The 115,343-nt window shown below is 69.1% G+C and carries 103 protein-coding genes and 3 pseudogenes (1 of these 106 running past the window's edge); 72 read left to right on the forward strand and 34 right to left on the reverse strand.

The genetic code is table 11. From position 1 onward, the window contains the following. The 3 genes and pseudogenes from PSS76_RS17250 to pdxT all read left to right on the forward strand — a co-directional run. A pseudogene (locus PSS76_RS17250) lies at nucleotides 1-151 on the forward strand (pyridoxal 5'-phosphate synthase lyase subunit PdxS); the annotation flags it as partial. A gap of 106 nt (nucleotides 152-257) precedes the next feature. Beyond that, nucleotides 258-1,085, forward strand: coding sequence for an acyl-CoA thioesterase (locus PSS76_RS17255; protein ID WP_022595651.1), 828 nt, complete (start codon nucleotides 258-260; stop codon nucleotides 1,083-1,085). A gap of 91 nt (nucleotides 1,086-1,176) precedes the next feature. Beyond that, the gene (gene pdxT / locus PSS76_RS17260; RefSeq protein ID WP_005513543.1) at nucleotides 1,177-1,782 is read left to right on the forward strand and encodes a pyridoxal 5'-phosphate synthase glutaminase subunit PdxT; all 606 of its coding nucleotides are present in this window, start codon (nucleotides 1,177-1,179) and stop codon (nucleotides 1,780-1,782) included. A 30-nt stretch (nucleotides 1,783-1,812) separates the two neighbouring features. Here pdxT and PSS76_RS17265 read toward each other — a convergent pair whose 3' ends face one another. After that, nucleotides 1,813-2,847 (reverse strand): alpha/beta hydrolase, encoded by a 1,035-nt coding sequence (locus PSS76_RS17265; RefSeq protein ID WP_005513542.1) that lies wholly within the window; start codon nucleotides 2,845-2,847, stop codon nucleotides 1,813-1,815. Nucleotides 2,848-3,142: 295 nt separating this feature from the next. Here PSS76_RS17265 and PSS76_RS17270 point away from each other — a divergent pair, with 295 nt between their 5' ends. From PSS76_RS17270 to PSS76_RS17315, 10 genes are all read left to right on the forward strand, one after another. Continuing rightward, nucleotides 3,143-3,895: a YebC/PmpR family DNA-binding transcriptional regulator gene (locus PSS76_RS17270; RefSeq protein ID WP_005513541.1), complete on the forward strand. Its 753-nt coding sequence runs from the start codon at nucleotides 3,143-3,145 to the stop codon at nucleotides 3,893-3,895. 97 nt (nucleotides 3,896-3,992) lie between these two features. Next, complete coding sequence (gene ruvC / locus PSS76_RS17275; protein ID WP_337456431.1) at nucleotides 3,993-4,568, forward strand: crossover junction endodeoxyribonuclease RuvC; 576 nt, start codon at nucleotides 3,993-3,995, stop codon at nucleotides 4,566-4,568. Continuing rightward, a complete protein-coding gene (gene ruvA, locus PSS76_RS17280) occupies nucleotides 4,565-5,170 on the forward strand; it encodes a Holliday junction branch migration protein RuvA (protein ID WP_013415856.1) in 606 nt (201 codons plus the stop codon). Before ruvC ends, ruvA begins: the two co-directional genes overlap by 4 nt. Nucleotides 5,171-5,184: 14 nt before the next feature. Beyond that, nucleotides 5,185-6,300 (forward strand): Holliday junction branch migration DNA helicase RuvB, encoded by a 1,116-nt coding sequence (ruvB, locus tag PSS76_RS17285; protein WP_221278768.1) that lies wholly within the window; start codon nucleotides 5,185-5,187, stop codon nucleotides 6,298-6,300. A gap of 178 nt (nucleotides 6,301-6,478) precedes the next feature. Further along, nucleotides 6,479-6,811 carry a preprotein translocase subunit YajC gene (gene yajC, locus PSS76_RS17290; RefSeq protein WP_005513536.1) on the forward strand — a complete coding sequence of 111 codons (333 nt, stop codon included), beginning with the start codon at nucleotides 6,479-6,481 and terminating at the stop codon, nucleotides 6,809-6,811. Nucleotides 6,812-6,957: 146 nt separating this feature from the next. Further along, entirely contained in the window at nucleotides 6,958-8,643 is a 1,686-nt protein-coding gene (gene secD / locus PSS76_RS17295) for a protein translocase subunit SecD (RefSeq protein ID WP_049910348.1), read from the forward strand. Nucleotides 8,644-8,645: 2 nt separating this feature from the next. Beyond that, nucleotides 8,646-9,821, forward strand: coding sequence for a protein translocase subunit SecF (secF, locus tag PSS76_RS17300; RefSeq protein WP_013415859.1), 1,176 nt, complete (start codon nucleotides 8,646-8,648; stop codon nucleotides 9,819-9,821). A gap of 1 nt (nucleotide 9,822) precedes the next feature. Next, a complete protein-coding gene (locus tag PSS76_RS17305; protein ID WP_013415860.1) occupies nucleotides 9,823-11,562 on the forward strand; it encodes an ABC transporter substrate-binding protein in 1,740 nt (579 codons plus the stop codon). Between the two features lie 8 nt (nucleotides 11,563-11,570). Further along, complete coding sequence (locus tag PSS76_RS17310; RefSeq protein WP_005513525.1) at nucleotides 11,571-12,137, forward strand: adenine phosphoribosyltransferase; 567 nt, start codon at nucleotides 11,571-11,573, stop codon at nucleotides 12,135-12,137. Between the two features lie 81 nt (nucleotides 12,138-12,218). Further along, complete coding sequence (locus PSS76_RS17315) at nucleotides 12,219-14,555, forward strand: RelA/SpoT family protein (RefSeq protein WP_081121763.1); 2,337 nt, start codon at nucleotides 12,219-12,221, stop codon at nucleotides 14,553-14,555. A gap of 77 nt (nucleotides 14,556-14,632) precedes the next feature. Here the strand turns inward: PSS76_RS17315 and PSS76_RS17320 are convergent, their stop codons facing one another. Both PSS76_RS17320 and PSS76_RS17325 read right to left on the reverse strand, forming a co-directional pair. After that, on the reverse strand, nucleotides 14,633-15,421 hold the full coding sequence (locus PSS76_RS17320; protein ID WP_084846085.1) for a peptidylprolyl isomerase: 789 nt from the start codon (nucleotides 15,419-15,421) through the stop codon (nucleotides 14,633-14,635). Next, complete coding sequence (locus PSS76_RS17325) at nucleotides 15,421-16,281, reverse strand: peptidylprolyl isomerase (protein WP_064057854.1); 861 nt, start codon at nucleotides 16,279-16,281, stop codon at nucleotides 15,421-15,423. Before PSS76_RS17325 ends, PSS76_RS17320 begins: the two co-directional genes overlap by 1 nt. A 195-nt stretch (nucleotides 16,282-16,476) precedes the next feature. On the opposite strand from PSS76_RS17325, the gene PSS76_RS17330 reads away from it, so the two are divergent. The 5 genes from PSS76_RS17330 (at nucleotide 16,477) to PSS76_RS17350 (ending at nucleotide 22,901) form a co-directional block, all read left to right on the forward strand. Then, nucleotides 16,477-17,157: an MBL fold metallo-hydrolase gene (locus tag PSS76_RS17330; RefSeq protein ID WP_221286163.1), complete on the forward strand. Its 681-nt coding sequence runs from the start codon at nucleotides 16,477-16,479 to the stop codon at nucleotides 17,155-17,157. 15 nt (nucleotides 17,158-17,172) lie between these two features. Further along, nucleotides 17,173-18,453: a histidine--tRNA ligase gene (gene hisS, locus PSS76_RS17335; RefSeq protein WP_013415863.1), complete on the forward strand. Its 1,281-nt coding sequence runs from the start codon at nucleotides 17,173-17,175 to the stop codon at nucleotides 18,451-18,453. Between the two features lie 46 nt (nucleotides 18,454-18,499). After that, entirely contained in the window at nucleotides 18,500-19,081 is a 582-nt protein-coding gene (locus tag PSS76_RS17340) for a hypothetical protein (protein ID WP_044990999.1), read from the forward strand. A 105-nt stretch (nucleotides 19,082-19,186) separates the two neighbouring features. Then, nucleotides 19,187-21,790 carry a helix-turn-helix transcriptional regulator gene (locus PSS76_RS17345; protein ID WP_022595662.1) on the forward strand — a complete coding sequence of 868 codons (2,604 nt, stop codon included), beginning with the start codon at nucleotides 19,187-19,189 and terminating at the stop codon, nucleotides 21,788-21,790. 106 nt (nucleotides 21,791-21,896) lie between these two features. Further along, nucleotides 21,897-22,901: a malate dehydrogenase gene (locus PSS76_RS17350; RefSeq protein WP_005513515.1), complete on the forward strand. Its 1,005-nt coding sequence runs from the start codon at nucleotides 21,897-21,899 to the stop codon at nucleotides 22,899-22,901. A gap of 31 nt (nucleotides 22,902-22,932) precedes the next feature. On the opposite strand, the gene PSS76_RS17355 is transcribed toward PSS76_RS17350, so the two are convergent. From PSS76_RS17355 to PSS76_RS17365, 3 genes are all read right to left on the reverse strand, one after another. Then, a complete protein-coding gene (locus PSS76_RS17355) occupies nucleotides 22,933-24,279 on the reverse strand; it encodes a hypothetical protein (protein ID WP_337456463.1) in 1,347 nt (448 codons plus the stop codon). Then, a complete protein-coding gene (locus PSS76_RS17360; RefSeq protein ID WP_005513513.1) occupies nucleotides 24,276-24,605 on the reverse strand; it encodes a type VII secretion target in 330 nt (109 codons plus the stop codon). The genes PSS76_RS17355 and PSS76_RS17360 overlap by 4 nt, the downstream gene beginning before the upstream one ends. Nucleotides 24,606-24,668: 63 nt before the next feature. Then, a complete protein-coding gene (locus PSS76_RS17365) occupies nucleotides 24,669-25,376 on the reverse strand; it encodes a TetR/AcrR family transcriptional regulator (RefSeq protein ID WP_084870596.1) in 708 nt (235 codons plus the stop codon). Between the two features lie 243 nt (nucleotides 25,377-25,619). Between PSS76_RS17365 and PSS76_RS17370 the strand changes: the two genes are divergently transcribed. From PSS76_RS17370 to PSS76_RS17400, 7 genes and pseudogenes are all read left to right on the forward strand, one after another. After that, nucleotides 25,620-27,155 carry an amino acid permease gene (locus tag PSS76_RS17370; RefSeq protein ID WP_064057858.1) on the forward strand — a complete coding sequence of 512 codons (1,536 nt, stop codon included), beginning with the start codon at nucleotides 25,620-25,622 and terminating at the stop codon, nucleotides 27,153-27,155. A 1-nt stretch (nucleotide 27,156) separates the two neighbouring features. After that, entirely contained in the window at nucleotides 27,157-28,035 is an 879-nt protein-coding gene (locus PSS76_RS17375) for an urea amidolyase associated protein UAAP1 (protein WP_069854915.1), read from the forward strand. After that, nucleotides 28,032-28,697, forward strand: a complete 666-nt coding sequence (locus tag PSS76_RS17380; protein WP_443147379.1) for an urea amidolyase associated protein UAAP2 — start codon at nucleotides 28,032-28,034, stop codon at nucleotides 28,695-28,697. The genes PSS76_RS17375 and PSS76_RS17380 overlap by 4 nt, the downstream gene beginning before the upstream one ends. After that, entirely contained in the window at nucleotides 28,694-30,679 is a 1,986-nt protein-coding gene (locus tag PSS76_RS17385; RefSeq protein WP_337456469.1) for a 5-oxoprolinase/urea amidolyase family protein, read from the forward strand. The genes PSS76_RS17380 and PSS76_RS17385 overlap by 4 nt, the downstream gene beginning before the upstream one ends. Before the next feature lie 148 nt (nucleotides 30,680-30,827). Further along, complete coding sequence (locus PSS76_RS17390) at nucleotides 30,828-32,312, forward strand: MFS transporter (RefSeq protein ID WP_260985108.1); 1,485 nt, start codon at nucleotides 30,828-30,830, stop codon at nucleotides 32,310-32,312. Between the two features lie 14 nt (nucleotides 32,313-32,326). Next, nucleotides 32,327-32,884: a TetR/AcrR family transcriptional regulator gene (locus PSS76_RS17395; RefSeq protein ID WP_260985107.1), complete on the forward strand. Its 558-nt coding sequence runs from the start codon at nucleotides 32,327-32,329 to the stop codon at nucleotides 32,882-32,884. Between the two features lie 202 nt (nucleotides 32,885-33,086). Then, nucleotides 33,087-33,235 (forward strand): annotated as a pseudogene (locus PSS76_RS17400) (IS256 family transposase); the annotation flags it as partial. Between the two features lie 175 nt (nucleotides 33,236-33,410). Here PSS76_RS17400 and PSS76_RS17405 read toward each other — a convergent pair. Beyond that, entirely contained in the window at nucleotides 33,411-34,286 is an 876-nt protein-coding gene (locus tag PSS76_RS17405) for a LysR family transcriptional regulator (RefSeq protein ID WP_013415875.1), read from the reverse strand. Between the two features lie 76 nt (nucleotides 34,287-34,362). Between PSS76_RS17405 and PSS76_RS17410 the strand changes: the two genes are divergently transcribed. Beyond that, the gene (locus PSS76_RS17410) at nucleotides 34,363-35,076 is read left to right on the forward strand and encodes an SDR family oxidoreductase (protein WP_013415876.1); all 714 of its coding nucleotides are present in this window, start codon (nucleotides 34,363-34,365) and stop codon (nucleotides 35,074-35,076) included. A gap of 319 nt (nucleotides 35,077-35,395) precedes the next feature. On the opposite strand, the gene PSS76_RS17415 is transcribed toward PSS76_RS17410, so the two are convergent. Further along, the gene (locus tag PSS76_RS17415) at nucleotides 35,396-35,632 is read right to left on the reverse strand and encodes a putative quinol monooxygenase (RefSeq protein WP_231849588.1); all 237 of its coding nucleotides are present in this window, start codon (nucleotides 35,630-35,632) and stop codon (nucleotides 35,396-35,398) included. A gap of 365 nt (nucleotides 35,633-35,997) precedes the next feature. Between PSS76_RS17415 and PSS76_RS17420 the strand changes: the two genes are divergently transcribed. The 7 genes and pseudogenes from PSS76_RS17420 to PSS76_RS17450 all read left to right on the forward strand — a co-directional run bounded on the left by PSS76_RS17420 (nucleotide 35,998) and on the right by PSS76_RS17450 (nucleotide 43,757). After that, on the forward strand, nucleotides 35,998-37,455 hold the full coding sequence (locus PSS76_RS17420; protein WP_175281998.1) for an aldehyde dehydrogenase family protein: 1,458 nt from the start codon (nucleotides 35,998-36,000) through the stop codon (nucleotides 37,453-37,455). Between the two features lie 434 nt (nucleotides 37,456-37,889). After that, nucleotides 37,890-38,249 (forward strand): putative antibiotic biosynthesis monooxygenase, encoded by a 360-nt coding sequence (locus PSS76_RS17425; RefSeq protein ID WP_069854911.1) that lies wholly within the window; start codon nucleotides 37,890-37,892, stop codon nucleotides 38,247-38,249. Beyond that, complete coding sequence (locus PSS76_RS17430) at nucleotides 38,246-39,487, forward strand: low temperature requirement protein A (protein WP_069854910.1); 1,242 nt, start codon at nucleotides 38,246-38,248, stop codon at nucleotides 39,485-39,487. The genes PSS76_RS17425 and PSS76_RS17430 overlap by 4 nt, the downstream gene beginning before the upstream one ends. A 24-nt stretch (nucleotides 39,488-39,511) precedes the next feature. Then, complete coding sequence (locus tag PSS76_RS17435; RefSeq protein ID WP_084968690.1) at nucleotides 39,512-39,790, forward strand: hypothetical protein; 279 nt, start codon at nucleotides 39,512-39,514, stop codon at nucleotides 39,788-39,790. A 324-nt stretch (nucleotides 39,791-40,114) separates the two neighbouring features. Then, the gene (locus PSS76_RS17440) at nucleotides 40,115-42,874 is read left to right on the forward strand and encodes an ATP-binding protein (RefSeq protein ID WP_231849589.1); all 2,760 of its coding nucleotides are present in this window, start codon (nucleotides 40,115-40,117) and stop codon (nucleotides 42,872-42,874) included. Nucleotides 42,875-43,033: 159 nt separating this feature from the next. Then, nucleotides 43,034-43,377: pseudogene (locus PSS76_RS17445) on the forward strand (alpha/beta fold hydrolase). A gap of 56 nt (nucleotides 43,378-43,433) precedes the next feature. Beyond that, nucleotides 43,434-43,757 (forward strand): putative quinol monooxygenase, encoded by a 324-nt coding sequence (locus tag PSS76_RS17450; protein ID WP_013415881.1) that lies wholly within the window; start codon nucleotides 43,434-43,436, stop codon nucleotides 43,755-43,757. A 275-nt stretch (nucleotides 43,758-44,032) separates the two neighbouring features. Here the strand turns inward: PSS76_RS17450 and PSS76_RS17455 are convergent, their stop codons facing one another. The 4 genes from PSS76_RS17455 to PSS76_RS17470 form a co-directional block, all read right to left on the reverse strand. After that, nucleotides 44,033-44,875 carry a F510_1955 family glycosylhydrolase gene (locus PSS76_RS17455; protein WP_013415882.1) on the reverse strand — a complete coding sequence of 281 codons (843 nt, stop codon included), beginning with the start codon at nucleotides 44,873-44,875 and terminating at the stop codon, nucleotides 44,033-44,035. 47 nt (nucleotides 44,876-44,922) lie between these two features. Then, nucleotides 44,923-46,464, reverse strand: coding sequence for a multicopper oxidase family protein (locus tag PSS76_RS17460; protein ID WP_081184697.1), 1,542 nt, complete (start codon nucleotides 46,462-46,464; stop codon nucleotides 44,923-44,925). Between the two features lie 130 nt (nucleotides 46,465-46,594). Next, entirely contained in the window at nucleotides 46,595-47,542 is a 948-nt protein-coding gene (locus PSS76_RS17465; protein WP_081184699.1) for a M56 family metallopeptidase, read from the reverse strand. Beyond that, nucleotides 47,539-47,916 carry a BlaI/MecI/CopY family transcriptional regulator gene (locus tag PSS76_RS17470; RefSeq protein WP_005513497.1) on the reverse strand — a complete coding sequence of 126 codons (378 nt, stop codon included), beginning with the start codon at nucleotides 47,914-47,916 and terminating at the stop codon, nucleotides 47,539-47,541. The genes PSS76_RS17465 and PSS76_RS17470 overlap by 4 nt, the downstream gene beginning before the upstream one ends. A 436-nt stretch (nucleotides 47,917-48,352) precedes the next feature. Here PSS76_RS17470 and PSS76_RS17475 point away from each other — a divergent pair, with 436 nt between their 5' ends. Beyond that, complete coding sequence (locus PSS76_RS17475) at nucleotides 48,353-48,961, forward strand: M23 family metallopeptidase (RefSeq protein WP_013415887.1); 609 nt, start codon at nucleotides 48,353-48,355, stop codon at nucleotides 48,959-48,961. 85 nt (nucleotides 48,962-49,046) lie between these two features. Here PSS76_RS17475 and PSS76_RS17480 read toward each other — a convergent pair whose 3' ends face one another. Further along, nucleotides 49,047-49,412 carry a RidA family protein gene (locus PSS76_RS17480; protein ID WP_037085313.1) on the reverse strand — a complete coding sequence of 122 codons (366 nt, stop codon included), beginning with the start codon at nucleotides 49,410-49,412 and terminating at the stop codon, nucleotides 49,047-49,049. Nucleotides 49,413-49,526: 114 nt separating this feature from the next. On the opposite strand from PSS76_RS17480, the gene PSS76_RS17485 reads away from it, so the two are divergent. Continuing rightward, complete coding sequence (locus tag PSS76_RS17485) at nucleotides 49,527-50,552, forward strand: Rv2578c family radical SAM protein (protein WP_337456470.1); 1,026 nt, start codon at nucleotides 49,527-49,529, stop codon at nucleotides 50,550-50,552. A gap of 21 nt (nucleotides 50,553-50,573) precedes the next feature. Here the strand turns inward: PSS76_RS17485 and PSS76_RS17490 are convergent, their stop codons facing one another. Continuing rightward, the gene (locus PSS76_RS17490; protein WP_069854906.1) at nucleotides 50,574-51,725 is read right to left on the reverse strand and encodes an acetyl-CoA C-acetyltransferase; all 1,152 of its coding nucleotides are present in this window, start codon (nucleotides 51,723-51,725) and stop codon (nucleotides 50,574-50,576) included. A gap of 159 nt (nucleotides 51,726-51,884) precedes the next feature. Here PSS76_RS17490 and PSS76_RS17495 point away from each other — a divergent pair, with 159 nt between their 5' ends. After that, the gene (locus tag PSS76_RS17495; RefSeq protein ID WP_069854905.1) at nucleotides 51,885-53,048 is read left to right on the forward strand and encodes an AI-2E family transporter; all 1,164 of its coding nucleotides are present in this window, start codon (nucleotides 51,885-51,887) and stop codon (nucleotides 53,046-53,048) included. Nucleotides 53,049-53,051: 3 nt separating this feature from the next. Here PSS76_RS17495 and PSS76_RS17500 read toward each other — a convergent pair whose 3' ends face one another. Both PSS76_RS17500 and ypfJ read right to left on the reverse strand, forming a co-directional pair. Then, nucleotides 53,052-54,566 (reverse strand): AMP-binding protein, encoded by a 1,515-nt coding sequence (locus PSS76_RS17500; RefSeq protein WP_337456541.1) that lies wholly within the window; start codon nucleotides 54,564-54,566, stop codon nucleotides 53,052-53,054. Nucleotides 54,567-54,633: 67 nt separating this feature from the next. Further along, complete coding sequence (ypfJ, locus tag PSS76_RS17505) at nucleotides 54,634-55,563, reverse strand: KPN_02809 family neutral zinc metallopeptidase (protein ID WP_337456471.1); 930 nt, start codon at nucleotides 55,561-55,563, stop codon at nucleotides 54,634-54,636. A 167-nt stretch (nucleotides 55,564-55,730) separates the two neighbouring features. On the opposite strand from ypfJ, the gene aspS reads away from it, so the two are divergent. From aspS to PSS76_RS17520, 3 genes are read left to right on the forward strand one after another with little or no spacing between them, the layout of a single operon-like run. Continuing rightward, entirely contained in the window at nucleotides 55,731-57,512 is a 1,782-nt protein-coding gene (aspS, locus tag PSS76_RS17510) for an aspartate--tRNA ligase (protein ID WP_337456472.1), read from the forward strand. Between the two features lie 24 nt (nucleotides 57,513-57,536). Beyond that, on the forward strand, nucleotides 57,537-58,502 hold the full coding sequence (locus PSS76_RS17515) for a DUF389 domain-containing protein (protein ID WP_022595694.1): 966 nt from the start codon (nucleotides 57,537-57,539) through the stop codon (nucleotides 58,500-58,502). Nucleotides 58,503-58,550: 48 nt separating this feature from the next. Then, nucleotides 58,551-59,729, forward strand: coding sequence for a kinase (locus PSS76_RS17520; protein WP_081121744.1), 1,179 nt, complete (start codon nucleotides 58,551-58,553; stop codon nucleotides 59,727-59,729). Between the two features lie 11 nt (nucleotides 59,730-59,740). On the opposite strand, the gene PSS76_RS17525 is transcribed toward PSS76_RS17520, so the two are convergent. Next, on the reverse strand, nucleotides 59,741-60,496 hold the full coding sequence (locus tag PSS76_RS17525; protein ID WP_084979046.1) for a TetR/AcrR family transcriptional regulator: 756 nt from the start codon (nucleotides 60,494-60,496) through the stop codon (nucleotides 59,741-59,743). Nucleotides 60,497-60,650: 154 nt separating this feature from the next. Here PSS76_RS17525 and PSS76_RS17530 point away from each other — a divergent pair, with 154 nt between their 5' ends. Together PSS76_RS17530 and PSS76_RS17535 are read left to right on the forward strand one after the other, a co-directional pair. Continuing rightward, on the forward strand, nucleotides 60,651-61,331 hold the full coding sequence (locus PSS76_RS17530) for a PIG-L deacetylase family protein (RefSeq protein ID WP_064057871.1): 681 nt from the start codon (nucleotides 60,651-60,653) through the stop codon (nucleotides 61,329-61,331). Nucleotides 61,332-61,428: 97 nt separating this feature from the next. Next, nucleotides 61,429-61,587 carry a DUF8730 family Cys-rich protein gene (locus PSS76_RS17535; protein ID WP_013415898.1) on the forward strand — a complete coding sequence of 53 codons (159 nt, stop codon included), beginning with the start codon at nucleotides 61,429-61,431 and terminating at the stop codon, nucleotides 61,585-61,587. Nucleotides 61,588-61,642: 55 nt separating this feature from the next. Here PSS76_RS17535 and PSS76_RS17540 read toward each other — a convergent pair whose 3' ends face one another. The 7 genes from PSS76_RS17540 to PSS76_RS17570 all read right to left on the reverse strand — a co-directional run bounded on the left by PSS76_RS17540 (nucleotide 61,643) and on the right by PSS76_RS17570 (nucleotide 71,257). Beyond that, on the reverse strand, nucleotides 61,643-63,277 hold the full coding sequence (locus PSS76_RS17540; RefSeq protein WP_013415899.1) for an ABC transporter ATP-binding protein: 1,635 nt from the start codon (nucleotides 63,275-63,277) through the stop codon (nucleotides 61,643-61,645). A gap of 21 nt (nucleotides 63,278-63,298) precedes the next feature. Then, on the reverse strand, nucleotides 63,299-64,165 hold the full coding sequence (locus tag PSS76_RS17545; RefSeq protein WP_084968685.1) for an ABC transporter permease: 867 nt from the start codon (nucleotides 64,163-64,165) through the stop codon (nucleotides 63,299-63,301). Further along, on the reverse strand, nucleotides 64,162-65,121 hold the full coding sequence (locus tag PSS76_RS17550) for an ABC transporter permease (RefSeq protein WP_005513471.1): 960 nt from the start codon (nucleotides 65,119-65,121) through the stop codon (nucleotides 64,162-64,164). Before PSS76_RS17550 ends, PSS76_RS17545 begins: the two co-directional genes overlap by 4 nt. 6 nt (nucleotides 65,122-65,127) lie before the next feature. Further along, nucleotides 65,128-66,702 carry an ABC transporter substrate-binding protein gene (locus PSS76_RS17555; protein WP_013415902.1) on the reverse strand — a complete coding sequence of 525 codons (1,575 nt, stop codon included), beginning with the start codon at nucleotides 66,700-66,702 and terminating at the stop codon, nucleotides 65,128-65,130. Nucleotides 66,703-66,890: 188 nt separating this feature from the next. Further along, nucleotides 66,891-69,221 carry an arylsulfatase gene (locus tag PSS76_RS17560; protein WP_337456473.1) on the reverse strand — a complete coding sequence of 777 codons (2,331 nt, stop codon included), beginning with the start codon at nucleotides 69,219-69,221 and terminating at the stop codon, nucleotides 66,891-66,893. A 221-nt stretch (nucleotides 69,222-69,442) separates the two neighbouring features. Further along, the gene (locus PSS76_RS17565) at nucleotides 69,443-70,408 is read right to left on the reverse strand and encodes a TauD/TfdA dioxygenase family protein (RefSeq protein WP_013415904.1); all 966 of its coding nucleotides are present in this window, start codon (nucleotides 70,406-70,408) and stop codon (nucleotides 69,443-69,445) included. Between the two features lie 42 nt (nucleotides 70,409-70,450). Further along, the gene (locus PSS76_RS17570; RefSeq protein WP_005513467.1) at nucleotides 70,451-71,257 is read right to left on the reverse strand and encodes a TauD/TfdA dioxygenase family protein; all 807 of its coding nucleotides are present in this window, start codon (nucleotides 71,255-71,257) and stop codon (nucleotides 70,451-70,453) included. Between the two features lie 194 nt (nucleotides 71,258-71,451). Between PSS76_RS17570 and PSS76_RS17575 the strand changes: the two genes are divergently transcribed. From PSS76_RS17575 to aroQ, 10 genes are all read left to right on the forward strand, one after another. Continuing rightward, the gene (locus PSS76_RS17575) at nucleotides 71,452-72,105 is read left to right on the forward strand and encodes a TetR/AcrR family transcriptional regulator (RefSeq protein ID WP_337456474.1); all 654 of its coding nucleotides are present in this window, start codon (nucleotides 71,452-71,454) and stop codon (nucleotides 72,103-72,105) included. Nucleotides 72,106-72,150: 45 nt separating this feature from the next. Next, a complete protein-coding gene (locus tag PSS76_RS17580; protein ID WP_013415906.1) occupies nucleotides 72,151-73,557 on the forward strand; it encodes a replication-associated recombination protein A in 1,407 nt (468 codons plus the stop codon). A 151-nt stretch (nucleotides 73,558-73,708) separates the two neighbouring features. After that, nucleotides 73,709-76,381: an alanine--tRNA ligase gene (gene alaS, locus PSS76_RS17585; RefSeq protein ID WP_005513463.1), complete on the forward strand. Its 2,673-nt coding sequence runs from the start codon at nucleotides 73,709-73,711 to the stop codon at nucleotides 76,379-76,381. Between the two features lie 2 nt (nucleotides 76,382-76,383). Then, entirely contained in the window at nucleotides 76,384-76,944 is a 561-nt protein-coding gene (gene ruvX / locus PSS76_RS17590) for a Holliday junction resolvase RuvX (RefSeq protein WP_049799475.1), read from the forward strand. Then, nucleotides 76,941-78,392 (forward strand): endolytic transglycosylase MltG, encoded by a 1,452-nt coding sequence (gene mltG / locus PSS76_RS17595; protein WP_013415908.1) that lies wholly within the window; start codon nucleotides 76,941-76,943, stop codon nucleotides 78,390-78,392. The genes ruvX and mltG overlap by 4 nt, the downstream gene beginning before the upstream one ends. A gap of 5 nt (nucleotides 78,393-78,397) precedes the next feature. Then, nucleotides 78,398-79,222 (forward strand): shikimate dehydrogenase, encoded by an 825-nt coding sequence (locus PSS76_RS17600; protein ID WP_080559320.1) that lies wholly within the window; start codon nucleotides 78,398-78,400, stop codon nucleotides 79,220-79,222. Between the two features lie 111 nt (nucleotides 79,223-79,333). Further along, the gene (aroC, locus tag PSS76_RS17605) at nucleotides 79,334-80,521 is read left to right on the forward strand and encodes a chorismate synthase (RefSeq protein WP_041674679.1); all 1,188 of its coding nucleotides are present in this window, start codon (nucleotides 79,334-79,336) and stop codon (nucleotides 80,519-80,521) included. Between the two features lie 4 nt (nucleotides 80,522-80,525). After that, nucleotides 80,526-81,080 carry a shikimate kinase gene (locus PSS76_RS17610; RefSeq protein WP_205316469.1) on the forward strand — a complete coding sequence of 185 codons (555 nt, stop codon included), beginning with the start codon at nucleotides 80,526-80,528 and terminating at the stop codon, nucleotides 81,078-81,080. 4 nt (nucleotides 81,081-81,084) lie between these two features. Then, a complete protein-coding gene (gene aroB / locus PSS76_RS17615) occupies nucleotides 81,085-82,194 on the forward strand; it encodes a 3-dehydroquinate synthase (protein WP_005513457.1) in 1,110 nt (369 codons plus the stop codon). Beyond that, a complete protein-coding gene (gene aroQ, locus PSS76_RS17620; protein ID WP_005513456.1) occupies nucleotides 82,191-82,619 on the forward strand; it encodes a type II 3-dehydroquinate dehydratase in 429 nt (142 codons plus the stop codon). Before aroB ends, aroQ begins: the two co-directional genes overlap by 4 nt. 100 nt (nucleotides 82,620-82,719) lie before the next feature. Here aroQ and PSS76_RS17625 read toward each other — a convergent pair whose 3' ends face one another. Beyond that, on the reverse strand, nucleotides 82,720-83,358 hold the full coding sequence (locus tag PSS76_RS17625; RefSeq protein ID WP_337456475.1) for a B-4DMT family transporter: 639 nt from the start codon (nucleotides 83,356-83,358) through the stop codon (nucleotides 82,720-82,722). A gap of 102 nt (nucleotides 83,359-83,460) precedes the next feature. Here PSS76_RS17625 and PSS76_RS17630 point away from each other — a divergent pair, with 102 nt between their 5' ends. The 16 genes from PSS76_RS17630 to PSS76_RS17705 all read left to right on the forward strand — a co-directional run bounded on the left by PSS76_RS17630 (nucleotide 83,461) and on the right by PSS76_RS17705 (nucleotide 101,231). After that, entirely contained in the window at nucleotides 83,461-84,579 is a 1,119-nt protein-coding gene (locus PSS76_RS17630) for a M24 family metallopeptidase (RefSeq protein WP_064057880.1), read from the forward strand. Between the two features lie 16 nt (nucleotides 84,580-84,595). Beyond that, nucleotides 84,596-85,159, forward strand: a complete 564-nt coding sequence (gene efp / locus PSS76_RS17635) for an elongation factor P (protein WP_005513453.1) — start codon at nucleotides 84,596-84,598, stop codon at nucleotides 85,157-85,159. Continuing rightward, the gene (gene nusB, locus PSS76_RS17640) at nucleotides 85,160-85,663 is read left to right on the forward strand and encodes a transcription antitermination factor NusB (protein WP_337456476.1); all 504 of its coding nucleotides are present in this window, start codon (nucleotides 85,160-85,162) and stop codon (nucleotides 85,661-85,663) included. A gap of 195 nt (nucleotides 85,664-85,858) precedes the next feature. Next, complete coding sequence (gene pyrR / locus PSS76_RS17645; RefSeq protein ID WP_064057881.1) at nucleotides 85,859-86,491, forward strand: bifunctional pyr operon transcriptional regulator/uracil phosphoribosyltransferase PyrR; 633 nt, start codon at nucleotides 85,859-85,861, stop codon at nucleotides 86,489-86,491. Beyond that, nucleotides 86,488-87,429, forward strand: coding sequence for an aspartate carbamoyltransferase catalytic subunit (locus PSS76_RS17650; protein ID WP_013415915.1), 942 nt, complete (start codon nucleotides 86,488-86,490; stop codon nucleotides 87,427-87,429). Before pyrR ends, PSS76_RS17650 begins: the two co-directional genes overlap by 4 nt. A gap of 56 nt (nucleotides 87,430-87,485) precedes the next feature. Continuing rightward, a complete protein-coding gene (locus PSS76_RS17655; RefSeq protein WP_013415916.1) occupies nucleotides 87,486-88,805 on the forward strand; it encodes a dihydroorotase in 1,320 nt (439 codons plus the stop codon). A gap of 2 nt (nucleotides 88,806-88,807) precedes the next feature. Continuing rightward, a complete protein-coding gene (locus PSS76_RS17660; RefSeq protein WP_005513446.1) occupies nucleotides 88,808-89,350 on the forward strand; it encodes a PH-like domain-containing protein in 543 nt (180 codons plus the stop codon). Further along, nucleotides 89,347-90,507, forward strand: coding sequence for a glutamine-hydrolyzing carbamoyl-phosphate synthase small subunit (gene carA / locus PSS76_RS17665; RefSeq protein ID WP_005513445.1), 1,161 nt, complete (start codon nucleotides 89,347-89,349; stop codon nucleotides 90,505-90,507). Before PSS76_RS17660 ends, carA begins: the two co-directional genes overlap by 4 nt. After that, a complete protein-coding gene (gene carB / locus PSS76_RS17670) occupies nucleotides 90,507-93,854 on the forward strand; it encodes a carbamoyl-phosphate synthase large subunit (RefSeq protein ID WP_005513444.1) in 3,348 nt (1,115 codons plus the stop codon). Before carA ends, carB begins: the two co-directional genes overlap by 1 nt. Then, nucleotides 93,851-94,687, forward strand: a complete 837-nt coding sequence (pyrF, locus tag PSS76_RS17675) for an orotidine-5'-phosphate decarboxylase (protein WP_005513443.1) — start codon at nucleotides 93,851-93,853, stop codon at nucleotides 94,685-94,687. The genes carB and pyrF overlap by 4 nt, the downstream gene beginning before the upstream one ends. Nucleotides 94,688-95,164: 477 nt before the next feature. Then, nucleotides 95,165-95,485: an integration host factor, actinobacterial type gene (gene mihF / locus PSS76_RS17680; RefSeq protein ID WP_005513442.1), complete on the forward strand. Its 321-nt coding sequence runs from the start codon at nucleotides 95,165-95,167 to the stop codon at nucleotides 95,483-95,485. A gap of 78 nt (nucleotides 95,486-95,563) precedes the next feature. After that, nucleotides 95,564-96,130, forward strand: coding sequence for a guanylate kinase (gene gmk / locus PSS76_RS17685; protein ID WP_013415917.1), 567 nt, complete (start codon nucleotides 95,564-95,566; stop codon nucleotides 96,128-96,130). 88 nt (nucleotides 96,131-96,218) lie between these two features. Then, complete coding sequence (gene rpoZ, locus PSS76_RS17690; protein WP_207390550.1) at nucleotides 96,219-96,503, forward strand: DNA-directed RNA polymerase subunit omega; 285 nt, start codon at nucleotides 96,219-96,221, stop codon at nucleotides 96,501-96,503. Between the two features lie 14 nt (nucleotides 96,504-96,517). Further along, nucleotides 96,518-97,804 (forward strand): bifunctional phosphopantothenoylcysteine decarboxylase/phosphopantothenate--cysteine ligase CoaBC, encoded by a 1,287-nt coding sequence (gene coaBC, locus PSS76_RS17695; RefSeq protein WP_064057883.1) that lies wholly within the window; start codon nucleotides 96,518-96,520, stop codon nucleotides 97,802-97,804. A gap of 171 nt (nucleotides 97,805-97,975) precedes the next feature. Continuing rightward, on the forward strand, nucleotides 97,976-99,187 hold the full coding sequence (gene metK / locus PSS76_RS17700; RefSeq protein ID WP_013415919.1) for a methionine adenosyltransferase: 1,212 nt from the start codon (nucleotides 97,976-97,978) through the stop codon (nucleotides 99,185-99,187). Between the two features lie 22 nt (nucleotides 99,188-99,209). Continuing rightward, on the forward strand, nucleotides 99,210-101,231 hold the full coding sequence (locus PSS76_RS17705; protein ID WP_174525762.1) for a primosomal protein N': 2,022 nt from the start codon (nucleotides 99,210-99,212) through the stop codon (nucleotides 101,229-101,231). On the opposite strand, the gene PSS76_RS17710 is transcribed toward PSS76_RS17705, so the two are convergent. After that, entirely contained in the window at nucleotides 101,228-101,575 is a 348-nt protein-coding gene (locus PSS76_RS17710; RefSeq protein WP_064076854.1) for an EthD domain-containing protein, read from the reverse strand. The genes PSS76_RS17705 and PSS76_RS17710 overlap by 4 nt on opposite strands. A 67-nt stretch (nucleotides 101,576-101,642) precedes the next feature. Further along, on the reverse strand, nucleotides 101,643-102,659 hold the full coding sequence (corA, locus tag PSS76_RS17715) for a magnesium/cobalt transporter CorA (protein ID WP_013415922.1): 1,017 nt from the start codon (nucleotides 102,657-102,659) through the stop codon (nucleotides 101,643-101,645). A 180-nt stretch (nucleotides 102,660-102,839) separates the two neighbouring features. Between corA and PSS76_RS17720 the strand changes: the two genes are divergently transcribed. Then, nucleotides 102,840-103,835 (forward strand): esterase/lipase family protein, encoded by a 996-nt coding sequence (locus PSS76_RS17720; protein WP_233285161.1) that lies wholly within the window; start codon nucleotides 102,840-102,842, stop codon nucleotides 103,833-103,835. 20 nt (nucleotides 103,836-103,855) lie between these two features. On the opposite strand, the gene PSS76_RS17725 is transcribed toward PSS76_RS17720, so the two are convergent. Continuing rightward, nucleotides 103,856-104,062 carry a hypothetical protein gene (locus PSS76_RS17725; protein WP_064057892.1) on the reverse strand — a complete coding sequence of 69 codons (207 nt, stop codon included), beginning with the start codon at nucleotides 104,060-104,062 and terminating at the stop codon, nucleotides 103,856-103,858. A gap of 231 nt (nucleotides 104,063-104,293) precedes the next feature. Here PSS76_RS17725 and PSS76_RS17730 point away from each other — a divergent pair, with 231 nt between their 5' ends. The 3 genes from PSS76_RS17730 to PSS76_RS17740 all read left to right on the forward strand — a co-directional run bounded on the left by PSS76_RS17730 (nucleotide 104,294) and on the right by PSS76_RS17740 (nucleotide 108,449). Beyond that, nucleotides 104,294-105,934: an alpha/beta hydrolase gene (locus PSS76_RS17730; protein ID WP_064057893.1), complete on the forward strand. Its 1,641-nt coding sequence runs from the start codon at nucleotides 104,294-104,296 to the stop codon at nucleotides 105,932-105,934. Nucleotides 105,935-106,041: 107 nt separating this feature from the next. After that, nucleotides 106,042-106,965 (forward strand): methionyl-tRNA formyltransferase, encoded by a 924-nt coding sequence (fmt, locus tag PSS76_RS17735; protein WP_005513425.1) that lies wholly within the window; start codon nucleotides 106,042-106,044, stop codon nucleotides 106,963-106,965. Next, on the forward strand, nucleotides 106,962-108,449 hold the full coding sequence (locus tag PSS76_RS17740; RefSeq protein ID WP_337456477.1) for an RsmB/NOP family class I SAM-dependent RNA methyltransferase: 1,488 nt from the start codon (nucleotides 106,962-106,964) through the stop codon (nucleotides 108,447-108,449). Before fmt ends, PSS76_RS17740 begins: the two co-directional genes overlap by 4 nt. Before the next feature lie 22 nt (nucleotides 108,450-108,471). Here PSS76_RS17740 and PSS76_RS17745 read toward each other — a convergent pair whose 3' ends face one another. From PSS76_RS17745 to PSS76_RS17770, 6 genes are all read right to left on the reverse strand, one after another. Next, entirely contained in the window at nucleotides 108,472-108,732 is a 261-nt protein-coding gene (locus PSS76_RS17745) for a DUF4235 domain-containing protein (protein ID WP_005513423.1), read from the reverse strand. Between the two features lie 73 nt (nucleotides 108,733-108,805). Then, complete coding sequence (locus PSS76_RS17750) at nucleotides 108,806-109,417, reverse strand: class I SAM-dependent DNA methyltransferase (RefSeq protein ID WP_013415928.1); 612 nt, start codon at nucleotides 109,415-109,417, stop codon at nucleotides 108,806-108,808. After that, nucleotides 109,414-110,193: a PIG-L deacetylase family protein gene (locus tag PSS76_RS17755; protein ID WP_084846063.1), complete on the reverse strand. Its 780-nt coding sequence runs from the start codon at nucleotides 110,191-110,193 to the stop codon at nucleotides 109,414-109,416. The genes PSS76_RS17750 and PSS76_RS17755 overlap by 4 nt, the downstream gene beginning before the upstream one ends. Further along, nucleotides 110,190-111,137, reverse strand: a complete 948-nt coding sequence (locus PSS76_RS17760) for an acyl-CoA dehydrogenase family protein (protein WP_084846062.1) — start codon at nucleotides 111,135-111,137, stop codon at nucleotides 110,190-110,192. Before PSS76_RS17760 ends, PSS76_RS17755 begins: the two co-directional genes overlap by 4 nt. Then, on the reverse strand, nucleotides 111,134-111,919 hold the full coding sequence (locus PSS76_RS17765; RefSeq protein ID WP_037085297.1) for a glycosyltransferase family 2 protein: 786 nt from the start codon (nucleotides 111,917-111,919) through the stop codon (nucleotides 111,134-111,136). Before PSS76_RS17765 ends, PSS76_RS17760 begins: the two co-directional genes overlap by 4 nt. A 96-nt stretch (nucleotides 111,920-112,015) precedes the next feature. Further along, nucleotides 112,016-114,406, reverse strand: a complete 2,391-nt coding sequence (locus PSS76_RS17770; protein WP_337456478.1) for a phosphoketolase family protein — start codon at nucleotides 114,404-114,406, stop codon at nucleotides 112,016-112,018. A gap of 267 nt (nucleotides 114,407-114,673) precedes the next feature. Between PSS76_RS17770 and PSS76_RS17775 the strand changes: the two genes are divergently transcribed. Continuing rightward, nucleotides 114,674-115,343, forward strand: the 5' portion of a protein-coding gene (locus PSS76_RS17775) for a zinc-binding alcohol dehydrogenase family protein (RefSeq protein WP_013415933.1). It continues 347 nt past the right edge of the window; 670 of the gene's 1,017 nt are visible here — the first part of the coding sequence; the start codon lies at nucleotides 114,674-114,676; the stop codon falls past the right edge of the window.

Genomic DNA, 115,343 nt, shown 5'->3' on the forward strand with positions numbered 1-115,343 from the left:
CGAGCGCGCCGCCGCGATCGTCAAGGCCACCACCTTCTTCGACGACCCCGACGTCCTCGCGAAGGTCTCCCGCGGTCTCGGCGAGGCCATGGTCGGCATCAACGTCGACGACATCCCGCAGCCTCACCGGCTCGCCGAGCGCGGCTGGTGACCTTCAGCCGGTAGAACACAACACGACGAACGCGGTGACGGCCCGGTGCGGCCGTCACCGCGTTCGTGCGTTGCTAGCCTGAGCGCACGCGGCGGAAGGGGCCCAGATGGCGAAGATCGAGCAGATCCTGGAACTCGAGCGGCTCGAGCGGGATATCTTCCGCGGTATCGCGACGGAGACGATGCTGCCGCGCACGTTCGGCGGACAGGTCGCCGGGCAGGCGCTGGTGTCCGCGGTGCGGACGGTCGATGAGCACTTCCACGTCCATTCGTTGCACGGCTACTTCCTGCGGCCGGGTAACCCGGTGATGCCGATCGTCTACCTCGTCGACCGGATCCGGGACGGCCGATCGTTCACCACCCGTCGCGTGACCGCTGTGCAGGACGGGCAGGCGATCTTCACGATGTCGGCGTCGTTCCACGTGCTCGACGAGGGCATCGAGCACGAGGACGTGATGCCGACCGTGCCGGCGCCGGAGGACCTGCCGGACGCGGCGTCGCTCGCGTCGGAGGAGAAGTCGTGGGAGTTCCGCGAGTGGGCGGACTGGGACCTGCGCTACGTGCCGACCGAGCAGATCCAGCGTCGGCGGGGTGTGCCGGTGCAACAGCAGGTCTGGTTCCGTTCCCGCGAGGAACTACCCGACGATCCGGTCTTCCACATCTGCACCCTCGCGTACATGAGCGACATGACGCTGTTGGCGTCGGCGAGCACCACCCATCCGGATACTCCGATCCAGAGTGCGTCACTCGATCACGCGCTGTGGTTCATGCGTCCGTTCCGGGCCGACGACTGGCTGCTCTACGACCAGTCGTCCCCGTCTGCCGGTTTCGGCCGGGCGCTCACCCAGGGGCGCATCTTCAATCGCGAGGGGCATCTCGTGGCCGCCGTCGTGCAGGAGGGCCTCACGCGACTCCTGCGGCGCGATCCCGGGTAGATCCGTGCGGATCGGTGGATGCGGGGCGCGTCAGCAGTGGCTGATAGCGTTTCCGTAGTCAATAGCGTCGAATAGTGCAGGACATTCTCTCGTGACCAAACAACCGACCATCGGCGTGCTCGCACTCCAGGGCGACGTCCGCGAGCACCTCGCGGCGCTCGAATCCAGCGGCGCCCGTGCGCTCGGCGTTCGCCGACTCTCCGAACTCGAATCCGTGGACGGCCTGGTGATTCCGGGCGGCGAGTCGACGACGATGAGTCGGCTGCTGACCGTCTTCGATCTCCTCGATCCGATTCGTGCCCGCCTCGAGGACGGGATGCCGGCCTATGGCTCGTGTGCCGGGATGATCCTGCTCGCGAGCGAGGTGCTCGACACCCGCCCCGATGCGCAGCACCTCGACGGGCTCGACATGACGGTGCGGCGCAACGCCTTCGGACGTCAGGTGGACTCGTTCGAGGCCGACCTCGACTTCACCGGCATCGACGGCGATCCGGTCCGCGCGGTGTTCATCCGCGCGCCGTGGGTCGAGCGGGTCGGGCCCGGTGTGGACGTCCTGGCCCGGGTGCCGGAAGGCCCCGCCGCCGACCACATCGTGGCCGTGCGGCAGGGCCCGGTCCTCGCGACCTCGTTCCACCCCGAGGTCACCGGCGATCGTCGCGTCCACCAACTGTTCGTCGACATGGTGCGGGGTAACTGACCCCAAACCCGGCAGCGTCCGAGGGGCGCGTCACCACGCGTTCAGGGCGTCGAGGATCTGCGGACGCGACTTCCACAACTCCGCGGACCAGTAACCCCACGCGTGCGTGCCGTCGGGCGTGAAGTCGTACGTCGCAGGGATCCCGAGGCTGTTCAGCCGCGCCTCGAAGGCGCGGGTGTTCATCAGTGCCAGCGATTCGAGACCCATCGCGTTGGACGTGTTGAACGACGTCACCGAACCCGATGATCCGAGGGAACCGCGCAGATCGGACGAGCCGAGGGATCCCAGCAGAGCGCCCGGTGCGTCGTACTCGCCGGGCAGGCCGTTGCCCGAGGAGATGTACATCGACAGACCCTTGAGCAGTGGTGCGAACACGAAGGGATCGTTGCGCATCCACCGGCCGTCCCACGGCGGGCCCCACATGGCATCGGAGTTGTACCCACCGGCGTCGAGCATCGCGATCCGGATCATCTCGCGCATGCCGGGAGCCGACAGATTGAGGTAGCCGGAGTAGGAACCTGCGAACTTGAACTGGTCGCGGTGATAGGCGGCCAGCGTGAGCGCCGCCGAGCCGCCCATCGACAGACCCGTCACCGCGTTGTTGGTGCGGGAGACGCCGCGGGTCTCGAGGTAGGCGGGCAGTTCCTGGGTCAGGAAGGTCTCCCACTTGTAGGTGATCTTCTGCCCGTTGAAGTTGCTCGGGGCGTACCAGTCCGTATAGAAGCTGGACTGTCCGCCGACCGGCATCACCAGGGTGACGTTGTCCAGGGCGAACTGCTCGAACGCGTTGGTCTCGAACGACCAGGCGTTGCGGTCGTCCCGCGCGCGCATGCCGTCGAGCAGGTAGAGAGCGGCGTTACCCCCGCGCGCCGCCCACTGGATCTGGACCTTGATCGGGCCCATCGTCGAGTCGACCCACGCCTCCTCGTAGCCACCGCGTGGGGCAGCGTTCGCGGTGGTCGTGCCCGTCACCGCCGTCAGCGCCGGCAACAGCAGAGCTGCCGCCACGAGTCCGATCAGTCGCTTCTTCAGACGGTGGGTCGATCCCGGTCTGTGAGTGCGCATTCATTCGCCTTTCCCCCAACGATCCGGGCATCCGCATGTTCGCGCCCCCGCGCGAGAGACGCCGTCCGTCGTTCTCGATCACACATCGTTGATGTCTCTGGAAGGGTCCATTGTGCCCGACGCGCTGTCTTGGGAACGTCGGCAACATCTACCGGATCGTAACCTTCCGGGGGAGGCGGTGTGTCCGGACCGGACGGGTGTGCAGGTAGCATCGAATCTCCGACAAGTGTGCAGTCGAATTGCCGTGGGATTTGTCGTATCTGCCACGGCGCACTGCAGGAAGGGGCTCCCACGAATGAGCGGCCACTCCAAATGGGCCACCACCAAGCACAAGAAGGCCGTGATCGACGCCAAGCGCGGCAAGATGTTCGCGAAGCTGATCAAGAACATCGAGGTGGCAGCTCGTACGGGTGGTGGCGATCCGTCGGGTAACCCCACCCTCTACGACGCCATCCAGAAGGCCAAGAAGAGCTCGGTCCCGAACGACAACATCGAGCGCGCTCGCAAGCGTGGCGGTGGCGAGGAAGCCGGCGGCGCCGACTGGCAGACCATCATGTACGAGGGCTACGGCCCCAACGGTGTCGCCGTGCTGATCGAGTGCCTCACCGACAACCGCAACCGCGCCGCCGGCGAGGTGCGCACCGCGATGACCCGCAACGGCGGCAACATGGCGGACCCCGGTTCGGTCTCGTACCTGTTCACGCGCAAGGGCGTCGTGGTGCTCGAGAAGAACGGTCGCACCGAGGACGATCTGCTGGAGATCGTGCTCGAGGCGGGTGCCGAGGAGATCAACGATCTCGGTGAGAGCTTCGAGATCGTGTGCGAGGCCGGCGATCTGATCCCGGTCCGCACCGCGCTGGTCGATGCCGGCGTCGACTACGAGTCGGCCGATCCGGACTTCCGTGCGTCCGTCGAGGTTCCGGTCGACGCCGAGGGTGCCCGTAAGGTGTTCAAGCTCGTCGACGCCCTCGAGGACTCCGACGACGTCCAGAACGTCTACACCAACGTCGACGTCTCCGACGAGGTGCTCGCCGAACTCGACGCCTAGGCTCCGGCGGCGCCGACTGCGTGTTGGTGCATCGTCACGCGCCCACCTCCCGCTATGCTCGAACAACTGTTCGGAAAGTAGTGCGAGAGGTGGGCGCGTGCGTGTTCTGGGTGTCGACCCCGGCCTGACGCGATGCGGCTTCGGCGTCGTGGACGCGGGCCGTGGCCGCGAGGTGAGGCCCGTGGCGGTCGACGTCGTGCGGACCCCGCCCGAGATGGAACTCGCGTCGCGTCTCCTCCGGATCTCGGAGGCGGCCGACGAGTGGCTCGACCGGTTCCGGCCCACGGTCGTCGCGGTCGAGCGAGTGTTCGCGCAGCACAATGTACGAACCGCGATGGGGACGGCACAGGCCGGCGGTGTGGTGGCCCTCGCGGCGGCCAAGCGGGGTATTCCTGTGTGCTTTCACACGCCGAGCCAGGTCAAGGCCGCGGTGACGGGTAGCGGTGCCGCCGACAAGAAGCAGGTCACCGCGATGGTCACCCGCATTCTCGGACTGGACACCCCGCCGAAGCCGGCCGATGCGGCCGACGCGCTCGCGCTGGCGATCTGCCATTGTTGGCGCGCGCCGATGCTCGAGCGGATGGCCGCGATGGAAGCGGCGGCGGCGGAGCAGAAGCGGCGGTACGAGGCACGGCTGAAGGAAATTGCGGCCGGAAAGGCAGGAACACGGTGATCGCTTCGGTTCGGGGTGAGGTTCTCGAGGTCGGGCTGGACCATGCGGTGATCGAGGCCGCGGGCGTCGGGTACCGCGTCAACGCGACACCCGCCACCCTGGCGACCCTTCGGCGGGGCGACGAATCGCGCCTGTTGACGGCGATGATCGTCCGTGAGGACTCGATGACGCTGTACGGCTTCGCCGACGCGGAGTCGCGAGATCTGTTCGGCCTGCTGCAGACGGTGTCCGGGGTGGGGCCGCGGCTGGCGATGGCGATACTCGCGGTCCTCGAACCCGAGGCGCTCCGCAAGGCCCTCGCAGAGGGCAATGTCACCGCGCTTACTCGTGTTCCGGGCATCGGCAAGCGCGGCGCCGAGCGCATGGTCGTCGAGCTTCGCGACAAGGTCGAGGCCGTCGCCGTGACCGGTGATCTGCCGGGCGCGGGTGCGGCCACGTCCGCGAGCGTCGTCCGTGACCAGGTGGTCGAGGCGCTGACCGGTCTCGGCTTCAAGCTCGAGCACGCGGAGAAGGCCACCGACACCGTGGTGGCGGCCGATCCGGAGGCTCCGACGTCCACAGTCCTGCGGTCGGCACTCGCGCTGCTCGGGAAGACACGATGATCTACGGCGACGGTATGGACGACGCCGGAGGCGCCCGCGACGCGTCGGACGAGTCGGCGGTCACGGCGAATTTCGTCTCGTCGGACGGCGAGGTCGAAGCGAGCCTGCGTCCGAAGAACCTGAGCGACTTCATCGGCCAGCCGCGGGTCCGCGAACAGCTGCAGCTGGTGCTCACCGGCGCGAAGCTGCGCGGTGGGACTCCCGACCACGTGCTGTTGTCCGGACCGCCCGGCCTGGGTAAGACGAGCATGGCGATGATCATCGCGACGGAGCTCGGCACCTCGCTGCGGCTGACGTCGGGTCCCGCGCTCGAACGCGCCGGCGACCTCGCGGCGATGCTCAGCAATCTGGTCGAGGGCGACGTGCTGTTCATCGACGAGATCCACCGGATGGCGCGGCCCGCCGAGGAGATGCTGTATCTCGCGATGGAGGACTTCCGGGTCGATGTCGTGGTGGGGAAGGGGCCGGGCGCGACGTCGATCCCCCTCGAGGTCGCCCCTTTCACTCTGGTCGGAGCCACCACGCGTTCGGGTGCGCTCACCGGGCCGCTCCGGGACCGCTTCGGCTTCACCGCGCACATGGACTTCTACGAGCCGCACGAGCTGCAGCTCATCCTGCTCCGATCGGCCGGCATCCTCGGGATCGAACTCGGCGAGGAGGCCGGTGCGGAGATCGCGGGGCGCTCGCGTGGCACGCCGCGCATCGCGAATCGGCTGCTGCGCCGGGTCCGTGACTACGCGGAGGTCCGCGCCGACGGCATCATCACCCGCGAGATCGCGCAGGCGGCGCTGGCGGTGTACGACGTGGACCAGCTCGGCCTCGACCGGTTGGACCGGGCGGTGCTGGGCGCGCTGGTCCGAAGCTTCGGTGGTGGGCCGGTGGGAGTCTCGACGCTGGCCGTCGCGGTGGGGGAGGAACCCTCGACGGTCGAGGAGGTGTGTGAGCCGTTCCTGGTCCGGGCGGGCATGATCGCCCGGACGCCGCGCGGTCGCGTCGCGACGGCGGCCGCGTGGGCGCAACTGGGCCTCGCACCTCCGCCGGACGCCGCGGTGGGCGGCATCGAGGTCCGCGCCCGCGAACCGCAGCTCGGTCTGTTCGACCCGCAGGACCCGGACCGGGATGAATCGTGAGGTGATTTCACCGCCCGGGAACCCGCGTTGTTCGATATGAGCGAAATGCCATCGGTGACGATTTCCCTTTCGCGCGACCCGCTAGTGGCACACTGGTCACTAGCGCGGGGCCGACCGGTCCCGTGATCATCGCCGTGTGTAACGCCTTACATGACGAAACCCGAGGACTGACTTCCTGATGGAATTGCTGTTTCCGCTTCTGATTCTTGCTCTGCTCGTGCCGATGTTTCTCGGCATCAGGCGCCAGAAGAAGGAGATGCAGAAGACCGCCGATCTGCAGGACTCCCTGAAGATCGGTGACCGTGTCATGACCACTGCCGGCCTCCACGCGACGGTGGCCGGACTGGACGAGGGAACGGTCGATCTCGAGATCGCTCCCGGTGTCGTCACCACCTGGTCGCGGATGGTCGTCCGTGAGCATGTGGTCGACGAGGACGCAGCCGGCACCGAGTCCGTCGAGCACGACGACGAGACCCCGGACGACACGCAGCGTCGCCTGAACGGCGAATAGTGCGGTAGCCGCCCTCGTCGGCAGGAATTCCCCCTGCCGACGAGGGCGTGTTCACGCTCGGCCCGCCGAGCGGCTCGCTTGTCTTTTTTGCGTCATCACCTTTGCGTCATCATCTGAACCGCACGTACCGAGGAGACAGACAGACCGTGGCACCTTCGACAGGATCGGTGCACCCAGTGCGCGCGCTCGCCGTTTTCACGGCGCTCGTCGCCGCGCTGTATGCGCTGGTCTTCTTCACCGGAGACAAGTCCCCGACTCCCGAGCTCGGGATCGACCTGCAGGGCGGAACACGTGTCACCCTCACCGCGCGGACACCGGACGGCAGTACACCCAGCCAGGACAGCCTCCGTCAGGCCCAGCAGATCATCGAGACGCGCGTCAACGGCCTGGGCGTCTCCGGGTCCGAGGTGGTGATCGACGGTGACAACCTGGTGATCACGGTGCCCGGCGACGACAGCTCGCAGGCACGGTCGCTCGGTCAGACTGCCCGGCTCTACATTCGCCCGGTCGTCGGCTCGCAGGCCGCAGCTGCCCCCGGTGCGCAGCCGGCACCTGCGACGCAGGCCCCGACCACGCCGGCTCCGGCGCCGACCGAGCCCGCCGCCACCCCCGACGTGCAGGAGCGCCCGTTCCCGGCGCAGGATCCCACCGAGCCGGCCGAACCCTCGCCGTCTCCGGCGCCCGCTCCCGCGCCCGGTGAGCCTGTACCCGGTTCTCCCGAGGCAGCCGCAGCCGAGATCGCCAAGGCGAAGGAGACACGTCAGAGCGAGGACCCGGCGGTCCAGCAGCAGGCGATGGCCACGCTCGACTGCTCGGCGCCCGATCCGCTCCAGGGCAACGACGACCCGAATCTGCCGCTCGTCGCCTGTTCGACGGACGGCACCACCGTGTACCTGCTGGCGCCGAGCATCATCGACGGCCAGGAGATCTCCGACGCCAGCTCCGGTTACAACACGCAGCAGTCCCGCTACGAGGTGAGCCTGAGCTTCAAGTCGAGCGGCAGCTCCACCTGGGCGCAGTTCACCGCCGCCAACATCGGCAAGCAGGCCGCCTTCACGCTCGACTCGAAGGTCGTCAGCGCGCCCGTCGTGCAGGGTGCGACGCCGGCCGGTAGCTCGACCTCGATCACCGGCCAGTTCAACCAGACGCAGGCGCAGGAACTCGCGAACACCCTCAAGTACGGGTCGCTGCCGCTGTCGTTCCAGGCGTCCGAGGCCGAGACGGTCTCGGCGACCCTGGGCCTCGCGTCGCTCGAGGCGGGCCTCATCGCCGGCGCGGTGGGCCTCGTGCTCGTGCTCGTCTACTGCCTCGTCTACTACCGCATGCTGGGCGTGTTGACCGCGCTGTCGCTGGTGTTGTCGGGTCTCATGGTCTACGCCGTGATGGTGCTGCTCGGCCGGTACATCGGCTTCACCCTCGACCTGGCGGGCATCGCCGGTCTGATCATCGGTATCGGCATGACCGCCGACTCGTTCGTCGTGTTCTTCGAGCGGATCAAGGACGAGATGCGCGAGGGCCGGAGCTTCCGGTCCGCCGTACCACGTGGTTGGGCGCGTGCGCGCCGGACGATCCTGTCCGGTAACGCGGTCAGCTTCATCGCGGCTGCGGTCCTGTACGTCCTCGCCGTCGGCCAGGTGCGCGGCTTCGCGTTCACCCTCGGCCTCACGACGATCCTCGACGTGGTCGTGGTGTTCCTGGTGACCTGGCCGCTGGTGTACATGGCATCCAAGTCCCGCTTCTGGTCGAAGCCCGGCGTCAACGGTCTCGGCGCGGTCCAGCAGGTCGCTCGCGAACGCAAGCTGGTCGCGGCGTCGACCTCCGAGGAGGCATGAAAATGAGTGAGTCGAACACCTCTGCAACCTCCTCCGGGGCGACCGAGGCAGCCTCCGATCGTGCAGTGCTGCCGCACCACAGCTGGCTCCAGCGGCTCTACACCGGTACCGGCGGATTCGAGGTCGTCGGACGCCGCAAGTTCTACTACTGGTTGACCGGTGCGATCGTCGCGCTGTCGCTCCTGAGCATCCTCGTGCGCGGCTTCTCCCTCGGCATCGAGTTCGAGGGCGGCACCCGCATCCAGTTCCCGACCCCGGAGGGTGTGACCACCGAACAGGTCGAGACGGTCTACAGCGACACCCTCGGCCAGGAGCCGGTCTCGGTGCAGACGGTGGGCTCGGGCTCGAGTTCGTCGGTCGAGATCCGCTCCGAGGCGCTCGACGCCGGTCAGGTCAACGAGCTGCAGAACGCGCTGTACGACGAGTTCCAGCCGAAGGACAGCAACGGCAACACGTCGAAGAACGCGATCAGCGTCGCGGACGTCAGCGAGACGTGGGGCGGGCAGATCACCAAGAAGGCGCTCATCGCGCTCGTGGTGTTCCTCGTCATCGTCAGCATCTACATCGCTGTCCGGTTCGAAAGAGACATGGCGATCGCCGCGATCGTGTCGTTGTTCTTCGACATGATCGTCACCGCCGGCGTGTACTCGCTGATCGGTTTCGAGGTGACGCCGGCGACGGTGATCGGTCTGCTCACGATCCTCGGCTTCTCGCTCTACGACACCGTCGTCGTGTTCGACAAGGTGGAGGAGAACACCCGGGGAATCCTGCACCTGAACCGGCGGACGTACGCCGAGCAGGCGAACCTGGCCGTCAACCAGACGCTGATGCGGTCGATCAACACCACGGTCATCTCGATCCTCCCGGTGATCGCGCTGATGGTGGTCGCGGTGTGGCTGCTGGGTATCGGCACCCTCAAGGATCTGGCACTGGTCCAGTTGGTGGGCATCATCGTCGGCGCCTACTCGTCGATCTTCACCGCGACGCCGATGCTGGTGTCGATCAAGGAACGGTGGGGTCCGGTCGCCGCACATACCAAGAAGGTGCTCGCGAAGAGGGCGGCCGCCGGCACCCGTGTCGGGGCGTCGCAGCCCGAACCTCGGGTTAGCGCGGCGGCGGGTCCCGCGCCGCGACCCGGTGCGGTACCGACCGGGAAGCGCAACAAGAAGAGGCACTGACATGGCGGACGCCACCAGTCGCAGCAGGTTCCGCCGCCGGGCGGCCAGGTCGATCGTCGCCCTGGCCGCCGCGGCCGCGGTCGGCGCGACCGCAGCGTGCAGCAGTGAACCGACCGATCAGGTGCCCTCGTTGGGCTACGCGATCGACAACGTCGTCACCACCTACAACGGCAACACCGTCGAGGGCTCGGCGACCGGGGCGCTGCAGTCGTTCGGTCGGGTTCTCACCGGTATGAGTTACACGGGTCCGTCGGGTGCGCCGGTGGCGGACACCGATTTCGGAACCGCGAGCGTGGTGCCCGGGGACTCACTCACCGTGCAGTACCGACTCAACCCGTCGTCGGTCTACTCGGACGGGGTGCCGATCTCGTGTGACGACTTCGTGCTCGCATGGGCGGCCGGCAGCGGCCGCTTCACCCGGCCCGGCGACAGCGGTCCGGTGTCGATGTTCGACGCCGCCACGCGCGCCGGCTACGCGGACATCGAACGGGTCGACTGCCAGCCCGGGGCCAAGGACGTCACGGTCGTGTTCTCGCCCGGCCGCGGCTACCTCGGCTGGCGGTCGTTGTTCGGCGCCACCGAGCTGATGCCGGCCCACGTCGCCGCGCAGGCCGCGGGTGTGCCGGACCTGGTTGGAGCGATCCGTTCCGGCGATGCGGACGCGGTGGGGCGGATCGCGGATTTCTGGAACACCGGGTGGCGTCTCGAGCCCGGCGACCTCGAACTGGCCAAGTTCCCGTCGTCGGGTCCGTACCGGATCGAGTCGTACACGACCGACGACGGCCTGGTGCTCGTGGAGAACGAGCGGTGGTGGGGTATCAAGCCGCAGACGTCGCGGATCGTGGTGTGGCCCAAGGGCTCCGACGTGCAGGCCGGAATGGATGCCGGGGACGTCGAAGTCGTGGACATCGGTGCCGGTTCGCTGGCCGGGTTCGAGCCGGACGGCGGATTCGACGTCGCACACGAGCCGTCGCGCAGTGTGGAGCAGTTCGTGCTCGCGACGCAGGGTGTGTTCGGTTCGCCCGACGCCCGCCGCGCGTTCGCGCTGTGTCTGCCGCGGCAGCGGCTGTACGACGAACTCGGTCACCCCGGGTTCGACCGTGCGGACGGCATCGGATCGGGTGTGATCGACTCCCGGATCACGGGGCCGGACACGCTGTTCTATCCGTCGGCGGTCGCCGCGGAAGGCGGCACGTACACCGACCCCGACATCGCCGGAGCGCGCGAGGCCGCCGGTCAGCAGCAACTGACCGTCCGTGTCGGGTACCTCGGCCCGGACGAGCGTCGTGCGCGCACCGTGCAGATCGTCGCCGAGTCCTGCGCCGGCGCCGGCATCACCGTCGAGGACGCGGGTTCACCCGACTTCTCCCCGACGGCGCTGCGCGCCGGACAGGTCGATGCGGTGCTGGCAGGCACCGCGTCCGCGGCCGGTGCTGCCGGGACCGACTCGATCGACGACGCGGCGTTCGCACTGCGGACCGGCAACGGCGACAACTTCGGCGGCTTCTCGAACCGCCGGTTCGACCAGGTGGTCGACCAGCTCGCCGTCGACGCGTCGCTCGCGGCCCGCATGTCGCTGCTCGGTGAGGCCGAGGCGATCCTGTGGAACGAGATGCCGACGATCCCGCTGTTCGACCAGCCCCGCACGATCGCGCACTCGAAGGGCATGCACGCCGTCGTGCCCAATCCGACGAGGTCCGGTTCGGGATGGAACATGGACAGGTGGATACTTCTCAGGTGATTTCTCAGATGGATGCACCCGAAGCCACGAACCCGGAACTCGCCTCGGCGCTCGAGCGTGCGGGTGATGCGGTCTCCCGTCTGACCCGTTGGTGCGACGACTTCCCGACGCCCGGTGTCCGGTTCGCGGATCTCACGCCGGTGTTCGCGGACGGGCCGGGATACCGGTCGGTGATCGAGGGTCTCGCGGCCGCCGGCGTCGGAGCCGATCTGGTTGCCGGGGTCGACGCTCGCGGGTTCCTGCTCGGCGGCGGTGTCGCGATGGAACTCGGATGCGGCGTCCTTGCGGTCCGTAAGGCGGGCAAGCTGCCGCCGCCGGTGCACGCCGAGAGCTACGCGCTCGAGTACGGCGCCGCGACACTGGAGATTCCGTGTGACGCGCCCGACCTGTCGGGGCGCCGGGTGTTCGTGATCGACGACGTGCTGGCCACCGGCGGCACCCTGCTCGCGGCGGCGGAGCTGCTGGTGCGGGCCGGTGCGGACGTGATCGGCGTGGCCGTCGTCCTCGAGATCGAGGAGTTGGGCGGGCGTGCGCGGTTCGACCGGTACCCGCTGACATCGCTGGTCAGAGTCTGAGGACTACAGTTGTGCCTGGTGGTGTAGCAGTGCCGCCAGGTTCCGAGTGGCCGTGGCAGTGCGGTGGCAGGAGGTGACGGCATGACCCAGCATCTTGATCGTTCCCAGAACACTGATGCCACGAATACCGGCGGGACGAATCCCGCCGAGAAGAGCGCGCCGGTGCCGACGTCGGCATCGCGGCGGGTGCGGGCGCGACTGGCTCGCCGGATCACCGGTCAGCGCAACGCGCCGATCCGGCCGGTGCTCGAGCCGCTCGTCGCGGTGCACCGCGAGCTCTATCCGAAGGCCGATTTCTCGCTGCTGCAGCGCGCGTACGACGTCGCCGAGCAGCGGCACGCGACGCAATTCCGCAAGTCGGGCGATCCGTACATCACGCATCCGCTGGCGGTGGCCAACATCCTGGCGGAGTTGGGCATGGACACCACGACACTGGTCGCGGCGTTGCTGCACGACACGGTCGAGGACACCGGATACTCGCTCGAGGAGTTGACGGCCGAGTTCGGCGACGAGGTGGCGCATCTCGTCGACGGCGTGACCAAGCTCGACAAGGTCGTGCTCGGATCGGCGGCCGAGGGCGAGACCATCCGCAAGATGATCATCGCGATGGCGCGGGATCCGCGGGTGCTGGTGATCAAGGTCGCCGACCGCCTGCACAACATGCGCACGATGCGCTTCCTGCCGCCCGAGAAGCAGGCGCGCAAGGCTCGCGAGACGCTGGAAGTCATTGCGCCACTGGCGCATCGACTCGGCATGGCGACGGTGAAGTGGGAGCTCGAGGACCTCTCGTTCGCGATCCTGCATCCCAAGAAGTACGAGGAGATCGTGCGCCTGGTCGCGGACCGGGCGCCGTCGCGGGACACGTACCTGGCCAAGGTGCGGGCGGAGATCAATGCGACGCTGTCCGCGTCGCGGATCAACGCGGTCGTCGAGGGCCGGCCCAAGCACTACTGGTCGATCTACCAGAAGATGATCGTCAAGGGCCGCGACTTCGACGACATCCACGACCTGGTCGGCGTGCGGATCCTGTGCGACGAGATCCGGGACTGTTACGCCGCGGTCGGCGTGGTGCATTCGCTGTGGCAGCCGATGGCGGGCCGGTTCAAGGACTACATCGCGCAGCCCCGCTACGGCGTGTACCAGTCCTTGCACACGACCGTGATCGGACCCGAGGGCAAGCCGCTCGAGGTGCAGATTCGCACCCGGGACATGCACCGCACCGCGGAGTTCGGTATCGCCGCGCACTGGCGGTACAAGGAGACCAAGGGCAAGCACTCGAACGACATCGCCGAGGTCGACGACATGGCGTGGATGCGCCAGTTGCTCGACTGGCAGCGTGAGGCGGCGGACCCGGGCGAGTTCCTCGAGTCGCTGCGCTACGACCTCGCGGTGAAGGAGATCTTCGTCTTCACCCCGAAGGGTGACGTGGTGACACTGCCGGCGGGATCCACGCCGGTCGACTTCGCGTACGCGGTGCACACCGAGGTGGGCCACCGCTGCATCGGCGCCCGGGTCAACGGCCGGCTGGTGGCGCTCGAGCGGACCCTCGAGAACGGCGAGGTCGTCGAGGTCTTCACGTCGAAGGCCCCGAACGCCGGGCCGAGCCGCGACTGGCAGACGTTCGTGGTGTCGCCGCGCGCGAAGGCGAAGATTCGGCAGTGGTTCGCCAAGGAGCGCCGCGAGGAGGCGCTCGAGGCGGGCAAGGACGCCATCGCGCGTGAGGTGCGCCGCGGTGGTCTTCCGTTGCAGCGCCTGCTCAATGCCGAGGCCATGACCGCGCTGGCGCACGAGCTGCGGTACACGGACGTCTCGGCGCTGTACACCGCGGTGGGCGAGCACAACGTGTCCGCCCAGCACGTGGTGCAGCGGCTCGTGGCGCATCTCGGTGGCGAGACCGCTGTCGAGGAGGAGCTGGCAGAGCGGTCGACACCGTCGACTATCCCCACCCGATCGCGCACGTCCGGAGACGTCGGCGTGCTCGTGCCAGGCGCACCGGGCACCGTGGCGAAGCTCGCCAAGTGCTGCACCCCGGTGCCGGGAGACGAGATCATGGGGTTCGTCACGCGCGGCGGCGCCGTCAGCGTGCACCGCACGGACTGCACCAACGCGACGTCGCTGCGCGAGCAGTCGGAGCGGATCATCGACGTCGAGTGGGCGCCGTCGCCGACGTCGCTGTTCCTCGTCGCCATCCAGATCGAGGCGCTCGACCGGCACCGGCTGCTGTCGGACGTCACGAAGGCGCTCGCGGACGAGAAGGTCAACATCCTGTCGGCGTCGGTCACCACATCCGGTGACCGGGTCGCCGTCAGCAAGTTCACGTTCGAGATGGGCGATCCGAAGCACCTCGGTCACGTGCTCAACGTGGTCCGCAACGTCGAGGGCGTCTACGACGTCTACCGCGTCACCTCGGCGGCCTGAGAACCCCGATACACGGCTGAAGGGTCCCTTCGTGCGTTGGGAGCGCACGAAGGGACCCTTCAGCTGTTCGGGACGGGTCAGGCGACCTTGGCGGTCTCGATGGTGACCGTGTCGGTCGGTGTGCCGTCACCCGGGGACGTGGAACCCTCGACGCCCGCAGCGGCAATCTTGTCGAGCGTCGCCAAGCCCTCGTCGGAGATCGTGCCGACCACGGTGTAGTTGGGCTGCAGCAGCGAGTCCTCGAAGACCAGGAAGAACTGGCTGCCGTTGGTGTCGACGCCGGCGTTAGCCAGCGCGACGGTGCCGCGCGGGTACACGACGGGGTTGCTCGACGCCGGGTCGTTCGGTGCGAACTGGTTCGTCGGGTACTCGTTGTCGTACCGGTAGCCGGGTCCGCCGCTGCCGCGACCGCTGGGGTCACCGCACTGGAGCATGCCCAGGCCGGGAGCAGTGGAGATCCGGTGGCAGGGGGTGTTGTCGAAGTAGGCCTGCTCGGTGAGGCTGACGATGCTATTGACACTGCACGGCGCCTCGCCGCGGTCGAGAGTCATGCCGATCGGCCCCTGGCCAGTGGTGAGGTCGACGCCGACGGTTCCGGCCGTGGAGACAGCGGTCCCGTTGGGCGGTTGCACTTCCTTCGCGGCCGTGCCGGCGGCCGGGTACGTGCAGTCGACGGTCGGTGCCGCGGGTGCGGACGGCGCGGGCAGCGCCGGGTACTGCGACAGGTCGATCTTCGGGGCCTCGGGGGTGGTCCACATGCTCGACGAACTCGTCGTCGTGTCGGACGATCCGCCGTCGTCGCTGCCGCACGCGGTGAGGAGGAGGGCGAGGCCGAGTCCGGCTGCCGCGAATGCCGTGCGCTTCATCAATCCAACCTCACGCTGGTGATGTCGATGGGCAGGTTCGGCTTGCCGCCGCCCGCGGACATCGATCCGTCGTCGCCGGCGGCGGCGACTTTCTCGATGGTCTGGAGTCCGGTCTCGTCGATCGTGCCGAACACCGTGTACTGCGGCGGCAGCGTCGAGTCGCCGTAGACGAGGAAGAACTGGCTGCCGTTGGTGCCCGCGCCGGCGTTGGCCATCGCGATGGTGCCGCGCTTGTAGGTGACGGGCGTCTGGGCGGCCAGGTCGTCGGGCGCGTACTGGTCGGTGGGGAACTCGTTCGCGAACTGGTAGCCTGGTCCGCCGCTGCCGGTGCCCGTCGGATCGCCGCACTGCAGCACCTGCAGGCCCTCTCCGGTGACGAGGCGGTGGCAGGTGGTGCCGTCGAAGTAGCCCTGCGACGCGAGGCTGACGAAACTGTTCACGGTGCAGGGGGATTCGGCGTTGTTCAGCGTCAGCCCGATGGGGCCCTGCGTCGTTTCCATGCTCGCGCTGACCGTCGCGACCGTCGTGTCGATGCCCTCGGCGCGCGGCGGGTTGTTCGGCTTGGCGGGGGCCTCGGCCGGCGTGTACGCACAGTTGACGAGGTTGGGCAGCGGCTCGGCGCGGCCCGCGGGCATCGCAGCGGCGCTGGGCGTCTCGGACGCGGCGGTGTTCTCCGTCGAGTTGTCGTCCTTGCCGGACAGCGTGACGACGACGGCACCGACCGCGATCACGACGATCGCGCCGACGATCGACCCGGCGATCGTCATCTGCTTGCGCTTCCGTGCGCGTTCGGCGCGCCGTTCGAGCTGGCGTTCCAGCTTTCGTTTCGCAGCCTCACGGCGCTGCTGATTGCTCGGCACTGCAGTCGTCCTCCCGTACGTCTCGTTCGGTCTTCTCGGAACTCTCCCGTGGCGCCCGTCACCGCACATGGGACATGCGCGAGTCTGCCACCTCAACCTGAGAGGATCCTGGCGGGGCGACGGCCTAGGCTGTACTGATCCGCTCCGGATCCCGTATGACCCCGTTAACCGCCCCGTACTCTAGGAGTTGTCGCCGTGCTCGTCACCGGATTCCCCGCCGGAATGTTCCAGACCAACTGTTACATTCTCGCGCACGACGACTCGGGGGAGTGCGTCGTCGTCGATCCGGGTCAGGACGCCGCCGAGCCGCTCATGCAGTTCCTCGCGCAGTCGGAACTCGAGCCGAAAGCGGTTCTGCTCACGCACGGTCACCTCGATCACACGTGGTCGGTTCATCCGGTGTGCGAGCACTACGGAATCCCGGCGTACATCCATCCCGACGACCGGTACATGCTCACCGATCCGGGACGCGGCATCGGGCCGTCGATGAACCAGTTCATCGCGGGCGTCGAGTTCCGGGAGCCGGACGAGGTGATCGGGCTGGCCGACGGGGACGAGTTCACCGTCGCCGGCATCGATTTCGTCGTCGACCACACGCCCGGGCACACCCAGGGCTCGGTGGTGCTGCGCACCGAGATCGCAACCGAGGAGGGCCCGCTCCAGGTGGCGCTGACCGGCGACACCCTGTTCCAGGGTTCGATCGGCCGTAGCGACCTGCCCGGTGGCAACCACGAGCAGTTGCTGCAGTCGATCGCGCGGAAGCTGTTGGTGCTCGACGACACCACCGCGATCCTGCCCGGGCACGGGGGCTCGAGCTCGATCGGCCAGGAACGCGCGTCCAACCCGTTCCTCGTTGGACTGACCGCCTCCCAGTAAGGAAAAGTAGGCACCGTGAGTAAGTCAGGTCTCAGCACCTTCTCGGCCCCCAAGGGCGTTCCCGACTACGTTCCGCCGCAGTCCGCGGAGTTCGTCGCCGTGCGCGACGGATTGACCCGCGCGGCCCGGCTCGCGGGCTACGGCCACATCGAACTCCCGATCTTCGAGGACACCGGGTTGTTCGCCCGGGGCGTCGGCGAATCCACCGACGTCGTCTCGAAGGAGATGTACACGTTCGCCGATCGCGGCGACCGTTCGGTGACGTTGCGTCCCGAGGGCACGGCCGGTGTGATGCGCGCTGTGATCGAGCACGGGCTCGACCGCGGTCAGCTTCCCGTCAAGCTCAGCTATGCCGGCCCGTTCTTCCGTTACGAGCGCCCGCAGGCGGGCCGCTACCGGCAGTTGCAGCAGGTGGGTGTCGAGGCGATCGGCGTCGACGATCCCGCGCTCGACGCCGAGGTGATCGCGATCGCCGACGCCGGGTTCCGCAGCCTGGGTCTCGACGGTTTCCGCCTCGAGATCACCTCGCTCGGCGACGACACCTGCCGGCCTCAGTACCGGGAGCGCCTGCAGGAGTTCCTCTTCGGGCTCGACCTGGACGAGGACACCCGCCGCCGCGCGGAGATCAATCCGCTGCGCGTCCTGGACGACAAGCGGCCGCACGTCAGGGAGATGACGGCGGACGCGCCGCTCATGCTCGACCACCTGTCGGAGAGCGCGAAGGCGCACTTCGACGAGGTCCTCGCGCACCTGGACGCCCTCGGGGTGCCGTATGTCGTCAATCCCCGCATGGTGCGCGGTCTGGACTACTACACCAAGACGACGTTCGAGTTCGTCCACGACGGCCTGGGCGCGCAGTCCGGTATCGGCGGCGGCGGTCGGTACGACGGGCTGATGGCGCAGCTCGGTGGTCAGCCGCTGTCGGGCATCGGGTACGGCCTCGGGGTGGATCGGACGATCCTCGCGCTCGCGGCCGAAGGCAAGTCCGCCGGCAACCCCGCCCGCTGCGAGGTCTTCGGGGTCCCGCTGGGCGCCGCCGCGAAGACCGAGATGGTGAAGATCGCCCACGCGCTGCGTGCGGCCGGGATCCGCGTCGACATGGTGTACGGCGACCGTGGCATCAAGGGGTCGATGAAGGCCGCGGATCGTTCCGGAGCTCGCATCGCGCTGGTGCTCGGCGACGAGGACCTCGCGGCCGGCACCATCGCCGTCAAGGATCTGAGCAACGGAGAACAGACGTCGGTGGCCATGGAAGGCGTTGTCGCGCAGATCGGTTCGATTCTTGCCGACGCCTGACGGGCGGTCCGGGGAAGAGTTCTCCCTCGACCTCGTCCCGGCGGCGATGCTCGCTCCGCGGATGCGGAAGGTCGCGCTGGTCGCGGTCGTCATCGGAGTCGTCGTGGGCGGCGTGGTGGCGATCTTCGCCGCTCCGCTGGTCGCGCTCGCGGTGGGTGCGGTGATCGCGCTGCCCACCGCGGTCTCCGCGCTGCTGGCGACGCGTCGTCGAATCTGGCTGTCCGGTACGACGATTCACGCGTCGAACGGCCTCATCGAGCGCCGCGTCGACGTCGCGCGGGCGGTCAGCGTCGAATTCGTCGTGCGCGCCGCCCGGATCAGCCAGGTGGCCGTCCGGATCGGTGACGGTCGCGTGGTCCGCACCGTCCCCCTCGCGCTCTACACCGCCGACGGGGGTCGGGAACTCGACGTGCTCGGCCTGCGCAAGCTCGCCGATGCGCTGTCGGCGAGCGAGTTGGCTCCGGCCGCCGGTGCGGCGTCGCTGCTGATCGACCAGTTGCGGGCGGAGGCGCGCGGCGCCGGGCTCGAGGAACGGCCGCTGTACCGAGCCGTCGTCCTGGTCCGGGACGCGGGACGGGTGCCGCAGACGACCCTCACCGACGAGGAAGTGGCCGGGTTGTCGAACTGACCCGAATCCGAGGCGGCGGGACCGGACCGACCGCGCAGTAACTCCCTGATTGCGGGTTGCGCGGTTCGATGCGCGGGGGCCACCGACAGGATTATCGTTCGAAGCATGGTCGGTCTCTGGCCCGTCCTGGACCGTAAGGCTGCGTTCGAGGGCGCTCGGGAACTGCTCCGCGACGGACGATCGTGCGGAGTGGTGCTGGTCGGTACCGCCGGTGTCGGCAAGACCACGATGGCGCGGGAACTGGTGGGTTCGCTGACCGGTGAGGCGCGCTGGATCGTGGGCACCGAGTCCACCCAGAGCATTCCTCTCGGCGCCTTCGCGCCGCATCTGGCTCGGACCACCTCGCGCGACCCGGTCGTCGCCCTGCGAGCGGTCCGGGACGTACTCGCCGAGGACGGCTCGGCCCCGGACGGCGGCGCCGCCATCGTCGGCGTCGACGACGCCCATCTGCTCGACGAGTTCTCCGCGGGCCTCGTGCACCAACTGGCGGTCGGCCGCGACGTCCGCCTCGTCGTCACGGTCCGCAGCGGCGCGCCGGTCCCGTCGGCGATCGAGGCACTGTGGAAGGACGGGCTGCTCACCCCGTTCGTCGTGGAGCCGTTCACCCGCGCGGAGATGGACGAGGAACTGCACCAGGTGCTCGGTGCCCCGGTCGAGCGGTTCAGCGCGGACGCGATCTGGGAGGCGTCGGAAGGGAATCCGCTGTTCCTGCGGCACCTCGTGGAGGGTGCGCTCGACGGCGGCACGCTGCGCCGATCCGGTGGGGTCTGGCAGCTACGGGGGCGGCCCGGGGTGTCCGCGGCGCTCGCGTCGCTGCTCGAATCACGGTTCGCCCGCACCCCGCGAGACGCGCTCGACGTGGTGGACTACCTGGCGTTCTGCGAGCCGCTCGAACTCGAGGTGCTCAGCGAACTCGTCAGCCGGCGCTCCATCGAGGAGGCCGAGCGGCTGGACTTGGTACGGATTCGGGATGTCGGCAACGCGCACGTGGTGCGGCTCGCCCACCCGCTGTTCGGCGAGGTCATCCGTGACAGGGCGGGGGTGCTCGCGGCGCAGCGCATCAAACGGCGGCTGGTGGAGGTGCTGCGCGAATCACCGGACCCGGGCGTGGTGACCTCGATGCGGATCGCGGAACTCGCCGTGGAGTCGGGCATCGAGCCGGATCCCGAACTGCTGGTTCGCGGTGCCGAGGACGCGATCGCGATGGCCAGCCTGGAACTCGGGGCCCGGCTGGCAGCTGCCGCCGTTCGCCGCGGCGGCGGATTCGACGCGTCGTTCGCGCTCGGCCGCGCGCTGATGTGGCAGGGCAAGGGCGACGACGCCGAGGAAGTCTTCGCGGCCGTGGACCCCGACGAACTGTGTGAGTACGACGTCGCGCGATGGTTGCTGACCCGCGTCGCGAGCCTGTATCTCGAGGCCGGCAGACCGCAGGAAGCGGTCGCACTGTTCCGGCGTGAGCGCGATCGGATCAGCGATCCGATGCTGGCGGTGTCCGTCGTGGCCCTCGACGCGGTGCTGCACCTGTACGACCGCGAGCTCGGGACGGCGATCGCACTGGCGCGGGAGGTGGAGGCGGCCCCGGAGGCGCACCCGTGGGCCCGCGCGAGCGGTGTCTTCGCCGGGGTGGCGGCACTGACGGTGTCGGGGCGCGGACTCGAGGTGGGCGCCCTCGCGGCATCCGCGTGGGAGGCGATCTCGCACGGCGACGGACTGCTCCGCTTCCACATCGGGTACTTCGAGGTACTCGCCCTGACACTCGTGGGGCGGCTCTCGGCGGCGGAGTCGACCGCCGCCCGTTATCGCGAGATGGCGGCCGGCCAGCCGAACAGCGCGGCCCTGGCCGATGTGGCGTCGGGCGTCGTCGAACTGACCGGCGGCCGGCTCGACGACGCGGCCGAACACCTCACCGAGGCGCTGGCCGTCCTGGACCGCGAGACCCGTTCCGAATGGATGCTGCTGGCCGCAGTGAGTCTGTGTCAGGTGCGTGCCGCGCAGGGCAAGGGTGCCGACGCGGCCGCAGCGCTCGTGGTCGCCGAACGCAACTCCGGTCCGGAACTCGCGTTCTTCGACCCGCTGATCGACATCGCGCGGGCCTGGGTCGCGGGATCGGCGGGGGAGGTCTCGGCGGCGGTGCACGCGGCACGGCGCGGCGCGGACCTCGCGGCGCGATCCGGTCAGTTCGCCGTCGAGGCGATCGCACTCGACGTCGCGACGACGTTCGGTGACTACACGACCGCATCCCGGCTCGGCGAGCTCGCCGCCTTCGTGGACGGACCCTTCGCGCGGGTCGCGGCGGCGCGCGCGCAGGCGTTGGCGAAGGCCGACGGCCCGGCACTCGATGCGCTCGCGGCAGAGTTCGAACGCACCGGGACCCTGTTGGCTGCGGCCGACACGTACGCGCAGGCCGCGACTGCATACTCCCGATCCAACGATCGACGCGGCGAGTTGACGTCGGCGGCGAAGGCGCACTGGCTGGCGTCACGTTGCGACGGGGCGACGACGCCGGCACTCGCGAAGGCGGCCCGTCCGCTCCCACTCACCGACCGCGAACGAGAGGTGGCGGTGTTGGTGGGCCGGGGACTGTCGAACAAGGACATCGCCCGGCGTCTCGTCCTGTCGGTCCGCACCGTGGAGGGCCACATCTACCGTGCGTGCGAGAAACTGGCCCTCAGTCACCGCAGCGACCTCGCCAAGCTTGTCCGGGTGTGACGGTCGGCACTCTGTGGCGTAGCTCGCGGGATGTGACCGATCCCATTCTCCCGCCGACGAATTCGTGCCTACGGTGGAGGTGTCGACTTCGACTCGAGGAGGCAGTATGAACGCGGCACCTGTGGACAAGGCACCCGTCACGGTCACCGTGACCGGCGCATCCGGCCAGATCGCCTACGGACTGCTATTCCGGATCGCGGCCGGCGACATGCTCGGCCCCGACACCCCGGTCCGGTTGCGATTGCTCGAGATCCCGGCGGCAGTCCGCGCCGCGGAGGGCGTCGCGATGGAACTCGAGGACGGGGCGTTCCCGCTGCTGAACGGCGTAGAGATCACCGACGACCCCGTCGTCGGCTTCGACGGTGCGAGCGTCGCGCTGCTCGTCGGTGCCCGGCCTCGCACGAAGGGCATGGAGCGCGGCGACCTGCTCGCCGCGAACGGCGCGATCTTCACGACGCAGGGACGAGCGATCGAGGCCGCGGCCGCCGACGACGTCAAGGTCCTCGTCGTGGGCAACCCCGCCAACACCAATGCCCTCATCGCGATGAACAATGCGCCCGGTGTGCCACGCACCCGGTTCAGTGCGCTGACCCGGCTGGACCACAACCGGGCCATCGCGCAGTTGGCGCACCGGACCGGCGAGCCTGCGGCATCGATCCGGCGCATGTCGATCTGGGGTAACCACTCGGCAACCCAGTACCCGGACCTGTCCCACGCGCTCGTCGGGAACAAGCCCGCCGAGGACGCCGTGTCGGACCGCCGGTGGATCGAGGACGTGTTCATTCCGACCGTGCAGCAACGTGGTTCGGCGATCATTCGTGCTCGCGGTTCGTCGTCCGCGGCCAGTGCCGCGAGCGCCGCGATCGACCACGTGCGCGACTGGACCGCCGGCACCGCCGACGGGGACTGGGTGTCGATGGCGGTGTGCTCCGACGGCTCGTACGGGGTGCCGGAGGGGTTGATCAGCTCGTTCCCCGTGACGTGCGCCGACGGCGAGTTCCGGATCGTGCCGGACCTGGACGTCGACGAGTTCTCCCGGGCGCGCATCGATCTGTCGATCGCCGAACTCGCGCAGGAACGCGACGCCGTCCGCGCGCTCGGTCTCGTCTGACCACGCCGAGCCCGAGCGCGCCGACCGCGCGTCAGTGCGCCCTGCCCTCGATTCCCGAATCCTCGAAGCCGCCCAGCGCATCGATCTCGACGCTGCCGATCACTGCGGGCGCGACCATCGGCAGCTCGCCGACCACTTCGTCGCCCGGTACGGCGGCGGTCAGGTAGCCGGCGTTCCCCCGGTGGACCGTGTCGTCGTACGCCCCGCGCGGTTGCGCTCCCGTGCCGGTCGGGGCGTAGCCGGGTGCCGGGGTGCCGGCACCGGACGTGCGGGTCCCGCCCTCGGCGTACGGGGTGGTCGCAGTAGTGGCCACGGAGGGTTGCGCGGCCGACGGGCCGCGCCCGGTCGATCCGGCCCAGGTCCCCGCGCTCCCCGCGACGAAGCCGGGGACGAATCCGCCACCGGCGCCACCGGATCCGCTGGCCCCGCCGAACGACGCTGCGGTAGGAGCGAATTCGCGGGTGGACACGGGTGCCATGCTCGCGGCGTGCGTCTGTGGCGGAAGCGCGTCACCGTACTGCGGCGACGAGTTGGCGAGAGACCTGCCCACGGACTCGAGCACCGACCCCGCGACCGCGACGGGCGACTGTCCGCCCGCAGCGAGGAGACCGGCCGCCGGCGCGGGAGCCGCGGGAACGGGGATCTCGGCGCCCAGCGCAGCCATCGCGGACTGGTGGCCGGCGAGTTCGGCGCGAGTCGCGGCGACCACCGACAGCGCGCGTTGCAGGTGGTCGGCGGCCGCGGCCAACAGCATCGTCTGACCCGGGGGAGTGAGCGCGACCGGAGCGGCTGCCACGGCGGTCGCTGCGAACGATTCGGCGACCGCGACGAGTTGCGCATTGCCGCGCGAGACCGTTGCCGCGGCGTCCTGGGTGACGGACGCGATGGCATTGCCGCGTTCGCTGAGTTGTTCTCCGGTGATTCGGACCTGCTCGCCCTGCGACTGCGCCGCCAGGGCCGCGGAGCCGTCCCAGGCACCGTCCAGAGCGCGCAGCCCCGAGACCCCCATCGACAGCGCGGTGTCGATGACCGACGACGACTGGCGCAGCAACGCGGTGGGGTCGAATCCGCCGAACGCGCCCGTCCCGAAGGCGCTCGCGAGATCGGCCACGGGCTGCAGTAGTTGATCGATACCGGGCAGCGGCGGAAGGGGTGGCAGTTCGGGAAGAGGTGGCAGCGCCGGCGCCGGAGGAAGTGCCCCCGCGGCGATGTCGACGAACGGCGTGTTCAGCGCCGGACCGAGCGGGGAGGCTGCGAGCGCCTCCATCGGTGTCCGGGGAACCGGCATGTCCAGGACCGGCCCGACGGGGGACGCCTGCAACAGATCCAGCACGGTCGGCTGCGCGGTGCCTGCGGTCGGTTCGGGTGTCGTCGTCATGCGTTGCCTCCCAGGGCGCTGCGCGCGTCGCCGAGGACGCGTCCGGTGGCGTGATCGGTGGCGTCGTATGCGGCGGCGACCGCGTGCGCGACCGCCCCGGTGCCGGCGTAGTGGTTCGCGAGCGCGGCGACGGACCGTGCGTGCGCGGTCTGAGTGGCCGCGAACGTTGCCACGAAATCGGCGCCTATCGCGCCGAACACCGGTGTCAGTGCAGCGACGTTCGCGGCCAGGTCCAACCCACCCGCCGTCGCGATGTGAGTCGCGGCCCCCGCCGCGACGTCGCCGTACACCCGAATCTCATCGGGCGCAGCAGAAAACCCGTCCATGATGACCCCCCATTGGTCGACTCGGCACACACTGTAACCGACCGTCCGGCCCGCAGTCGTCCCTCATCGCTCAGGCTGTGGACAACTTTTCGCGAGCCGGTCGAGAACGCCTCGGGCGTGGTGTGCGATCTCGGTGGTGGGACCGAATCGCCCCAGCACGCGCAGGACCGCGTCCGCCACGAGCTCGGGCGGAAGTCCCGGCGCCGGCGAGCCGGATTGGTCGACGGCGGCGTCCGAGCGGGCGTTGATGGTGGCCTCCACCAGGCGGAACGGCAGCGCGGCGGCGGCTCGTCCGACGTTCGGATCACCGATGGTCGCCAGGGCCTCGCCCGCAAAATCGGCGTACTGCTCCATGAGTTCACCACGCAGAGAACGGAATTCGGTGAACCGATCCGTCGTCACCTCGGGCAGTAGATACAAGGCGCCGAGGTTCCAGCGTGACTCTGCGAGTTGGGCGGTGTCGAAGAGTGTGAGCGCGTAGAGGCGGACGACGGGATCCGGGCAGTTCTGTCGCAACATCTCGGCGCACGCGAGGGGTCCCGCGACCGTGTCCAGGAGCAGCGCGGCGAGGATGTCGTCCTTGGTGGCGAAGTGGTGGTACATCGACGCCTGCCGGATTCCGACGGCGTCGGCGATCATCCGCGTCGACGTTCCGGTGAATCCGCGCGTGGTGAACAGTTCGGCCGCGGCGTCGAGAATCTCCTCGCGTGCGGTCGCACCCGGCCGTGTGCGGGTCTTCAGTCGTGGCCGTCCGGCACCCGTCGTCGTCATGTCCTCATCCTTACAGGAAAGTGCTGCACCGTGTTTCGTCGTCCTGACCTGTGATTGTGAGGGCTCGGACACCGTCCCGTAACCGGGGACACGCGTCCGCAACGGAAATCGCCGATCGCGACCCACGATCGCAACCTGCGCGACATCGTGCGCGTCGTTGCGGCCCGAAAACTGTCGAGTGACAGAAACCAGTGCCCGGGCCTCCCGGGCCGGTGACGCTTTCCGCCTCTCGTAGGAGGGTTCATGACAGCCACCGTGACGACAGCGTCGAGCGACCGGGGCGACCTGGCCGAGTTCGGCTACGAGCAGCAGTTGCACCGCTCGCTCGGCAAGTTCGGGTCCTTCGCGGCCGGCTTCTCGTTCGTCTCGATCCTCACGACGATCTTCCAGCTGTTCGGGTTGGGTTTCGGCTTCGCCGGGCCGGCCTTCTTCTGGACCTGGCCCGTCGTCTTCCTCGGGCAGTTCATGGTCGCGCTGTGCTTCGCCGAAATGGCGGCGCGCTACCCGATCTCCGGCGCGATCTACCAGTGGGCCCGGCGCCTAGGCGGCGCGATCGTCGGCTGGTTCGCGGGCTGGTTCATGATCATCGCGCAGATCGTCACCGCGGCCGCCGCCGCGATCGCGCTGCAGGTGGTGCTGCCGTCGATCTGGAGCGGCTTCCAGGTGATCGGTGACGATCCGGCTCTCACCTCGCCGGACGGCGCTGCCAACGCGGTACTGCTGGGGTCGATTCTCCTGGTGCTCACGACCACGATCAACTGCATCGGCGTGAACTGGATGTCGCGGATCAACAGCATCGGCGTGACCTGCGAGATCGTCGGAGTGATCGCCGTGATCGGCATGTTCTTCACCCACGCCCAGCGGGGCCCGGACGTGGTGTTCGACACCGGTGTCGCCGGCTCTCAGCCCGGGTACATCTGGGCGTGGATCGTGTCGGGCCTGATGGCCGCGTACGTCATGGTCGGCTTCGGTTCCGCGGGTGAACTTGCCGAGGAGACGCACAACCCGCGTCGGGTCGCGCCGCGCACGATCCGCCTCGCGCTGTCGGTCTCGGCGCTCGGCGGTGGCCTGATGATCGTCGGTGCGCTGATGGCCGCGCCGAGCCTCACCGACGGTCGCCTGGCCACCGAGGGCCTGCCCTACGTGCTGACGTCGATCCTGAGTTCGCCGTGGGGGACCGTGCTACTGGTGGACGTCGCGATCGCGGTGTTCGTGTGCACCCTCGCGATCCAGACCGCGGCGTCGCGGCTGATGTTCGGGATGGCTCGCGACGGCAAACTGCCGGCCAGCGAGGTGCTCGCCAAGGTCAACCCCCGCACCGGAACCCCGATCGCACCGAGCGTCCTGATCGGCGTGTTGTGCATCGCCGTGCTGGCCGTGAACGTCGGCAACTCCGCGATCTTCGCGACGCTCTCGAGTGTGTGCATCGTGCTCATCTATCTCGCATACCTCATGGTCACCGTGCCCATGCTCGTGCGGCGCCTGTCCGGTCGCTCGCTCGGAGGCCCCGATGTGGATACCGACGGCCGAAAGCTGTTCTCGCTGGGCGTGTTCGCGATTCCCGTCAACATCGCTGCCGTCGGCTACGGCGCCCTCATGGTCGTCAACCTGTCCTGGCCCCGCGCCGAGATCTTCAACCCCACGGGGGAGTACCCGGTCCTGCAGTGGGCCGCCCCCCTCGCGGTGCTCGCCGTCGTGATCGTGGGCGCCGCCTGCTATTCGTCCCGCGGCACCGCGCGCAGCGACCGCATCCCGACCCCCGTCACGATCGGAGCCTGAAGTGACCGTCCCCGACCTCGTCGAGCAGTCCGACGACACCTCCACCACCGCCACCGCTCGCGCACATGCCCGAGCCCAGGCCGGTACGCGGACCGACGCGATGCCGGTAGTGCCCGCCGCCGACTGGCCGACACCTCCGGAGGGCGTCGCCGCCGAGCGCCTCGTGTGGGCCGAAACCGTTCCCGGCGGCCGGTACGCGTCCAAGGTGCTGGCCCGGGGCACCCGCATCCGGCTACGGGATCTCGAGGGCGACGCCTGCGCCAACGTGCTGCTCTTCCGGGCCGACGCCCCCTGGGAGCGGCTCAACGTGGCCGACACCGTCAAGGTGCCGTGGCAGGCGTACCTCGGCCCCGGGCACCCGTTGCTCTCCGATGCCGGCCGCGTCCTCGCCACCGTCGTCGCCGACACGTCCGGACACCACGACGCACTGTGCGGCACCACCAGTGCCGCCGCGAATCGGGCGCGATACGGCGACGGGGCCCTGCACTCGCCGACGCCCGCCGGGCGGGAGTTGTTCACCGTCGCCGCAGCCAAGCACGACCTCGCCCCCCGGGACCTGCCGCCGTCGCTGTCCTTCTTCCACGGCATCCGGGTCGACACCGACGGGGCTCTCGTCAGTACGGGTACCGCCGGTGCCGGGGCGTACGTCGACCTGCTGCTCCATCTGCCGGTGATCGTGTTGGTCGCGAACACCGCGCACCCGCTCGATCCGGCACCGGAGTTCCGCACCACCTCGCTCGAACTCCTCGCCTGGACGGCAGCCGAGGAACTCGACGTCCTCCACAACGACGATCCCGAATACCGGCGCGCCGTCGCCAACACCGAGGACGCCTGGACTGCGCTGCACGGCGCCGTACCGCTCGAAGGAAAGGACGCATGATGACCACCCTGCTCCCCGCCGCCGACCTGGCGCTCGTCCCGGGCGAGATCGTTCTCGACGACACCGTGGCACCCCGCGGCCCGTGGTCCGCCGTCGTGGCCGCAGGCGACGTCCTGACCATCGTCGACCTGCACGGCAACCAGGCGGTCGACACGCTCATCTACGCGGCGGGCGATCACTCCCGCCGCTATTCGGCGGCCGCTACGGTCGTCGGGCAGCGCAACCTGTTCCTCACCACCGGCAGCGTGCTGCGCTCGGACGACGCGAGCCCGCTCATGACGATCGTCGCCGACGAGGTCGGCAACCACGACACGGTCGGCGGTGCCTGCTCACAGGAGTCGAACACGCTGCGCTACGGCCACCACACCAAGCACCAGCACGCGTGCGTCGAGACCTTCCTCGTCGAGGGCGCCCGCTGGGGTCTCGGTAAGCGCGACCTGGTCTCGAACATCAACTTCTTCATGAACGTGCCGGTCGATCCCGACGGTGCCCTGGGCATCGTCGACGGCCTCTCGGCCCCGGGCAAGCGCCTTGCGCTCCGTGCCGACGTCGACGCGTTGGTACTGGTGTCGAACTGTCCGCAGATCAACAACCCGTGCAACGGCTTCGATCCCACTGCCGTCCGCATGATCGTCACTCGCCCCCGGGAGGTGCAGCCATGACCGCCAAGTGCACGGTGCTCCGGCCGGGAATGGGCACCACCGTCCAGGACTATCCCGGTCGGACCGGCTACTGGCAGATCGGGGTACCCCCGTCGGGCCCGATGGACGACCTGTCCTTCCGTCTCGGCAACGTCGCAGTCGGAAACGCCGAGGGTGCGGCAGGATTCGAAGCCGTCATGGCCGGGCCCGCGCTGCGGTTCGACGAGCCGACGCACGTATGTGTCACCGGTGCGCCGACCACCGTCACCGTGGACGGTGCCGTGGTCCCGCAGTGGCGGCCGGTGCGGGTGCCGGCCGGGGGAGTGCTCGACGTCGGGGCCGTGTCCGGTCCCGGGCTTCGCGTCTACGTCCTGATCGCGGGCGGCATCGAAGTTCCCGAATTCCTCGGTAGCGCATCGACATTCACCCTCGGCCGATTCGGTGGCCTCGACGGGCGAACCTTGCGCGAGGGCGATGTACTGGCCCTCGGCGACACGCCGACGTCCGCACCGACTGCGGTCCCGGCCGGTTCCGTTCCGGCCCTGTCGCAGCGCTGGGAGCTCGCAGTGACCGAGGGACCCCACGGCGCCCCGGAGTTCTTCACCCGCGCCGACATCGACGCGCTGTACCGCACCGACTACGAGGTGCACTTCAACTCCGACCGAACCGGGGTGCGCCTGAGCGGCCCGCGGCCCGACTGGGCCCGTCCGGACGGCGGCGAGGCCGGGTTGCACCCGTCGAACATCCACGACAACGCCTATTCGATCGGTGCTCTGGACTTCACCGGGGACACACCGATCCTGCTCGGCCCCGACGGGCCCAGTCTCGGCGGATTCGTCTGCCCGGTCACGGTGGTCGCGGCCGACCGGTGGAAGCTCGGGCAGCTCGCGCCGGGCAACACGGTGCGATTCGTTCCGGTCCGCGCCGATCGAGCGGCGTCGCGGCGGGACCTCGGTCTCGGACGCCGAGCCGGACTGCCGGCGGTGCTGTCGGCGGGAGGCGACGGCGACGACGGTGTGCTCGCCAGGCGGGACGGCGACACCGCCGTCACGTATCGCCGATCGGGCGACGACAACGTGCTCGTCGAATACGGCGACATGACACTCGACCTGGCGCTGCGGGCGCGGGTGCACGCGCTGCACCAGCGGCTCGAAACCGAACGGCCGGCCGGCCTGCTCGACCTGACGCCCGGCATCCGGTCGCTGCAGGTGCGGGTGGACCCGGACGTCCTGCCGGTTCCGAGGCTGCTCGGCCTGTTGGCCGAGGCCGAGGACCAGCTCCCCGCCGCGAACGAGTTGGTCGTTCCCAGCCGAACCGTGCGGATGCCGCTGTCGTGGGACGACCCGGCGACCCGCGAGGCGATCGCGCGCTACATGCACGGGGTGCGCGCGGACGCGCCGTGGTGCCCGTGGAACATCGAGTTCATCCGCCGCATGAACGGACTCGACTCGGTGAACGACGTGTTCGACACCGTGTTCGGGGCCGACTATCTCGTCCTGGGCCTCGGCGACGTGTATCTGGGAGCGCCGGTCGCGACGCCGCTCGATCCGCGGCACCGGTTGGTCACCACCAAGTACAACCCGGCCCGCACCTGGACGCCGGAGAACGCGGTGGGCATCGGCGGTGCGTACCTGTGCATCTACGGGATGGAGGGGCCGGGCGGCTACCAGTTCGTCGGCCGCACCACGCAGGTGTGGAACCACCGGCACCCGCAGTCGTCGGGTCCGTTCGAGGACGGCACGCCGTGGCTGCTGCGCTTCTTCGACCGGATCTCCTGGTATCCGGTGGAGCCCGACGAGTTGCTCGATCTGCGCGCCGATCTCGCGGCCGGACGAGGGGCCGGGGGGATCGAGATCGCCGACGGTCGGTTCTCGTTGGCCGAGCACGAGCAGTTCCTCACCGATAGCGCGGACTCGATCGCGGGGTTCCGGGCGAGCCAGGCGGTCGCGTTCGCCGACGAGCGACGCCGGTGGGCCGATGCCGGCGAGTTCGCCCGCGTCTGAGGGCTCGATCACATTTCCCTCGTAGCGGGACGGCGATTTGCCCACTGGGGTGAATGGGTGTTCACTCATAGGTGAACGCTCATTCACCCCGGTCGTCAGAGGCTGCCCGAAGGCCCGCCGACCGGCTCGTACGTCCGGAGATGATCCATTGGCAGCACGACCCCTCGCCACCGCCCTCCCCGGGGAGCAGGCGCCGCCGCGTCGCTCCAGCGCTCTGATGACCGCGGTGCTGTGTCTGTGCGGCACCCTCGTCTCGCTGCAGCAGACACTCGTCGTACCGCTCCTCCCGGACCTGCGTCACATCCTCGACGTCAGTGCCGACAACGCATTCTGGCTGGTCACGATCACGCTGCTGAGTGCGGCGGTAGCCACCCCGATCGTCTCGCGCCTGGCCGACATGGTCGGGAAGAAGCGCATGATGATGGTGTCGATGTCGGTGATGGTCAGCGGTTCGCTGCTCGCCGCGATCGGCGGCACCTTCGTCACGGTGCTGATCGGGCGCGGCATGCAGGGATTCGCGTCGTCGCTCATCGCGGTCGGCATCGGCATCCTGCGGGACGAACTGCCTCGCGAGAAGGTGCCCGCAGCGACGGCGCTGATGAGTGCGACGCTCGGTATGGGTAGCGCGCTGGGGCTTCCGCTGGCCGGCGTGATCTATCCGCACCTGGGCTGGCACGCGATCTTTTGGATCTCCGCGGCGGCGGGTGCCGTGATGCTCGCTGCTGTCGCGTTCGTCGTGCCCGAATCGAAGGTCCGCTCGCCCGGCCGGTTCGACATCCTCGGCGCCGTCATCCTGTCGGTGGCGCTCACCGCTCTGCTTCTCGGGATCTCCAAGGGCGGCGCGTGGGGCTGGGGCAGCACCCGCACGCTGGGCTGCTTCGCCCTCGCGACGGTGGTACTGGCGATCTGGATCCCGTACCAGCTGCGAGTCACCGACCCGATGGTGAATCTGCGAACGTCAACACGTCGCCCGGTGCTGCTGACGAACATCGCGTCGATGATCGTCGGATTCGCGATGTTCGCGAACATGCTCGCGACCACCCAACAGCTCCAGATGCCGGAGAGCACCGGCTACGGATTCGGACTCAGCGTGCTGACGGCTGGACTGTGCATGGTTCCGGCGGGCATGTCGATGGTGGTGTTCTCGCCGCTGTCCGCGAAGATCACCGTCCGATTCGGTGCCCGTACCACCCTCATCACCGGTGCGCTGATCCTCGCGGCGGCCTACGTCATCCGGTTCTCCTTCAACGGGTCCATCGCCCTGATCATCCTGGGCGCGATGGTCGTCAACATCGGTACCGCGATCACCTACTCGGCCATGCCGATCCTCATCATGCAATCCGTGCCGATCACCGAGACCGCCGCGTCGAACGGGCTGAACTCGCTGGTGCGGTCGATCGGCACGTCGACGTCCAGTGCGGTCGTGACCGCTTTGTTGACGGCGATGACGATGGACATCGCGGGCGTTCACCTCCCGACGCTCGACGCGTTCCGCGCGGTGTTCGCGGTGGCCTTCGCGATGGCGATGCTCGCGGCCGCGGTGGCGTGGTTCATCCCGCGGATGCCGCGCAAGGTGCCCGTCTCCACGGTGGTCGAGGCTGCAGCCGAGGCCCGGGCGGAGACCGCGTCGTGACTAGGGTGGGGGCCGTGACCGGAAAGTCCACGCGCGACAACATCATCGACGCGGCCCGTCGGCTGTTCGCCGAGCGTGGCTACACGTCCACGACGATCAAGGACGTCGCCGAACTGGCCGGCTATTCACCTGCAATGGTGATGAAGATGATGGGCAGCAAGGCCGAGTTGTACAAGGCGGCGGCGCCGACCTTGCCGTCGGTCGCCGACGATCCGCATTTCTGCGAACACGAGTCACCCGGATATCGATTGGTGCGCAACATCGTCGAACGCCGTGACGGCGACGAGTCCGAGCCGTGGGTGATGATGCCGCTGCTGATCCACGAGGCGCCCGACCGCGCGGCGGCTCAGGCCGACGCGCGCGAGCGCTACATCCGTGGCATCGCAGGCAAGATCGGCGACACCTCCGACGACAAACTGCCGACCCAGATGGTCGTCGCCGTGCTGCTGGGCCTCGCGAGCGGCATCCGAACGGTGGGAATCCTTTCGGCGGATGCACTCGACTCCGAGGATCTCGTCAGCCGTTACGGCGCGGTGGTCCAGTCGATCATCGACGGAATCGAGGCGCCGTAACCTCGGCCTCACGGGTATCCCGCGACAGCCGGCACCCTGTTTCGGATGCCGGATGCCGGATGCCGCGTCATGCGGCGTGTGGTCCCGCGCGGTTGTGGGCTGGGATGGGCTTCTTGTAGGGATCGACGGTGGATGGTGGGGTGAACCTGGGGGTAGCCCAAGCACTGCGTGCAGTGAGGGACCCCGGGGACAGTGGGCCGGTGACGAGCAAGCCGAGAGCAAGTGCCTATATCTGGCGACACGGGCACTGGACCCGGGGCAGGAAGATCACGATGGGCAGCAAGGTGGACGCCTGCACTCAACGAGTTCGCCATCACGTTCGAAGGCGGGGTCACCACGGGTGAGAGCTGAACCGATGCACCAGAAACGGATCCACCGGAAAAATTGACACGACCTACGGGCACTGAGCAGGCGTCTTCGGACCCAGGTCCGGCGGGCAACTTGCCGGCGCCGACCCATGGCCAGCCAAAAGTTCCCGCGACTGCAACGGATTCTGGGTCCGGTGCGGCACTTGCGGTGCTATCAGTCAAGGGCCGGCAACCAATGTCGGTCGCGTCGAAGGGGACGGATCGGTCGAGATTTCGCCTAGCCCCTCTGCCGTTTTCTCAAGTGCTGCAACAGTTTCTGAATAGAATCGCCACGCCAGCACCGTTGTGATGCGCGGTGCGTCGACAACGGGTACCGAAACGTGATCCGGCCACTGCCACGCCCTGCTCGACGCCGGAATGACAATTACGGTCCTGCCGAGCGACACCAACTGCGCCAAAGCGGATTGCGTGTGAATTTCGGGTCCCGGTCCGTCGGGGTAACTGCCGTCCAAGCGTGGCCACCGCGCCATCGGTAGATCAGGCACCGAGCTGACCTCTGCCAGAGTCAGTTCAGTCCGTGAGGCGAGCGGGTGTCTGCCGGGGAGTATTGCAACCTGGCCCTCGGTGACGAGGTCTCGGTATCGACAGCCGGTCAGATCGTCGACAGGACGATGCATGATCGCCACGTCCGCGCTGCCGTCACGCAGCAAACCCGCTTGTTCGCCGACCTCGCACAGCAGAACATCGATCGGGTCGGGATGCTGTTCGAGTAGTTGTTGCAGCAGACCATGGGACGCCCCTGCTTTCGTGGCCAGAACAAGAGGTGTCGACGCCCGAACGGTCAGCCGCCCGGCAGCGGCGACTGCATCCAAAGCGATACGCGCCTCCCGATGGAGCACAGATCCGGCTTCGGTGAGCGAGACACCGCGACGGTCACGCACGAACAACTGAACTCCGAGTTGATGTTCGAGCTGTCGGATCGCCCTCGACAACGGAGGTTGAGCGATGTGCAGCTTGTCGGCGGCTCGTCCGAAGTGGAGAGCCTCGGCGACGGCAAGGAAGTAGCGCAGCTGACGTGTCTCGAGATCCTCCACTCGACCACCTTAATACCCGGTAGGTATCACCATCGCCGGAAAGGGTAATGGACAGCTGCGCCCCCAGGCATCGAACATGGCTGTCGTGAACGATACGAAAACTGCGCTGGTCACCGGCGCGAACAAGGGAATCGGTTTCGCCATCTCCGAGGGCCTCAGCAGACTCGGCTTCAAGGTCGTGATCGGTGCACGCGACGAGGAGCGAGGCAACACCGCTGCGGCACAGCTGAGAGAGCGTGGACTCGATGCAGTGGCGGTGGTGCTCGATGTGACGGACGCCGACAGTGTCTCCGCAGCCGCGGAGAAGTTCGATCGTCTCGATGTTCTCGTCAACAATGCCGGGATCGGTGGCCGGACCAGTTCCGGCGCGCAGAATCCGACCACCCTCGATCACGACGTTCTACAAACAGTTCTGGATACCAACGTGTTCGGTGTCATACGAGTGACCAACGCATTCGTCCCGTTGCTGCGCCGATCACCCGCACCACGGATCGTGAATGTTTCAAGCAACATGGGATCACTTGCACTGCAGACGGGTCCGCAGATGGCCGCCTATGCGCCGTCGAAGACGATGCTCAACAGCATCACGGCACAGTACGCGCGAGAACTCGCCGACACCGGCATCATCGTGAACGCGTGCTGCCCGGGTTACGTCGCCACCGACTTCACCGGACACCAATCCACGCGGACGTCCGAGGAGGGCGCCGCTATTGCGATCAGACTCGCAACCCTCCCCGATGACGGACCACGCGGAGGATTCTTCGACGACAACGGAATCGTGCCGTGGTGAAGCACCACACGCTGTCGCGAACATCCCTACCATCAAATGAAGTGAGATTTCACGTTGCCACGCCTATGCCACGTACGTGAAGAACTACCCACTCAACGACACTGACTAGGCCCGATCGCTCGAAGGAACTGACGCAGGGTCGACCAAACGCACGCCCACTCCCCACCGGGACCCTAAGAGATGAAACCATGACCCGCTTCGGCTACAACGCCATACAGCTCGCAGGCCGGCGGGTGTGCAGCCCGCGGACGGCCCCACAAAGAAGTGGGCGGGGCACCTGCAACGTTCGTGATGGAAGTGGTGGCGCTACTCGCCGTCGTCATCTGGAGGAAGTCCTCTCCGACGAGGACGCCTCTAGTGGGTGGGGCGGGAACGGTCGGAGCAGCCGGATGCCGTCCTCGATGGAACCGTCGATCAATTCGAGCATCTGCGGGACGAGTTCCCGCATCCGCGGTGCGCCCAGATGAGCGTCGAGCAGCTCGCGCTGCTCGTAGCGCTCGTAGATGATGAACGTGCCAGGCTCGCGCGCAGTTGTTGGTGCCGACGGGGACGCCATCGATGATCGGGTGGAGCTGGTCGGCCAGCACCACCGAGCTGTTCGGGGTGGCCTAGCGCGCGGGCGGCGGAACCGAAGCGCACGGCGATGCTCACCGCAGTGATGCGGAACATGGAGGAAAGGCGATCGACAAAGCCCTGGACCTGTTCCAGTTCCTGATGGCATCCCAGCGCCTCCAGCGAAGAGACGACACGACACCTGATCAGCGGAAACACGCCCGCCATTCTCGGAAAGACGACGGCTTCTAAGCGAGCCGTCGGCCGGATGTCAGTCAGCTGACGGAGGCTGTCGGAGCGGTGGCCGAGCCATTCTCGTGGAGACATCGAAACCGCCCGGTACCCGGGCGAGACCACGAGGAGCACAACATGAACACCGTCGCGCAGCACTGGATCAACGGACAGTGGACCGGCTCCGGCTCTGTTCTGGAATCGATCAACCCGGCCGACGGCACAGTCATCGGCTCGTTCTACGACGGTGGCGAGGCGGAGGCCTCGGCCGCGGTGGACGCCGCCGCCGCCGCGTTCGAGACCACCGAATGGTCGCGTAATCCCTCGCTTCGGGCGACCGCACTCAGTCGACTGGCCGACGCCCTCGAGGCCCGGGTGCCCGAGGTTGCGGCCATGTTGTCCCGGGAGAACGGCAAGCTACTGGGTGAGACCACGTGGGAAGTCAGCGGTGCGGTCGGGTGGCTGCGGTACGCGGCGGCCTCTGCGCGCACCCAGAACGCTGGGCGCGCCGCCGAGACGGCACCTGGCCAGTACACCCACTCGGTGCCCGAGCCGCTCGGTGTCGCCGGGATCATCTCTCCCTGGAACTCTCCCATCATGCTGACCGTGCGGGCACTGGGCCCGGCGCTGGCCGCTGGCTGCACCGTCGTGGTCAAGCTTCCGGCTCAGACGGCGCTGACCAATGAGCTTTTCGCGCAGGTCCTGGCCTCGGTCACGGAGATTCCGGCGGGCGTGGTCAGCGTGTTCACTGAGTCCGGCAACACCGGGGCCCCGTTCCTGGTCTCCTCGGACAAGGTCGACGTGATCAACTACACCGGCAGCACGCCGGTCGGGCGTCGTATCGCGGCCGCAGCCTCCACCACGCTCAAGCGGCTCGGGCTGGAACTGGGCGGCAAGGCTCCGATGGTGATCTTTCCCGACGCCGATCTGGACATGGTGATCCCGACCGTGGTGCAGTCGCTGGTGCTGATGAACGGGCAGTTCTGCTGCACCGGCTCCCGTGTACTGGTTCACCGGGACATCGCCGACCAGGTGCGCACCCGACTCACCAACGCGCTCGCGCAGGTGCGGCTCGGCTCGGGCGACGACAAGGATGCCCAGCTCGGCCCGGTGATCGACAGGGCGTCCGCCCAGCGGATGGACGCGATCGTCGAGGAAGCCACCTCGTACGGCACGGTACTGCTGCGCGGCGGCGTGGTCACGGACGGCCCCCTGGCCGCCGGTGCGTTCTACCGGCCGAGCCTGATCGAGGTGGACCGCACCGACGTCCGGATCGTGCAGGAAGAGGTCTTCGGTCCGGTCCAGACGTTCGAGATCTTCGACGACGAGGACGACGCCGTGGCCAAGGCGAACGCCACCATCTACGGCCTGGCCGCCTCGGTGTTCAGCTCGGACTCGATGAAGGCCCGCCGGATCGCCCGGCGCATCCGTACCGGCACTGTATGGATCAACACCTGGGGAGCCATCAGCGAGGACTTTGAGGAGGGCGGCGTCAAGGGCAGCGGTTACGGCTATCTGTGCGGCCCGCGAGCGATTGAGGAGTTCCAGGCCCTCAAGGTGTATGTGGAGCAGGACCACACCCAGTCCACTCACTGATCAGATCATGACCCGGTCGGCGCCCGCCGGGCCCGGGCCCGGGCTCCGCACAAGGAGGCCGCACCATGCCGTCGATTCTGATCACCGGCGCGACGAATGGTCTTGGTCTCGTTCTGGCAGAGGAGCTTGCGGAAGCCAGGCACCGGTTTGCTTCTGCGCGATCGCAACCCGCAGTAACCGGTGCCGATCGCGCAACGTTTCAGGGCTGAGCAATACAACGCCGAGTTGTCCGCTCCGGCCGAAGACCCAGCGACATGCGGCCGAAGTGGGGGCGAGACACCAGCGGCGGCGGGCGGTGAACCATCTAGTCCTGTGCTGTTCAGCTGGCACTGCTGCCGCTGTTGCACAGGCAGTCCATCACGCAGCGCCAGCATCGCCTCGGTTGTGCAAGAACCGATGGAATCAGAACGCAGCATTTCGATTTGGAGTGGTCGATGAACGAGAGAATTGTTTCCCATGCCTACGGTGCCGATAGTCCTGGGCTGCCAAGCCCACCGGCAGGGACAGACATCCGGGACACGCTCCGGGAGCAGAGCCGGAACGCGTTCGCGAACGCCGAATCCCGGCTCGGCCCCACCGTTCCGGCCGCCGTCCGGCGTTGGAAGCTGTGGTTGCTCACCGTGTGCGCTATCTACCCCACCATCGTCCTTCTGGGCCTGGCCACGAACCCTGTTCTGGAGGATGTGTACCTGCCGGTGCGTCTCGCTGTTCTCGTCCCGGCGGCGGCAGCGGCGATGGTCTGGCAGATCAATCCCCGACTGCAGCGGCATTTCGGAGCTTGGCTCAGCAGATGACAAGCAGCCCGGCTCCGCCGCCGGTGTGCTCCGCGGCGCCCGCACACCCCAGACCGCTGCGCAGGCTCACTGCGCGAGGACGCGACGAGACCCACCGCGGCGTCTCCTCACTGGAACTCTTCTTCGACCTGTGCTTCATCGTGGCTATAGCCCAGGTAGGCGCCCAGTTGGTGCACGCCATAGTCGAGGGACACACGGGCGAGGGGATTCTCAACTACTTGATGATCTTCTTCGCCATCTGGTGGGCGTGGATGAACTTCACGTGGTTCGCCTCGGCTTACGACAACGACGACGTGCTGTACCGGATCGTCACGCTGATCCAGATAGCCGGCGTGCTCGTCCTGACGGCGGGCGTCTCCCAGGCGTTCGAAGAACACGCGTACCCGGTCGTCATCCTGGGCTATGTGATCATGCGGCTCGCCATGACGGCGCAGTGGCTGCGCGTGGCGCGGTCGAGCCAGGGCCCCGAGCGAACGATGGCGCTGCGGTACGCCATCGGGCTGTGCCAGATCGGCTGGCTGGGGCTACTGGCCCTGCCGGAGGCAGACCGCCCGTGGGTCTTTATGGTGATGGCGCTGCTGGAGATGGCCGTACCGCTGTATGCGGAGCGAGCCCACCCGACGCCCTGGCACCCCCATCACATCGCCGAACGGTACGGGCTGCTCACGCTCATCGTGCTCGGCGAGACCATCGCAGCGGCCACCGTCGCCGTGAAGTCGGGGATCGACGAGCACGAGGCCCTGGGTGAGTTGGTGCCCATCGCCGCCGGCGGACTGCTGATCATCTTCGCCGCCTGGTGGGTGTACTTCGCGGTCCCCATCCACGGGCACCTGCGGTCCAACCGGCAGTCCTTCCTATGGGGCTACGGCCATTACCTGATCTTCGTCTCAGGTGCCGCGATTGGGGCCGGCCTGGAGGTGGCGGTGGAGCAGGCGGTGGGCAAGGCGCACCTTTCGGCGCTGTCGGCGTCGGCGGCGGTGACACTGCCGACAGCGCTATTCCTGCTCACGGTGTGGGCGCTGCACTCGCGCTTCTACAAGGTGGGGATCGCGCAGCAGTCGGTGCTGCCGACCACGGCTCTGCTGGTGGTCGTCTGTACGTTCCTGGGCAACTGGGCGGTGCTCGCGGCGGGGCTGGTGGCGGCGCTGGCGGTGGCAGCCGGGGTGACGCTGACGGCGCTCGGGGCGAGCCCGGAGCGTGGGAAGGGCGGGGAAAGCGCCGCGGTGCCAGTTCTGTGAGGGAACCCTCGCCGCCTCGGGAGCTTGGCCGGCACGGTGTACGAGGGTGCCCGTACCGTGCGCTCGGTGCACCTGCTCGACGACGGCGGCACGTTGTTCACGTCGAAGACGCGGACGCACCCGCTGGCCCTGGACGACATCCTCACGGAGCCTCCGGCTCCGCAGCAGGGCCACGTCACCATCAACGAGGCAGACCTGATCGTTGCCGACAAGCCCTTTCCGGTCCTCGAGCGCACTCCTGCGGTTCGGTCGCTGCGCCCCATGTGCCCGGCAGGGTCTGCCGCTGGAGCCGCCGTCCGATGACGCCGACTTCCATCAGCACTGCGGGCTGAATGTCGGGAAGGCTGCCGGCGGAGGCGCCCATATCGTCCGGGTATTTGCCGGACGGGGGATGACGGCGCGATGATCCGCGTGACCTTCGTGCTGTCGCTGCGGTGAGGCTGCAACGCCCGGCTGTGTTCTGCGTGATCTTCGTCTGGGGGCTGCGAGTGTCGGCGAAGCGAATGGCTTGACGGTTCGTTTGCCAGTGGATGCGACAATTGCTGGTCAGGTGCGCGGCTGGTGGTTCGACTGCTTCGCGCGGTACGACGAAGGACGCGGCGGATGTGGGCGAAGTCAAGGGCAGGCATGAGCGTCGGCCCGGCCGGACTGGTCGGTCGGGAGGGCGAGCTCGCCGAGCTTGCGGCGTTCCTGGACATGGCCGGGACGAACGGAGCCGCCCTGCTGCTCACCGGTGATCCGGGTGTGGGGAAGACTGCGCTCCTGGACGCGACCGCCGAGCTGGCGGTGGCGAAGGGAGTGCGGGTCGTCTGCGGGAGCGGCGTCGAGTACGAGACTGACATCAGCTTCGCGGGGCTTCATCAGCTCGTCGGTTCGCTGGCGGACGAGCTTGGTCGTCTGCCGCGTTCCACGCGGGAGGCTCTTGAGGTCGCCCTCGGTGTCGCCGCCGGGCCCGTGGGGAGCCGGATCGCCGTCCTGAACGCGGCACTGGCCCTGTTCGACGAGGCTGCGAAGGACCGGCCGTTGTTACTGGTGGTCGATGACCTTCATGCCGTCGACGAGGCGAGCCAGGCTGCGGTGGGTTTCGTCGCCAGACGACTTGGCGGTCGCCGCATCGGGCTGCTCGGAGCACAGCGAGACGAGTCCGACGAATCCTTCCGGCCCACCGGTCTGCCAGAGCTCGAGATCGCGCCGCTGGACGACGCGGACGCCCTGCGACTGCTGTCCCGGCGCTTCGCCCACCTTCCCCGCCGGGTCCTTTCGGCCGTGGCGCACGAGGCACAGGGAAACCCCCTTGCTCTGCTTGAGTTTGCCGGGTCCACGGAGGCGTCCGGCGAAAACCAACACGGCCTAGGGGCGGGGTGGGCGAGCGGCCCGGGGCGGGACGTGCGCGCTCTGTACGGCGCCCGCGTCGGACGATTGCCGCGGAGAACGCGCGAGGTACTGCTCCTCGCGGCTCTCGAGGGTTCCGGCGACATCGGCATTCTCGAGGCTGCCGGTGGGCCGGGCAGCCTCGAGCAACTCGCCCCGGCGGAGCGTGACCACCTGGTCATGGTCGCGGAGAACGGCCGCGCGGTGCGCTTCAGGCACCCGCTGGTCAGGTCCGCGGTGGTCGACGGTTCCACCGGCGAGCAGCGGCGCAGCGCCCACAGCCGACTGGCCGACGCGCTGGGCGACCAGCCCGAGCGGCGCGGTGATCACCTCGCGAGAGCCACGACGGCGCCCGTCGAGACGGTCGCCGTCGTTGTGGAGTCGGCGGCCTGGAGCAGCCTGCAACGCGGTGACGCCGACGGCGCGATCGCGAGGCTGCGGCGCGCGGCCGAACTGAGTCCCGACCGAGAGGTCCGCAGGCGCCGCCTGTCGAAGGCCGCCTACGTCGCTGCCTGGGTCGCGGGCCATCTGGAGGTCAGCCACGAGATCATGCGTGAGGTGGAGGGCGATCCGGCGGCTCGGTCGCTCTCGGCGGCCGCGGCGGCCGGCTTCCTCGTGCTCGTCACGGAAGGCGATGCCGATACGGCGCACGCGCTCCTGATGGAGGCGGTCGGGCAGGCCTCGGTGATGCCCGAACCACCGCAGGAGTTGGAGACCGCGCTCTTCACTCTCACCCTCGCCAGCCAGTACTCGGGCCGGCCCGAACACTGGCAGCCTCTGGTCGATGTGCTCGACCGGTTCCCCAAGGCATCGCCCGCCGCCGCGGCATCGCTGGGGTGCGTTCACCACGACCTCGGTTCCGTCACTGACGTCATGCTGCGCCGCCTGGACGAGGAGATCTCGCGGCTGAGGGACCAGAGTGACGCCGACGTGGTCGTTCGCACCGCCCTGACCGCCTCGTACCTCGACCGGCTTCCGGGCTGTCGTGAGGCCGTGTCCCGGGTCATACGCGACGGCGGCGCGGTGGGGTCGAGCATGCCGGCCCTGATGTTCGTCGCCCTGGACAACCTGTACGCCGGCCGGTGGCAGCCGGCGGCCGACGCCGCGGACGAGCTCATCGCACTGTCCGAGGAGACGGGATACCACTTGTTCGCCCAAGTGGGACACTACGTCGCCGCAATGACCGCGGCCCAGCGCGGCGACCTCGACGCGTGCCGCCGCCACTGTGAAGCAGTCTGGGCGTGGTCGAGGCCCAGGGGACTGCAACGGCTGGAGAACTGCGCCCACCAGGCGGCGGCCCGGGCAGCCCTCGGCGCCGCCGACTTCGAGACGGCCTTCCGGCACGCCACAGCGATCTGCGCCCCGGGTGTGCTGCCGCCGTTCAACCCCGAGGCCGTGTGGTCCGCGCCAGACCTCGTCGAGGCCGCCGTGCGCACCGGGCGGCACGCGGAGGCGCGACGGCACGCGGACGCGCTGCGCGACGCCGGTGTCGGCCACCTCTCGTCGCGACTCGCGCTGAGCTCGGCCATGGTCACGGCGATGACATCAACTGCCGAGGACATGGTCCGGTGCTTCGAGGAGGCACTCGGACTGCCGGGCGTCGAGCAGTGGCCCTTCGAGGTCGGCCATGCTCGTCTGGCGTACGGCGAAGCGCTTCGCCGGCAAGGACTCAACCGTGACGCCCGGGTGCAGCTGGCCTCCGCCCGTGACCGCTTCGAGGAACTCGGGGCCCGTTCGTGGGAGGCCCGGGCCGCTGCGGAGCTCCGCGCCACCGGCATGACGCGGACCGGCCGGGGCAAGGCCGGTGAGGCCCTCACCCCCCAGGAGCTGGAGGTCGCCAGGCTGGCGGCGACGGGGCTGTCCAATCCGCAGATCGCGTCGCGTCTGTTCCTTTCGCCGCGGACCGTCTCGTCGCATCTCTACCATGTGTTCCCGAAGCTGGGGATCACGTCGCGGGCCGAACTCCGCGAGGCTCTGGAGGCGCTGCCACCCGCGCCTTCGGCCACGCAGCCGTGAAAGCTACCGCTCGGGTCTCAGCACTGCCCCGGCACTGACGTAAGCGATCCGCCGGTGGATGTCAGTCAGCTGACGGAAGCTGTCGGTACGGTGGCCGAGCCATCCTCGTGGAGACATCGAAACCGCCCGGTACTCGGGCGAGACCACGAGGAGCACACCATGCCGTTCGTCACCGTCGGCGCCGGAACCGAAATCTTCTACAAGGACTGGGGCTCGGGCCGGCCGGTCATGTTCCACCACGGCTGGCCGCTGAGCTCGGACGACTGGGACGCCCAGCTGCGGTTCCGACCGACTTTACCGACGACCTCCGGGTGATCGACGTGCCCACGCGCATCATGAACGGTGGCGACGACCGAATCGTCCCGATCGCCAACTCCGCCGAGACAGCGGTCACGCTGGTCAAGAACGCGCGTCTGAAGGTCTACGCGAGGCTGCCTCACGCTATGTGCACCGTGAACGCCGACACCCTCGACACCGACCTCCTCGACTTCATCGAGAGCTGACACCGGCCCGGTACCGACACACAGCCTGTCAGCACGGAACAGAAAAGGAACTACCCATGACCGCAACACCCACCGGCTACGTGACCGTCGTCTGGGACGCGAAGGCCAAGGCCGGCAAGGAGGCCGACCTCAAGGCGTTCATCACCGCCGCCGTCACCCCCTCGCGCAACGATCCGGGCAACATCGACTACGAGGCCCACGAAGTCGAGGGCAGGCCCTGCGAATTCGTCATCTACGAGCGCTGGGAGACCCGCGCCCACCTCGACGCCCACCTCGACGCGCCCCGGATGCGGGAACTCATCCCGCAGATGCTCGAACTGATCGACGGATCCATCGAGGACGGCATCCGCCTCCTGCGCCCGTTCCGTCCCGCTTACTAGCGCTGGACGCCCGCCGGCACCGACGCCGGCGGGCCGCGCCGGCGCGAACCTACCCCGCGGGTGCTCCCGGTGACCGCTTCTGCGGCAGCGCCCGCGCCGACGCCACGCATAGGAGGGACACGACGTGACCACCACGATGATCACCGACGGCAACAGGGACTCGGCCCCCCGAGATCGCGCGCGGACTTGTCCAGGAGGACAAGACGGGTTGGCTCGGAGCCCGTTGGTGAGAACGAGTCCGAACAAGCGTTCTAGTCAACTGGGCACGGGGCCGTTCAGCGCAGAGTGTGCAGTTCCTGCGCGGTCGCCGCGTACGCGGTGTCGTAGTCGAGCGCCGTGAGGGCCTCGACATCACCGACCCGGGTGAACTCCTCCCACGCGCGTCCGTCCCGGCTGCGCCATGCGTTGCCGTCGACGTCCATGCCCCACAGGGCGCCGTCGGTCCCCGCCGAGACCAGTCCGAGCCGCGGTGCGCCCGGCGTGGGGGCGAACGTGCGGGCGCCGTCGGTGCTGAGCAGCAGACCGTCCGGGGTGGCCGCCCAGATGCCGGCTTCGGTCACCGCCAACGCGGATACCCCGATCGCCGCACCGTCGGTCCACGTCGCACCGTCGTCCGCGGATACCCGGATGCCCGAGGAGGTGTCGAAGCCGGCGAGTACGTTGCCGTCACTGGCAAGGGCGTGGAAGTCGACCTCACCGACGAGGGACCGGGACTCCCACGTCACTCCGCCATCGGTGCTGCGCGCCAGGCCCAGGGGATCGGGAGCGTCGCTCGAGGGGCCCGGGTGTCCCGACGAGAACAGGGTGTCGGTGCCGGGGACTCCGCTGAGGCCCATCAGGTCGTCGTCCGATGTCCCGACCCGCGTCGTGTTCCCGGACGGTGCCAGTGCGAGCAGGCCGGAATGCGTTCCGGCGAGCACTGTTCCGTCGGCGTCGACGTGCAGGCCGTGCAGATGGTCCAGCGAGGGGCTCAGCGGCATGGTCGTCAGTCGTGGATTGGGCGCCGGCGGGGTGGTCGTCTCGGCATCGGCCGTCGTCTTCGTGTCGGTGGTGCACCCGGCCACGGCCAGGGCCGCCGCGGCGATCAGGGGCAGTGCGGCGGTGCGGAATCGCGCCATCAGTTACTTCTCCGTCCTCGGGATGGGTGTGGGGCGGGAATCGTCGATCAGTCGACGTAGGAGAGGACGGTCATCATTCCCGCCTCACCGTGATAGAGGTTGTGGCAGTGGATCATCCACTGGCCCGGGTTGGTCGCGTCGAGGTCGACCTCCACTGTCTGTCCGGGAAGCACGAGCGAGGTGTCCTTGCGTGCACCTGCCCCCGATCGGTCCACCACCTGATAGGTGTGGCCGTGCACGTGCATCGGGTGGAACATCATGGTGCCGTTGACGAAACGCAGCCGCACACGCTCACCCTCGGTGACCTCGAGCGGGGTGTGATCGCCGTAGGTCTCGCCGTTGACGGTCCACGTGTATCCCGACATCTCCATTCCGAGAATCAGGTCGTGGGTGCGGTCGGGCGCGCGGGCCGCGAGCCGGACGTCGGCGGGCGCTCGCAGCTGCGCGCCGGTCACCGGATTCGCGGTCGACTCCGTCGGCCGGGCATCGGGGCCGGGGGTTTCGCCGGCCCCGGTCCGCAGGACAGCGAGCGCATGTCCGTTCTTGCCCTCGGCGGAGGCGACGATCGGGAAGGCCCCGTCGCCGAGTGCGACCGTCACGTCGAATCGTTCGCCCATGCTGATCAGCACGGACTCCGCCTCGAGAGGTTCGACCCGGTAGCCGTCGCTGTGGGTCACCGTCATCCGGTGTCCGCCGACCGCGAACCGGAACGCTGTGTCCGCAGCCGCGTTGACGATCCGCAACCGGATGCGTTGGCCGGGACGGCCCGCGACGGTGACCGGGTCGAGCACCGTGCGGCCGTTGATCAGGTAGTACGGATAGTTGACGTCCCCCGCGTCCGTCCCCAGCGGGTTCCCCGGATCGGCGCGCATTCCCATACCGCCCATGCCCATTCCGCCCATCGCCCCGTGGTCCATGCCGCGCATCCCGGGCATGCCCTCCCGGCGCAGGGTCGCGAGCTGCTCGTCCGGGGTACCGGCGACCCCGTCGAGCCAGTCGTCGAGGACGAGGACCGTCTCGAGGTCGTAGTCCGCGCCGTCGTCGGGATCCTCGACGATCAGCGGCGCGTAGAGTCCGCGGTCCAACTGCATTCCGACGTGCGGATGGAACCAGTGGGTGCCGGCGTCGGGAACGGTGAACTCGTAGCGGAACGAGTCCCCGGGCCGGACCGCCGCCTGTGTCAGTTCGGGCACCCCGTCCATGTCGTTGCGCAGGGCGATTCCGTGCCAGTGCACCGTCGACTGGTCGGGAAGTTCGTTGGCGAAGTCGACGCTGAGGACGTCGCCCCGGCGGGCGCGGATCTCGGGGCCCGGCACGCGTCCGTCGTAAGCCCACGTGTCCACGACGACGCCGCCGAGGTCGATGCGTTCGGGGCGTGCGCGCAGCGTGACGGGGACGGTACGACCGGTACCGCTGCGTCGGGCGTTCTCGACAGCAGTCACGGCGGACGCGCCCGATCCCACTGCTGTCGTCGTCGAGGTGCCGGAGCCGCACGCGGTGGCGACCGCGGCCGCGCCGACGCCTCCGGCGAGCAGCATGAAGCGGCGCCGCGAGAGGCCGTGCTGCAGGTGGTTGTTCCGTTCGATCATCGGGGCTCCTGAACATGGCGATCGTGCGACCACCGAAAACTACTGACCTACTTAGTAGGTTAGTAGAAGGCGCAGCGAAGAGCCCCGTAGCGTGGCCCGAGTCACCCGCGGGTGTCGCCGATCGGAGGGGTCAGAGCACCGCGGTGATGCACAGCATCCGGCCGGCGAGGGCCAGCGCAGTGGCGGCGAGGGGGAGGGCCGCGAGGAGTGCGATCGCCGCTCCGAGCTGCGCACGGTTGCGGATTCGGTCGGCCCGATCCGCCGGCGAGGCGAGCCTCCCGGCTCGGTCCAGGACCGCGACGTTCCCGGCGCCCACCGCGCCGTCGGGGACGGGGCCGGCGCCCGCGAGAGCGACGAGCCCGTGCAACAGCATGCGCGGTTCGTGAGTACGCATCGCCTGATCGTCCGCGCACATCTCGAGCAGCCGGGCGACATCCGCCGCACCCGCCGTGAAGATGGAGATCCGCGGCGCGGTGTCGGCAAGGGCGCGCACGACGGCCAGGAGTTGCGGGTGCCGCCCGTCGAGGTGCGCGCGCTCGTGCGCCAGTACCGCGTCGAGTTGCGGATGATCGAGCGCGTCGAGGGCTCCTCGCGTCACGACGATGGCGTGGGGGCGCCCCGGCACGCAGTAAGCGGCCCGCTCCGGTGCATCGAGCACGACGGCGTCGACGCCGGCGATCCTGCGCCCCACCATCCGGGCGGAACGCGCGTGGTGGAAAGTGACCCGGCGACGCGCGGCGAGGTTGCGCGTCAACTGCACGCCGGCGAAGGTGAGCGTTCCGCCCGCAGCGAGCGCCACCACGGTCGTCGCGAACTGTGCGGCGGGCGCGCTGTGCACCCCGGACACTGCCTGCACGAGATGCTCGCAGGCGTCCACGATCGACCGCCCGACGACCGCCTCCGCGATGACGGCGACGACGGTCACGACCGCCGCGAGCACCGTGGTGGTGATGGCGGCCAGCCAGGCGGCCACACCGAGCCGGGGTGCGATGCCGCTGCGGGTCAAGCGCGGCAGGATGCGCGGGGCGACGACGGCGACGGTGACGGCATACGCCGCCAGGCACGCCGCCGCGCTCATCCGGCGTCTCCCCGGGAAGTGAAGCGGTCGAGCGCGATACGCAGGCTCGCCGACTGCTCCTCGGACATCTGCTCGATGAAATGAGTGAGTACCAGATCCGAGCGTCCGCCGTCGTCGAAGGCGTCACGCATCAGTCGGGCGGTGTGCTGCTCGCGGGTGAGAACCGGCCAGTAGCTGAATGCCTTGCCGACGCGTTCACGCTCGAGCCAGCCCTTACGGTGCAGATTGTCCATCGTGGACATCACCGTCGTGTACGCGATCGAACGCTCCTGCGCGAGCTCGTCGAAGACCTGTCGAACCGTGGCGGCGGCACCGCGATCCCACAATCGGTCCATCACGACGGCCTCGAGCTCGCCGAATCCGCGCACACGCACACATTCCTCCCGTTATCGTCGCCCTCAGGATACGACGCCGGGTGAGGTCCGGTCGCCGCGCTGAACGTGTGGCAAGGAATCGCCGCCCGCGATTCCGACGCTTTGCTCCGCCTGCACACGTGGGCGCGGATGGCCCGACGGCGTTGGCCGTCCTTATGTCGCGAGAGGCGGATCTCCACGTCATGCAACTCATGCAAGCGTCCCCACTGTGGGAGGGCCCGGCCGGCCTCTCGAACAGCTCTCGGAGGTCGATTCGAGGGATCGGCACCGCGATGCCCGTCGCCGTTGGAGTTGCGCCGGTGGCTCGGATGTGGGACTTCTTCGTGTCGTGGATTCGTGACGAGTTCGTATCCGCTGTGGCTCTACCGATCTGATCTAACGTTCGATGAAAGGGTGTGGGATGGCGGGTTCCAAGTGGCGCTTGGGGGTTCGGCGAATGGTGGCCGGGGTCGTGGCGGCTGCAGGCCTCACGGCCGGAGTCGCGGTGATGTCCGCCCCGGCCGCATCGGCACAACCGGCGCTACCGCCGTTGCCCAGCTCGTCCGAGATCACCGGTCTCATCGACCAGGCGACGTCGCTGGTCGGAACCGTCTCCGGTGCCATCCAGAGCATTCAGAACCTGGACTTCGGGTCCAGCTCCGGACTGCCCCTCGGCAGCCTCGGCCTCGGTGGGGTCGGGCGCCCGGCGTCGGGGCCGATCTCGCAGCGCTTCGGCGGAGGCCACATGGGCATCGACATCGCGGCGCCGATGCGTTCGCCGATCCTCGCGGCAGCCGACGGCGTCGTCATCGACTCCGGCCCCGCCTCGGGCTTCGGGCTGTGGATCCGGATCCGTCACAACGACGGCACGGTGACCACGTACGGCCACAACGACGTCAACTTCGTCAAGGTCGGACAGCGGGTGTCGGTGGGCCAGCAGATCGGTCTGGTCGGAAGCCGAGGCCAGTCGACGGGTCCGCACCTGCACTTCGAGGTGGACCTGCCGGGGTGGATCAAGATCGACCCCATCCCGTGGCTCGCCGCGCGCGGCGTCATCATGTTCTGAGTTCCTCGTCTCTCGTCGACACCCGCGGAACGACGCGGGCCGCCCGCCGAGTGGTTCTCGGCAGGCGGCCCCGGGCGGAGTGTGATCAGTCGGCGACGACGGCGTCGGCCTCGATCTCGATCAGAAGGTCGGAGTCGATGAGGGCGCTCACCTCGAGGATCGTCGTGGCGGGACGGATCTCACCGAACACCTCGCCGTGCGCCAGGGCGGCCTCCTCCCACTTGCTCATGTCACGCAGGTACATGCGGGTGCGGATGACGTCCGAGAGGGACGCACCGGCCTCGGTGAGGGACGCTGCGATGGTCGCCAGGGCGCCGCGGGTCTGCTCCTCGAGGGTGGCGCCGGGAGAGGTGGTTCCGGAGACGGCGACCTGGTTGCCGATCCGCACGGCACGCGAGTAGCCGATCTTGGGCTCCCACTCGGAACCGGACGAGATGTTCTTTCTGGTCATGGCGAGAATTGTGACAGTCGCGTGTTTCCGGCATGTTCCCCGCCCGCCGATTTCCTCGAACGTCCATTCGAAGTTGCGGTTGACAGCGATTCGCACGCGTGTTCGACTGGATGCATGAGGTGGCAGGGGCAGGCAATCGACACCGACGATGGTGCGCTCCCGGGACTCGAGCGGGCCGGGCTGGTACGCAGCGTCCAGACTCCCGAGTTCGAGGGCATCACGTTCCACGAGGTGCTGTGCAAGAGTGCGCTGAACAAGGTGCCCGAGGCGTCAGCGCTTCCGTTCCAGTTCACCGTCAACACGTTTCGCGGTTGCACGCACGCGTGCCGGTACTGCTTCGCGCGTCCCACGCACGAGTACCTGGATCTGGACGCCGGCAGCGACTTCGATTCGCAGGTCGTCGTGAAGATGAACGTCGCCGCGGTGCTGCGCAAGGAACTTGCGCGGCGATCGTGGAAGCGTGAGCACGTCGCTCTGGGTACCAACACGGATCCGTATCAGCGGGCCGAGGGGCGCTACCGGTTGATGCCCGCGATCATCGGGGCGCTCACCGAGTCGGACACGCCGTTCTCGATCCTCACCAAGGGCACGCTGCTGCGCCGGGATCTGCCGATGCTGCGGCAGGCCGCCGAGCGCGTATCGGTCGGCATCGGGGTCTCCCTCGCGATCCACGATCCCGAACTGCAGAAGGCCGTCGAACCCGGTACGCCCTCACCACGGGCGCGCCTGGATCTGATCCGGTCGGTCACCGACGCGGGCCTGCCCTGCAATGTCATGGTGGCGCCGGTCATTCCCTACCTGACCGACTCGACCGCGCACCTCGACGGGTTGCTCTGCGCGATCGCCGAGGCGGGGGCCACGGGTGTCACGATCTTTCCCATGCACCTGCGTGGCAGCACGCGCGGATGGTTCCTGAACTGGCTCGCCTCCGAGCATCCGGCGCTGGTGCGGAGGTACCGGCAGTTGTACGGCCGCGGTGCCTACGTCGCACCCGAGTACAAGACGTGGCTGCGAGCGCGCGTCGAGCCCATGGTCGAGAAGTACGGGCTGGGTGGACGATCCGAGCACCGCGACGCACCCACTCCGGAGCGGCGTGAGCTCGCCACGGCCGGCACGGGGCCCGCGCTCACCCTGTTCTGAGGGAGCGCGGGCGCAGCGGGGTCAGCCGAGGCGTTCGACGATCAGGACGTTCGCGGTTCCGCCGCCCTCGCACATCGTCTGCAAACCGAATCGTCCACCCGTGCGTTCGAGTTCGTGCAGCAGGGTGGCGAACAGCTTCGTGCCCGACGCACCCAGCGGATGTCCGAGCGCGATGCCCCCTCCGTTGACGTTGACGCGGTCCGGGTCCGCCCCGGTCTCGGCGATCCAGGCCAGCACGACGGAAGCGAACGCCTCGTTGACCTCGAACGCGTCCAAGTCGTCGATCCGCATTCCGGTCTTGCGGAGCGCATACTCCGTGGCCGGAATCGGCGCGCTGAGCATGAAGATGGGGTCCGCGCCCCGGACGCTGAGGTGGTGGATGCGTGCCCGCGGTGTCAGGTCGTGCGCCTTCACCGCGGCCTCCGAGGCGACGAGGACTGCGCTGGCTCCGTCCGAGATCTGGCTGGCCAGCGCCGCCGTCAGGGTGCCGCCGGCCCGCAGGGTGGGCAACTTCGCCATCGCCTCCAGGCTGGTGTCGCGTGGGCATTCGTCGATGGTGAAGTCGCCGACCGGAACCGTCTCGCTCGCGAATCGTCCCTCGGCGATCGCCGCGTGCGCCCGTTCGTGACTGCGCAGCGCCCAGCGCTCCATCTCCACGCGGCTGATGCCCCACTTGTCGGCGATCAGTTCGGCGCCGTGGAACTGCGAGACCTCCTGGTCGCCGTAGCGGCGCCGCCACTGCGCCGAGCCGGAGAACGGATCCTCGAAGCCGAACTCGCGACCGACGGTCATGGCCGCGGAGATCGGAATCCGGCTCATGCTCTGCACCCCGCCCGCCAGGATGAGGTCCGAGGCCCCGCTCATCACCGCCTGCGCGGCGAAGTGCAGCGCCTGCTGGCTCGACCCGCACTGCCGGTCGACCGTCGTGCCAGGCACCTCCTCGGGGAGTCCGGCGGCCAGCCAGGACGTGCGGGCGATGTTCCCGGCCTGCCCGCCGATCGCATCGACGCACCCGAAGACGACGTCGTCGACGGCTGCGGGGTCGACGGAAGTTCGGTTCATCGCGGCCCGGATGACGTCGGCACCCAGATCGATCGGGTGGACGGCCGCGAGCGCTCCGTTCCTTCTCCCGATCGGGGTGCGAACGGCATCGATGATGTACGCCTCGGTCATGGGAAGCTCCTCGCCGTTAATCAGGTAGATAATTAATCTATACAGGAGGTGGTGGGGCACGTCCAGCCTCGACTCGGCTGTCGCAACATCCCCGCCCGATCTCGCTGCGACGGGTAGGTTCCGCGATAGACCGGCAACCGAGACGGGGCGGAGGGCGCGATGGGTGGGCAGGAGCCGCGGGCCGACGCCGAGGGCCCGGCCGCGACCGGTCGCGGCAGCCGACGAGCCGACCTGCGTTCACTGCGGGTGGCGATCGTCTACATCCTGCTCGCGGTCGCCGCCTACCAGGTCTCGGGTTGGCTGTTCCACCACATCCGGGACTTCCTCGGCATGCTGTTCCTCGCGTGGCTGGCCAGCGTCACCATCGAGCCCGTCGTCGACCGGCTCGAACGCACCGGTATGCGCCGCGGACTCGGAACCGGCCTCGTGCTGTTCGGGACGATCGTGTTCGCGATCGGATTCATCGCGATCTTCGGGGCGCTCCTGGCCGAACAGCTCGCGCAGCTGCTCGGAGCCCTACCCGACGCCCTGACCCGCGTGACCGATTGGGCCAACCGCAAATTCGGCACCGACTTCGCCACCGGCAAGGACCTCATCAACATCACGCCGGAGACGGTCCGGGATCTCGCCGAGAAGTACACGCCCGGTGTGCTGGGCGTCGTCTCGACGCTCGTCGGGGTGATCTTCCAGGCCGCGACGGTGCTGCTGTTCGTCTTCTACATGTCCGCGCAGGGCCCGCAGTTGCGCCGCACCATCTCCAGTTGGTTCCCGGCCCGTCAGCAGAAGGTGATCGCTTCGGTCTGGGAGATCTCCGTCGACAAGGCCGGCGGTTACGTGGTGTCGCGCGTCATCCTCGCGGCGTTCAGTGCGGTCGCCACCGGCATCTTCTTCCTGATCATCGGTGTCCCGTACTGGCTTCCGCTGGCGATCTGGACGGGCGTCGTCTCGCAGTTCATTCCGACGCTCGGAACGTACCTGGCGATCGGGCTGCCGGCCGTCATCGCTGCCGCCGCGCAGCCCCTGGACGCGGTGTGGGTGATCCTGTTCGGCACCGCCTACCAGCAGATCGAGAACTACATCCTCCACCCCCGGATCACCTCGCGCACCGTGTCGATCCATCCCGCGGTGGCGTTCGGGTCGGTGATCGTCGGCGCCTCGCTCTTCGGCGCCATCGGTGCGCTGGTGTCGGTGCCGGTGGTCGCGGTCATCCAGGCGATCGTCGAAACCTACGGCCACCGATACGAACTCGTCCAGGAAGTCGACGGTGGGCCGGACCGGGCCGCCGGGTCCGATGACGACGACGAGAACCGGGACGGCGAGTGATCCTCAGCGCTGCGGCCAGTAGGGCGCTCGCAACACCCGCTTGGTGAGTTTGCCCATCGTCGAGCGGCCGAGGTCGTCCCGGAACTCGATACTGCGCGGAACCTTGTAGCCCGCCAGCGAGGCACGGCAGTGCTCGACGAGATCTGCGACATCCGGCGTCCGCTCGCGGGGAACGACCAACGCGTGCACCGACTCGCCCATGTCGGCGTCGGGCACCCCGATCACCGCGGCATCCGCGACACCCGGGTGAGTGACCAGCACGTTTTCGATCTCGGCGGGATAGATGTTGACTCCGCCGGAGATGATCATGTCGGTCTCGCGATCGGTGATGAACACGAAGCCCTCGTCGTCGACGTAACCGACGTCGCCCAGAGTGAACAGCCCCGGCCGGACGAGCGCGTCCGACGTCTTCTGCGCGGCGTTGAGATACGCGACGGACCGCCCGTCGCGCTCCTCGAATGCGAGCCTGCCCTCGACGCCGGCCGGGAGCTCGTTGCCGTCGGCGTCCACTGCGACGGCCCGGACGAACGGCGGGCGGACCTGCCCGACGCTGCCCGGACGTCGAAGCCAGTCGGCCGACGAGATCCCGCACAGTGGGCCGGATTCGCTACCGCCGTACGAATCGAACAGGACGGGTCCGAACCAGTCGATCATCGCCTGCTTGACATCACGAGGGCATGCGGCACCGGTGTGGGTGACGAGCTTCAGCGAGCCGACGTCGTAGCGGTCGCGGACCTCGTCGGGCAGCGACAACAGCCGGTGGAAGTGTGTCGGCACCATGAGCGACGTCGCGATGCGGTACCGGTCGACGGCCGCGAGGACCGACTCGGCGTCGAACCGTTCCAGCACGGTGACCGGCATGCCGCACGCGACGAGACGCACGCCGGCGAGCGGGCCGGTGTGGTGCAGCGGGCCCACCACGAGGTGACCCGGCCACTGGGCGAGCGGCAGGGACCGCATCGAGCGCACGTACGCGTCCACCGTCGTACCCGGGACCGGGCTGCCCGCAAGCGCGTTGACGCCCTTCGGGGTCCCGGTGGTGCCCGACGTGTAGGACAGGAAGGGCAGAGCCGGGACGTCCGACGGCGGGTCGTCGTCCGACGCCGCCGCGAGCCACCCCGTCCACGGTGTCACCGCGCCCGTGTCGCAGCGCCAGCCGACCACCAGCGGCACTCCCGCGAGGCGCGCCGCCTCGGCCCCGATCGCAGCGGTCTCTGGGCCGACGAACAGAACCGTTGCATGCGAATCCTCGAGGATGTATGCCAGTTCCGGCGCCGTCAGATGGAAACTCACAGGAACGGGGGAGCAGCCCGCATGGATGATCCCGGCGTGGGCGAGGACGGTCTCGGCCGAGTTGCGGGCGAACACCGCCACCCGTCGCTCCGGGCCCGGCCCGCTGTCGCGCAGTGCGTTCGCGATCCTGTTCACCGTGCGGTCGACGTCCCGCCAGGACAGCTCGACGCGGTCGTCACGCAGCGCCACCTCGCCGTGGGCCTCGAGTGCGCGCTCACGATGCACGATCGCCAAGGGAAGCCTCCGGGAACTGTCGTCGAATGTCGGTCCCGCACAGGCTAGGCGGCGCGGGTCAGCGCAGCGCGGGCGGACTGTCCAGGTCCCGGGCCGCGTAGGTGTCGCACGCCGCGACCTTGCCGGAGTCCAAGCCTGCGGCGAACCACTTCTGCCGCTGCTCCGACGACCCGTGCGTCCACCCTTCGGGGTTGACCCGAGCGCCGGCCGACCGCTGGATCCGGTCGTCGCCGACTGCGGAGGCGGCCGACAGCGCGTCGCGGACATCGGCGTCGGTCAACGGCTCCAGGAACGGCCGCGAGCTGTCGGGGCCGGGTTGGTTCGACGCGTAGTGCGCCCACAGTCCGGCGTAGCAGTCGGCCTGCAGTTCGGTGCGCACCGCCAGCGACGCCGCACCGCGCGGATCCTGTTGTGCCCGGCCGATGTCGCCGAGCTGGTTCTGGATGTGGTGCCCGAACTCGTGCGCAACGACGTACTCCTGCGCGAGCGGGCCGGCATTCGCGCCGTACCGGTCGACGAGCAGCTGGAAGAAGCTGGTGTCGAAGTAGGCCGTCGAATCGGCGGGGCAGTAGAACGGGCCGACGTCGCTCGTGGCGTAACCGCATCCGGTGTCGATCGCGCCGGAGAAGAGCTGAACCTTCGGCGCCTCGTATGTGACGCCGGTCTGGGTGGGCAGCTGTGCGCCCCAGACGGCGTCGAGACTCTCCGCGGTCCCGGCCACCCGGCAGCCGACGTCCCGGTTCGCGTCGACGCCGAACTCACAGTTCTCCAGACCGGAGCCGCCGACCGCGCTCGTGCCGGCGTCGTACGCCCCGTCCGTCGCGCCGAGAAGCGACCCCGGATCGCCGCCGAGGAGCAGCGCGAGGACGAGGACTATCAGGCCACCCGCGCCACCGCCGAGCACGTACTTCCCGCCGCGTCGACCGCCTCCGCCACCTCCGACGGAAACTCGGTCGGCGTTGATCGGGACGTCGTCGTTGAACGTCATCGCGTTGGCTCCCTGTCCGAATCCGTGTGTGCCGGTCGTAACAGCATTCCAGCAATCCGGGCGTGCGTTTCCGGTAACACGAGGTGCCTCCGTAGGATCGCAGCAACAGAACACCGTGCCGTACGCACGGATCGACCACTGTGCTGGATGTTTGTGAAAGGAATCCCGTGCTGCGCACCCACCTGGCAGGCTCGCTACGACCCGAGCACGCTGAGCAGACCGTCACCCTCACCGGCTGGGTGGCCCGGCGGCGCGATCACGGCGGAGTGATCTTCATCGATCTCCGTGATGCGTCGGGCGTTTCCCAGGTGGTGTTCCGTGCCGGCGACGTACTCGAGCAGGCGCATCGACTGCGCGCCGAGTACTGCGTCAGGGTCACCGGCAAGGTCGAGGTGCGTCCCGAGGGCAACCAGAACTTCGAGATCCCCACCGGTGCCATCGAGGTCAACGCGACGGAGCTCGAGGTGCTGAACGAGAGCGCCCCGCTGCCGTTCCAGCTCGACGACCAGGCGGGCGAGGAAGCCCGCCTGAAGTACCGCTACCTGGATCTGCGCCGGGAGGGCCCGGGCCGCGCGATCCGGCTGCGTTCGAAGGCCAACGCCGCTGCGCGGGCCGTACTGGCCCACCACGAGTTCGTCGAGGTCGAGACCCCGACCCTCACCCGCTCGACGCCGGAGGGTGCGCGTGACTTCCTCGTGCCCGCACGCCTGCAGCCGGGTAGCTTCTACGCGCTGCCGCAGAGCCCGCAGCTGTTCAAGCAGCTGCTGATGGTCGGTGGCATCGAGCGCTACTACCAGATCGCGCGCTGCTACCGCGACGAGGACTTCCGCGCCGACCGCCAGCCCGAGTTCACTCAGCTCGACATCGAGATGAGCTTCGTGACGCAGGAGGACGTGATCCTCCTCGCCGAGGAGATCCTGCACGCGGTGTGGAAGCTCATCGGCTACGAGATCAGCACGCCGATCGCCCGGATGACCTACGCCGAGGCGATGCGCCGGTTCGGATCCGACAAGCCGGACCTGCGGTTCGACATCGAACTCGTCGAATGCATGGACTTCTTCAAGGACACGACGTTCCGCGTCTTCCAGGCGGAGTACGTCGGCGCGGTCGTGATGCCGGGTGGCGCGAGCCAGCCCCGCAAGCAGCTCGACGCCTGGCAGGAATGGGCCAAGCAGCGCGGCGCGAAGGGTCTGGCGTACGTCCTGGTGGGTGAGGACGGCACGCTTGGCGGCCCGGTCGCCAAGAACCTCACCGATGCCGAGCGCGACGGTCTGGCCGCCCACGTCGGCGCGAAGCCGGGCGACTGCATCTTCTTCGCGGCCGGCGCAACCAAGCCGATGCGCGCGCTGCTCGGCGCGGCTCGCGGCGAGATCGCCCGTAAGCAGAACCTCATCGATCCGGACGCGTGGGCGTTCGTGTGGATCGTCGACGCACCGATGTTCGAGCCCACCGCCGACGCCACCGCGAGCGGTGACGTGGCCCTCGGGTACAGCGCGTGGACCGCGGTCCACCACGCCTTCACCTCGCCCAAGCCGGAGTCGATCGATACGTTCGACACCGACCCGGGCAAGGCCCTGGCCTACGCCTACGACATCGTCTGCAACGGCAACGAGATCGGCGGCGGTTCGATTCGTATCCACCGCAAGGACATCCAGGAACGCGTCTTCAAGGTGATGGGCATCTCCCATGAGGAGGCCGAGGAGAAGTTCGGCTTCCTGCTCGATGCCTTCGCGTTCGGCGCCCCGCCGCACGGCGGCATCGCGTTCGGTTGGGACCGCATCACCGCGCTCCTCGCGGGAGTCGATTCGATCCGCGAGGTCATCGCCTTCCCGAAGTCGGGAGGCGGCGTCGACCCGCTCACCGACGCGCCCGCACCCATTACCGAACTCCAGCGCAAGGAATCCGGCATCGACGCCAAGCCCGAACCTGCGGCAGCCGAGTCCGAGTAGGACACCGGGGCGGGGGGAACACACGTGCTGCATCTGCGCGTGATCTGTCCGGCGGACTTCACCGACGAGGTTCTCGCACTGCTCGAGGAGGAGCCCGGCGCCACCCACATCACGGTGGCGCGGGGCTCCGCAGTGGAGCCCGCCGGTGACGTGGTCCAGGCGGACATCGCGCGCGAGTCGGCCAACGAAGTGCTCGATCAACTCCACGCGCTGCGAATGGAACACATCGGCGCCATCACGTTGGTGCCGACGGAGACGGTGCTCTCGGATTCGGCGCGGGCGGCCGAACAAGCGGCTCCCGGCGACCCGGACGACACGGTCGTCTGGGAGGAACTGATCTCCCGGACCCGCGAGGAGTCGACGCTCAACGTCACGTTCCTGGCGTTCCTCACCATTGCGTGTCTGCTGGCGTCGGTGGGCATCGTGACGGACTCGCCGGTGACGATCGTGGGGGCGATGGTGGTGGGGCCGGAATTCGGACCACTCGCCGCGCTCGCGGTCGCAGTCGCCCGCAGGAAGTTCAGCCTGGCCCGCCGTTCCTTGATCGCGTTGGTGGCCGGCTTTCCGTTCGCCATCGCCGTCACGGTGGCGTGCACGCTGATAGCCAAGTTGCTGGGCTGGGTCGACCTCGCGACGATCGAGGACCTGCACCAGGTCGACTTCATCTACCGGGTCGGACTGTCGTCGTTCATCGTCGCCCTGCTCGCCGGCGCCGCGGGCATGCTGGCCCTCGTCTCCGCGAAGTCGGCGGCGCTGGTCGGCGTGTTCATCTCGGTGACGACGGTCCCCGCGGCCGGTTTCACGGCGGTTGCCGCCACCCTCGGCGAGTGGCGGGTGGCGGCGATGTCGGCGCTCCAGCTCGGCGTCAATCTGACCGGAATTGTGATCGCGGCCATCGCGGTGCTGCTTCTCCAGCAGACGCGCACGCGTCGTGACCGAGCTGCAACACACAATATTCCCAGGTCAGCGCCCTGGGCGCCGCGTTCCTGATCCCGAATGCCCGGCCTCGAACGAGTCGGCCAGGTAGGTTGGGGGGCGATGACCGCAATATTGGCGGAACCCCTCTCCGAGGTCGTTGCCGCAGCCGAGAAGTTGCTCGCCCGTCGCACGGGCGCCGCTGTCCGACTCGTCGACCCAGTCGATCTCGGGGGGAGCGGCCGCACGATCGTGCTCCGAGTCCGCGTCGCCGAGAACCCGTTCTCCCTGCCCCGGACGCTCGTTCTCAAGCAGGTACGCGAATCGTCCCGCAAGGCGGCCGACCCGCGGCGGATCGAGTTCGACGGCGTCGACGACAACTCCGTCGATGTCGCCTTCCTGCGGGAAGCGGTGTCGTACCAGTTCGCCACGGCGCTCGCTACGGAGAACCGGCCCGGCGCGGAGCTGCTCGCCTACGACTTCGAGACGCGCCTGCTCGTTCTCGGCGACCTCGGCGATTCCACGCCGTTCGCGACGCTGCTCAAGCACTCCGATCCCGACTCGGTCACGAACTCGCTGATGGCGATGGCGCAGGCCCTCGGCCGGATGCACGCGGCCACGGTGGGTCGCGAAGAGGACTTCACGGCGCTGCTGCGGCGCGCCGAGGTGGCCCACTGCGGAGATGTGGTCGCGGAACAGGCCGCAGCCTCGCTCGAGACGGTGCCGGCGCTGCTGGCCGAGCAGCTCGGGGTCGAGGTCTCGCCGGCCGTGCTCGACGTCGCGGCCCGGGCCGGGAAGCTGTTCGGCGGGGGCCGATTCCGCGCCTTCAGCCCGTCGGATCTGTGCCCGGACAACATCATCGTGAACGACGAGGGTGTCCGCTTCCTGGACTACGAATGGGGCGGCTTCCGCGACGCCACCCTCGATCTGGCTTACGCGCTCGTCTCGTTCCCCGCCTGTCTGTGCAGCATCGAGTTGTCGTACGAGCGGGCGCGGGCGATGACCGAGGCCTGGCGCGCCGAGGTCGTCGGTATGTGGCCAGCCCTCGCGGACGACGACTTCCTCACCGAGCGCGTTCTCGACGCCCAGCTCGTGTGGGTGTGGCTGAGCACCTTCCTGTTCCTGCCGGAGGATTACACGCGCATCGCGGCCGTGCGGGGCCACCAGCTCTCCGCGCCGCGAGCCGAGGCTCTGCAGGCACGGTGGGGGAGCCTGGCGACGTTCGCTGAGCAGACCGGCCACGAGGCCGTTGCGGAGCACGCCACGCAGGTCCTCGCGCGTCTGCGCGAACGCATGCGCTGACCGACAGCTCGTCAGCCGGCGTCCGCGGAGTCTTCCCGATCCGAGGCGCCGGCGACCAGCAGCTCGACGGAGCGACGCAGGTTCTCTCGTGCCGCCTGTTCCATGCTGGGCACACCACCGCCGGGCGCCGCGTGTCCGAGCCCGGTCGCAAGAGGGAATCTCTCGGCGAAGTCGGGCGCGGCCGCGGCCAGTGCCTCCAGACGGGGATTCCACGACGGTTCTCCGTCGTCCTCGCCGGCCGACCCCGCGCGCCTCGCATCGACGATCGTCCGTGCAGCAGCGGCGGGAAGCGAGTATGCCGACGAGGCGATTGCCACGACGTCCCGGCGATCGAAGCCGTAGGGCACGAGTGTGCCGAGGAGAAGCTCGAAGGCCTGCTGCTGATGGGGTCCGAGCACCGGGCGGGCGGGCGCGATGTCGAGTAGCCACGGGTGGGCGAGATAGAGCTCCAGGAGCCGCTCGGTCCATTCGATCACCGAAACCGGGGCCGCCGTCCCGAACTCTCGGTGGGCCCGGTCGTACATCAGGTCGAGCAGTTCGTCCTTCCCGTCGACGTAGGTGTAGAGCGCCATCGCGCTACATCCGAGGCGCTTGCCGATCGCGCGCAGCGGCACCGCGGTGTCACCGCGTTCGTCGGCGATCGCGGTGGCGGTGTCGATGATCGCGGCAAGCGTCAGACCCGTCTGTGAGGTGTGTTCCTCGCCCGGGGGCGTCCACAACATCGACATCGTCCGGGACACACGCGGTTGTGGGGCCGTCGTGCCCATCCATCTCCTTACACTGTAAAGACTGCAGGTAGGAATGACTTTACAACGTAAACCCCGATTGTGTGGAGGCTGGCCGAATTGTGTCCGTTCGGCGGTTCCGACTGTGGTGGGGCGCTGGGTGGACGAGACTGGAGCGACTCGGAAGGGATTCGGCATGGACACGGGTACAGCGGACGCGGTTCTGGGTGAGATCGCTGCGGGCGGTCCGTCGCTCGTGGTGGTGGCGCATCCGGACGACGAGAGTTTCGGATTGGGCGGGGTGCTGGCCGCGCTGGCGGTGCTCGGCGCCGACATTCGCGTGTTGTGCCTGACGGCCGGCGAGGCCAGCACGCTCGGCGCTGTCGCGGACCTCGCGGAGATACGACGCGACGAGCTGTCGGCCGCCGCCGCCGGCCTCGGAATCGGCGACGTCGCTCTTCTGGACTTCCCCGACGGCGGTCTGGACGGGGTGGACCCCGACGCGCTCGACGCGGTGGTGGTCGATGCGCTCGGAACGGCCGCGACGCTGGTCGTGTTCGAGTCGAGCGGCGTCACAGGTCATCCCGACCATCGTGCGGCGACCGCGTCCGCTGTCCGCGTCGCGCGTGAACGAGGTCTGCGCGTGCTCGAGTGGGGCGTGGCACCGGCCGTCGCCGACACGCTCAACCGCGAGTTCGGCGCGGCCTTCGCCGGGTTCGAGGGTGACGACGTGCTCGATGTGGCCGTCGATCGGGAGATGCAGGCTGCTGCCATCGCGTGCCACGCGAGCCAGGCCACCGACAACCCGGTCCTGCGCCGGCGTCTCGAGCTCTCGGGGCCCCTCGACCGGATTCGATCGACCACACCGCGGCGCTGACCCCGGCTCGGGGGGTGTGGGAACAAGCACATTGTCGTCGATACCCCTGGGGGTATTATTGACGGCACGATCCGCAACATCCCCGAGGAGATTCATCGTGTGTTACCCCGTCACCTGCAAGACCTGCTCCAAGACCACGTGGGGCGGCTGCGGCCAGCACGTCGACAGCGTCATGCGGACGGTCCCGGCGAGTGAGCGTTGCACGTGCGAGAAGCCGGCCAAGTCGGGCTTCTTCGCATCGCTGTTCGGCCGCTGACCGGGCGCGTTTCTGCGGTGACGTCGTGCGCCCTGCCCGGTCCGCGCGTTCGGCGTCACACCGCGGCTGGTTGACGGTCGGCGGAGCGGACGTCTCGACGCGACGGGTCGGGCAACGGCACCGCGTCGATCAGTGCCCGGGTGTAGGGGTCGTGGGGTGTCGTGAACACGGTATCCACCGGTCCCGCCTCGATCACCGACCCGGACCGCAGGACCGCGACCCGATCGGCGACCTGGTGGACCACCGCCAAGTCGTGGCTGACGAACAGGCATGCGAACCCCAGGTCCTGCTGGATCGCGGTGAACAATTCGAGCACCTCGGCCTGCACGGACACGTCGAGAGCGCTCGTCGGTTCGTCCGCGATGAGCAGCTTCGGCCGAAGCGCGAGAGCGCGGGCCAGCGCGATCCGCTGGCGCTGTCCACCCGAGAGTTGGTGCGGGAGGCGGTCGGCGAAGGCGGCGGGCAACCGGACGGCGTCGAGGAGTTCGAGCACGCGACGGCGGCGGTCGGCCGCGGAGCCGACGCCGTGCACGTCGAGCGGCTCGCGAACACTTGCGCCGATCGTCAGCCGGGGATCGAGGGAGGTCGCGGGATCCTGCTGGACGAACGCCACGTCGCGCCGCAGTTCGCGGAGATGCCGGGCGGTGATCTCGCCCAGATCGAGCCCTTCGACCAGCACCCGGCCCCCGGTGAGCGGTACGAGTCCCACCGCGGCCCGCCCGAGGGTGGTCTTGCCGGAACCTGATTCCCCCACGAGCCCGAGAACTTCGCCGCGGCGGACCGTGAGGCTCACCTGGTCGACGGCACGGAAGGCGGGACTTCCGTGCCGTGCCGGGTACGTGACCGTGGCCGCGTCGAACTCGAGCACGACATCGGCACCGGACGTCGGAGGCGGCGTTACGGCCGCCTCCTCGGGCAGTCGCGGAACCGCCGCCAGCAGGGATCGGGTGTACGGGTGTGTCGGGGCGTCGAACACCGCGTGCACACTGCCCGTTTCGACGACCCGGCCGGCGCGCATGACGACGACACGGTCGGCGTGCTGCGCCACGACACCCATGTTGTGAGTGATGAGCAGGATGCCCATGCCGGTTCGGGTGCGCAGGCGGTCGAGCACCGCCAGGATCTCGGCCTGGACCGTGACGTCGAGGGCTGTGGTGGGCTCGTCGGCGACGAGCAGATCGGGTTCGCCCGCCAGGGCGAGCGCGATCGCGACCCGTTGCTTCTGCCCCCCGGAGAGTTGGTGCGGGTAGTAGTCCACGCGTCGCTCGGGGTCGGGGATCTCCACCTGCCGGAGCAGGTCCACTGCCGCCGCTCGGGCGCCTGCCCTCGATGTCTTCCGGTGTGCGCGGATCGCCTCCCGTAGCTGCCAGCCGACGCGGCGTACGGGGTTCAGCGCGCTCTGCGGCTCCTGGAAGATCAGCGACACCGTGTTGCCCCGCACGCGGGCGAAGTCGGCGTCGGGGACACCGATCATTTCAGCGCCGTCGAGGACGATCGACCCCCGGGGAGTCGCGCCGTCGGGCAGGAGACCGAGGATCGCGCGGGCGGTCATGGACTTGCCGGAGCCGGATTCGCCGACCAGGGCCACGATCTCGCCGCGGTCGACGTCGAGGGAGGCGGAATCGACGGCGGGTCGTGCCGCCCCGAAGGCGATCGTCAGGTCGCGGATGTCGAGTAGTCGAGTGGTCACGAGAGTCCTTGGAATGGTGGTTCACCGCAGCCGTGACCGGGCGGCGAGGGCTTGCGAGATCAGGAGCAGTCCTAGTACCAGGACGACGACGACCGCGAGGGGGCCGACGACGAAGAACGGTGAGTGGTACGCATTCTGCGTCCCCTCCTTGATGAGGGAACCGAGCGACGGGGCCGGCGGAGTGATGCCGAGGCCGAGGAAGCTCATGGCTCCCTCGATGAACACCCCCACCGACATCGCCAGCGCGAGTTGCACTGTCAGTGGTTCGAAGCAGTTGGGCAGGACGTGTCGGCGCAGGATCCATCCCTCCTCGGCTCCGAGAGTTCTCGCGGCTTCGACGTAGGGCGCCTGCCGTACCGTGAGCACCGACGTCCGGGTCAGCCGACCGAACACCGGGATCTCCGCAAGCACGATCACCGTCGCGATCGTCCAGACGCCGGGACCGATGACCATCGTGAGCGCGATCGCGAGGACGATGGTCGGGAACGCGAGGATCAAGTCGAACGCGCGTTGGACAACGGTGTCGATCCGGCCGTCCCGGGTCGCGGCGAGGCCGAGCAGCGAACCGATCACCGCTCCGGCCGGCACCGCCAGGAAGATCACTACGAGATCGATCCGGATGCCGTAGAGGGTCCGGGACAGGATGTCGCGCCCGACGGAGTCGGTGCCGAGGAGATGCTCACCGCTCGGTCCGAGCAGCGCCGCGCCGGCGGTCTGTTCGTCGGGTGCGTACGGTGCGAGCCAGGGCGCAGCGAGGCCGGCGAGCGCAACGATGGTCACCAGGACCACACCGGCCGACCCGCGACCCGTGCGCAACGCGGCCCAGCGACTGCGCCGATCGGTGGTGACGGCGGTCTCGTCCGGTGCAGCGTCCACAATTGCGCTCATGCGTGACCACCCAGCCGGATGCGCGGATCGAGCCAGGCGTTGACGAGATCGGTGATCAATTGGACGGCGACGAACAACCCGACGGAGAACAGCAGCATCACCTGCACCACCGGGTAGTCACGGCTCGAGATGGCCCGCTCGATCAGGTGCCCGAGTCCGGGCCAAGCGAAGATCGCCTCGACGAGAACGGTTCCGCCGAGCAGATGCCCGACCTGCATGCCCAGTACCGTGACCGTCGACGGCAGCGCATTGGGCAGGGCCTGGGTCAGCACGATGCGCCGGCGTGAGATCCCGAGCGCGCGGGCCGTGGTGACGTACGGTTCGGCGAGTTGGCTGCGCAGCGATTCGGTGAGGAACCGGGTGAGCGCTGCTGCGATCGGCAGAGCCAGGCACACGGCGGGGAGGATCAGGTACTGCACGGAGATTCCGGGGTCGTCGAGAAAGCCGCTCCTCGGCACACCTCCCGCGGGCAACACCGCCCACACCACACCGAACAGCACCACCAGGATCGTGCCGGTGACGAAGTTGGGGATCGCGACGGCCACGGTGCCGAACCCGGTGACGACGCTGTTGAGCCAGCGCCGATCGACGATCACCGAGACCGTGCTCATGGTGAAGGCGATGACGACGGCGAGCAGCAGCGCCGCCGCCGCGAGGACGACGGTGTTGCCGAGCGCGTCGAGCAGCAGGGAGCCGATGTCGCCACCGAGAATCAGCGAATGCCCGAGATCGAAGGAAGCGACACCACCGAGCCATGAGAAGTACTGGCCGACTTGGGAGCCGGTCAGACCGAGGTCGTCACGGATCGACTCGAGTGCTTCGGGAGAGGAGTCGGGGCCGGCGAGGATCTGGGCCGGGTCGCCCGGTACCAGCCGCAGCAGGGTGAAGATCACGACCGAACCGATGGCGAGCACGATCAACGCGGACGGGATCCGACGGAGGCTGTAGCGCAGCATCGTCGGTCACCCACCCAGGTAGGCGTCGCTCAGGTCGAGCTCGCCCTTCTTGGTCCAGCCCACGCCCTGGAGGGCGGCGGACGCGGCCAGCTCGTTCTCGTGGTTGAACAGGCCGATCACGAAGGCGTTGTCGAGCAGCTCGGTGTTCAGTGCGCGGTATGCGTCCTCGGCGTCAGTACTGCTCGGATCGGTGATCCCCCAGACCCTTTCGACGGCGGCCTGGTATCCGGGGTCGATGAAGTTCGACGTGTTCTTGTTCGCGTTGTAGACGTAGGCGCTGGTGGGCAGGGTTGCCGGTGTGTACTGCGCGAAGGTGTGTTCGGTGATCCACAGGCCGCCGTAGGTGCCCGCGATCAGGTTCTTGAGGGTGGTGGCCTGATCCTGGGGCTGGAGGGTGGTCTCGATCCCGACCGCGGCGAGGTCGGCCTGCACGATCTGCGCGACCGCCTCGGATTCGGTGGATCCCGCCGTGTAGGCGACGGGGATGACCGGCACGCTGCCGACCTCGCCGACCAGTGCCTTGGCCTTCTCGGTGTCGTGGTCGTACGTGCCGTTCAGGTCCGCGTCGAATGCGGGCGAATACTGCGGCCACGGCAGGTTGGCGAGATCCCCGTGCCCCTGGTAGACGTCGGCGACGATCCGGTCTCGATCCACCGCGTGGGCGATCGCCTGGCGAAGCCGGATGTCGCCGAGTCCCGGCGCCTGCACATTGGCGCCGATGTAGGCGGTGCGCTGCACACCGGTCTGGTCGACCACCCGGAAACCGGGATCGGCGCCCAGTTGGTCGGCGTCGCGGGGCGCGACGTTGAGCAGCAGGTCGAGTTGGCCGGAGCGCAGCTGCGACACCCGCGTCTGGGCGTCGGGGACGATGACGTACTCCACCCCGTCGAGGTGCGGCGCGCCGTCCCAGTACTGTTCGTTGGCGTCGAAAGTGATCGACGCCCCCGGCTTCCAGGCGGCGAACCGGAACGCACCGGTCCCGTTGTACCCCTTGCCGGTATCGAGGTCGGGCAGTGTGTCGACGTCGATGATCGGCATGACGTCGAAGAGGTCGAGGAAGTTGCCGGCGGGCCTGGCAAGCGTGAGCGTGATCGCGTGCGGATCGCTGGTGTCGAAGCCCGTGACCAGGGCGGCTGTGCGGGCGAGCTGCCCGGACCGGGCCGGATCGGCGTACGTCCGGATGCTGGACTCGACGTCCGCCGAGGTGAACGGCTTGCCGTTGTGGAAGGTGACGTCGTCGCGCAACTCCAGGTGCACGGACAGCTTGTCCTCGGAGACCGTCCAGGACGTCGCCAGTTTCGGCTGCGGATCGAGGCTGTCGGCGGGGTAGCGGATGAGGGTGTCGTAGACCAGTCCGGTGATGGTGGCCTGCGCGGGGGCGCCCGAGTACAGCGACGCGGGGGTCAGATCACCACCGTCACCGATTCGAAGGATACCGCCCTCCGTGACCTCGGTACGGGTGTCGGCGCCGGCCTGGTCGACCGCGGAGTTGCACCCCGCGGCGCCGAGGACGCCGACGACGGACAGGACGAGGGCTCCCAGTAGGGAGCGACTCCGGGGGAGCGCGGGACGGCTGAACACAGGGGGTCCTTTCGGGGCCGTGTGGAGGTGAACTCGCAGGGGCGAGGTGGGGGCGTCGATCGGGATGTCGGCGCGCCTGGGCTGAAAAGCTCCGAGGATCAAAGTAATTGGGAGGAATTAAATTACGGAGGTATCGGATCCACGTGCGTCGAATCCTTTACAGGGCCGCTCACAGGACCGTCGCGCGGTCAGTGCGTGACGAGCTCCGCCGCGAGCCGCTGAGCGTCGGTGGGCCGGCCGCCGGCTGCTTCGGTCTCGAGAGTGACCTCGCCGATCCGACCGGTGTACCGGTACTCGTCGCCGCGGGCGTAGTCGGAGGTGACCGGCGTGCCCGGGTTCGCACCCACCGTCAGCCGACCGGACCCGAACAGGGCCGTGCGTTCGACGCGACCCTCCCCGACGATCCGACCGTCGACGAGGATGCGACCGGTCCCGCCCCGCCCGATGCCTCCGCCGTCATAGGCGAACAGGTACTCGAGCAGGTGTGCGCCGGCCGTGAGCGACTCGGTGGCGCGTACGTGCGTGGTGACCACACTGCACAGGTTGTGGGCGAACGTCACCACCCCTTCCCGAACGTAGAAGGACAGCCCGTTGAAGGAGTTGCCCAGGCTCACCAGAACGCCGTCGGACTCGGCACTGTCGGCCACTACGGGCACGCTCAGCCGAAACGACGTGTTCGATGTGCTGGGGAATGCGGCGGTCGGTAGTCGCCGTGTGCCGGCCGGCACGGTGACCCGCCCGCCCAGGTCGGGGACGCGGCGCCCTGCGACGGCCGCGTCCATGCGTTCGATGCCTCGGTCGTCGAGCGGCAGCACCTGGTGTAGCCGTGCCTGCTCCAGGAACAGCTCTTGCAGCGCGGCCAGCCGTTCCGGGTACTCGGAGGCCAGATCGGTGGCTTGGGAGAAGTCACGGGTGATGTCGTACAGCTCCCACGTGTCCTGGTCGAACGGGATGGGGTCGGTTCGCGACAGGTCCCACGGAGAACGGTGCTTGGTGACCGCGGTCCAGCCGTCGTGGAAGATCCCGCGGTTGCCGAAGATCTCGAAGTACTGGGTGAGGTGCCGGTCCGGCGCGGCGCCGTCGCGCAGGGCGTACAGCATCGAGGTGCCCTCGATGGGGCGCTGGGCGATCCCGTCGACCCGGTCGGGATGCGGGATCCCGGCGGCCTCCAGGATGGTCGGTGCCACGTCGATGACGTGGTGCCATTGTGTGCGGACGCCACCTCGATCGGAGATCCCCTTGGGCCAGTGCACGACGAGCCCGTTGCGCGTTCCACCGAAGTGCGACGCGACCTGCTTCGTCCACTGGAAGGGGGTGTCCATCGCCAGGGCCCAACCGACGGGGTAGTTCACGTAGCTGGTCGGACCCCCGATCTCGTCGAGGCGATCCCGAATCTCGGCGCCGGTTTCCGGCAGTCCGTTGTAGGTCCGCGACTCGTTGAACGTGCCCGTCAGGCGTCCCTCGCAGGACGCGCCGTTGTCGCCCAGGATGTAGAAGACCACCGTGTTCTCGAGCTCCCCGGCGGCGCGGAGAGACTCGACCAGCCGACCGACCTGCTCGTCGGTGTGCTCGGCGAACGCCGCGTACATCTCCATGAGCCGTTCCGCGACGACGCGACCGTCGTCGTCGAGCTCGTCCCAGTGCGGGGCGCCGTCGGGCCAGGGCGACAGGAGCGTGCCGGGCGGGACGACGCCCAGCTCCTTCTGCCGCTCGAGGGTCTGCTCACGTTGCGCGTCCCAGCCGTGGCCGAACTTCCCGCGGTACCGGTCCCGCCACGAATCCGGAACCTGGAAGGGGGAGTGGGTGGCGCCGAAAGGCAGGTAGGCGAACCAGGGACGGTCCTTGTCCACGTCGCGCACCGATCGGATCCAGTCCCTGGTCTTGTCGACGAGGTCCTCGGAGAGGTGATAACCCTGCTCCGGCGTCGACGGCGGCTCCACCTGCGCGGTGCCGGAGTACAGGTTCGGGTGGAATTGATCGTCGGCCCCGCCGATGATCCCGTAGAAGGTGTCGAAGCCCTCCCGAGTCGGCCAGTGCGTGAACGGGCCGACGGGAGTGATCTCGTCCTGCGGGATCTGGTGCCACTTGCCGAACACGCCGGTCGCGTAGCCGTTCTCCCGCAGGGTCCGCGCCAGCGGAGCGGCGTCCAGCGGTCGGACACCCGTGTAGCCCGGTGCGCTGGAGGAGAAATCGGTGACGACTCCCATTCCCACGCTGTGGTGGTTTCGCCCCGTGAGCAGCGCCGCCCGCGTCGGTGAGCAGATCGCCGTGGTGTGGAAGCGGTTGAACCTCAGCCCGTCGGCCGCCAACTGCTCGGCCACCGGCATCGAGCACGGCCCGCCGAAGGCCGACGAGGCACCGAAGCCCATGTCGTCGAGCAGAATCACCAGCACGTTGGGTGCACCCTCGGGTGCGGTCACTCTCGGGGGCCCGGGGAAGGGCACCTGCTGATCGCGGACGTCGTGCGCGGCGTCGACGGTCTCCGGGGTGAGGTGAATCGGTAGCTGAGTGCGATCCATCGGGGCTCTCCTCTGTTCTGAACGAACCGTCGCGCGCCGGTCCGAGAGGTCCGGGAATTCGCCCGGTAGGTGCTGAAGCTGCTGCCGCTGACGTCGAGCCGCCGCGGGTGACGACCGGTGGCGAATCGGATTCGAGAAGTGCGCCGCGGTGCCGCAATTCTCCTCCGTCGCGAAGGCGCCGAAGGTGAATTGCGCTCGGTTCCTTCCCCGGTCCAGGTGGGTCAGGCGTCGAAGCCGGGGAAACGGTCGGGGGTGTCGACGACCGAGAAATGCGAGGCGTCGCCGGTGAGGATGCGGCTGGCATCCCCGTCGACCGATACCGGGACGTCGCCGGCCAGGGTCACCCGGTGCACGCTGCGCTTGTGGGTGCCGAAGTCCGCGATGCCGTAGTGCTGGGTCGCGCGGTTGTCCCAGATCACCAGATCGCCCGGCGTCCAGGCCCAGCGCAACGTGTTCTCGAGCCGAACGACGCGCTCCTGCAGGAGCTGGAACAGTGCAGCCGACTCGTTGGTCTTGAGTCCCACGAAGTTCTTGACGAAATGACCGAGGAGCAGCGACCGCTCGCCGGTTTCGGGATGCACGCGCACGACCGGGTGCTCGATCTCGAACTTCAGGCGCGTGAAGTTCTGCATCGTCTCGTGACGGTTGACCGCGATGCCCTTGCGGTCGGCGTGTACGCCTGCGTAGTCGTACTCGTTCGAGTGCACCGCCCACAGGCTGTCGACGAGCGCCTTCAGGGGGGCGGGAAGCTGCTCGTAAGCCGCGGTGGTCGAGGCCCACGTGGTGGCGCCACCGTAGGGCGGGATGTCGACCGCTCGCAGGATCGATGCCTTCGGGATCCGGTCGACGAAGCTGACGTCGGTGTGCCAGCTGTTGGCGGCGCCCTCGATGACGAGCGTCCGGTTGTCCTCGGACGTCAGCGTCGGATGGGTGGTGGTCTGGGAGCCGAGGGTGCCGGCGAACCGGTACTGGATGTCGTCGGTGACGTGGTGCTGGCCGCGGAAGACGACGACCTTGTTCGCGGCGAGGGCGTAGCGGATCGCGTACGCGGTCTCGGCGGGGATGTCCCCGGAGACGTGCACGCCCTCGATCAGGGCGCCGATGTTCTCGCCGAGCCGGGTGACGGTGATGCCGCCGGCGGCGTAGATGTCGTGCGCGGTGGACGGGCGGGTCTCGACGGTGGTCACATTGCTCCTCTGCTGTGGGTGACGGGTACGGGCTGTGCTGTGTCAGCGCGCGGGGACGGGTGCCTCGGGCGCGACCTCGATGCGATGGATCCGACGCGGCTCGTCGCCGTAGTCGTAGATGGCGTTGTGCTGGACGAAGTGGTTGTCCCAGACAGCGATGTCCCCGACGCTCCAGCGGCGGCGGACGGTGAACTCGGGCCTGATCGACACCGTCTTCAGCAGTCCGAGCAGCGCCCGGCTCTCGTCCTCGGTGACCCCGTCGATCGCGGATGTGAAGAGGTCGTTGACGAACAGCGCCTCGCGTCCTGTCTCCGGATGCCGGATCACCAGCGGGTGCCTCGCCTCGGGGACGTTCGGCAGTGGCGCGATCCGATGCGTCGCAGTCAGTCCGTACAGCGCTTCGCGGATCGGGGGCGAGAGTGCGTCGAGCGCCGCGTACTGGTTGGACCACAGCGTGTCGCCGCCGACCTCCGGGAGTACCTGCATGTGCAGGATGCTGAAACGTGACGGCTCGGCTCTCCACGCGACGTCGCAGTGCCAACGGTTGGCCTGGTAGGCGCTGCCGTTGTCGGTGCTGATCACACTGATCTCGCGGTAGCCCTCGTCGCCGAGGTGAGCGAGGTGCTCGTGCGGATACACGATGTCGCCGAAGTGCTGCGCGAAAGCCCGGTGGGTGGCGGGGTCGACGCCCTGCTCGGGGAAGAACAGCACCCCGTGGTCGTGCAGGGCCGTCCGGACGAGCTCGACGTCGGCGCCGGACAGGGCGGCCACGTGGAGACCGCGCACCTCGGCGCCGATCGCTCCGGCCAACGGTGTGACGGTCACCGTGGCGGCTTCGAGTGTCGTCATCGGTCGTCCTCGAATCTGTGTGGGGGACTGGGATGATCGTCAAAGTAATTGCCGAGTATTAATTTCTGGAATGGATTCGCTCCGTGTGCGTCCAGGGGTTTACAGATCGGCGGCCGCGCGATATCCGTGAGCGCAGGACGCGCTTCGGCGTCGGCACGTCGACCCGAGATCCGACGCGATTAGGGTGAGCAGCCATGACTGCCAGACGCGGCCGCTACAGCGCCGGCCAGGAAACGCGCGTCCTCCTGGTGGAGACAGCCGAACGGTTGTTCGCCCAGCGCGGCTACGACGCCGTCACGCTCGCCGAGATCCGCAGTGCCGCAGGTCAACACAATGCATCGGTGATCGGCTACTACTTCGGGTCGAAGGAGAAACTGCTCGAAGCGGTCCTCGAGCACCGCCTGCCGGCCGTCAACGCGCACCGCGAGCGGATGATCTGCGAGCGGAGGACCGCCGACGGTCGGCTGACCGTTCGCGACGCCCTGTGGTGCCTCGTGCAACCGCTCGCCGACAGCGTGCGCGAGGGAAATCACTACGTCGGCCTGCTCGACCGGCTGCTGGACGCCGAGATCCTGGGAAGCGTGTTCGGCTCCGCGGATCCCACCGTGACCGCGAGTGGCCTCGCCGTGGACCAGGGGCTACGCGAGGCCCTCGATGATCTTCGGGACGAGGTCCGCCTGCAGCGGATCATGATGGTCTACGAGAGCGCGCTGCGGACGCTGGCGCGAATCGCCCGCTCGAGCGGGTCCCCCGATCGCCGCGAGCTCTCGGCGTGCATCGACGCCTGGGTGGGGTTGCTGCGTGCGCCGACGTCCGACGAGACCCTCCGTGCGCGCGCTCACTCCTGAGTGCAGCCGGCTCGGTGCGTCGGTGTCGGCTAGTAGCGTCGGGGCGTGACTGATTTCTTCGGCGACACGGACCCGGGCAGCGATACGGGCCTGTTCGAGGCCCCCGCCGCCGAGCCGGAACCCGAGCCCCTCACGTCGGTTCCGCGCTCGGCGCCGACGTCTCATCCCGGGGCCCCGCTGGCCGTTCGGATGCGGCCCGCGGCGCTGTCCGAGGTAGTCGGCCAGCAGCATCTGCTCGCACCGGGGGCCCCGCTGCGCCGCCTCGTCGAAGGCTCCGGCGCCTCGTCGGTGCTGCTCTACGGCCCGCCCGGCACCGGGAAGACCACGCTGGCGTCGCTCATCTCCGGTGCCACCGGACGCAAGTTCGAGGCGTTGTCGGCGCTGTCGGCGGGTGTGAAAGAAGTGCGGGGCGTCATCGAACTGGCCCGCCGACGCCTGCTCCAGGGTGAGCAGACGGTCCTGTTCATCGACGAGGTCCATCGCTTCTCCAAGACCCAGCAGGATGCGTTGCTCGCCGCGGTCGAGAACCGCATCGTGTTGCTCGTCGCGGCCACCACGGAGAACCCGTCGTTCTCGGTGGTCTCGCCGCTGCTGTCGAGGTCGTTGGTGCTGCAGCTGCAGTCCCTCACGTCCGACGACATCCGGCTGGTCATCGAACGGGCCCGCGCCGACGAGCGGGGGCTCGGCGGCTCCGTCGAGATCGCCGACGACGCGCTCGAGCACCTGGTCCGGTTGGCCGCCGGTGACGCGCGCCGGGCGTTGACCGCCCTGGAAGCGGCGGCCGGCACGGCGCTGGATCGGACCGACGAGCGCCCGGCGCTGCTCGACCTCGAGACCGTCGAATCGAGCGTCGACAAGGCTGCCGTCCGCTACGACCGCGACGGCGACCAGCACTACGACGTCATCAGCGCGTTCATCAAATCCATCCGTGGCTCCGACGTCGACGCCGCGCTGCACTACCTGGCCCGGATGATCACGGCAGGGGAGGATCCGCGGTTCATCGCCCGCCGGCTCGTCGTGCATGCCAGCGAGGACATCGGCATGGCCGACCCGACGGCGCTGCAGACCGCGACCGCCGCGGCGCAGGCGGTGCAGCTCATCGGGATGCCGGAGGCGCGGCTCGCCCTGGCGCAGGCCACCATCCATCTCGCGACCGCGCCCAAGTCCGGAGCGGTGATCGCGGCGCTGGGCGCGGCGATGGCGGACGTCGCGGCCGGTAAGGCAGGTCTCGTGCCGCCGCACCTGCGGGACGGTCACTACGCCGGCGCCGCCCAGCTCGGGAACGCGGTCGGTTACAAGTACCCGCACGACCACGCCGACGGTGTCCTTCCACAGCAGTACCCGCCGGACGAGCTGGTGGGTGTCGACTACTACGAACCGACCACTCACGGCGCCGAGAGGGAGATCTCGGCGCGGGTCGGGAAGCTCCGGAGGATCGTGCGCGGACGCTGATCCGCGGTTCGGTCGACCACCTCGGTCGCCGCCGAATAAATGGCGAGCGCCGGGGCGTTAAGCTTGCCCATGGCTGATTCGCGCCTCGGTGCCGATATCTGCTTGCCGAACACTGTGACATTTCGACGGACATACGTTAGGACGAACCCAGGTGCAGACCCACGAGATCCGTAGGCGCTTCCTCGACCATTTCGTCAAGGCGGGCCACACCGAGGTGCCCAGCGCCTCGCTGATCTTCGACGATCCGAACCTGCTGTTCGTCAACGCCGGCATGGTGCAGTTCAAGCCGTTCTTCCTCGGCCAGCAGACTCCGCCCTACGACACCGCGACCAGCGTGCAGAAGTGTGTGCGCACCGGTGACATCGAGAACGTCGGCGTCACCACCCGCCACAACACGTTCTTCCAGATGGCCGGCAACTTCAGCTTCGGCGACTACTTCAAGCGCGGCGCGATCAAGCATGCGTGGGCGCTGTTGACGAACAGCGTCGAGGACGGCGGCTACGGCTTCGATCCCGAGCGGCTGTGGGTCACCGTCTACCTCGACGACGACGAGGCCCGCGACATCTGGAAGGAAGAGGCCGGCATCCCCGACGAGCGCATCCAGCGCCGTGGCATGGCCGACAACTACTGGTCGATGGGCGTGCCCGGCCCGTGCGGCCCCTGCTCGGAGATCTACTACGACCGCGGTCCCGAGTACGGTGCCGAGGGTGGCCCCGAGGCCGACGAGGACCGCTACCTCGAGATCTGGAACCTCGTGTTCATGCAGAACGAGCGAGGGGAGGGCACCGGGAAGGACGACTTCGAGATCCTCGGCCCGCTGCCCAAGCAGAACATCGACACCGGTATGGGTGTCGAGCGTGTCGCGTTCCTGCTGCAGGGCGTCGACAACGTCTACGAGACCGACCTGGTCCGTCCCGTGATCACCAAGGCCGAGGAGCTGTCGGGCCGCACGTACGGCACCGACCCCGAGGCCGACGTCCGCTTCCGCGTCATCGCCGACCACGCGCGTACCGCTGTGATGCTGATCGCCGACGGCGTCAACCCGGGCAACGAGGGCCGTGGCTACGTGCTCCGCCGCCTGCTGCGGCGCATCATCCGGTCGGCGAAGCTGCTCGGCGCCGAGAAGCCCAGCATGCGCGAATTCGTGACCGTCGTGCGCGACACGATGTCCCAGTCGTACCCGGAACTCGCCACCGACTTCGACCGCATCGTCGGTGTCGCCGTGGGTGAGGAGACCGCGTTCCTGCGCACCATCGCGGCCGGCTCGAAGATGTTCGAGGCCGAGGCCGACGAGGTGAAGGCCGCGGGCAGGAAGGTCTTCGGCGGCAACGAGGCGTTCGTGCTCCACGACACCTACGGTTTCCCGATCGACCTGACGCTCGAGATGGCGGCCGAGGCCGGCCTGAGCGTCGACGAGGACGGCTTCCGCTCGCTGATGGCCGAGCAGCGGAAGCGGGCCAAGGAGGATGCGCAGGCACGCAAGCACGCGCACACCGATCTCACGGTCTACAAGGAGTTCGTCGACCGCGGCGCCACGGAGTTCACCGGCTTCAACGAGCTGGTGTCCGAGGCGCACGTGCTGGCGCTCATCTCGAACGGTGTGCGCGTCCCCACGGCGACCGCCGGCCAGGACGTCGAGGTCATCCTCGACCGCAGCCCGCTGTACGCGGAGTCGGGCGGCCAGATCGCCGACATCGGCACGATCACCGCGAACGGTCTGCGGGTCAAGGTCAACGACGTGCAGAAGATCGCCAAGAAGGTATGGGTCCACAAGGTCTCGGTGACCGAGGGACAGATCACCGAGGGCGACGTCGTCCTCGTGCAGGTCGACCCGGAGTGGCGCAAGGGCGCGACGCAGGGCCACTCCGGCACCCACATGGTGCATGCCGCGCTGCGGCAGGTGCTCGGCCCCAATGCCGTTCAGGCCGGTTCGCTCAACAAGCCGGGCTATCTGCGTTTCGACTTCAACTGGCAGGGCCAGCTGTCGGAGTCGCAGAAGCAGGAGATCGAGGTCGTCACCAACGAGGCCGTCGCCGCCAACCACGCGGTCAACACCTTCGTCACCGATCTGGACAAGGCGAAGCAGATGGGCGCGATGGCGCTCTTCGGCGAGAACTACGGCGACGAGGTGCGGGTCGTGGAGATCGGCGGACCGTTCTCGATGGAGCTGTGCGGCGGCACGCACGTGCAGACGTCGGCGCAGATCGGTCCGGTCACGCTGCTCGGTGAGTCCTCCGTCGGCTCCGGCGTGCGACGCGTCGAGGCGTTCGTCGGTCTCGACTCGTACCGCTACCTGGCCAAGGAGCGCGCGCTTCTCGCCGGGGTCGCGTCGTCGCTCAAGGTGCCGTCGGAGGAGGTCCCGGGTCGTGTCGAGGCACTCGTCGAGCGGCTGAAGGCGGCCGAGAAGGAACTCGAGGCCACCAAGGCGGCCGCGGTGCTGGCGTCGGCGGGCACGTTCGTCGACAAGGCGCACCGATTCGGTGAGGTGCTTCTGGTCGCCGAGCAGGCACCCGACGGTGTCGCCGGAAACGACCTGCGTGGTCTGGTCAGCGACATCCGGGGCCGGTTCGGCACGCAGCCCGCTGTGGTGGTGCTGCTCGGCAACGCCGACGGCAAGGTGCCGTTCGTCGTCGCCACCACCAAGGCGGCCCAGGATCTCGGCATCAAGGCCGGTGAGCTGGTGTCGAGCTTCGGCCCGCAGATCGGTGGCCGCGGCGGCGGCAAGGCGGACATGGCGCAGGGCTCCGGCTCCGACGTCTCCGGAATCCCGGCGGCGCTCGAGGGCGTGCGGGGCCGGGTCGCCGAGCTGGCAGGAAACTCCTAGCGGTGCCCCCGGTCTCGTCGGGTCCCGACCGTTCCGCCCAGTCGGGTCCCGACCGGCCTGGGGCGGACGACCCCGGGCGCGGGCGTCGGATCGCAGTCGACGTCGGGAGTGTGCGGATCGGGGTGGCCTCGTGCGACCCCGAGTGCATCCTCGCGACGCCGGTGGAGACCGTTCCGCGGTCGAAGGAGAAGGGTCCCGACGCGCCGGACATCCGGCGGATTGTCGCGATTGTCGAGGAGTACGAGGCCGTCGAGGTTATCGTCGGTCTGCCGCAGACCCTGCGAGGTGAACGCGGCAAGGCCGCAGACCTGGCGTCCGCGTTCGCGCGGCGACTCCGGCGTGCCGTCGAGCCTGTCCCGGTGCGGATGGCCGATGAACGTCTGACGACGGTGACGGCGTCGCGCGCACTGCGCGAGAGCGGGGTGAAGGCCAAGGGTCAGCGGCCGATGATCGATCAGGCCGCGGCGGTGGCGATCTTGCAGGGATGGTTGGACGAGCGGAGCAGAGCGGTGAACGTGTCGGATCCGGAAGAAGGCGATCGACCCACGGGAGACGCCCTGTGAGTGATCAACGGCCGCCGTCGGGGCGTCCCGAGTACGAGTCGGACTCGCGGTACGCGGGTGGTCACGACGGCGACTACGGCTACGAGTACAGCCGGCCGTACGGACCGGCGTACGACCGGGCCCGGGCCTCGGACGTCGACCAGGGCTACACCTCGGACTACACATCGGACTACGGCTCGGACTACGGATACGAGCCCCAGTACGACCGGTACGAGTACGACGACGGGCGCCGCGCCCTGCCGACCGCGGTCGGCACCCACCCGATCAGCCGCGGCGAGGCCCGTCGACTCCAGGCCGCCGCGCGCCGCAAGCGGCGTGGCCGCATCATCGGCGTGCTGGCCGGCGCGGTGCTCCTCGGCGGCATGGGCGCGGCCGCGGTCGCGGTGTACGACAAGGTCTCCGGACGCGATGTCGCGGACTACGCGGGCCCGGGCGGTCCCGAGGTGGTCGTGCAGGTGCATCCCGGCGACACGGCGAACCAGATCGCGGACGAGATGGCCGCGAAGGACGTCGTCAAGAGCGAGGCCGCGTTCTATCGGGCGGCGCTGCGCAACGATGCGATGAGTGCGGTGCAGCCCGGCTACTACTCGATTTCCACCCGGATCTCCGGTTCGGACGCGGTGTCGGCGCTCGTGTCGCCGGACGCCCGCGTCGGCGCGCTGGTGATCTCGGAGGGGCGTCAACTCCACGACACTCGCGACGTGCAGACCGGCGCGGTGAAGAAGGGCATCTACACCCTCATCGCCGAGGCCAGCTGTGTCGGCCCGGCGGACGCGCAGAAGTGCCTCACGTACGACCAGCTCAACGAGGCGGGCGCGGGCCCGGACCTCGCGGCGCTGGGCGTGCCGGACTGGGCGCGGGCAGCGGTGGCGAACGTCCCGGACCGGGATCGTCAGCTCGAGGGCCTGATCGCCGCGGGCAGCTGGGATTTCGATCCCACGCAGACCCCCGCCGAGATTCTCCGGCAGCTGGTGAGTTCGAGCGCGGAGAGCTACGAGGCGACGGGACTCGAGAGCGCGGGTGGCAACGTCGGGCTCGCGCCGTACCAGATGCTCATCGTCGCGTCGCTCGTCGAACGCGAGGCGTTGCCCTCGGACTTCGACAAGGTCGCGCGGGTGGTGGTGAACCGGCTTGCGGTCGCCCAACCGTTGCAGTTCGACTCGACGGTCAACTACGCACTCGACACGACGGAGGTCGCGACCACCGACGCCGATCGTGCCCGGGTCACGCCGTGGAACACGTACGCCATGCCGGGCCTGCCCGCGACGCCGATTGCGTCCCCGAGCATCAATGCGCTTCGCGCGGTGGAGAATCCGGCGCCCGGTGACTTCCTGTACTTCGTGACGATCGACAAGAAGGGCACGACGCTCTTCACTCGTAGCTACGAAGAGCACCTCGCGAACATCGAACTGGCCCAGAAGAGCGGCATTCTCGACAGTGGAAGGTGATCGACGTGTCGGCCCGTGAAGGCAGGAAGGCTGCCGTTCTCGGTAGCCCGATCGCGCATTCGAAGTCCCCGGACCTGCACCTCGCTGCCTATCGTGCGCTCGGGTTGACCGACTGGACGTACGAGCGGATCGAGTGCACCGGCGAACAGTTGCCGGGTCTGGTGTCGGGTCTCGGGCCCGAGTGGGTCGGCCTGTCGGTGACGATGCCCGGGAAGGTGGCGGCGCTCGAGTTCGCGACCGAACGCACCGACCGCGCCGTCGCGATCGGGTCGGCGAACACGCTGGTGCGCATCGACGACGGCTGGCGGGCGGACTGCACCGACGTCGACGGGGTCCGCGGCGCACTCGTCGAGGGCGGGATCGGCGACCTCTCGGGCGCGCCGGCCGTCGTGATCGGTGCCGGTGGCACCGCCCGGCCCGCGCTGGTGGCCCTCGCGGATCTGGGCGTCGGCTCGGTGACCGTCGTGGCCCGCGATGCCGCCCGCGCGCGCGAGACCCTGGACTGCGGGGAGGCCGTCGGTCTCCACGTGCGGCACCTGACGTTCGACGACGCCCGCCTCGGCGACGTCTGTGCGCACTCCGCCGCCCTCGTCAGTACGGTGCCGGCCGTGGGGGCTGCGCCCTGGGCCGAGGCGATCGGCCGGGCACCGTTCGTGCTCGACGCGATCTACGACCCGTGGCCGACGCCGCTGGCGCAGGCCGTCGAGCGGGCCGGCGGCACCGTCGTCGGCGGTCTCGCGATGCTCCTCAACCAGGCATACGGCCAGGTGGAGCAGTTCACCGGCATGCCGGCGCCGCGTGCGGCGATGGCTGCCGCACTCGATTCCTGAATTCGCCGATGGCGCGGTAACCGCGGCACAGCCCGCCTGTGGCGGGTGTGGCGAGTGCGACCGACGGCCCGCTGTCGAAGGTGACCCTACGGACGTGGAAAGATGCTGGACGTGTTGCGCTGGATAACTGCTGGAGAGTCCCATGGTCCCGCCCTCGTAGCCATGCTCGAGGGGATGGTCGCCGGCGTCGAGGTGACGTCCGACGACATCTCGGCGCAGCTCGCGCGCCGTCGTCTCGGCTACGGCCGCGGTGCCCGCATGAAGTTCGAGGCCGACAAGGTCACGATCATCGGCGGTGTACGGCACGGCCGCACGCTCGGCGGACCGATCGCGGTCGAGGTCGGTAACACCGAGTGGCCCAAGTGGGAGACCATCATGTCCGCCGACCCGGTGGACGAGGCCGAACTCGCCGGCCAGGCGCGCAACGCGCCGCTCACCCGTCCGCGTCCCGGGCACGCCGACTACTCGGGCATGCTCAAGTACGGCTTCGACGATGCCCGCCCGGTGCTCGAGCGCGCCAGCGCCCGTGAGACCGCGGCCCGTGTCGCCGCCGGTACCGTCGCCCGCCAGTTCCTCCGCCAGCTCTTCGGCGTCGAGGTGCTCTCGCACGTCATCTCGATCGGCGCGTCCGAGCCCTACGTCGGCGTCGGCCCGGAGGCCGGCGACCTCGAGGCGATCGACGCCAGCCCGGTGCGCGCGTTCGACAAGGCCGCGGAAGACTCCATGATCGCCGAGATCGAGGCAGCGAAGAAGGACGGCGACACCCTCGGCGGCGTCGTCGAGGTCATCGTCCACGGTCTCCCGGTCGGCCTCGGCTCGTTCATCAGCGGCGCCGATCGTCTCGACTCGAAGCTGGCCGCCGCCCTGATGGGCATCCAGGCGATCAAGGGCGTCGAGGTCGGCGACGGCTTCGAGACCGCACGCCGTCGCGGTAGCGCGGCACACGACGAGATGCGTCCGGGGCCCGACGGCATCCTGCGTTCCACCAACCGCGCCGGCGGTCTCGAGGGCGGGATGACCAACGGCGAGGCCCTGCGGGTCCGCGCCGCGATGAAGCCGATCTCCACCGTCCCGCGCGCGTTGTCCACGATCGACATGGCCACCGGTGAGGAAGCGGTCGCGATCCACCAGCGCTCCGACGTGTGCGCGGTCCCGGCGGCAGGCGTCGTGGCCGAGGCGATGGTCGCGTTGGTCGTGGCCCAGGCCGCGCTCGACAAGTTCGGTGGCGACTCGATCGCCGAGACCCGCTCGAACTTCCAGCGCTACGTCGACGGCATCGCGGCACGTCACCCGCGGTGATCGGATGACACCACGTGCGGTGCTGATCGGGCCGCCCGGTGCGGGCAAGTCGACCATCGGTCGACGGCTCGCGCAGGCGCTCGACCTGGAACTGCTCGACACGGACGTCGAGATCGAACGCCGGACGGGCCGCACCATCCCGGAGATCTTCGCGACCGACGGGGAGCCGCACTTCCGGGAGATCGAGGAGCAGGTGGTCGGGGAGGCGCTCGAGAAGCACGACGGGATCCTGTCCCTCGGTGGTGGCGCGATCCTGTCCGAACGCACCCGTACCCGGCTTGCCGGGCATACCGTGGTGTACCTGGAGATCAGTGTCGCGGAGGGCCTCAAGCGGACCGGTGCGACCACCGGTCGGCCGCTGCTCCACGGGGGCGACCCGAAGGCGAAGTACCACGCGCTGATGCGCCGCCGCCGGCCGCTGTACCGGCAGGTGGCGACCATCCGGATGCGCACCGACAGTCGGAGCCCGAGCCGGGTGGTCCAGCAGTTGGTGACGAAGTTGACCGACGGGCCCGCACCGGGCACCCCGGCACACGACGAGACAGAAGCGGAGCAGTAGAGAAGTGACCGAACCGGTACGCGTCGAGGTGGCAACGGCCGATCCCTACCCGGTGATCATCGGGCGGGGTCTGCTCGGTGACCTCGTCGAGGAACTCGAAGGCACCCGCACGGTGGCGATCTTCCATCAGCCGCCGCTCGCCGAGACCGCGGAAGCGGTGCGAGGAGCGTTGGCGGAGAAGGGGATCGATGCCCACCGCATCGAGATTCCGGATGCCGAGGACGGCAAGGATCTCGCGGTCGCGGGCTTCTGCTGGGAGGTGCTCGGCCGGATCGGCCTGACCCGCAGCGACGCGATCGTCAGTCTCGGCGGCGGCGCCGCCACCGACCTCGCCGGTTTCGTGGCCGCGACGTGGATGCGCGGCGTGCGGATCGTGCACGTCCCGACGACCCTGCTCGCGATGGTCGACGCCGCCGTCGGCGGCAAGACCGGGATCAACACCGAGGCCGGCAAGAACCTGGTCGGTGCATTCCACGAGCCGTCCGCGGTCCTGATCGACCTCGCGACGCTGGAAACGGTGCCACGCAACGAGATCGTCGCCGGCATGGCCGAGGTCATCAAGACCGGATTCATCGCCGATCCGGTGATCCTCGATCTCATCGAGGCCGATCCCGAGGCCGCGTTGGATCCGACCGGAACCGTGCTCCCGGAGCTGATCCGCCGCTCCGTCGAGGTCAAGGCGAAGGTGGTCGCCGCGGACCTCAAGGAGTCGAGCCTGCGGGAGATCCTCAACTACGGGCACACCCTCGGACACGCGATCGAGCGTCGCGAGCGGTACCGCTGGCGTCACGGCGCCGCAGTGGCCGTCGGCCTGGTGTACGCCGCCGAACTCGGTCGGCTGGCCGGCCGCCTCGACGACGCCACCGCCGACCGGCACCGGTCCATCCTCGAACTCGTCGGCCTGCCCACCACGTACGACGGGGACGCGTTCGCCGATCTGCTGAAGGGCATGCAGACCGACAAGAAGAACCGCGCCGGGCTGCTGCGTTTCGTCGTGCTCGACGGGCTCGCCAAGCCCGGTCGGCTCGAGGGCCCGGACCCGGCGCTGCTCGTCGGCGCCTACGGTGCGATCGCGCGGGACGCGAGCCCCAGCGGTGGGTCGGTGCTGCTGTGAGGGTGCAGGTCGTCAACGGCCCGAACCTCGGCCGTCTCGGGAAACGTCAGCCGGAGGTCTACGGCTCCACCACGCACGACGACCTCGTCGCGCTGTGTGAGCGCACCGCACAGGAACTCGGCATCGAGGTCGTCGTGCGGCAGTCGGACAGCGAGGCCGAACTTCTCGGCTGGATCCACGACGCCGCCGACGCCGGTGAACCGGTGATCCTCAACGCCGGCGGACTGACCCACACGTCGGTCGTCCTGCGGGACGCGTGCGCGGAACTCACTGCCGGGCTGGTCGAACTGCACATCTCCAACGTCCATGCACGCGAGGAGTTCCGGCAGCACTCCTACCTGAGTGCGGTCGCGACCGGGTCGATCGTGGGCCTGGGCGTCGCGGGTTACGCACTGGCGCTGCGGTTCCTCGCCGAGCGGGGCTGACCGACAGCGAATTTGCCGAGTCCGACGAGAACGGGCCGGGGCGGTACTCCGCCCCGGCCCGTTCGCCGTCCTGTACTCCCCGCCGCCTGCTGGTCGACTGCTACTTGTCGGCGCGGTGCGCTCCGCCCCCGCCCTGGCTGCCGTCGGGATCGACCGGGCTGAACACCTCGGTGGCGGACTCGTCGGCCGCCGGGTTGTACCCGCTCTCGTAGCCGTGCTCGTACGACCATTCGCTGTCGGCGTAGTTCTCGGCCGCGTTCTCCTCGACCTCGAGGTCGGCGTCGTGCTCGTAGGCGACCGCCCCGTCGGACGACTTCGACTCGCGGCCGGCGAGGAACCGGCCGAGAGCCACGGCGACGGACGCCGGGACGAACACCAGCAGGACGGTGAACGCGGCGCCGGAGGTCACCTCGAAGAACAGCGATCCGTTGGTCACCGCGATATCGAAGATCAGACCCACCAGCCACGACACCGCCCCGGCGAGGATGCCGGCCACGAAAGCCGCCTTGAGCCACATCATCGTGAGGTCGGCGGCGTCGTCGGGATCGGGGTTGGCGCGCCGGTCCCGGATGCCGTCGAAGGCGCCCCACAGGAACGCGGCGAGGATCACGAGGATCAACGAGAACCACCGCAGGATGCTGCCCTGCTGGGGCCACTGCGTCACCGCCGCGCCCAGGAAAGTGCGCACCACTGCATGTACCAAAGCCAGCCCGAGACCGCGTACGACCCACCCATTCATGTGACACAGCGTAACCAGCAGGATTCCGCGCTTGTGTCGTAACCCACACAAACGGCACGAAGAGGCGTCGGACACGTCGGGGGCGCGGGGTAGTTTCGGTGCATGTCGATTCATGAGGTGACCACGTCGACCGCCGCGCGCAGGTCGCGGCTCCGCGAGATTCTTCGGGAGCGCGAGCTCGATGCGCTGCTCGTGACCGATCTGCTCAACATCCGGTATCTGACGGGCTTCACGGGATCGAATGCGGCCCTGATCGTTTCGGTCTCCGACGGGCCCGGGGCCGAGGACCGCACCGTCATCGCCACCGACGGCAGGTACCTCGTGCAGGTGGGGGAGCAGGTGCCCGACCTGCGTGCCGAGATCACCCGGGCGTGCGCGCCGGGGCTCCTCGAACTGGCCACGGCCTGGGGCGCCGGCCGGCTCGGGTTCGAGAGCCACGTGGTCACCGTCGACCAGCACGCTGCGTGGCGTGACCGGGTGCCGGGGATCGATCTCGTGCGCTCACCCGGGATCGTCGAGCAGTTGCGGGAGGTCAAGGACGAGGGCGAGATCGAACTGCTGCGCCGGGCGTGTGCCGCCGCCGACGACGCCCTCGCCACGCTCGTCGAGCGCGGGGGCCTGCGTCCCGGTCGGACGGAGCGCGAAGTCGCGCGCGAGCTCGAATGGTTGATGTTCGAGCACGGTGCCGACGGCATCTCGTTCGAGACGATCGTGGCCGCCGGCCCCAACTCCGCCGTACCGCACCACCGGCCCACCGGGGCGGTGCTCGCGTCCGGCGACTTCGTGAAACTCGACTTCGGTGCCCAGATCGGCGGCTACCACTCGGACATGACTCGCACCTACGTCCTCGAGCGCGCGGCCGACTGGCAGCGCGACGTCTACGACCTGGTCGCGCGGGCGCAGGCGGCGGGCCGGGCGGCGCTGACGCCGGGGGCGGCGGTCGGTTCGGTGGACGCGGCGGCCCGGTCGGTGATCGAGGACGCCGGCCACGGCGAGAAGTTCCTGCACGGATTGGGGCACGGCGTCGGACTCGAGATCCACGAAGCGCCCGGGATCGGCAAGCTCGGCACCGGTACACTGCTTGGCGGTGCGGTGGTGACCGTCGAGCCGGGTGTGTACTTCTCCGGGCGCGGTGGCGTCAGGATCGAGGACACGCTCGTCGTTCGCGAGCAGGGGCCGGAACTCCTCACTCTCACCAGCAAGGATCTCGCAATCGTCTGAAGGAGACGCGAACTAAGTGGCAGACACCAGTGATTTCAAGAACGGGCTCGTGCTGAAGATCGAGGGCCAGCTCTGGCAGATCATCGAGTTCCAGCACGTCAAGCCGGGCAAGGGCCCTGCGTTCGTGCGCACCAAGATGAAGAACGTCCTGTCGGGCAAGACCGTCGACAAGACCTTCAACGCGGGTGTCAAGGTCGAGACCGCGACGGTCGACCGCCGCGACATGACCTACCTCTACCACGACGGTAGCGACTACATCTTCATGGACGGCGACACCTACGACCAGATCCCGATCGGCGAGGCCACGGTCGGCGACGGCGCGCGCTTCCTGCTCGAGAACATGCAGGTCCAGGTTGCCACGCACGAGGGTGCTCCGCTGTTCGTCGAGCTCCCGGTCACGGTCGAGCTCGAGGTCAAGCACACCGATCCGGGTCTGCAGGGCGACCGCTCCACGGGCGGCACCAAGCCCGCCACGCTCGAGACCGGTGCCGAGATCCAGGTTCCGCTGTTCATCAACACGGGCGACAAGCTCAAGGTCGACTCCCGTGACGGCAACTACCTCGGGCGCGTGAATTCCTGAGTGTCGGGCACGCATAAGAAACTCGGAGCACGTCACAAGGCCCGCAAGCGGGCCGTCGACTTCCTGTTCGAGGCCGAGGCACGCGACGTCGACCCGGTCGACCTCGCGGACGAGCGGTCCGATCTGGCCGGCCGCGACGATTCGGTGGCGCCCGTAGCCCCATACACGGTGACGGTCGTCCAGGGTGTCGCCGAGAACCTGGACCGGTTGGACCAGGTGATCGAGTCCCACTTGCAGGACTGGACCCTCGACCGCCTGCCGGCGGTCGACCGGGTGATCCTCCGTATCGCCGTGTGGGAGTTGTTCCATGCAACCGACGTGCCGCCCGTCGTGGCCGTCGACGAGGCCGTCGAACTGGCCAAGGAACTCTCCACCGACGATTCGCCGGGCTTCGTGAACGGGGTGCTGGGCCAGGTGGTCCTGGTCGCGCCGCAGGTCCGGGCCGCCGCTGCCGCCACCTCGCAGCGCTCCACCGTCGAGAACGCCGAAGACGACGAGTCCTGACGTGTCGCCGCTGCCGCCCATCCCCGTGACGGGGGGTGGGCGGCAGCGGCGTCCGTGCGGCCCTGGACGCAGTGACGTCCGGGTCCGTGGATTCGCACTACCCGGAATCTGGCGCGTGCGCGGCCGCTGATAAGCTGTGCCGCGTCAGACATCCTTTAACGATCCGTCCAGAGAGGCGGAGAAGGAGGTCGCTGTATGCCTACGCCCGAAGGGTCCTCGTCCGGCATTCCTGCGAACGCTCGCGAATTGTTGTCCCCGGCAGATGTCGGCAGGACCGTCGCCCGTATCGCCCACCAGATCATCGAGAAGACCGCGCTCGACGCCACTGAGACGGTCGACGGCGCCACCGCCGTCGGCTCGGCCCCGCGCGTCGTCCTGATCGGCATCCCCACCCGCGGCACGACGCTCGCTGCTCGCCTCGCCGACAAGATCGAGGAGTTCGCGGGGGTCCGGCCGCCGGTCGGCTCACTCGACATCACGCTCTACCGCGACGACCTGCGGACCAAGCCGCACCGTCCGCTCGAGCGCACGTCGGTGCCGGAGGGCGGCATCGACAACGCGCTCGTCGTCCTCGTCGACGACGTCCTGTTCTCCGGCCGCACCGTCCGCTCCGCGCTCGACGCGCTGCGCGACCTCGGCCGACCGCGCGCGGTCCAGCTGGCGGTCCTCGTCGACCGCGGCCACCGTGAGCTGCCGCTGCGCGCCGATTACGTAGGCAAGAACGTGCCCACCGCACGCACCGAAGATGTCGCCGTGCTCCTGGCCGAGCACGACGGACGGGACGGTGTCGTGTTGTCGAGCGGGCACGCAGAGGAGAACGAGAAGTGAAGCACCTGCTCTCCATCGCGGACCTGAACCGGGATTCCGCGACCGAGCTACTCGACGAGGCCGAGCGTTTCGAGCAGGCCCTGCTCGGGCGTGAGGTCAAGAAGCTCCCGACGCTGCGCGGCCGCACCGTGATGACGGTGTTCTTCGAGAACTCCACCCGCACACGGGTCTCGTTCGAGGTCGCCGGCAAGTGGATGAGCGCCGACGTGATCAACGTCAGCGCCTCCAGTTCGTCGGTGTCGAAGGGAGAGTCGCTGCGCGACACCGCGATGACGCTGCGTGCGGCGGGCGCCGACGCGCTGATCGTCCGGCATCCGGCGTCGGGCGCGGCGCACCAGATCGCGGCGTGGACCGGTGCGGCCGAGGACGGCGGCCCCGCCGTCATCAACGCCGGTGACGGTACCCACGAGCACCCCACGCAGGCGTTGCTCGACGCGCTCACTCTCCGGCAGCGACTCGGCGGCATCGAGGGTCGTCGTATCGCGATCGTCGGCGACATCCTGCACAGCCGGGTGGCCCGCTCGAACGCGTTGCTGCTCTCGATGCTGGGTGCCGAGGTGGTCCTGGTGGCGCCGCAGACGCTGCTGCCGGTGGGCGTGGAGACGTGGCCCGTGCGGGTCTCGCACTCGATCGACGCCGAACTCCCCGGACTGGACGCGGTGCTGATGCTGCGGGTGCAGGCGGAGCGGATGAACGGCGGGTTCTTCCCGTCACCGCGCGAGTACTCGATCACCTACGGGCTCAACGAGAAGCGGCTCGGGTTGCTGCCCGATCACGCCGTGGTGCTGCACCCCGGCCCGATGCTGCGCGGCATGGAGATCGCGTCGTCGGTCGCCGACTCGGCGAGAACGGCTGTGCTGCAGCAGGTCACGAACGGCGTCCACGTTCGTATGGCGGTGCTGTTCCGGCTGCTGGTGGGAACGGAAGAGGTCGCGTGAGCGACCGGAACACGACAAGTATCGACGAGACGAGAAACGAGAAGGTGGCGCCGCAGATGTCCGCGAGCGGGAACGTGTTGATCCGAAACGTTCTGGTGTACGGGGAGGGCGAGCCGACCGATCTGCTGCTCGGCGGGGGGCAGATCCTCGAGATCGGCACCGGTCTGGACGCAGGCGACGACGTCGAGGTCATCGACGGCGCCGGCCAGATCCTGCTGCCCGGCTTCGTCGACATGCACACGCACCTGCGGGAGCCGGGCCGCGAGGACACCGAGACCATCGACACCGGTTCCGCGGCTGCGGCTCTCGGTGGGTACACCGCCGTGTTCGCGATGGCGAACACCAGCCCGGTCGCCGACTCGGCCGTCGTCACCGATCACGTGTGGCGCCGCGGCCAGGAAGTGGGCCTCGTCGACGTGCACCCCGTCGGCGCAGTCACGGTCGGCCTCGAAGGCCGCCAACTCGCCGAGATGGCGACGATGGCCGCCGGTGTCGGCAAGGTGAAGATGTTCTCCGACGACGGCCACTGCGTCGCGGATCCGCTGATCATGCGACGGGCGCTCGAGTACTCGGCGTCGCTCGGGGTCCTGATCGCGCAGCACGCGGAGGAGCCGCGACTGACCGTGGGGTCGGTTGCACACGAGGGTCCCACCGCGGCTCGCCTCGGACTCGCCGGCTGGCCGCGCGCCGCCGAGGAGTCGATCGTCGCCCGGGACGCACTGCTGGCCCGCGACGCCGGTGCGCGCGTGCACATCTGTCACGCCTCTACCGCGGGCTCCGTCGAGCTCGTCAAGTGGGCACGCGGCCAGGGCATCTCGATCACGGCCGAGGTCACCCCGCACCACCTGTTGCTCGACGACTCGCGGCTCGAGACGTACGACGCGGTCAACAAGGTCAACCCGCCGCTGCGGGAGGCGTCCGACGTCGCGGCGCTGCGAGCGGGCCTGGCCGAGGGGATCATCGACTGCGTGGCCACCGACCACGCGCCGCACGCCGAACAGGACAAGTGCTGCGAGTTCTCCCAGGCGCGTCCCGGCATGCTCGGGCTCGAGACGGCGCTGTCGATCGTCGTGGAGACGATGGTCCGGCCCGGTCTGCTCGACTGGCGCGGTGTCGCCCGGGTGATGAGCGAGCGTCCCGCGGAGATCGTCGGGCTCGACGACCAGGGCCGCCCGATCGAGGTGGGAGAGCCGGCCAACCTGGTGCTCGTCGATCCCGACACCGAGTGGACGGTGCATGGTCCGGAACTGGCCAGCGTCGCGAACAACACGCCGTACGAGTCGATGACCCTTCCGGCGAAGGTCACGGCGACGGTGCTGCGCGGCCGGGTCACCGCCCGCGACGGCAAGGTGCGGCCACTCGGAGAGGCACGGTAGTCATGGAACGAATCCTGTGGGTGGTCGGCTGCATCGCGGTATGGGCACTGCTGGTGTTCCTGATGTACCGCGGGTGGAAGGGCCGGGCCAGGCGCCAGGCGGACCGGATCGGTGAGCTGCCGCAGGTGCCGGCGGATCTCGGTGAGCGGTTGATCGCGCCGAGCACGGGCCTGTACGTGGGCAGCACGATCGCCCCGAGCTGGCAGGACCGCGTCGCGGTCGGCGACCTGGGGTTCCGGGCGACCGGCGAGATCAGCCGCTGGACCGGGGGAATCCTGCTCGAGCGCGACGGCGCGTCGACGCTCTGGATCCCGGAGGCGGCGATCCGGGCGATCCGGACCGAACGCGGCCTGGCCGGAAAAGTGATGACGAAGGACGGAGTCCTGGTGATCCGGTGGGAGCTCCCCACCGGCACCGAGATCGATACGGGATTCCGTGGAGACGACAAGACGGTGTACCCGCAGTGGGTACGCGAGACAGACAGTGATGACACAGCGAATGCGGCGGGCTCTGGTGAGGTCGAGCAGAACGGAGAAGACGCATGAGCGGCTTTGACAGCAATACGGCGGTCCTGGTTCTCGAAGACGGCCGCGTCTTCCGCGGGACCACCTTCGGCGCCGTGGGACAGACCTTGGGCGAGGCGGTCTTCAGCACCGGGATGACGGGCTACCAGGAGACCCTGACCGATCCCAGCTACCACCGCCAGATCGTGGTGTCGACGGCACCGCAGATCGGCAACACCGGTTGGAACCAGGAGGACAACGAGTCGGTCGGCCCGACCGGCGAGTCCGCCGGATCGAAGATCTGGGTGGCCGGCTACGTCGTGCGCGACCCCTCGCGCCGCACCTCCTCGTGGCGTGCGACCGGTTCGCTGCAGGACGAGCTCGAGCGTCAGGGCGTCGTCGGTATCGCCGGCATCGACACCCGCGCCCTCGTTCGGCACCTGCGTACCCGCGGCTCGATGCGCGCCGGCATCTTCTCCGGTGAGGCGCTGGCCGACGTGGACGTCCTCCTCGATCGGGTCAAGACCCAGCCGTCGATGCTCGGCGCCGACCTGGCCGGCGAGGTGTCCACCCCGAACGGCTACGTCGTCGAGCCCGCCGGCGGTGAGGCCCGCTTCACCGTCGCGGCCATCGACCTCGGCATCAAGACCAACACCCCGCGGATGTTCGCCGAGCGCGGCATGCGGGTGCACGTGCTGCCGTCCACCGCGACGCTCCACGACATCCTCGACATCGGGGCGGACGGGGTGTTCCTGTCCAACGGTCCGGGCGACCCGGCCACCGCGGACGGCGCCGTCCACCTCACCAAGGAGGTGCTGGGCCAGGGACTGCCGCTGTTCGGGATCTGCTTCGGCAACCAGATCCTCGGCCGAGCACTGGGTATGAGCACCTACAAGATGAAGTTCGGCCACCGCGGTATCAACATCCCGGTCGTCGAGCACGAGACCGGCCGCATCGCGATCACCGCGCAGAACCACGGCTTCGCCCTCGAAGGCGAGGCCGGCCAGGAGTTCGACACCCCGTTCGGGCGCGCCGTGGTCAGCCACACCTGCGCCAACGACGGCGCCGTCGAGGGCGTCCGCCTGCTCGACGGTTCGGCCTTCTCGGTGCAGTACCACCCCGAGGCCGCGGCCGGCCCGCACGACGCCGCGTACCTGTTCGATCGTTTCGCCACCATGCTCGAGGGAGTCAAGAAGTAATGCCACGTCGTACAGATCTCGAGCACATCCTGGTCATCGGCTCGGGCCCCATCGTCATCGGCCAGGCCTGCGAGTTCGACTACTCGGGCACGCAGGCGTGCCGCGTCCTCCGCGAGGAGGGCCTGCGCGTGAGCCTGGTCAACTCGAACCCGGCCACGATCATGACCGACCCCGAGTTCGCCGATTCCACGTACGTCGAGCCGATCACGGCCGAGTTCGTCGAGAAGGTCATCGCCCGTGAGGCGGCCAACGGCAACAAGATCGACGCCGTCCTCGCCACGCTCGGCGGCCAGACCGCCCTCAACACCGCGGTCGCGCTGCACGAGCAGGGCATTCTGGAGAAGTACGACGTCGAGCTGATCGGCGCCGACTTCGACGCGATCCAGCGCGGCGAGGACCGTCAGAAGTTCAAGGACATCGTCGAGAAGTGCGGCGGCGAGTCCGCGCGCTCCCGGGTCTGCTACACGATGGAAGAGGTCAAGGCCACCGTCGCGGAGCTCGGTTACCCGGTGGTCGTGCGCCCGTCGTTCACGATGGGTGGCCTCGGTTCCGGCATGGCGTACGACGAGGTCGACCTCGAGCGCATCGCCGGCGGCGGTCTGGCCGCGTCGCCCACCGCGAACGTCCTGATCGAGGAATCCATCCTCGGATGGAAGGAATACGAGCTCGAGCTGATGCGCGACGGCCGCGACAACGTCGTGATCGTCTGCTCGATCGAGAACGTGGACCCGGTCGGCGTCCACACCGGCGACTCGGTCACCGTCGCACCGGCGATGACTCTCACCGACCGCGAGTACCAGGCGATGCGCGACCTCTCGATCGCGATCCTGCGCGAGGTCGGCGTCGACACCGGCGGCTGCAACATCCAGTTCGCGATGGACCCGAAGGACGGCCGTCTGGTCGTCATCGAGATGAATCCGCGCGTGTCGCGCTCGTCGGCGCTGGCGTCGAAGGCGACCGGCTACCCGATCGCGAAGATGGCCGCCAAGCTGGCCATCGGGTACACGCTCGACGAGATCGTCAACGACATCACGAAGGAGACGCCGGCCTGCTTCGAGCCGACGCTCGACTACGTCGTCGTCAAGGCTCCGCGCTTCGCGTTCGAGAAGTTCCCGGGCGCCGACGGCACGCTCACCACGACTATGAAGTCGGTCGGTGAGGCCATGTCGATCGGCCGCAACTTCACCGAGGCGTTCGGCAAGGTCCTGCGTTCACTCGAGACCAAGCGGGCCGGCTACTGGACGGGCCCCGAGGTGGAGGGCACGCTCGACGAGCTGCTCGAGGCGATCAAGGTTCCGACCGACGGCCGCATGTACCAGATCGCGCAGGCCTTCGAGCTGGGTGCGACCCTCGAGCAGCTGTTCGACGCCACCGCGATCGATCCGTGGTTCCTCGACCAGATGCAGCAGATCGTGGAACTGGGGGCCGAGGTCCGCTCCGCGGAGACCTTCGGCGCGACCGAACTGCGTTTCGCCAAGCACCACGGTTTCTCCGACCGCCAGATCGCGGCGCTGCGTCCGCAGCAGTTCGGCGAAGGGCAGGCGGGGGAGGACGCCGTCCGCGCGCTGCGTGACGAGCTGAACGTGCACCCCGTCTACAAGACCGTCGACACGTGCGCCGCGGAGTTCGAGGCCAAGACCCCGTACCACTACTCCACCTACGAGCTCGACCCCGAGGCCGAGACCGAGGTGGCGCCGCAGACCGAGCGTCCCAAGGTCCTCATCCTGGGTTCGGGTCCGAACCGCATCGGCCAGGGCATCGAGTTCGACTACTCGTGCGTCCACGCCGCGCAGACGCTGTCCGAGGCCGGCTACGAGACCGTCATGGTCAACTGCAACCCCGAGACCGTGTCGACCGACTACGACACCGCCGACCGCCTGTACTTCGAGCCGTTGACGTTCGAGGACGTGCTCGAGGTGTACCGCGCCGAGACCCTCTCCGGCACCGTCGCGGGCGTCATCGTCCAGCTCGGCGGTCAGACCCCGCTGGGTCTGGCGAAGCGCCTCAAGGCCGCCGGCGTCCCGATCGTCGGTACCAGCCCCGAGGCCATCGACCTGGCCGAGGACCGTGGCGAGTTCGGCCGCGTCCTCACCGAGGCCGGCCTGCCCGCGCCGAAGTTCGGTACCGCCACCACGTTCGAGGGTGCGCGCGAGATCGCGTCGGGCATCGGTTACCCGGTGCTGGTCCGCCCGTCGTACGTGCTCGGCGGCCGTGGCATGGAGATCGTGTACGACGAGAAGGCACTCGAGAGCTACATCTCGCGGGCCACCGAGATCTCCGACGACCGGCCGGTGCTGGTCGACCGCTTCCTGGAGGACGCGGTGGAGATCGACGTCGACGCGCTGTGCGACGGCACCGAGGTGTACCTCGGCGGCGTGATGGAGCACATCGAGGAGGCCGGCATCCACTCCGGCGACTCGGCGTGCGCGCTCCCGCCGATCACCCTGGGCCGCGCCGACCTCGAGAACGTGCGCCGCTCCACCGAGGCCCTCGCCAAGGGCATCGGCGTCAAGGGCCTGCTCAACGTGCAGTACGCGCTCAAGGACGACATCCTCTACGTCCTCGAGGCCAATCCGCGCGCGTCGCGGACCGTGCCGTTCGTCTCGAAGGCCACCGCGGTGCAGTTGGCCAAGGCGTGTGCCCGGGTCATGCTGGGTGAGTCGATCGCCGATCTGCGTGCGGGTGGCATCCTCCCCGCCGAGGGCGACGGTGGCCATGCGCCCATCGACGCTCCGGTCGCGGTCAAGGAGGCGGTGCTGCCGTTCAACCGGTTCCGCCGCGCCGACGGCACCGGTATCGACACGCTGCTGAGCCCGGAGATGAAGTCGACGGGCGAGGTCATGGGCATCGACGCGGACTTCGGTACCGCGTTCGCCAAGAGCCAGACCGCGGCGTACGGCTCGCTGCCGACCAGCGGCTCGGTGTTCGTCTCGGTGGCCAACAAGGACAAGCGCTCGCTGATCTTCCCGGTCAAGCGTCTGGCCGACCTCGGCTTCCGGATCCTGGCCACCGAGGGCACCGCAGATGTGCTGCGCCGCAACGGCATCACGTGCGAAGAGGTGCACAAGCAGTCCGGTGAGAACCTGCCCGAGGGTGCCCGCACCATCGTCGACCAGATCAAGGACGGCGAGGTCGACATGGTGATCAACACCCCGTACGGCAACTCCGGCCCGCGCGTCGACGGTTACGAGATCCGCAGCGCCGCGGTGTCGAAGAGCGTTCCGTGCATCACCACGGTGCAGGGCGCCTCCGCAGCGGTGCAGGGCATCGAGGCCGCGATCCGTGGCGACATCGGGGTCCAGTCCCTGCAGGAGCTGCACACGCGCTTGCGGGATCAGCAGCAGTGACGTCCACGGAGACGTTCGGGGCGCGGCTCCACGAGGCGACGGGCCGGCACGGCTCGCTGTGCGTCGGCGTGGACCCGCACCCCGAGTTGCTCGAGGCGTGGGGCCTGCCCGACAGCGTCGACGGACTCGAACAGTTCAGCGAGATCTGCGTCGAGGCGTTCGTCGGGCAGGTGGCCCTCGTGAAGCCCCAGGTCGCGTTCTTCGAGGCCTACGGCTCCGGCGGCCTGGCCGTGCTGGAGCGGACCGTCTCGGTGCTGCGGGAGGCCGGGACGCTCGTGCTGGCCGACGCCAAGCGCGGCGACATCGGCACCACCATGAACGCGTACGCGCGGGCCTGGCTGGGCGCGGGATCGCCGCTCGAATCGGACGCGGTGACGGTGTCGCCGTACCTGGGATTCGGGTCGCTCGACCCCGCGCTGGAGTTGGCGGAGCGCAACAACGGGGGACTGTTCGTGCTGGCGGCGACGTCGAATCCGGAGGGCGCGCAGGTCCAGTCGTCCACCGCGGCGGACGGCCGAAGGATCAGTCAGGTGATGGTCGACGAGGCCGCCGCCCGCAACGCGGGTGCCGACGTCCTCGGGTCGATCGGTGTGGTCGTGGGGGCGACGCTGCGCGACGCCCCCGACCTCGGCGCGCTGCACGGCCCGATCCTCATGCCCGGCGTCGGGCATCAGGGCGGCACCGCCGACGACGTGCGACGACTGGCGGGCTCCGCCCTCCGCGCGGTCGTTCCGAGTGTCTCGCGCGAGGTCCTGCGCGCAGGACCGTCCGTGACGGCGCTGCAGGAGGCCGTGGGCCGCTCGGTGGACGCCTTCGCGTTCCTCCAGGACTGACCGCGCTGCTTCGAGTGTGACACCCGGCAGGGCCGGACCCGGTGAACTCACCGGGTCCGGCCCTTTGTCGTTGTGGGGGCGCCGTTTCCGGCACCGCGCGGGGTGCGACACGCACAGTGGTCGACGGATTTCCGAGATTTCTTCCCGATTTCTCCGGCATGTCGTGCCGTTCCGGCGCAAGTGTGGGCCACGCCACGTCGCCGAGGGGTGCCGGCTGGGGCGCGTGAGGCGGGAAAAGCGGTTTCACCAGGGAGTATCCGGGCCGGACTCGCCCCCGGGGCGATGTCCGGGCCCGAGGAGGCGGGTGTACCGGCCCCCGTTCGAACACCCCGTCGAATGAACACATATCCCACCCGAATCGCGCGTCTACGTCGGGGGGTGGGTTAGCAATCGTCGCCCCGCGTGGGTACGGTCGCTATCGCCCCTGGTTATCCGGGGGTTGTAGACCATATGTGCACACGATGAGACGGAGGAACCGTGGCCCTTCCCCAGTTGACCGATGAGCAGCGCGCTGCTGCTTTGGAGAAGGCGGCTGCCGCCCGCAAGGCCCGGGCTGAGCTCAAGGAGCGCCTCAAGCGCGGCGGCACCGACCTGAAGCAGGTCCTGAAGGATGCCGAAGAGGACGAGATCCTCGGCAAGATGAAGGTCTCGGCACTGCTCGAGGCTCTGCCCAAGGTGGGCAAGGTCAAGGCTCAGGAGATCATGACCGAGTTGGAGATCGCCCCGACCCGCCGCCTGCGTGGCCTCGGCGACCGTCAGCGCAAGGCTCTGCTGCAGCGTTTCGATTTCGAGGCCTGAGCGCGGCACGTGATCTCTGACGCAGAAAACGTGTCAGGCGGCAGTGTCGTCTCGGCGACGTCCGAGACAGGCAGCGCAGTGCGGAGGGGTCGGCTGGTAGTACTGGCCGGCCCCTCGGCCGTGGGTAAGTCCAGCGTCGTGCGGCTGCTGCGGGAGCGTTTCCCCGAGGTCGTCTTCAGTGTCTCGGCGACCACCCGCGACCCGCGTCCGGGCGAGGTGGACGGTCAGGACTACCACTTCGTCACGCGTGACGAGTTCGACCGCATGATCGCAGCCGGTGACCTGCTCGAATGGGCGGAGATCCACGGCGGCCTACAGCGTTCGGGTACGCCGGCCGAACCGGTTCGCCGGGCGTTGAGCGAGGGCAAGCCGGTTCTCCTCGAGGTGGATCTGGTGGGCGCACGCTCGGTGCGGGCCGCGATGCCGGAAGCCGTGCTCGCGTTCATGGCACCGCCGAGCTGGGACGTGCTGGTCGCCCGACTGACCGGTCGCGGAACCGAACCGGCCGACGTCGTCGAGCGCCGGCTCCAGACCGCGAAGGTGGAATTGGCCGCCCAGGACGAGTTCGACACCGTCATCGTGAACGAGGACGTCAGCCACGCCTGCGACGAGTTGGTATCCTTGTTGGCTGGACGACAGGTCTAGGCACCGTCGCCCCTGGTTCCGACATTTTCCTCTTGCCATTTACCCAGTCCAGTTCAGGAGAAACCGAGTGAGCAGCACCGAAGCAGTTGTGTCCGACACCGCAGGTCGGGGCGCCCTGCCTGCCTACGACACCCCGCTCGGCATCACCAACCCGCCGATCGACGAGTTGCTCGAGCGCACGTCGTCGAAGTACGCCCTGGTCATCTACTCGGCCAAGCGTGCCCGTCAGATCAACGACTACTACAACCAGCTCGGTGACGGCATCCTCGAGTACGTCGGCCCGCTCGTCGAGCCGGGTCTGCAGGAGAAGCCGCTGTCGATCGCGCTGCGCGAGATCCACGCCGACCTCCTCGAGCACACCGAAGGCGAGTGAGCGGAGTAGCGCCCGTGTCAGATCGGGGAACCGATTCGGCGACCGACGGCTCGGGGACTTCCCCGGCACGTAAGCGGATCGTCGTCGGTGTCGGTGGCGGTATCGCCGCGTACAAGGTGTGTGCGCTCATTCGGAGTTTCACCGAGAGCGGCCACAGTGTGCGGGTGATCCCCACCGAATCCGCGCTCCAGTTCGTGGGGCGCGCAACGTTCGAAGCGCTGTCGGGGAACCCGGTGCAGACCGGGGTGTTCGCGGACGTTCCGGAGGTGGCGCATGTGCGCCTCGGCCAGGAAGCCGATCTGGTCGTCATCGCCCCGGCCACCGCGGACCTCATGGCCCGCGCCGTCGCCGGGCGTGCCGACGACCTGCTGACCGCGACCCTCCTCACTGCGCGGTGCCCGGTGGTGTTCGCGCCCGCGATGCACACCGAGATGTGGGAGCACGCGGCGACCGTCTGGAACGTCGCGACGCTGCGTGAACGCGGGAACGTCGTCATCGAACCGGCATCGGGTCGGCTCACCGGGAAGGACACCGGCGCCGGCCGGATGCCCGAACCCGAGGAGATCTTCGCGCTGGCCTCGCTGCTCCTCGAAAGGTCCGAGGCGATGCCGCGGGATCTCGAGGGCCACCGTGTGGTCGTGTCGGCCGGCGGGACACGGGAGCCGCTCGACCCGGTGCGGTTCCTCGGTAACCGCAGTTCCGGCAAACAGGGCTACGCGATCGCGCGCCTCGCGGCCCAGCGCGGCGCCCAGGTGACGCTCGTCGCGGGTGCGGTGTCGGATCTCCCGGACCCCGCCGCGGTCGACGTCGTCCGTGTCCGCACCGCCGAGGAGATGCGGGAGGCGGTCATGAAGCACGCCGTCGACGCGGACGCCGTGGTCATGTCGGCGGCGGTCGCGGACTTCCGTCCGGCGTCCGTGGCCACCAGCAAGATCAAGAAGGGCGCAGCGGACGAGCCGGATTCGATTCCGCTGGTTCGAAACGAGGACATCCTCGCGGGTCTCGTGCAGGCCCGCCGCGACGGCGCCATCGGATCGTCGACGGTGATCGTCGGATTCGCGGCCGAGACCGGTGACGAGACCGGCGGAGTACTCGACCACGCCCGCACCAAACTGGCCCGCAAGGGTTGCGACCTGCTGGTCGTCAACGCGGTCGGCGACGGCAAGGCGTTCGAGGTGGACCACAACGACGGTTGGCTACTCGGTTCCGACGGCACCGAAACCGCGATCGAGCCGGGCTCGAAGTCGCTGATGGCCAGTCGTGTCCTGGACGCGCTGGCCGGTCTGCTGGTCCCCGAGTAACACACTGCGCGAGCAGTTGCCGCCGGGGACGGCTTCCTGGCACTAGGGTCGTCCGCGGTATTGAATAGAAGTCGAAATCAAAATCAGCTCAGGTGTCGTATCGAGTCCCCGGAGTCCGTTGACACGGATTCGGCGAGGTGAGATTCGGGCAGAACGTCGAGAGGGAGATCTGTGAGCACGTCCGGCAAGCGGCTATTCACCAGTGAGTCCGTGACCGAAGGTCACCCGGACAAGATCTGTGACGCGATCAGTGACTCCATCCTCGACGCGATGCTCGAGAAGGATCCGCGCAGCCGCGTCGCGGTCGAGACCCTCGTGACCACCGGGCAGGTCCACGTCGCCGGCGAGGTCACCACGTCCGCGTACGTCGACATCCCCAAGATCGTGCGCGACAAGGTGCTCGAGATCGGTTACGACTCCTCGGCCAAGGGCTTCGACGGCAACTCCTGCGGCGTCAACATCGCGATCGGCGCGCAGTCGCCCGAGATCGCACAGGGCGTCGACCACTCGCACGAGGCCCGCGTCGGCGGCCTCGCCGACGACGAGATCGATCGTCAGGGCGCCGGTGACCAGGGCCTGATGTTCGGATACGCCTGCACCGACACCCCCGAGTTGATGCCGCTGCCGATCGCGTTGGCGCACCGCCTGTCGCGTCGTCTGACCGAGGTTCGCAAGACCGGTGTGTTGCCGTACCTGCGTCCGGACGGCAAGACCCAGGTCACGATCGAGTACGACGGTGACCGTCCGGTGCGCCTCGACACGGTCGTCATCTCGACGCAGCATGCCGCCGACATCGATCTCGACAACCTGCTGACCCCGGATCTGCGCGAGAAGGTGCTCGGCCACGTTCTGTCGGAGTTGACCATCCCGCTCGACACCGCCGACGTCCGCCTGCTGGTCAACCCGACCGGAAAGTTCGTGCTGGGCGGCCCGATGGGCGACGCCGGTCTCACCGGCCGCAAGATCATCGTCGACACCTACGGCGGAATGGCGCGCCACGGCGGCGGCGCGTTCTCCGGCAAGGATCCGTCGAAGGTGGACCGCTCGGCCGCGTACGCGATGCGCTGGGTCGCGAAGAACGCCGTGGCGGCGGGTCTCGCGGACCGAATCGAGGTCCAGGTGGCCTACGCGATCGGTAAGGCCGCACCGGTCGGACTGTTCGTCGAGGCATTCGGCACCGAGAAGGTCGACATCGCGACCATCCAGCAGGCGATCAGCGAGGTCTTCGACCTGCGTCCCGGCGCGATCATCCGCGACCTGGATCTGCTTCGCCCGATCTACGCGGACACCGCGGCGTACGGCCACTTCGGTCGCACCGACGTGGATCTGCCCTGGGAGCGCACCGACCGCGCGGAGAAGCTGCGCGCGGCCGCCGGCCTCTGATCGCGACCGAGAGATCGGTTCGCTGACCGGCACCGACAAGACAGCGGCAGCACACGCGCCCGTGGCGCGAGTGCTGCCGCTGCTTCCTGTTGCGCACCTGGACCGGGAATTCGACTACCTGATTCCTGCGGAGCTCGACGATCAGGCGCAGCCCGGCGTGCGGGTGCGGGTGAGGTTCTCCGGTCGTCTGGTCGACGGCTATCTCCTCGAACGGATCGAATCCAGCGAGCACCCCGGCAAGCTCGGCTGGCTGGACCGGGTCGTGTCCGCCGAACCCGTCCTGACCGCGGAGGTGCGGGATCTGGTCGACGCCGTCGCCCAGCGCTACGCCGGGACGCGGACCGACGTCCTGCGTCTCGCGGTTCCACCGCGGCACGCGAAGGTCGAGTCCGAGGAGTGGACGCCCCGCCCGGTCCCCGAGCCGCCGAAGGCGGATCGGGAGGCGTGGTCGGCGTACACCCACGGCATCAACTTCCTGGAGGCACTCGAGGCGGGGCGCGGGCCGCGCGCCGCGTGGCAGGCCCTTCCCGGTGAGGACTGGACGACGCGGTTGGCCGAGCTGGCCGGTGTCGTCGCCGCGACGGGCCGCGGCGTGATCCTCGTGGTGCCCGATCAGCGCGATCTCGACCGACTGCTCGCGGCGTGCGAAAGCGTGGTCGGCGCAGATCATGTCGTGGGACTCGCGGCCGGGCTCGGTCCGGCAGCGCGGTACCGCCGCTGGCTCGCCGCCCTGCGGGGCACTGCGCGGATCGTCGTGGGGACCCGCGCCTCGGTCTTCGCCCCGACGCCGGACATCGGCCTCGTCGTGGTGTGGGACGACGGCGACAGCAGCCTGTCGGAGCCACGGTCGCCGTACCCGCATGCGCGGGAGGTCGCGTTGCTGCGGGCCCATTCCACCGGATGCGCCGTGGTGATCGCGGGTCACGCCCGGACGGCGGAGGCGCAGGCCCTCGTCGACTCCGGGTGGGCGCACGACCTCGTGGCGGCGCGCGACGTCGTGCGGGCGCGGGCACCGATGATCACCGCGCTCGCGGACAGCGACCATGCGCTGGCTCGCGATCCCGGGGCCCGCGCCGCCCGGCTGCCGGGCATCGCCTTCGCGGCGGCCCGTCAGGCGCTTGCCGCGGGACACGGTGTGCTGGTCCAGGTTCCGCGGCGCGGCTACGTCCCCTCGCTCGCGTGCGCCAAGTGCCGGGCGCCTGCACGATGCCGTCGCTGCAACGGTCCGCTGGCGCTGCCCGCGGCGGCCGGGCCGGACGGTGCGGGCTCGCCGACCTGCAAGTGGTGCGGTGTGGCCGACACCAACCATCGCTGCCACGCGTGCGGCGCCCGGGCGCTGCGGGCGGTGGTCGTCGGCGCCGGTCGTACCGCGGAGGAACTGGGCCGGGCGTTCGCGGGGATCGCGGTGCACACGTCGGGGGGATCCGACGTCAAGGCCGAGATCTCGCCCGGGCCCAAGCTGGTGGTGTCGACCGTGGGCGCGGAGCCGGTGATGCCGGGCGGCTACGGCGCGGCGCTGCTGCTCGACGGTTGGGCACTGCTCGGCCGGGCGGATCTGCGCGCCGCCGAGGAGACGCTGCGCCGGTGGATGACGGCGTCGGCGCTGGTGCGGCCGCACGGCGACGGGGGACAGGTCGTGGTGGTCGCCGATTCCGGGATACCCACCGTGCAGGCGCTGGTGCGCTGGGACCCGGTGTGGCACGCCCGCGGGCAACTCGAGGAACGGGCCGAGGTCGGGTTCCCTCCGGCCGTGCACCTCGCGGCGATCGACGGGACGGTCGCGTCGATCGGGGAGATCCTCGAGCTCGCGGCGCTGCCCGAGTCGGCCGAGGTACTCGGACCGGTGCCCTTGCCGCCCGGTGAGCGTCTGCCGTTCTCGAGTGACGAGCCGGAACCCGAGGACGTGGAGCGAATGCTGGTGCGGGTTCCCCGTGCCGACGGGCGGGCGCTCGCGAAGGCCTTGGCCGAGGCGCGGGCAGTGCGGAGCGCCCGCCGGTCGGTAGGTCCGGTGCGGGTGCAGGTGGACCCGCTGCGCATCGGCTAGCTCTCGTGGACCTCGACGATGTACATCCGGTTACGTGAGCGGTCGAGGAACTTCTCCTCGTCGGCCTCGATCGCCGCGGCCACCTCGGGGCGCGCATGGGTGGCGATCATCGCCTCGTACGCCTCCCGGTCGGCGAACACGAACTCACTGATCACGTCGAAGTCCGGGTCGGGCGCGCCGGCCGCGCCCAGCGTGTTGCCGCGGTCGAGGTAGTTGCGGCGGTACTCGCCGATCTGCGGCAGCAGGCGCCGGATCAGCTCGGCGTGATTGTTCTCGTAGTATTCGACGAACTCGGCGTGGGTGAGTTCCGGCTTACGGGCCAGTAGCGCAACGGCTTTGATCATGTCGGCACGGTAGGGCACGCGCCGCGTCGCCGGCAGATGTGATCCCGCTCACCGGCAACGTCTCGGGTCAGAGCCAGTGTTGGCGTTTGAAGACGAAATACAGCGTCACGGAGGTCGCGACCATGAGCAGGACGGCTATCGGATAGCCGAATTGCCAGCCGAGTTCGGGCATGTTCTGGAAGTTCATCCCGTACACCGTGCCGACCAACGTAGGCGCGAAAAGGATTGCAGCCCAGGCCGAGATCTTCTTGACTTCCTCGTTCTGGGTGAGGCTCGTCAGCGTCAGACGGCGCATCTCCTCGTTCTGCTGCTGCGCCACCAGGGTGGCGTGCACCGTCAGGGCCGTCTGCAGATGGGCACGGGACGAGTCGGCGCGCTCGACGATCCGCAGGGTGTGGTCCAGGACGTCACGCAGATGCCGACGAAGTTCGAGTTCGACGTGATACTTGTCGGATCCGCGTTCGAGGGCCTCGAGGATCGACACGAGCGGATGGGTGGCGCGCTGGAAGTCGATGACCTCGCCGGAGAGGTCGTAGATGCGCCTGGCCACCGCCGGATCACCGGTGAAGACCTGATTCTCGATCTCGTCGATGTCGTTCTCGAGTCCCGCGGCGACGGGCAGGTACTCGTCGACGATCTGGTCCAGGATTGCGTAGAGGACCGCCTCGGGGCCCAACTTCAGCAGGTCGGGGGAGGCTTCGAGCCGACGTCGGACCTGCGCCAGGTCGGGCGACTCGGCGTGCCGGATGGTGACCACGAAATCCGGTCCGACGAAGACGTGTACCTCGCCGAACTCGACCTTCTCGACGTCGTCCAGATAGCGGGCAGGGCGGAGCACCACGAACAGGGTGGTGTCGTAGCGCTCGAGCTTGGGGCGCTGGTGCGCCGCGATCGTGTCCTCCACCGCGAGGTGATGCAGACCGAATTCACGAGCGAGCGAATCGACCTCGGCCGCGTCCGGCCGGTACAGGCCGATCCAGGCCATGCCGTCGTGCTCGCGCATGCTGCGGTACGTACAGTCGAGCGACTTCGGCGTGTCCACCCGCGTGCCGTCGACGTAGACCGCGTTGTCCACGATGGTCATCAGTGCCCCTGATTCTCTCGCGCAGTGGCCTTATTGCATCACGTCCGCGGCGCTGCCGGTTCGAACGCCGCCGTGCGGCAGTCGTTCCACGATCGTGATCTCATCCACCGGTCTGCGATACGCCGCCACCGCAACGATCTTGATAGACACACTCGAACAGGTCCGGTCGGGGAGGTGCGCATGAACCGAACGATGCGAATGGTCGCGGCGACGGTGGGTGTCGCCCTCGCGGTCGGTGCCGGGGGCTGGGGCGCGACCGCCGCTGCGGACCCGATCGGCACCGCCACCGACCATCCCGCCTACGTCGTCCCCGTGGACCCCGGGCCGGTACAGACCCGGCACGCGGCGGCGCTGAGGTACGCCGAGGATCATCCTGATACGGCACCTCCCGGCTCGAACGACTTCACGTGCCGCCCGGCACCTGCACACCCGAATCCGGTGGTTCTCGTCCACGGCAGCGATTCCGACTCGTACACCGACTGGGCGGCGCTGTCACCGATGCTCGCCGACCGCGGCATGTGCGTGTTCACGCTCAACTACGGTTCGGACGGCAAGCCCGGCAAGTACGCGCGGGGCGACATGGCGCTCAGCGCCGCGGAGGTCGGCGCGTTCGTCGACCGGGTACGTGCGGCGACGGCGGCCGCGAAGGTCGACCTGGTCGGGTACTCGCAGGGCGCCACCGTCGCCCGCTACTACGTCAACCGGCTCGGGGGCAGCGCCGCAGTCGATCGCTGGGTGGGCGTCGCGTCGCCCACCTACGGCGGGAACATGTACGGCATCGTGACTCTGCTCAAACTGGTGCCGCGCCCCGAACGGATCGTCGAGTGGCTCACCTCGGAAGCGATCAGCCAGCAAATGCAGGGATCGCCCTTCCTCGCCGCCCTCAACGCCGGTGGCGACACCGTGCCCGGCGTCCGATACACCACCGTCGGCTCTCGCTACGACGAGATGATCCAACCCCACACCAACATCGCATTGCGAGATCCGGGCGCGACGAATCTGCTGATCCAGGACCTGTGCGCCGAGAACCGGGGCGGTCATTTCAACATGGTGTACGACCCGTTCGCGCTCGGTCTGGTCGTGCGCGCACTCGACCCGAGCGCGCCGGCGCCGCCGTGCCGTCCGGTCCCGCTGGGCACCGGGATCCTCGACATGATCATCGTCAGCAATTCCTGACAGTTCCGCCGGAACGGCAGTCAGTCGGCGAGTGTCGCCACGGCCTGCGCGCACAGGAAGAACTTGTTGGTGCCCAGGTCCCGTACGGTCCGGATGCCGAAGGCGGCCAGGAGGTGTTCGGCGTCGGAGTCGCTGACTCCCCGCAGCGACGAGACCGGGGCGTCGGCGAGGTCGTCCACCGAGCGTGATTCGAAGGCCTTGTCGAACTTGCTTGCGATTCCCGTCATGTCGACCTCCACACGCTGGGTTACGGTCAGGATTCGTACCCGCAGTAGAGCGCAGGACACGGCGGGTACGTCGAGATTGCGGCCTCGATCCGGTGTCGAGGCCTTATCGTTCCGGCCATGACAGCAGCTATCCGGGCATCCGAGCCGGGTGCGGATGGTGCCGACGGCACCGCGCACGCACCCGACGACGGTGTCGGCACCCCGTCTGTGAGCCGTCGTGCCGTGCGGCGGATGCGGGAGTACGGGCGTGGACTGCACCCGGTGGGACTCGCGGTCGCACTCGTGCTCTTCACGTGGTCGATCAGCCCGTCCCTCCTGCCCCGCGCCTGGTATCTGCAGGGGGTGGCGACCGGTATCTCCGTCGCCGCCGGCTACGGCTTCGGTTGTCTCGCCGCATGGGTCGTGCGTTCGTGCGGCGTGCAACCGGCGTGGTCGGCGCGCACCCAGCGGATCGGCTGGTGGATCCTCGCTGCGGCGACCGTGATCCTCGTCCCCGTCTTCCTGGTGCTCGGTGGGGTGTGGCAGAACTACGTCCGCGACCTCGTCGGCATCGAGCGCACCAATCAGGCGAACGTCCTGCTGGTGTTCCTCATCGCGCTCGTGGTCTGGTTCGTGCTGCTCGAGGCCGGCCGCGGTGTCCGGGCCGGGACCCGCGAGCTCGCCGCGTTGGCCCGGCGGGTGATTCCCCGGCCCGCCGCCAACGTCGCAGGCCTGGCGGTCGCGGTCGTGCTGGCCGTCCTCCTCGTCAACGGCGCGCTCTACAACGGGCTCGTCGCGTTCGCCAACTGGAGCTTCTCGGGAGCCGACACCGCCACCGCGCCGGGCGTCGAGCAGCCGACGGTCCCGGAGCGAAGTGGGTCGCCGGCGTCCGCGCAGGCGTGGGACACCCTCGGTCAGGAGGGGCGCACGTTCGTCGGGCGCGGCCCGGGCGCGGCCGCGATCGCCGCGGTCACCGGTCGTCCCGCGAAGGAGCCGATCCGGGTCTACGCCGGCCGGGAGTCGGCCGAATCCGTGCCCGCGGTGGCGAACCTGGTGGTCGCCGAGCTCGACCGGACGAAGGCGTGGGAGCGGAAGGTCCTGGCGGTCAACACCACCACGGGCCGCGGCTGGGTGAATCAGAGCGTGGCGTCGTCGCTCGAGTACATCGAGGGCGGCGACACCGCCATCGCGTCGATGCAGTACTCGTTCCTGCCGAGCCCGCTGGCGTTCATCGCGGACCGGGAGAGCCCGCAGATCGCCGGGCGCGCGCTCTTCAACGCCGTGTTCGCCCGGTGGATCGACCTGCCCGTCGAGACGCGGCCCAAACTCGTCGTGTTCGGCGAGAGCCTCGGGTCCTACGGCGGCCAGAACGCGTTCGCGGGTTTCCAGGACATGGCCGCACGCGTCGACGGGGGCCTGTGGGTGGGGACCCCGAACTTCACCCCGCAATGGCAGGAGGTGACCGCGGCCCGCGATCCCGGCTCGCCCGAGATCCTGCCCGTCGTCGGGGACGGGGCGTCGGTTCGGTTCGCATCCGATCCGGAGGACCTCGACCTCGGCACACCGTGGAAGCCACGGCGGATCGTGTACTGGCAGCACGCGAGCGACCCGATCGTGTGGTGGTCGCCGAGCCTGCTGTTCAACGAGCCCGACTGGCTGAGGGAACCGCGCGGTCGCGACGTGGATCCGAACATGACGTGGATGCCGTTCGTGACCTTCTGGCAGGTGACACTCGACATGGTGTTCTCCGCGGACGTCCCGGACGGCCACGGGCATTCGTACGGGCCGGAGGCGGCCGGGATCTGGGCGCGGATCCTGCAGCCCGAGAGGTGGACCGACGCCGACACCGCGCGCGTGCAGGCGGCGCTGACCGGCGAGGAGAGTGCTCCGTAGAATCGCGGGGTGAACCCTCTTCCGGCGCCGCCGGGATTCGATGCTCCGGGAGCCGCCCTCGTGAACTGTGTGACCACCCGTCCTCCGTGCAGGGAGGTTCGGTGCTGATGCGGATCGTCTTCGCCGGGACACCGGAACCGGCCGTGCCGTCGCTGCGACGGCTGATCGAATCCGAGCGGCACGAGGTGGTCGCCGTCGTCACTCGGCCCGACGCCGTCGCCGGCCGGGGCCGCAAGCTGGTGCGTTCGCCGATCGGTCAGCTCGCCGACGAACACGGCATCGAGGTGCTCACCCCGAAGTCGGCGTCGGACCCGGAGTTCCTGGCCCGATTGCAGGAGCTCGCTCCGGACGCCTGCCCGGTCGTCGCGTACGGGAACCTGCTGCCGCGTCCGGTGCTCGACGTCCCCCGGTTCGGGTGGATGAACCTGCACTTCTCGTTGCTGCCCGCGTGGCGGGGAGCGGCGCCCGTGCAGGCTGCCATCAACGCCGGGGACGAGATGACCGGCGCGACGGTGTTCGCTCTCGACGAGGGCATGGACACCGGGCCCGTGTACGGGGTGGTGACGGAAGCCATTCGCACCACCGACACGGCGGGCGCGCTGCTCGCCCGGCTCTCGGAGAGCGGTGCGATTCTGCTCGAGAGCGTGCTCGACGGCGTCGAGGACGGTGCGCTGCAGGCGGTTCCGCAGCCCCGCGAGGGTGTCTCCCACGCGCCCAAGGTGTCGGTCGAGTCGGCGCGGATCCGGTGGGATCAGCCCGCGCTGGCGGTGCACCGCCACGTGCGTTCGGTGACCCCGACACCCGGTGCATGGACCATGATCGGTGATCTCCGGGTGAAGATCGGGCCCGTGACACTGGCCCAGGACTCCCTGCCGCCCGGCCGGATCGAGATCCGCAAGGACGGCTTCTACGTCGGGACGTCGACCACCGCGGTCCGGCTCGATCAGGTGCAGCCGCAGGGCAAGAAGCAGATGGCGGCGGTGGACTGGGCGCGTGGTGCGCGTCTCGACGGAGAGGTTCGGGCACAGTGAGCGACGAGAAGCGACCGGCACGCCGATCCGGAGGATCCGGTGGCCAGGGAGCGCGCAGTCGGAGCGGGCGTCCCACCGGACAGGGGCGGCGTAACGAGCGGCCCAAGCAGGCTCGTCGTCCGGACGCTGCCCAGGCCTCGATCGACCAGCCGCGGCGCGCGGCGCGCGACGTGTTGCGTGCGGTCCGTGAGCGCGACGCGTACGCGAACCTGGTTCTGCCGGGCCTGCTTCGGGAACGACGCCTCGACGGACGCGATGCCGCGCTGGCCACCGAACTCGCGTACGGCGCCGCCCGGGCCCGCGGCCTGCTCGACGCGGTGATCGCCGAATGTGCGGGCAGACCCGTCGAGGAGATCGACGGACCCCTGCTCGACGTCCTCGAGCTCGGTGCGTACCAGCTGCTGCGCACTCGCATCGCGCCGCACGCGGCGGTCGCGACATCGGTGGACCTCGTGCGCGCCGAAGCCGGCCCGGGCAAGGCGGGCTTCGTCAACGCGGTACTGCGCCGGGTGTCCGAGAAGACCGAGGACGAGTGGGTCGCCCGCCTGGCCCCGGACGCCGTCGCCGACCCGGTGGGGCACCTGGCATTCCGCTACGCGCACCCCAAGTGGATCGCGCAGGCGTTCGCCGACTCGCTCGGCGCCGACGCCGCCGAGCTGAAGGACGTGCTGGTCGCCGACGACGCTCGGCCGGGAGTCCATCTGGTCGCGCGGCCGGGTGAGATCTCGGCAGAGGAACTGGCGCTGGTCACGGGAGGTGAGGTGGGCCCGTACTCGCCGTACGCGGTGCACCTCGACGGTGGCGATCCCGGTCTGCTCGACGCCGTGCGCGAAGGGTTGGCCGGTGTTCAGGACGAGGGCAGCCAGCTGGTCGCTCGCGCACTGACGCTGGCGCCGTTGGAGGGACCCGACACCGGCCGGTGGCTCGACCTGTGTGCCGGGCCCGGCGGGAAGGCGGCCCTGCTCGGGGCGCTCGTCGGCATCGACGGTGGCCGGCTCGACGCGGTGGAGCCGTCCGAGCACCGGGCGGACCTGGTGCGTAAGACCACCCGCGATCTACCCGTCGACGTGCACGTCGCGGACGGTCGCGAGCCCGGACTCGACGGCGGGTACGACCGGATCCTCGTCGACGCGCCGTGTACCGGCCTGGGTGCGCTGCGCCGGCGTCCGGAGGCCCGGTGGCGGCGGCAACCGTCGGACGTGTCCGGCCTGGTGAAGCTGCAGCGGGAGCTGTTGGCGTCGGCTTTGCAGTTGGTCCGGCCCGGCGGCGTGGTGCTGTACTCGACGTGCTCACCGCACGTGTCCGAGACGGTCGCGGTGGTTGCGGACGCGGTCCGGCGTCACGGCGCGGTCGCGCTCGACACGCGCGAGTTGGTGCCCGGGGTGCCGAACCTGGGTGACGGTCCGGGCGTCCAGTTGTGGCCGCACCGGCACGGCACGGACGCGATGTTCATGGCGGCGCTGCGCCGGCCCCTGGAGAGCTGATCCGGGGCCGGCGGCGGCGCGGTCAGTTCGTCAGCGCGCGGTAGCCCTTCGCTCCGGCCCGGTCGACGGCGGCCTTGACGACGGCGAACACGGCGCCCTGCAGGGCTGCGGCGACGAGGACCTCGCGGTTGGAGCGGGCGAGGTCCTTGGGGTCGGGGGCGTTGTCGTCGTCCCCGACCCGCTTCCAGATCTGACGGAAGGCGGCCCCGGCCAGGATGCCGCCGAGCACACCCGTGGCGAGGGACAGCGGCTTGTACAGAGCCTTCGCGGTCATCTTGTTCATGATCGAATCTCCTTGTCGTCGGTGAATCTCGGTCGTGGTGTGCGGTGCGGGGGCGACGCGCGCGGGCGGTGGGTCATCCGACCAGCCCTTCGCGGGCGGCGACGGAGGCGGGGTCAGCGCTCGCCGGTTCGAACGTCTCGATCAGAACGTCCGGGTCGGCGTAGCGCGCTGTGCGGACCAGTCCGGGCCGGGCGGCGAGAGCGTCGTGGACGGCGTCGCCGGTCTGCGGATAGTCCGGCACCGGGTGCCGCCAGTGCACGGCGACGATCACGCCGTCGTCGGTCAGATGGTCGTCCAGCTCGTCCAGCGTCCGGTGCAGTGCCTCGGGCGACAGGTAGTATGCGACCTCGCTCAACACCACCAGATCGAACGAGCCGGCCGGCCAGGGATCTCCCAGGGCCCAGCGCCGGAACGTGACGGCGGCACCCGCGAGCCGCACCCGCGCGCGTGCCAGGACGTCGTCGACGACGTCGGTTGCGAGAACGTGGTCGCAGCGGCCGGCCAGCACCTCGGTGAGATTGCCGATGGAACACCCCGGCTCGAACGCCGACCGGAATCGTCTGCGGGGCAGAACCGCGGCGGTGAGGGCGCGCTTGCGTTCCTCGTACCACCGCTCGTCGAACTCCCAGGGGTCCGGGGACTGCGAGTACATGTCGGCGAAGTAGTCGTCGGAGAGGCGGTTCACGGGACGAACACCGTCTCGTGGTCGCGCAACAGCCGGTCGAGCACGTGGCGCGGCAGGATGGCCCGGTCGGCCGGCGCGGGGGAGAGGTCGGTGATCTGAGAGATGAACTCCGACACCGCGTCCCGCTTGCATCGCTGCCGGTGCCGCGTCGGGTGGAAGGTCCGGGCCCGGTGCCACGGCACGGACGGATCGCCGGGGCGCGACCAGTGCCACAACCACACCGGATACTCGATCAGCACCGCACCCGAGCGTCGGGCAGCGTCTGCGGCGGCCCGCCCCGCGGCCTCGTGGTCGGGGTGCCCGTCGTGCCGGAACGGCGCGGCGCACCAGGCGCCGGGCCGCAGGTGTCCGGCGATGGTCGTCGCGAGGTCCGTCTCGTGGTCGGCGACACGACCGTCGGGCAGGCCCAGGGGTGTCGCGGCGGGCAATCCCAACCGGTCCGCGGCACGGAGCGATTCGGTCCGCCGCCGCTCGGCGAGCTCGGTGGGAGTCACGGTCGGCGAATCGGGGTGGGACGCCTCACCGTCGGTGACGGACAGTATCGAGACCGGGACGCCGCGGGCCGCGAGTTCCGACGCGAGCGCGCCGACACCGAGGACCTCGTCGTCCGGGTGCGGCGCGACGACGAGCAACTCGGGGCAGGTGTGGACGTCGAGGTGAGGGAAGGCGGTGTTCCCGGACCACACCGATTCCGGGGTACCGCCGGATTCGATCGGTTCGGCGGCGAAGCGTGCGGTGGCGGCACGGGGTGAACGAGTGTGTGAGTCGGTGGTCACGGGATGGTCCTTTCCGGGCGAGAGAGGGCGGAGCCCAGATCGGCGAGGTCGTGTTCGGCATGGCTCTGCCGGAGGTAGACGGTCAGGTCGGCGACCAGTTGCGCATGGCTTCGGTCGCTGCACAGCGGGCCCGCGCCGAGGGCGCGTCCCACCCGGTCGACGGTCTCCGTCGCGGCCGCCTCGATCACCGCGCGGACGCGGCGCGCGCGGACGTGGGCTGCTCGTCCGTCGGTAGGATCGCGGTCCAATTCCTCCGCCGCGACGTCCAGCACACAGTGCGCCGCGTACAGCGCGGCATCGACGGCGCCCAGATGGGCGAGCCGGAACGGGTCGTCACCCACGCGCCGTCGGAGCTCGTCCGCGACCGCCACCGCGCCGCCGTACCAGCAGGCGGCCACGCCGATCGCACCGTGCCAGAAGCCGGGCCGGTCGAGGTACGCGCCGGGCTCACCGATCCGGACGGCGGGGGTGCCGACGAAGTCCACCGCGCCGGAGTCGCTGGCACCCATCCCGACCGCGTGCCACGTATCGGGGACGGCGGCGCTGCCCGGGCCGCGCAGGTCCACCGCGAACAGGGCGCGCCCGCTGTCCGTCCGTGCCGTCACCAGTGCGTGCGTGCAGGAGTGAGCGCCGGAGCACCACAGCTTCCTGCCGTCGAGCACGTATCCGCCGTCGGTCGCGCGCGCCGTCAGCGCAGGCGCCGGCGGTTCGGCGGCCCACACGCCCCACAGTTCTCCGGGCCGCGGTGACGGCCCGTGCAGTTCCGCCAGGATGGCGACCGCGTCCGCGTGCGCCTCGAGCAGTCGAGCGCCCACCAGGTCTCGCCGGGCCGCGCCCGCCAGTTCGCTCCACCGCTTTCTCGTCTGGCCGGAACCGGGGAGGGGCCACCGCGCCGCGTCGTCGGGGGTGACGGTCGGATGCACCGCCGTCGCGCTCGGCGTCATCGCTGCTCCACGGACAGTGCCGGGCCGACCGGACCCCGACGAGTGGGCGCCGTGGATCCGGGGCCGGCAGCGATGGAGAGAAGGTGATCGCCGAAGCCGCGCGGTGCCCGCGGGTCACGCCGATCCGACGTCGTGACGACCGTGTGCTCGTCCCAGGCGACGCGATGACCAGCGCTGCCCAGCCGGGTCACGAGGTCGACGTCCTCTCCGGTTGCCAGCGCCCGGAATCCCCCGACCGCGTGGTAGACGTCCGCGCGGACACCGAGGTTCGCGCCGTGTACGTGGCCGTGGACCGATCCGCGGCGGCGGCGATAGCCGTCGTCGTACCGGCGCCGGGTCTCGCCGTCGTGTGCGGCCCAGTCGACGCGCACGGTCCCGGCCATCGCGTCGTGGTCGGCCCAGTAGGTGAGTTGGTCGACGAACCAGGAGTCCGGGACGACGGAGTCGGCATCGGTGGTCGAGAACCACACGTCGGGGCGGCCGACGAGACCGCTCGCGGCGAAGCCGGCGGCGCGTGCGGCGCCGACATTGCGCAGACTCCGCTCCACGAGGGTGATCCCGGCGGGCACGACGAGTGCGGTGTCGTCCGTGCAGGCGTCGAGTACGACCGTGGTGTGCACCGGCACCGGCGAGCGCTGTGCAGCCCTCTGCAGCGCTCGCAGGCAACGGGGAAGAAGCTCGCGTTCGTCGTGGGCCGGCACGACCGTGACGATGCATGTCGGCGCGGGTGTCGCGGCGGTGGTGGGACGGATCGCGGCGGGGTGGTTTGCTGTATCGGACACAGGGACTCCTGTCGCGGCGATGTGCTGCATCATCGGGAGATAATCTGTGTCAAACTTTGCATATTTCCCATTTGTCCGCACGACAACGGAGCCGAGTCACACCGGTTCGGGCCACACCCAGTTCCGGACCTCGGGCATGTCCTCGAGATGCTCGCGCACGTAGTCGTGGTGGCGAGCGAGCATGCGCTCGCAGTAGCCGACCAGATCGGCGGCGCCCTCCGGGCTCCGGCGGCACCGCCGCAGTGCCTCCATCGCCAGGTGGTAGCGACTCATGTGGTTGAGAACGACCATGTCGAACGGCGTCGTCGTCGTGCCCTGCTCGGTGTAGCCGCGGACGTGGAAGCGATCCGGTCGGACCCGACCGTGCAGCAACTGGTGGAAGGCCCGCGCGTAACCGTGCCATGCGACCACGACGTCGACGTCCTCGGTGAACAGGCGAGCGAAGTCCTCGTGGGAGCTCCCGTGTGGGTGGACGTCGGGTGGGGCCATCGACATCAGGTCGACGACGTTGACCACGCGGACCCGGAGATCGGGAACCTGGCCGCGGAGCAGAGCCGCGGCCGCGAGGATCTCCTCGGTCGGCACGTCCCCGACGCATGCGAGCACGATGTCGGGGTCGCCGTCGTCCGCTGCGGGTGCGGAGTTCTCGGTGCCGGCCCAGTCCCACACGGAGGCGCCGGCCCGGACGTGCTCGCGGGCCTGGTCGAGGGTGAGGTACTGCGGATGCGACTGCTTGTCGACCACGACCAGATTCACGCAGTCCCGCGTGGCGAACACGTCCTGCGCCACCACCAGGAGCGAGTTGGCGTCCGGTGGCAGATAGACGCGGGTGACGCCGCCCGACAGCGAGAGCACCGTGTCGATCAGGCCCGGACCCTGGTGCGAGAACCCGTTGTGGTCGTTGCGCCAGCACGTGGAGGTGAGCAGGATGTTCAGGCTCGCGACCGGCGCGCGCCAGTCGAGCGACCGGGCCCGCTCGAGCCACTTGGTGTGCTGGATGGTCATGGAAGCACTCACCATCGCGAAGGCCTCGTACGTCGCGAACAGCCCGTGCCGTCCGGTGAGCAGATAGCCCTCGAGCCAGCCCTGGCACAGGTGCTCCGACAGCACCTCCATCACCCGGCCGTGGAGCCCGACATGGTCGTCACCCGGGACGACGGTGCCCGCGGAACACCGGTCGGTGACCTCGAACACGGCGCCCAGTCGGTTGCTGTTCGTCTCGTCCGGGCAGAACAACCGGAAGTCGTCCGGGTTCGCGACGTAGATGTCGCGCAGCATCTCACCGAGCGGCCGCGTCGTCTCGTGGTGGACGGCGCCGGGGAACGGCACCTCGACGGCGTAGCGGTCGGCGGCCGGGACCTCGAGTTCGCGCAGGAGCCGACCACCGTTCGCGTGCGGATTCGCCCCCATGCGCAGGTCCCCGCTGGGGGCGAGCGCGGCGAGTTCCGGTACCAGCCGTCCCTGCGGATCGAACTGTTCGTCGGGCGCGTACGACCGCATCCACTCCTCGAGTCTCCGCAGATGTTCGGGGTCGTCGCGGACGTCGGCGATGGGCACCTGATGGGCGCGGAACGTGCCCTCGATCTCGAGGCCGTCGACGACGTCGGGCCCGGTCCATCCCTTCGGGGTGCGCAGCACGATCGCGGGCCAGCGCGGCCGATCGGTCAGCCCGGAGTCGCGGGCGTCACGCCGGATCCGGGTGATGGCGGTGTGCGCGCGGTCGAGGGTCTCGGCGAGGTCGCGGTGCACCTCCATCGGGTCGTCGCCCGCGACCAGCACCGCATCCCAGCCGAAGGCCCGCAGCACGGCGAGCACCTCGTCGTCGGTGCGCCGCCCGAGCACGGTCGGACCGGAGATCTTGTAGCCGTTGAGGTGCAGAATCGGGAGGACGGCGCCGTCCCGACTGGCATCGAGGAAGAACGGCACCTTCCACGACGCCGCCAGCGGTCCCGTCTCGGCCTCTCCGTCGCCCACGACGCACGCGACCGTGAGGTCCGGGTTGTCCATCGCCGCTCCGGCCGCATGAGCGAGTGAGTAACCGAGTTCGCCGCCCTCGTTGATCGAACCCGGCGTCTCCACCCCGGAGTGGCTCGGGATGCCACCGGGTGTGGAGAACTGGCGCGCGAGGCGCCGCAGACCGGCCTCGTCCGGCGTGACGTCCGGGAACAACTCGGAGTACGTGCCCTCGAGGTAAGTGTTCGCGACCACGGCGGGACCGCCGTGCCCGGGGCCGGCGACGAACAGCACATCGGCTCCGGTGCGCCGGATCAGCCGGTTGAGGTGGACGTAGACGAGCGACAGACCGGGGCTGGTACCCCAGTGGCCGAGCAGGCGTGGCTTGATGTCCGGCGGAACGAGTGGCCTGCGCAGCAGGACGTTGTCGCGCAGGTAGATCTGGGCGACCGTCAGGTAGTTCGCGGCCATCCAGTACCGGTGGAGCAGGCGGAGTTCGTCGTCGGTGTGGCGGTCGTCCGAGCCCGGTGTCATCGAATGCACCCTCCGTTCGCGGGCGAAGGTGATTCCATCCTGACCGCTCGCCCCGGCCCCCGCAGGGGAACGGGCCTCGGTCCGACCGGTTCCTCCGTTCCCCCCTCGTCGTTCCCCCCCTTGTTGCGGACGCGCGGAACCAGGCATCCTGGTAAGTGGCGACCGCGGCACCGTCCGGCGATGCCGTGTTCCGGTCCCGCCGGCGCCTTCGCGACGAAGTACGGATCTTGTATGCGGACGGACAACTCGCGCACCTCGGCAACCACGATGCCGGCCACCACCATGCGGGCCTGGCGCACGACGAGACCCGGCCCGCTCACCGACCGTCCGCTCGAGCTCGGGCGCGAGTTGCTTCCGCGTCCGACGAGCAGGGACCTGCTGGTGAAGGTGCTGGCGTGTGGTGTCTGCCGCACCGACCTCCACGTGGTCGCGGGAGAGTTGCCGCCGCACCGGCTCAACGTGGTGCCGGGCCACGAGGTGATCGGCGAGGTCGTCGCCGTCGGTGACGACGCGGGTGGCCGCTTCTCGGTGGGGCAGCGGGTGGGCGTGGCGTGGCTGCGGGGCACGTGCGGGCACTGCCGGTACTGCGTGCGCGGCGACGAGAACCTGTGCCCCTATTCGACGTACACCGGCTGGGACGCGGACGGCGGCTACGCCGAGTACACGACGGTGCCGGTCGACTACGCGCTCGAACTGCCCACCGGCTATCCCGTCGTCGAGCTGGCACCCCTGCTCTGCGCGGGCATCATCGGTTATCGCGCGTTGCTGCGGGCGGATCTACCCGAGGGCGGTCGGCTGGGGATCTACGGCTTCGGGGGCAGTGCGCACCTGACCGCGCAGGTCGCGCTCGCCCGGGGAGCGCGCGTGCACGTGATGACGCGGGGCGAGGAGGCCCGTGAACTGGCGTTCAGTCTCGGCGCGGCTTCCGTGCAGGGTG

The sequence above is a fragment of the Prescottella sp. D32 genome (assembly GCF_037287305.1).
Classification (GTDB): Bacteria; Actinomycetota; Actinomycetes; order Mycobacteriales; family Mycobacteriaceae; genus Prescottella; species Prescottella equi.

Excerpts from the sequence above, each read along its gene's own strand:
- PSS76_RS17255 (WP_022595651.1), top strand. The coding sequence starts at position 258 with ATGGCGAAGATCGAGCAGATCCTGGAACTCGAGCGGCTCGAGCGGGAT.
- PSS76_RS17265 (WP_005513542.1), bottom strand. The coding sequence starts at position 2,847 with ATGCGCACTCACAGACCGGGATCGACCCACCGTCTGAAGAAGCGACTG.
- PSS76_RS17270 (WP_005513541.1), top strand. The coding sequence starts at position 3,143 with ATGAGCGGCCACTCCAAATGGGCCACCACCAAGCACAAGAAGGCCGTG.
- ruvB (WP_221278768.1), top strand. The coding sequence starts at position 5,185 with ATGGACGACGCCGGAGGCGCCCGCGACGCGTCGGACGAGTCGGCGGTC.
- yajC (WP_005513536.1), top strand. The coding sequence starts at position 6,479 with ATGGAATTGCTGTTTCCGCTTCTGATTCTTGCTCTGCTCGTGCCGATG.
- secF (WP_013415859.1), top strand. The coding sequence starts at position 8,646 with ATGAGTGAGTCGAACACCTCTGCAACCTCCTCCGGGGCGACCGAGGCA.
- PSS76_RS17305 (WP_013415860.1), top strand. The coding sequence starts at position 9,823 with ATGGCGGACGCCACCAGTCGCAGCAGGTTCCGCCGCCGGGCGGCCAGG.
- PSS76_RS17310 (WP_005513525.1), top strand. The coding sequence starts at position 11,571 with ATGGATGCACCCGAAGCCACGAACCCGGAACTCGCCTCGGCGCTCGAG.
- PSS76_RS17315 (WP_081121763.1), top strand. The coding sequence starts at position 12,219 with ATGACCCAGCATCTTGATCGTTCCCAGAACACTGATGCCACGAATACC.
- PSS76_RS17320 (WP_084846085.1), bottom strand. The coding sequence starts at position 15,421 with ATGAAGCGCACGGCATTCGCGGCAGCCGGACTCGGCCTCGCCCTCCTC.
- PSS76_RS17340 (WP_044990999.1), top strand. The coding sequence starts at position 18,500 with ATGCTCGCTCCGCGGATGCGGAAGGTCGCGCTGGTCGCGGTCGTCATC.
- PSS76_RS17345 (WP_022595662.1), top strand. The coding sequence starts at position 19,187 with ATGGTCGGTCTCTGGCCCGTCCTGGACCGTAAGGCTGCGTTCGAGGGC.
- PSS76_RS17350 (WP_005513515.1), top strand. The coding sequence starts at position 21,897 with ATGAACGCGGCACCTGTGGACAAGGCACCCGTCACGGTCACCGTGACC.
- PSS76_RS17355 (WP_337456463.1), bottom strand. The coding sequence starts at position 24,279 with ATGACGACGACACCCGAACCGACCGCAGGCACCGCGCAGCCGACCGTG.
- PSS76_RS17360 (WP_005513513.1), bottom strand. The coding sequence starts at position 24,605 with ATGGACGGGTTTTCTGCTGCGCCCGATGAGATTCGGGTGTACGGCGAC.
- PSS76_RS17365 (WP_084870596.1), bottom strand. The coding sequence starts at position 25,376 with ATGACGACGACGGGTGCCGGACGGCCACGACTGAAGACCCGCACACGG.
- PSS76_RS17370 (WP_064057858.1), top strand. The coding sequence starts at position 25,620 with ATGACAGCCACCGTGACGACAGCGTCGAGCGACCGGGGCGACCTGGCC.
- PSS76_RS17380 (WP_443147379.1), top strand. The coding sequence starts at position 28,032 with ATGATGACCACCCTGCTCCCCGCCGCCGACCTGGCGCTCGTCCCGGGC.
- PSS76_RS17385 (WP_337456469.1), top strand. The coding sequence starts at position 28,694 with ATGACCGCCAAGTGCACGGTGCTCCGGCCGGGAATGGGCACCACCGTC.
- PSS76_RS17410 (WP_013415876.1), top strand. The coding sequence starts at position 34,363 with ATGGCTGTCGTGAACGATACGAAAACTGCGCTGGTCACCGGCGCGAAC.
- PSS76_RS17415 (WP_231849588.1), bottom strand. The coding sequence starts at position 35,632 with ATGGCGTCCCCGTCGGCACCAACAACTGCGCGCGAGCCTGGCACGTTC.
- PSS76_RS17420 (WP_175281998.1), top strand. The coding sequence starts at position 35,998 with ATGAACACCGTCGCGCAGCACTGGATCAACGGACAGTGGACCGGCTCC.
- PSS76_RS17425 (WP_069854911.1), top strand. The coding sequence starts at position 37,890 with ATGAACGAGAGAATTGTTTCCCATGCCTACGGTGCCGATAGTCCTGGG.
- PSS76_RS17430 (WP_069854910.1), top strand. The coding sequence starts at position 38,246 with ATGACAAGCAGCCCGGCTCCGCCGCCGGTGTGCTCCGCGGCGCCCGCA.
- PSS76_RS17440 (WP_231849589.1), top strand. The coding sequence starts at position 40,115 with ATGAGCGTCGGCCCGGCCGGACTGGTCGGTCGGGAGGGCGAGCTCGCC.
- PSS76_RS17450 (WP_013415881.1), top strand. The coding sequence starts at position 43,434 with ATGACCGCAACACCCACCGGCTACGTGACCGTCGTCTGGGACGCGAAG.
- PSS76_RS17455 (WP_013415882.1), bottom strand. The coding sequence starts at position 44,875 with ATGGCGCGATTCCGCACCGCCGCACTGCCCCTGATCGCCGCGGCGGCC.
- PSS76_RS17460 (WP_081184697.1), bottom strand. The coding sequence starts at position 46,464 with ATGATCGAACGGAACAACCACCTGCAGCACGGCCTCTCGCGGCGCCGC.
- PSS76_RS17465 (WP_081184699.1), bottom strand. The coding sequence starts at position 47,542 with ATGAGCGCGGCGGCGTGCCTGGCGGCGTATGCCGTCACCGTCGCCGTC.
- PSS76_RS17475 (WP_013415887.1), top strand. The coding sequence starts at position 48,353 with ATGGTGGCCGGGGTCGTGGCGGCTGCAGGCCTCACGGCCGGAGTCGCG.
- PSS76_RS17480 (WP_037085313.1), bottom strand. The coding sequence starts at position 49,412 with ATGACCAGAAAGAACATCTCGTCCGGTTCCGAGTGGGAGCCCAAGATC.
- PSS76_RS17485 (WP_337456470.1), top strand. The coding sequence starts at position 49,527 with ATGAGGTGGCAGGGGCAGGCAATCGACACCGACGATGGTGCGCTCCCG.
- PSS76_RS17490 (WP_069854906.1), bottom strand. The coding sequence starts at position 51,725 with ATGACCGAGGCGTACATCATCGATGCCGTTCGCACCCCGATCGGGAGA.
- PSS76_RS17495 (WP_069854905.1), top strand. The coding sequence starts at position 51,885 with ATGGGTGGGCAGGAGCCGCGGGCCGACGCCGAGGGCCCGGCCGCGACC.
- ypfJ (WP_337456471.1), bottom strand. The coding sequence starts at position 55,563 with ATGACGTTCAACGACGACGTCCCGATCAACGCCGACCGAGTTTCCGTC.
- PSS76_RS17520 (WP_081121744.1), top strand. The coding sequence starts at position 58,551 with ATGACCGCAATATTGGCGGAACCCCTCTCCGAGGTCGTTGCCGCAGCC.
- PSS76_RS17525 (WP_084979046.1), bottom strand. The coding sequence starts at position 60,496 with ATGGGCACGACGGCCCCACAACCGCGTGTGTCCCGGACGATGTCGATG.
- PSS76_RS17530 (WP_064057871.1), top strand. The coding sequence starts at position 60,651 with ATGGACACGGGTACAGCGGACGCGGTTCTGGGTGAGATCGCTGCGGGC.
- PSS76_RS17545 (WP_084968685.1), bottom strand. The coding sequence starts at position 64,165 with ATGAGCGCAATTGTGGACGCTGCACCGGACGAGACCGCCGTCACCACC.
- PSS76_RS17550 (WP_005513471.1), bottom strand. The coding sequence starts at position 65,121 with ATGCTGCGCTACAGCCTCCGTCGGATCCCGTCCGCGTTGATCGTGCTC.
- PSS76_RS17560 (WP_337456473.1), bottom strand. The coding sequence starts at position 69,221 with ATGGATCGCACTCAGCTACCGATTCACCTCACCCCGGAGACCGTCGAC.
- PSS76_RS17570 (WP_005513467.1), bottom strand. The coding sequence starts at position 71,257 with ATGACGACACTCGAAGCCGCCACGGTGACCGTCACACCGTTGGCCGGA.
- PSS76_RS17575 (WP_337456474.1), top strand. The coding sequence starts at position 71,452 with ATGACTGCCAGACGCGGCCGCTACAGCGCCGGCCAGGAAACGCGCGTC.
- PSS76_RS17610 (WP_205316469.1), top strand. The coding sequence starts at position 80,526 with ATGACACCACGTGCGGTGCTGATCGGGCCGCCCGGTGCGGGCAAGTCG.
- PSS76_RS17625 (WP_337456475.1), bottom strand. The coding sequence starts at position 83,358 with ATGAATGGGTGGGTCGTACGCGGTCTCGGGCTGGCTTTGGTACATGCA.
- PSS76_RS17630 (WP_064057880.1), top strand. The coding sequence starts at position 83,461 with ATGTCGATTCATGAGGTGACCACGTCGACCGCCGCGCGCAGGTCGCGG.
- pyrR (WP_064057881.1), top strand. The coding sequence starts at position 85,859 with ATGCCTACGCCCGAAGGGTCCTCGTCCGGCATTCCTGCGAACGCTCGC.
- PSS76_RS17655 (WP_013415916.1), top strand. The coding sequence starts at position 87,486 with ATGTCCGCGAGCGGGAACGTGTTGATCCGAAACGTTCTGGTGTACGGG.
- PSS76_RS17660 (WP_005513446.1), top strand. The coding sequence starts at position 88,808 with ATGGAACGAATCCTGTGGGTGGTCGGCTGCATCGCGGTATGGGCACTG.
- carA (WP_005513445.1), top strand. The coding sequence starts at position 89,347 with ATGAGCGGCTTTGACAGCAATACGGCGGTCCTGGTTCTCGAAGACGGC.
- carB (WP_005513444.1), top strand. The coding sequence starts at position 90,507 with ATGCCACGTCGTACAGATCTCGAGCACATCCTGGTCATCGGCTCGGGC.
- PSS76_RS17710 (WP_064076854.1), bottom strand. The coding sequence starts at position 101,575 with ATGATCAAAGCCGTTGCGCTACTGGCCCGTAAGCCGGAACTCACCCAC.
- corA (WP_013415922.1), bottom strand. The coding sequence starts at position 102,659 with ATGACCATCGTGGACAACGCGGTCTACGTCGACGGCACGCGGGTGGAC.
- PSS76_RS17720 (WP_233285161.1), top strand. The coding sequence starts at position 102,840 with ATGAACCGAACGATGCGAATGGTCGCGGCGACGGTGGGTGTCGCCCTC.
- PSS76_RS17725 (WP_064057892.1), bottom strand. The coding sequence starts at position 104,062 with ATGACGGGAATCGCAAGCAAGTTCGACAAGGCCTTCGAATCACGCTCG.
- PSS76_RS17730 (WP_064057893.1), top strand. The coding sequence starts at position 104,294 with ATGCGGGAGTACGGGCGTGGACTGCACCCGGTGGGACTCGCGGTCGCA.
- fmt (WP_005513425.1), top strand. The coding sequence starts at position 106,042 with ATGCGGATCGTCTTCGCCGGGACACCGGAACCGGCCGTGCCGTCGCTG.
- PSS76_RS17745 (WP_005513423.1), bottom strand. The coding sequence starts at position 108,732 with ATGAACAAGATGACCGCGAAGGCTCTGTACAAGCCGCTGTCCCTCGCC.
- PSS76_RS17760 (WP_084846062.1), bottom strand. The coding sequence starts at position 111,137 with ATGACGCCGAGCGCGACGGCGGTGCATCCGACCGTCACCCCCGACGAC.
- PSS76_RS17770 (WP_337456478.1), bottom strand. The coding sequence starts at position 114,406 with ATGACACCGGGCTCGGACGACCGCCACACCGACGACGAACTCCGCCTG.